This window comes from Isoptericola sp. NPDC057653, assembly GCF_042799955.1.
Lineage (GTDB): Bacteria > Actinomycetota > Actinomycetes > Actinomycetales > Cellulomonadaceae > Isoptericola.
Window position 1 is genome coordinate 34,910 of sequence record NZ_JBHVHP010000001.1, and the last position, 115,343, is coordinate 150,252.

91 protein-coding genes and 1 pseudogene (1 of these 92 cut by a window edge) are annotated in these 115,343 nt (G+C 74.9%); 49 read left to right on the forward strand and 43 right to left on the reverse strand.

The window, feature by feature from the left end; translation table 11 throughout:
- The first annotated feature begins 151 nt into the window (after positions 1-151).
- Positions 152-1,447, forward strand: coding sequence for an MFS transporter (locus ACFU9A_RS00150; protein ID WP_430573231.1), 1,296 nt, complete (start codon positions 152-154; stop codon positions 1,445-1,447).
- On the opposite strand, the gene ACFU9A_RS00155 is transcribed toward ACFU9A_RS00150, so the two are convergent.
- The 5 genes from ACFU9A_RS00155 to ACFU9A_RS00175 all read right to left on the reverse strand — a co-directional run bounded on the left by ACFU9A_RS00155 (position 1,393) and on the right by ACFU9A_RS00175 (position 7,065).
- On the reverse strand, positions 1,393-2,784 hold the full coding sequence (locus ACFU9A_RS00155; protein ID WP_430573232.1) for an MFS transporter: 1,392 nt from the start codon (positions 2,782-2,784) through the stop codon (positions 1,393-1,395). The genes ACFU9A_RS00150 and ACFU9A_RS00155 overlap by 55 nt on opposite strands.
- Positions 2,781-3,752, reverse strand: coding sequence for a ChbG/HpnK family deacetylase (locus tag ACFU9A_RS00160; protein WP_430573233.1), 972 nt, complete (start codon positions 3,750-3,752; stop codon positions 2,781-2,783). Before ACFU9A_RS00160 ends, ACFU9A_RS00155 begins: the two co-directional genes overlap by 4 nt.
- Positions 3,749-4,915, reverse strand: a complete 1,167-nt coding sequence (locus ACFU9A_RS00165) for an ROK family protein (RefSeq protein WP_430573234.1) — start codon at positions 4,913-4,915, stop codon at positions 3,749-3,751. The genes ACFU9A_RS00160 and ACFU9A_RS00165 overlap by 4 nt, the downstream gene beginning before the upstream one ends.
- 125 nt (positions 4,916-5,040) lie before the next feature.
- A complete protein-coding gene (locus tag ACFU9A_RS00170) occupies positions 5,041-5,838 on the reverse strand; it encodes a glycosyltransferase family 2 protein (RefSeq protein WP_430575314.1) in 798 nt (265 codons plus the stop codon).
- 393 nt (positions 5,839-6,231) lie between these two features.
- Positions 6,232-7,065 carry a DUF5926 family protein gene (locus ACFU9A_RS00175; protein WP_430573235.1) on the reverse strand — a complete coding sequence of 278 codons (834 nt, stop codon included), beginning with the start codon at positions 7,063-7,065 and terminating at the stop codon, positions 6,232-6,234.
- A 111-nt stretch (positions 7,066-7,176) separates the two neighbouring features.
- Here ACFU9A_RS00175 and ACFU9A_RS00180 point away from each other — a divergent pair, with 111 nt between their 5' ends.
- From ACFU9A_RS00180 to ACFU9A_RS00195, 4 genes are all read left to right on the forward strand, one after another.
- Entirely contained in the window at positions 7,177-8,565 is a 1,389-nt protein-coding gene (locus ACFU9A_RS00180) for a CoA transferase (RefSeq protein ID WP_430573236.1), read from the forward strand.
- A gap of 155 nt (positions 8,566-8,720) precedes the next feature.
- Positions 8,721-9,314, forward strand: a complete 594-nt coding sequence (locus ACFU9A_RS00185) for a sulfite oxidase-like oxidoreductase (protein ID WP_430573237.1) — start codon at positions 8,721-8,723, stop codon at positions 9,312-9,314.
- Positions 9,311-10,021 carry an FAD-binding oxidoreductase gene (locus ACFU9A_RS00190; RefSeq protein ID WP_430573238.1) on the forward strand — a complete coding sequence of 237 codons (711 nt, stop codon included), beginning with the start codon at positions 9,311-9,313 and terminating at the stop codon, positions 10,019-10,021. Before ACFU9A_RS00185 ends, ACFU9A_RS00190 begins: the two co-directional genes overlap by 4 nt.
- A complete protein-coding gene (locus ACFU9A_RS00195; RefSeq protein ID WP_430573239.1) occupies positions 10,021-10,335 on the forward strand; it encodes a DUF6510 family protein in 315 nt (104 codons plus the stop codon). Before ACFU9A_RS00190 ends, ACFU9A_RS00195 begins: the two co-directional genes overlap by 1 nt.
- 18 nt (positions 10,336-10,353) lie before the next feature.
- Here the strand turns inward: ACFU9A_RS00195 and ACFU9A_RS00200 are convergent, their stop codons facing one another.
- The 3 genes from ACFU9A_RS00200 to ACFU9A_RS00210 all read right to left on the reverse strand — a co-directional run bounded on the left by ACFU9A_RS00200 (position 10,354) and on the right by ACFU9A_RS00210 (position 13,409).
- Positions 10,354-11,301 (reverse strand): Ppx/GppA family phosphatase, encoded by a 948-nt coding sequence (locus tag ACFU9A_RS00200; protein WP_430573240.1) that lies wholly within the window; start codon positions 11,299-11,301, stop codon positions 10,354-10,356.
- A 104-nt stretch (positions 11,302-11,405) separates the two neighbouring features.
- Positions 11,406-11,786: a hypothetical protein gene (locus ACFU9A_RS00205; RefSeq protein WP_430573241.1), complete on the reverse strand. Its 381-nt coding sequence runs from the start codon at positions 11,784-11,786 to the stop codon at positions 11,406-11,408.
- Positions 11,787-11,984: 198 nt separating this feature from the next.
- A complete protein-coding gene (locus ACFU9A_RS00210; protein WP_430573242.1) occupies positions 11,985-13,409 on the reverse strand; it encodes a glutamyl-tRNA reductase in 1,425 nt (474 codons plus the stop codon).
- Positions 13,410-13,458: 49 nt separating this feature from the next.
- Here ACFU9A_RS00210 and hemE point away from each other — a divergent pair, with 49 nt between their 5' ends.
- The 7 genes from hemE to ACFU9A_RS00245 all read left to right on the forward strand — a co-directional run bounded on the left by hemE (position 13,459) and on the right by ACFU9A_RS00245 (position 20,803).
- Positions 13,459-14,616 (forward strand): uroporphyrinogen decarboxylase, encoded by a 1,158-nt coding sequence (gene hemE, locus ACFU9A_RS00215; RefSeq protein WP_430573243.1) that lies wholly within the window; start codon positions 13,459-13,461, stop codon positions 14,614-14,616.
- Positions 14,613-16,127, forward strand: coding sequence for a protoporphyrinogen/coproporphyrinogen oxidase (locus tag ACFU9A_RS00220; protein WP_430573244.1), 1,515 nt, complete (start codon positions 14,613-14,615; stop codon positions 16,125-16,127). The genes hemE and ACFU9A_RS00220 overlap by 4 nt, the downstream gene beginning before the upstream one ends.
- Before the next feature lie 179 nt (positions 16,128-16,306).
- Entirely contained in the window at positions 16,307-17,389 is a 1,083-nt protein-coding gene (hemC, locus tag ACFU9A_RS00225) for a hydroxymethylbilane synthase (protein ID WP_430573245.1), read from the forward strand.
- Positions 17,386-18,276: a uroporphyrinogen-III synthase gene (locus ACFU9A_RS00230; RefSeq protein WP_430573246.1), complete on the forward strand. Its 891-nt coding sequence runs from the start codon at positions 17,386-17,388 to the stop codon at positions 18,274-18,276. Before hemC ends, ACFU9A_RS00230 begins: the two co-directional genes overlap by 4 nt.
- Positions 18,273-19,277: a porphobilinogen synthase gene (hemB, locus tag ACFU9A_RS00235; protein WP_430573247.1), complete on the forward strand. Its 1,005-nt coding sequence runs from the start codon at positions 18,273-18,275 to the stop codon at positions 19,275-19,277. Before ACFU9A_RS00230 ends, hemB begins: the two co-directional genes overlap by 4 nt.
- 53 nt (positions 19,278-19,330) lie before the next feature.
- A complete protein-coding gene (hemL, locus tag ACFU9A_RS00240) occupies positions 19,331-20,662 on the forward strand; it encodes a glutamate-1-semialdehyde 2,1-aminomutase (RefSeq protein ID WP_430573248.1) in 1,332 nt (443 codons plus the stop codon).
- A gap of 6 nt (positions 20,663-20,668) precedes the next feature.
- Positions 20,669-20,803 (forward strand): hypothetical protein, encoded by a 135-nt coding sequence (locus ACFU9A_RS00245; protein WP_430573249.1) that lies wholly within the window; start codon positions 20,669-20,671, stop codon positions 20,801-20,803.
- Between the two features lie 23 nt (positions 20,804-20,826).
- Here ACFU9A_RS00245 and ACFU9A_RS00250 read toward each other — a convergent pair whose 3' ends face one another.
- Together ACFU9A_RS00250 and ACFU9A_RS00255 are read right to left on the reverse strand one after the other, a co-directional pair.
- Positions 20,827-24,096 carry a hypothetical protein gene (locus tag ACFU9A_RS00250; protein ID WP_430573250.1) on the reverse strand — a complete coding sequence of 1,090 codons (3,270 nt, stop codon included), beginning with the start codon at positions 24,094-24,096 and terminating at the stop codon, positions 20,827-20,829.
- A 132-nt stretch (positions 24,097-24,228) separates the two neighbouring features.
- Positions 24,229-24,786, reverse strand: coding sequence for a TetR/AcrR family transcriptional regulator (locus tag ACFU9A_RS00255; RefSeq protein ID WP_430573251.1), 558 nt, complete (start codon positions 24,784-24,786; stop codon positions 24,229-24,231).
- Positions 24,787-24,927: 141 nt separating this feature from the next.
- On the opposite strand from ACFU9A_RS00255, the gene ACFU9A_RS00260 reads away from it, so the two are divergent.
- From ACFU9A_RS00260 to ACFU9A_RS00300, 9 genes are all read left to right on the forward strand, one after another.
- Positions 24,928-26,760, forward strand: coding sequence for an ABC transporter ATP-binding protein (locus ACFU9A_RS00260; RefSeq protein WP_430573252.1), 1,833 nt, complete (start codon positions 24,928-24,930; stop codon positions 26,758-26,760).
- 201 nt (positions 26,761-26,961) lie between these two features.
- Positions 26,962-28,104, forward strand: coding sequence for a LacI family DNA-binding transcriptional regulator (locus tag ACFU9A_RS00265; protein WP_430573253.1), 1,143 nt, complete (start codon positions 26,962-26,964; stop codon positions 28,102-28,104).
- A gap of 145 nt (positions 28,105-28,249) precedes the next feature.
- Complete coding sequence (locus ACFU9A_RS00270) at positions 28,250-29,914, forward strand: ABC transporter substrate-binding protein (RefSeq protein ID WP_430573254.1); 1,665 nt, start codon at positions 28,250-28,252, stop codon at positions 29,912-29,914.
- A 96-nt stretch (positions 29,915-30,010) separates the two neighbouring features.
- Complete coding sequence (locus ACFU9A_RS00275; protein ID WP_430573255.1) at positions 30,011-30,991, forward strand: ABC transporter permease; 981 nt, start codon at positions 30,011-30,013, stop codon at positions 30,989-30,991.
- A 5-nt stretch (positions 30,992-30,996) separates the two neighbouring features.
- Positions 30,997-31,977 carry an ABC transporter permease gene (locus ACFU9A_RS00280; protein WP_430573256.1) on the forward strand — a complete coding sequence of 327 codons (981 nt, stop codon included), beginning with the start codon at positions 30,997-30,999 and terminating at the stop codon, positions 31,975-31,977.
- Entirely contained in the window at positions 31,974-33,665 is a 1,692-nt protein-coding gene (locus ACFU9A_RS00285) for an ABC transporter ATP-binding protein (RefSeq protein ID WP_430573257.1), read from the forward strand. The genes ACFU9A_RS00280 and ACFU9A_RS00285 overlap by 4 nt, the downstream gene beginning before the upstream one ends.
- Positions 33,662-34,582, forward strand: coding sequence for an alpha/beta fold hydrolase (locus ACFU9A_RS00290; RefSeq protein ID WP_430573258.1), 921 nt, complete (start codon positions 33,662-33,664; stop codon positions 34,580-34,582). Before ACFU9A_RS00285 ends, ACFU9A_RS00290 begins: the two co-directional genes overlap by 4 nt.
- A gap of 52 nt (positions 34,583-34,634) precedes the next feature.
- Positions 34,635-35,810, forward strand: a complete 1,176-nt coding sequence (locus ACFU9A_RS00295; RefSeq protein ID WP_430573259.1) for a glycoside hydrolase family 1 protein — start codon at positions 34,635-34,637, stop codon at positions 35,808-35,810.
- A 109-nt stretch (positions 35,811-35,919) separates the two neighbouring features.
- Positions 35,920-38,160 (forward strand): glycoside hydrolase family 3 N-terminal domain-containing protein, encoded by a 2,241-nt coding sequence (locus tag ACFU9A_RS00300; protein ID WP_430573260.1) that lies wholly within the window; start codon positions 35,920-35,922, stop codon positions 38,158-38,160.
- 38 nt (positions 38,161-38,198) lie between these two features.
- Here ACFU9A_RS00300 and ACFU9A_RS00305 read toward each other — a convergent pair whose 3' ends face one another.
- On the reverse strand, positions 38,199-44,534 hold the full coding sequence (locus ACFU9A_RS00305; RefSeq protein WP_430573261.1) for a hypothetical protein: 6,336 nt from the start codon (positions 44,532-44,534) through the stop codon (positions 38,199-38,201).
- 104 nt (positions 44,535-44,638) lie between these two features.
- Here ACFU9A_RS00305 and ACFU9A_RS00310 point away from each other — a divergent pair, with 104 nt between their 5' ends.
- From ACFU9A_RS00310 to ACFU9A_RS00320, 3 genes are all read left to right on the forward strand, one after another.
- Positions 44,639-44,983 (forward strand): metal-sensitive transcriptional regulator, encoded by a 345-nt coding sequence (locus ACFU9A_RS00310; RefSeq protein ID WP_430573262.1) that lies wholly within the window; start codon positions 44,639-44,641, stop codon positions 44,981-44,983.
- A 25-nt stretch (positions 44,984-45,008) separates the two neighbouring features.
- Complete coding sequence (locus ACFU9A_RS00315; protein WP_430573263.1) at positions 45,009-45,380, forward strand: heavy-metal-associated domain-containing protein; 372 nt, start codon at positions 45,009-45,011, stop codon at positions 45,378-45,380.
- 191 nt (positions 45,381-45,571) lie between these two features.
- Complete coding sequence (locus ACFU9A_RS00320; protein WP_430573264.1) at positions 45,572-48,091, forward strand: heavy metal translocating P-type ATPase; 2,520 nt, start codon at positions 45,572-45,574, stop codon at positions 48,089-48,091.
- A 74-nt stretch (positions 48,092-48,165) separates the two neighbouring features.
- On the opposite strand, the gene ACFU9A_RS00325 is transcribed toward ACFU9A_RS00320, so the two are convergent.
- Genes ACFU9A_RS00325 through ACFU9A_RS00340 form a run of 4 tightly spaced genes read right to left on the reverse strand, consistent with a single transcriptional unit; the run spans position 48,166 to position 50,882 of the window.
- A complete protein-coding gene (locus ACFU9A_RS00325) occupies positions 48,166-48,963 on the reverse strand; it encodes an ABC transporter permease (protein ID WP_430573265.1) in 798 nt (265 codons plus the stop codon).
- Positions 48,960-49,919, reverse strand: a complete 960-nt coding sequence (locus ACFU9A_RS00330; protein ID WP_430573266.1) for an ABC transporter ATP-binding protein — start codon at positions 49,917-49,919, stop codon at positions 48,960-48,962. Before ACFU9A_RS00330 ends, ACFU9A_RS00325 begins: the two co-directional genes overlap by 4 nt.
- Entirely contained in the window at positions 49,916-50,218 is a 303-nt protein-coding gene (locus ACFU9A_RS00335; protein ID WP_430573267.1) for a transcriptional regulator, read from the reverse strand. Before ACFU9A_RS00335 ends, ACFU9A_RS00330 begins: the two co-directional genes overlap by 4 nt.
- The gene (locus tag ACFU9A_RS00340; protein ID WP_430573268.1) at positions 50,211-50,882 is read right to left on the reverse strand and encodes a hypothetical protein; all 672 of its coding nucleotides are present in this window, start codon (positions 50,880-50,882) and stop codon (positions 50,211-50,213) included. The genes ACFU9A_RS00335 and ACFU9A_RS00340 overlap by 8 nt, the downstream gene beginning before the upstream one ends.
- 178 nt (positions 50,883-51,060) lie before the next feature.
- Between ACFU9A_RS00340 and ACFU9A_RS00345 the strand changes: the two genes are divergently transcribed.
- Together ACFU9A_RS00345 and aroA are read left to right on the forward strand one after the other, a co-directional pair.
- Positions 51,061-51,891, forward strand: a complete 831-nt coding sequence (locus ACFU9A_RS00345; protein WP_430575315.1) for a CPBP family intramembrane glutamic endopeptidase — start codon at positions 51,061-51,063, stop codon at positions 51,889-51,891.
- Positions 51,892-51,934: 43 nt separating this feature from the next.
- Positions 51,935-53,173: a 3-phosphoshikimate 1-carboxyvinyltransferase gene (gene aroA / locus ACFU9A_RS00350; protein WP_430573269.1), complete on the forward strand. Its 1,239-nt coding sequence runs from the start codon at positions 51,935-51,937 to the stop codon at positions 53,171-53,173.
- 15 nt (positions 53,174-53,188) lie between these two features.
- On the opposite strand, the gene ACFU9A_RS00355 is transcribed toward aroA, so the two are convergent.
- Positions 53,189-53,764 carry a TetR/AcrR family transcriptional regulator gene (locus ACFU9A_RS00355; RefSeq protein ID WP_430573270.1) on the reverse strand — a complete coding sequence of 192 codons (576 nt, stop codon included), beginning with the start codon at positions 53,762-53,764 and terminating at the stop codon, positions 53,189-53,191.
- A 173-nt stretch (positions 53,765-53,937) separates the two neighbouring features.
- On the opposite strand from ACFU9A_RS00355, the gene ACFU9A_RS00360 reads away from it, so the two are divergent.
- Together ACFU9A_RS00360 and ACFU9A_RS00365 are read left to right on the forward strand one after the other, a co-directional pair.
- Entirely contained in the window at positions 53,938-54,744 is an 807-nt protein-coding gene (locus ACFU9A_RS00360; protein WP_430573271.1) for an SDR family NAD(P)-dependent oxidoreductase, read from the forward strand.
- 38 nt (positions 54,745-54,782) lie between these two features.
- Positions 54,783-55,571: pseudogene (locus tag ACFU9A_RS00365) on the forward strand (DMT family transporter); the annotation flags it as partial.
- A gap of 62 nt (positions 55,572-55,633) precedes the next feature.
- Here ACFU9A_RS00365 and ACFU9A_RS00370 read toward each other — a convergent pair.
- The 5 genes from ACFU9A_RS00370 to ACFU9A_RS00390 are packed head-to-tail and all read right to left on the reverse strand — an operon-like array spanning position 55,634 to position 61,626.
- Entirely contained in the window at positions 55,634-56,089 is a 456-nt protein-coding gene (locus ACFU9A_RS00370) for a DUF3592 domain-containing protein (protein ID WP_430573272.1), read from the reverse strand.
- A 10-nt stretch (positions 56,090-56,099) separates the two neighbouring features.
- Entirely contained in the window at positions 56,100-57,818 is a 1,719-nt protein-coding gene (locus ACFU9A_RS00375) for a dipeptide ABC transporter ATP-binding protein (protein ID WP_430573273.1), read from the reverse strand.
- Positions 57,815-58,915: an ABC transporter permease gene (locus tag ACFU9A_RS00380; protein WP_430573274.1), complete on the reverse strand. Its 1,101-nt coding sequence runs from the start codon at positions 58,913-58,915 to the stop codon at positions 57,815-57,817. Before ACFU9A_RS00380 ends, ACFU9A_RS00375 begins: the two co-directional genes overlap by 4 nt.
- Positions 58,915-59,958 carry an ABC transporter permease gene (locus ACFU9A_RS00385; RefSeq protein ID WP_430573275.1) on the reverse strand — a complete coding sequence of 348 codons (1,044 nt, stop codon included), beginning with the start codon at positions 59,956-59,958 and terminating at the stop codon, positions 58,915-58,917. Before ACFU9A_RS00385 ends, ACFU9A_RS00380 begins: the two co-directional genes overlap by 1 nt.
- A 21-nt stretch (positions 59,959-59,979) precedes the next feature.
- A complete protein-coding gene (locus tag ACFU9A_RS00390; protein ID WP_430573276.1) occupies positions 59,980-61,626 on the reverse strand; it encodes an ABC transporter substrate-binding protein in 1,647 nt (548 codons plus the stop codon).
- Positions 61,627-61,833: 207 nt separating this feature from the next.
- Here ACFU9A_RS00390 and ACFU9A_RS00395 point away from each other — a divergent pair, with 207 nt between their 5' ends.
- Together ACFU9A_RS00395 and ACFU9A_RS00400 are read left to right on the forward strand one after the other, a co-directional pair.
- Complete coding sequence (locus ACFU9A_RS00395; RefSeq protein ID WP_430573277.1) at positions 61,834-64,539, forward strand: flippase-like domain-containing protein; 2,706 nt, start codon at positions 61,834-61,836, stop codon at positions 64,537-64,539.
- Positions 64,536-65,453, forward strand: coding sequence for a helix-turn-helix domain-containing protein (locus ACFU9A_RS00400; RefSeq protein ID WP_430573278.1), 918 nt, complete (start codon positions 64,536-64,538; stop codon positions 65,451-65,453). The genes ACFU9A_RS00395 and ACFU9A_RS00400 overlap by 4 nt, the downstream gene beginning before the upstream one ends.
- On the opposite strand, the gene ACFU9A_RS00405 is transcribed toward ACFU9A_RS00400, so the two are convergent.
- From ACFU9A_RS00405 to ACFU9A_RS00415, 3 genes are all read right to left on the reverse strand, one after another.
- Positions 65,360-66,646: an MFS transporter gene (locus ACFU9A_RS00405; protein WP_430573279.1), complete on the reverse strand. Its 1,287-nt coding sequence runs from the start codon at positions 66,644-66,646 to the stop codon at positions 65,360-65,362. The genes ACFU9A_RS00400 and ACFU9A_RS00405 overlap by 94 nt on opposite strands.
- A 185-nt stretch (positions 66,647-66,831) precedes the next feature.
- Positions 66,832-67,113, reverse strand: coding sequence for an HU family DNA-binding protein (locus ACFU9A_RS00410; protein WP_430573280.1), 282 nt, complete (start codon positions 67,111-67,113; stop codon positions 66,832-66,834).
- Positions 67,114-67,345: 232 nt separating this feature from the next.
- Entirely contained in the window at positions 67,346-68,098 is a 753-nt protein-coding gene (locus ACFU9A_RS00415; RefSeq protein ID WP_430573281.1) for a copper resistance protein CopC, read from the reverse strand.
- Positions 68,099-68,239: 141 nt separating this feature from the next.
- Between ACFU9A_RS00415 and ACFU9A_RS00420 the strand changes: the two genes are divergently transcribed.
- Positions 68,240-70,288, forward strand: a complete 2,049-nt coding sequence (locus ACFU9A_RS00420; protein ID WP_430573282.1) for an NAD(+) synthase — start codon at positions 68,240-68,242, stop codon at positions 70,286-70,288.
- 2 nt (positions 70,289-70,290) lie between these two features.
- Here the strand turns inward: ACFU9A_RS00420 and ACFU9A_RS00425 are convergent, their stop codons facing one another.
- Positions 70,291-70,878 (reverse strand): histidine phosphatase family protein, encoded by a 588-nt coding sequence (locus ACFU9A_RS00425; RefSeq protein WP_430573283.1) that lies wholly within the window; start codon positions 70,876-70,878, stop codon positions 70,291-70,293.
- A gap of 96 nt (positions 70,879-70,974) precedes the next feature.
- Between ACFU9A_RS00425 and ACFU9A_RS00430 the strand changes: the two genes are divergently transcribed.
- Positions 70,975-72,339: an AAA family ATPase gene (locus ACFU9A_RS00430; RefSeq protein WP_430573284.1), complete on the forward strand. Its 1,365-nt coding sequence runs from the start codon at positions 70,975-70,977 to the stop codon at positions 72,337-72,339.
- A 167-nt stretch (positions 72,340-72,506) separates the two neighbouring features.
- On the opposite strand, the gene ACFU9A_RS00435 is transcribed toward ACFU9A_RS00430, so the two are convergent.
- On the reverse strand, positions 72,507-74,036 hold the full coding sequence (locus tag ACFU9A_RS00435) for an Abi family protein (protein WP_430573285.1): 1,530 nt from the start codon (positions 74,034-74,036) through the stop codon (positions 72,507-72,509).
- A gap of 242 nt (positions 74,037-74,278) precedes the next feature.
- Positions 74,279-75,121: a deaminase gene (locus tag ACFU9A_RS00440; RefSeq protein ID WP_430573286.1), complete on the reverse strand. Its 843-nt coding sequence runs from the start codon at positions 75,119-75,121 to the stop codon at positions 74,279-74,281.
- Positions 75,122-75,245: 124 nt separating this feature from the next.
- Between ACFU9A_RS00440 and ACFU9A_RS00445 the strand changes: the two genes are divergently transcribed.
- Positions 75,246-76,499, forward strand: coding sequence for an amidohydrolase (locus tag ACFU9A_RS00445; RefSeq protein ID WP_430573287.1), 1,254 nt, complete (start codon positions 75,246-75,248; stop codon positions 76,497-76,499).
- A gap of 47 nt (positions 76,500-76,546) precedes the next feature.
- On the opposite strand, the gene ACFU9A_RS00450 is transcribed toward ACFU9A_RS00445, so the two are convergent.
- On the reverse strand, positions 76,547-77,953 hold the full coding sequence (locus tag ACFU9A_RS00450; protein WP_430573288.1) for a glutamate decarboxylase: 1,407 nt from the start codon (positions 77,951-77,953) through the stop codon (positions 76,547-76,549).
- 161 nt (positions 77,954-78,114) lie between these two features.
- Between ACFU9A_RS00450 and ACFU9A_RS00455 the strand changes: the two genes are divergently transcribed.
- Together ACFU9A_RS00455 and ACFU9A_RS00460 are read left to right on the forward strand one after the other, a co-directional pair.
- Positions 78,115-78,732, forward strand: coding sequence for a TetR/AcrR family transcriptional regulator (locus tag ACFU9A_RS00455; RefSeq protein ID WP_430573289.1), 618 nt, complete (start codon positions 78,115-78,117; stop codon positions 78,730-78,732).
- A gap of 80 nt (positions 78,733-78,812) precedes the next feature.
- Positions 78,813-79,592 carry a glucose 1-dehydrogenase gene (locus ACFU9A_RS00460; protein WP_430573290.1) on the forward strand — a complete coding sequence of 260 codons (780 nt, stop codon included), beginning with the start codon at positions 78,813-78,815 and terminating at the stop codon, positions 79,590-79,592.
- A gap of 6 nt (positions 79,593-79,598) precedes the next feature.
- Here ACFU9A_RS00460 and ACFU9A_RS00465 read toward each other — a convergent pair whose 3' ends face one another.
- Positions 79,599-81,590 (reverse strand): penicillin-binding transpeptidase domain-containing protein, encoded by a 1,992-nt coding sequence (locus tag ACFU9A_RS00465; RefSeq protein ID WP_430573291.1) that lies wholly within the window; start codon positions 81,588-81,590, stop codon positions 79,599-79,601.
- 38 nt (positions 81,591-81,628) lie between these two features.
- Here ACFU9A_RS00465 and ACFU9A_RS00470 point away from each other — a divergent pair, with 38 nt between their 5' ends.
- On the forward strand, positions 81,629-82,378 hold the full coding sequence (locus ACFU9A_RS00470) for a M15 family metallopeptidase (protein ID WP_430573292.1): 750 nt from the start codon (positions 81,629-81,631) through the stop codon (positions 82,376-82,378).
- Here the strand turns inward: ACFU9A_RS00470 and ACFU9A_RS00475 are convergent.
- Positions 82,375-83,616, reverse strand: a complete 1,242-nt coding sequence (locus ACFU9A_RS00475; protein WP_430573293.1) for a MalY/PatB family protein — start codon at positions 83,614-83,616, stop codon at positions 82,375-82,377. The two genes, ACFU9A_RS00470 and ACFU9A_RS00475, sit on opposite strands and share 4 nt — an antisense overlap.
- A gap of 92 nt (positions 83,617-83,708) precedes the next feature.
- The gene (locus tag ACFU9A_RS00480) at positions 83,709-84,416 is read right to left on the reverse strand and encodes a hypothetical protein (RefSeq protein ID WP_430573294.1); all 708 of its coding nucleotides are present in this window, start codon (positions 84,414-84,416) and stop codon (positions 83,709-83,711) included.
- A gap of 302 nt (positions 84,417-84,718) precedes the next feature.
- On the opposite strand from ACFU9A_RS00480, the gene ACFU9A_RS00485 reads away from it, so the two are divergent.
- From ACFU9A_RS00485 to ACFU9A_RS00530, 10 genes are all read left to right on the forward strand, one after another.
- Positions 84,719-85,021: a hypothetical protein gene (locus ACFU9A_RS00485; RefSeq protein WP_430573295.1), complete on the forward strand. Its 303-nt coding sequence runs from the start codon at positions 84,719-84,721 to the stop codon at positions 85,019-85,021.
- Between the two features lie 97 nt (positions 85,022-85,118).
- Positions 85,119-88,070 (forward strand): AAA family ATPase, encoded by a 2,952-nt coding sequence (locus tag ACFU9A_RS00490; RefSeq protein ID WP_430573296.1) that lies wholly within the window; start codon positions 85,119-85,121, stop codon positions 88,068-88,070.
- A gap of 150 nt (positions 88,071-88,220) precedes the next feature.
- Positions 88,221-90,485: a SpoIIE family protein phosphatase gene (locus tag ACFU9A_RS00495; RefSeq protein WP_430573297.1), complete on the forward strand. Its 2,265-nt coding sequence runs from the start codon at positions 88,221-88,223 to the stop codon at positions 90,483-90,485.
- A 76-nt stretch (positions 90,486-90,561) separates the two neighbouring features.
- Positions 90,562-91,620, forward strand: coding sequence for a sigma-70 family RNA polymerase sigma factor (locus tag ACFU9A_RS00500; RefSeq protein ID WP_430573298.1), 1,059 nt, complete (start codon positions 90,562-90,564; stop codon positions 91,618-91,620).
- 54 nt (positions 91,621-91,674) lie between these two features.
- Complete coding sequence (locus ACFU9A_RS00505; protein WP_430573299.1) at positions 91,675-92,952, forward strand: AI-2E family transporter; 1,278 nt, start codon at positions 91,675-91,677, stop codon at positions 92,950-92,952.
- 2 nt (positions 92,953-92,954) lie between these two features.
- Positions 92,955-94,169, forward strand: a complete 1,215-nt coding sequence (locus ACFU9A_RS00510; RefSeq protein ID WP_430573300.1) for a cation:proton antiporter — start codon at positions 92,955-92,957, stop codon at positions 94,167-94,169.
- A gap of 34 nt (positions 94,170-94,203) precedes the next feature.
- Positions 94,204-94,659: a universal stress protein gene (locus ACFU9A_RS00515; protein ID WP_430573301.1), complete on the forward strand. Its 456-nt coding sequence runs from the start codon at positions 94,204-94,206 to the stop codon at positions 94,657-94,659.
- Positions 94,656-95,090, forward strand: coding sequence for a fluoride efflux transporter FluC (locus ACFU9A_RS00520; RefSeq protein WP_430573302.1), 435 nt, complete (start codon positions 94,656-94,658; stop codon positions 95,088-95,090). The genes ACFU9A_RS00515 and ACFU9A_RS00520 overlap by 4 nt, the downstream gene beginning before the upstream one ends.
- Positions 95,087-95,491, forward strand: a complete 405-nt coding sequence (gene crcB, locus ACFU9A_RS00525; protein WP_430573303.1) for a fluoride efflux transporter CrcB — start codon at positions 95,087-95,089, stop codon at positions 95,489-95,491. Before ACFU9A_RS00520 ends, crcB begins: the two co-directional genes overlap by 4 nt.
- A 58-nt stretch (positions 95,492-95,549) precedes the next feature.
- Positions 95,550-96,524 (forward strand): 5'-3' exonuclease H3TH domain-containing protein, encoded by a 975-nt coding sequence (locus ACFU9A_RS00530; RefSeq protein ID WP_430575316.1) that lies wholly within the window; start codon positions 95,550-95,552, stop codon positions 96,522-96,524.
- 16 nt (positions 96,525-96,540) lie between these two features.
- Here ACFU9A_RS00530 and ACFU9A_RS00535 read toward each other — a convergent pair whose 3' ends face one another.
- From ACFU9A_RS00535 to ACFU9A_RS00555, 5 genes are all read right to left on the reverse strand, one after another.
- On the reverse strand, positions 96,541-97,230 hold the full coding sequence (locus ACFU9A_RS00535) for a VOC family protein (protein WP_430573304.1): 690 nt from the start codon (positions 97,228-97,230) through the stop codon (positions 96,541-96,543).
- A gap of 21 nt (positions 97,231-97,251) precedes the next feature.
- Positions 97,252-98,427: a macrolide family glycosyltransferase gene (locus tag ACFU9A_RS00540; RefSeq protein ID WP_430573305.1), complete on the reverse strand. Its 1,176-nt coding sequence runs from the start codon at positions 98,425-98,427 to the stop codon at positions 97,252-97,254.
- 150 nt (positions 98,428-98,577) lie between these two features.
- Positions 98,578-101,250 carry a phosphoenolpyruvate carboxylase gene (locus tag ACFU9A_RS00545; protein ID WP_430575317.1) on the reverse strand — a complete coding sequence of 891 codons (2,673 nt, stop codon included), beginning with the start codon at positions 101,248-101,250 and terminating at the stop codon, positions 98,578-98,580.
- Positions 101,251-101,388: 138 nt separating this feature from the next.
- Positions 101,389-102,054, reverse strand: a complete 666-nt coding sequence (locus ACFU9A_RS00550; RefSeq protein WP_430573306.1) for a CatA-like O-acetyltransferase — start codon at positions 102,052-102,054, stop codon at positions 101,389-101,391.
- Between the two features lie 43 nt (positions 102,055-102,097).
- On the reverse strand, positions 102,098-103,117 hold the full coding sequence (locus ACFU9A_RS00555) for a LacI family DNA-binding transcriptional regulator (protein ID WP_430573307.1): 1,020 nt from the start codon (positions 103,115-103,117) through the stop codon (positions 102,098-102,100).
- Between the two features lie 150 nt (positions 103,118-103,267).
- Here ACFU9A_RS00555 and ACFU9A_RS00560 point away from each other — a divergent pair, with 150 nt between their 5' ends.
- The 3 genes from ACFU9A_RS00560 to ACFU9A_RS00570 all read left to right on the forward strand — a co-directional run bounded on the left by ACFU9A_RS00560 (position 103,268) and on the right by ACFU9A_RS00570 (position 105,979).
- A complete protein-coding gene (locus ACFU9A_RS00560; RefSeq protein WP_430573308.1) occupies positions 103,268-103,975 on the forward strand; it encodes a ThuA domain-containing protein in 708 nt (235 codons plus the stop codon).
- The gene (locus ACFU9A_RS00565) at positions 103,960-105,048 is read left to right on the forward strand and encodes a Gfo/Idh/MocA family protein (RefSeq protein WP_430573309.1); all 1,089 of its coding nucleotides are present in this window, start codon (positions 103,960-103,962) and stop codon (positions 105,046-105,048) included. The genes ACFU9A_RS00560 and ACFU9A_RS00565 overlap by 16 nt, the downstream gene beginning before the upstream one ends.
- 154 nt (positions 105,049-105,202) lie before the next feature.
- A complete protein-coding gene (locus ACFU9A_RS00570; protein WP_430573310.1) occupies positions 105,203-105,979 on the forward strand; it encodes a metallophosphoesterase family protein in 777 nt (258 codons plus the stop codon).
- 10 nt (positions 105,980-105,989) lie between these two features.
- Here the strand turns inward: ACFU9A_RS00570 and ACFU9A_RS00575 are convergent, their stop codons facing one another.
- The 7 genes from ACFU9A_RS00575 to ACFU9A_RS00605 form a co-directional block, all read right to left on the reverse strand.
- Positions 105,990-107,024, reverse strand: a complete 1,035-nt coding sequence (locus ACFU9A_RS00575) for an NADP-dependent oxidoreductase (protein ID WP_430573311.1) — start codon at positions 107,022-107,024, stop codon at positions 105,990-105,992.
- Positions 107,025-107,055: 31 nt separating this feature from the next.
- Positions 107,056-108,261 (reverse strand): MFS transporter, encoded by a 1,206-nt coding sequence (locus ACFU9A_RS00580; protein WP_430573312.1) that lies wholly within the window; start codon positions 108,259-108,261, stop codon positions 107,056-107,058.
- Positions 108,258-109,238 carry an acetylxylan esterase gene (locus ACFU9A_RS00585; RefSeq protein ID WP_430573313.1) on the reverse strand — a complete coding sequence of 327 codons (981 nt, stop codon included), beginning with the start codon at positions 109,236-109,238 and terminating at the stop codon, positions 108,258-108,260. The genes ACFU9A_RS00580 and ACFU9A_RS00585 overlap by 4 nt, the downstream gene beginning before the upstream one ends.
- 57 nt (positions 109,239-109,295) lie before the next feature.
- Positions 109,296-110,849, reverse strand: coding sequence for a polysaccharide lyase 6 family protein (locus ACFU9A_RS00590; RefSeq protein ID WP_430573314.1), 1,554 nt, complete (start codon positions 110,847-110,849; stop codon positions 109,296-109,298).
- A 28-nt stretch (positions 110,850-110,877) separates the two neighbouring features.
- Positions 110,878-113,355 carry a polysaccharide lyase 8 family protein gene (locus ACFU9A_RS00595; RefSeq protein ID WP_430573315.1) on the reverse strand — a complete coding sequence of 826 codons (2,478 nt, stop codon included), beginning with the start codon at positions 113,353-113,355 and terminating at the stop codon, positions 110,878-110,880.
- A 122-nt stretch (positions 113,356-113,477) separates the two neighbouring features.
- On the reverse strand, positions 113,478-114,836 hold the full coding sequence (locus ACFU9A_RS00600) for a GDSL-type esterase/lipase family protein (RefSeq protein WP_430573316.1): 1,359 nt from the start codon (positions 114,834-114,836) through the stop codon (positions 113,478-113,480).
- On the reverse strand, positions 114,833-115,343 hold the 3' portion of the coding sequence (locus ACFU9A_RS00605) for a DUF624 domain-containing protein (RefSeq protein ID WP_430573317.1). It continues 173 nt past the right edge of the window; the window shows 511 of its 684 coding nt (coding positions 174-684); the start codon falls outside the window, past its right edge; the stop codon is at positions 114,833-114,835. The genes ACFU9A_RS00600 and ACFU9A_RS00605 overlap by 4 nt, the downstream gene beginning before the upstream one ends.

Below are 115,343 nucleotides of genomic sequence, written 5' to 3' on the forward strand. Positions count from 1 at the left end.
CGCCGCGGGCCCGCGCCCCGCCCCCCCCCCCCCGGGCCCCCCCCCCCCCCCCCCCCGGGGGGGGGGGGGGCCCCGGGGGGGGGGCCCCCCGACGACTGAGACGATGGCCCCGCACCCTCCCGGCGTCCCGTGAAAGGCGACCCACCCCGCCGTGTACTCGCTCCTCCTGGCGATCATCTACGTCGCCTTCGTCAGCCTCGGGCTCCCGGACTCCCTCGTCGGCGCCGGCTGGCCCGTCATGCACCAGGACCTCGGCGTCCCGGTCGCGTTCGCCGGCATCATCACGATGATCATCGCCGGCGGCACGATCCTCTCCAGCCTGGCCTCCGAGCGGATGACGCGACGCCTCGGCGTCGGCGTCGTCACCGCCGTGAGCGTCGGGCTGACCGCCGCCGCCCTCGTGGGCTTCTCCGTGTCGGGCTCGTTCTGGGTGCTGTGCCTCTGGGCCATCCCCTACGGGCTGGGGGCGGGCGCGGTGGACGCCGCGCTCAACAACTACGTGGCCCTGCACTTCGCGGCACGGCACATGAACTGGCTGCACAGCTTCTGGGGCGTGGGCGCCTCGATCAGCCCGTTCATCATGAGCTACGCCCTCACCTCGGGCCTCGGCTGGTCCAGCGCCTACCGCATCGTCGGTGTCGCGCAGGCCGTGCTCACGGTCGTGCTGATCGTCAGCATCCCGCTCTGGGGGAAGGTCCGGCCGGGCCCGGCGGCCGAGCACGCCGAGGCTCACGACGCCCCGCCGTCCGACGCCGAGCCGGCAGGACGGGGGAGCACCCACGTCCCGCTCGCGACGGCGCTGCGGATCCCCGGAGTCCTGCTGATCCTGGCGGCCTTCTTCGCCTACTGCGCGCTCGAGAGCACCTCGATCCTGTGGGCGTCGACGTACCTGGTCACCGACCGCGGGGTCGAGGACGCCACCGCCGCCGCGTTCGCGTCGCTCTTCCTGCTCGGCATCACCGCGGGGCGGTTCCTCGCCGGCTTCTTCGCCGACCGGGTGGGCGACCGGCAGCTGATCCGCGGCGGCTTCGCGGCGGTCGGCGTCGGGGTGCTGCTCGTCGCGCTCCCCCTCGGCACGCCGGTGCCCGCCCTCGTCGGGCTGGTGGTCATGGGGCTCGGGTGCGCGCCGATCTACCCGGCGATCATCCACTCCACCCCGGTCAACTTCGGTCCCCGGAACTCCCAGGCCGTCATCGGGATCCAGATGGCCGCGGCGTACACCGGCTCGACCCTCGCGCCCCCGGTCTTCGGGGTGCTCTCGACCTGGGCCGGGCTCTGGGTCTTCCCGCTCTTCCTCGCCGTCCTGGTCGTGCTGGGCCTGCTCATGTCCGAGCGCCTGAACCGGCTCGTCGCCCGGCGGGACGACGAGCCGGCGCAGGGCGCTCAGGGCGCTCAGGGCGCGACGGCGGGCGCGGGGGTGCTCGGCGCCGAGGAGCGCAGGGGGTAGAGCCAGAAGCAGACGAACGCCAGCGCCGCGAGCACCACGGGCACGCCGCCGATGAGCAGGCGGACGCCCGTGGACACGGTCTCGACCTGCGCCGCCGGCGCCACGCCCTCGACGTACCCGCTCGCGGCGAGCACCCCCGCCACGACCACGGCCTGCACCACCACCGACCCGCGGACCACGAAGCCGTTGGCGCCGAAGTACATGCCCTCGCGGCGCAGGCCGGTGCGCCGCTCGTCGTCGTCGATCACCTGCCCGAGCGCCACCTCCAGCACCTGCATGAGGCCCGCGACGCCGAGGCCGACGGCGAGCCCCGCCGCGGCGGCGCCGAGCACCGTGGTGGGGACGAGGTACAGGCACGTCGCGAGCCCGTAGACGGCGACGACCGCGAGCATCGTGGTGCGGGGCCCGAAGCGCCGCACCACCCACGACCAGCCCCAGATCGCCGGGATCGCGGCCACGAAGATCGGCGCGAGCATCAGCGTGGAGTCCGCGTCGGTGCCGCCCACCGTGTACTTCACGTAGAACGGCACGCCCGCGAGCAGCACCGCCGTGGTGCTCTGCAGCAGCAGCGAGCCGAGCACGTACGTGACGAACGCGCGGTTGGCGAACGTGTACCGGAGCTGGTCGCGCAGCCCGACCGCGGACTCGCGGGCGCGGGCCGCGTCGTCGGCGTCGCGCTCCACCATCCCCGCCAGCGACCAGGCGAAGAAGCCGGCGCACACCACGGCGAGCGCGACGCCCATCCACGCCCAGCCGATCGAGTCGTACAGCAGGGGTGCGCCCGCGGTGCCCAGGATCATGCCCACCAGCGCGAACAGCTGCCGGGGGCTGTTGCCCCGGGCCCGCTCCGCCGTCGTGCGGAAGATCTCGGGGAACAGCGCCGACACGTTGAGGACCACCGCGACGTACGCGACGTCGAACAGCGCCACGACCACGAGGAACCACACGACCAGCCCCGCGGGCGGGAACGCCGGCGGCATCCACACCAGCGCGAACGCCACCACCAGCGGCACGATCCCCAGCACGATCCACGGCACCCGGCGGCCCCAGGCCGTGCGGTGCCGGTCGGACGCCGCACCGACCAGGGGGTTGAGCAGCGCGTTGAGGATGCCGTGCGCCACCATCGCGGCCGCGACCCAGCCGGCGGGCACCCCGAGGTGGTCGACGTAGAAGAAGACGACGAACGCGGAGAACGTCTGCAGCATGAGGTTCGCCGGGAACGCCGACGCCCCGTACGCCACGGTCTGCGCCCGGGTCGGCGCCCCGACGAGGCGCCGGTCGCGCAGCCGGGCGAGCGCCCCGCCCTCGCGGGCGGCCACGCCGTCCGGCCGGCTCACCGCTCGCCCCGCTGCACCGCACGCAGGTCGCGCCAGCCGATCCGCACGAGCCCCTCCGCGGCGACGGTCGCCGCCACGTCCGGGTCGCGCAGCAGCCGCTCCTCGTACCCGCGCTTGGGGGCCGCGTAGTCGACCGCGTCGGTCAGCTCGTCGCCCACCAGCATCGGGTGCAGGAAGATCTCGGTCACGCCGGGACGCACGCTCCGCAGCAGGTCGAGGAAGCCGGCCTTCACCGTCGCGTAGTCCTCGGCGTCGGGCGTGCCCTCCCCCGCGAGCTCGAACGGGTGCGTCCACAGCCGGTCGACGATGACGACGCCGGCCGCGTCGGCGGCGCCGGTGGCGGCGTCCAGCAGTGCCTGCGACCCCGGCGCGTCCGGGTCGGCGCCCATCGCCGCGAGCCCGTCGAGCGAGCGCGGCAGCCGGAACGGCAGGCCGCGCTCGGCGGCGAGCCCGAGCACCTGCGGCAGGAAGGAGCGGCCCGTCGCGAGCCCGTAGACCGAGCCCATGTGGTTGTCGAGGTGGCTCACGTCGACGCCCGCGGCCAGCGCGGCGTCCAGCTGCGCCGCGAGCTCGGCGGCCACGTCCTGGTCGTCCGCGCGCCGCTCCACGGCGTCCACGCCCGCGGGGAAGTAGCCGGCGTCGTCCACGAGCGACGTCCCCACGCCCGTGAGCGGCCGCCACCGGTACCGGGTCCACTCGCTGGTGAGGACGAGGTGCACGCCGACGTCGAGGCCCGGGTCGGCGGCCGCCGTCGCGAGCGCGTCCGGCGCCCACGGGCACGGCACCATGACCGTCGACGAGTCCAGGTGCCCCGCGGCCAGCAGGGGCATGATCGCGCGGTTCGCGGCGCGGCACATACCCAGGTCGTCGGCGTTGAGGATGATCGCCCGGGCGTCCGGGGCCAGCCCGAGGCGCGTGGTGAGGTCGGAGGGCGCGGTGAGGTCGGACGGCGCGTCCTGCGCCGTCACCGGGACGCTCCGTCGGTGACGCCGTCGGACGCCGCCACCGCACGCTCGGCGACCACGGCGCGCAGCGCCTCGCCGGCCGCGTGCCCGGCGCCCAGCACGGCCCCGTCCGCACCCAGCGGGGACGCCTCGATCCGGACCGGCAGCACGGAGATGCGGTCGCGCAGGAAGGCGGTGACCCGCTGCGCGATCGGCGGGCGCGCCGCCTGGTCCCCGAGGACGAAGAGCTCGGGGTCGAGCACGATGGCGAGCGACGCCACGACCACGGCGACGCGGCGCGCCATCTCGGCCACGACCGCGTCCGCCACGCCGTCCCCGGCGTCGGCGCGGTCGATCAGCTCCCGCACCGTGATGTCCTCGGGCAGGTCGTGGTCCTTCGCGAGCGCGGCGATCGCGGCGTCGCCGAGCACCTGCTCGCCCAGCGCATGGCCCGGCTGCGGCAGGAAGGCGACCTCGCCCGCGATGCCCGACGCCCCGCGGTGCAGACGCCCGTCCAGCACGACGCCCGCGCCGAAGCCCTCCCCGAAGGCCAGCGTGACGAACGACGACCGGCCGCGCCCCGCCCCCAGGTGCTGCTCGGCGACGGCGGCGAGGTTCACGTCGTTGTCGAGGGAGACCGGGCAGGCGAGGGCGTCGGTGAGCGCGTCGTGGAGCGTCGTGCCGCCCTTCTCGTACCCCGGCACGTGCAGCACGGTGGTGTGGTCCACGCCGACGACGGCGGGGAAGGCCACGACCGCGCGGCCCACCTCGACCCGCCGGCCCGGCCCGAGCCGCGCCTCCACGTCCTCGCGGCAGGAGTTCGCGAGCCCCGCCGCGGCCCGCGCCCGCGCCACCGGCGTGCGCTGCACGTCGCGGCGCTCGGCCCGCGCCCGCACGGTGCCCGTCGCGTCGACGAGGGCCACCCGCACGCGGTCGCGCGCGACGTCGACGCCCAGCCCGAAGGCCGAGTCCGGGTCCACGCGGACCCGACCCGGCGCCCCGTCGGCGACCACGGCCCCCGCCTCCGTCAGCGCGGCCAGCGCGCGACCCACGGTCGCGGCGGGCAGGCCCGTCGCCTCGACGAGGGCGTCCTCGCCGGCGGCCCCGCCGGCGGCCAGGACGTCCAGCACGGCGCGGGCGTCGGGCCCGCGCCGCGGGTCAAGGGTTCCGGTGTCAGAGGTGGGCATCGGGCCTCCGTCGGGATGGGCGGGACGGGGAGTCCCGCCCGGGCTGCGAGCCTAGCCACGCCCCCGTGGGGTTGTCGACGCAGGCGCCGACGCCCCCACGGGGCGGATCCGCGTGTCGCTGCAGATCAGGACGACGCGTGGTCGCGCGGGCGCCCGATGCCGCGGACCGCGTCGACCGCGCCGCGCACCCGCCGCGCGTTCACCGCGAGCACCACGTCCCGGTACTGCCCGGCGCGGTGGATCTGCCCCTTGAGGTCGTTCGACGACGCCCGGTGCTTGAGGTCGCACGGCACCTCGACGGCCACGTACCCCTGCCGGAGCAGGTCGATCGTCATGCCGGTCTCGACGCCCCAGCCGTGCGCCAGCGGCGTCGCCGCCTCGAACGCCTCGCGGGTGAGGCAGCGCATGCCGGACAGCGGCTGGCTGGGGCTCCACCCCGTGAGGTGCTGGATGGCGCGCCGGGCCGTGCCCACGACGATCCCGCGGCCGCCGGCCCCGGTCTGCCTCGGCAGCAGGGCGATCGCGAGGTCCGCCACGCCCTCGCGCACGGGCGCGACGAGCGGCGCCGTGTTGACGGCCGTGTCGCCCAGGTCGCCGTCCACGAACAGGAGGAGGCGCGGGGCGCGCCCGTCGGCGTCGCGCATGGCGACGACGGCCGCGCCGGTCTCCATCGCGGCGGCCTTGCCCCGGTTGTGCGAGTGCCGCACGACCACGGCACCGGCGTCGCGCGCCACGTGCTGCGTGTCGTCCGTCGAGCCGTCGTCGACCACGAGCACGAGGTCGACGTGCGGGATCGCGCGGGCCGACCGCACGGTGGCGGCGACGCGGGCCGACTCGTCCTTGGCGGGGATGATCACCGCGACCCGCTGCGGGTTGCGGCGCCCCTGCGCCGTCGGCGGCCGCGGCGTCTTGGCGACGGGCAGCGCACCCACGCGGGTGGTGACGGTCGCGCCTGCGCCGTCCTGTCCGGCGACGCTGTTCCGCTCGCCGGCCTCGTCCTGGCTGGTGGACACCTCAGCGCCCGTACGGGTCGCTCCGTGGTCCGTGTTCACGACTCCCTGCCTGTTGGGTCTCGCCCGTGTCGGCCGTGCGGACGACGCCCGCCCGGCGCTGCTGTGCGGTGGCTCCTTGGGGAATCACCGGGGATCAGAAGAGCAATCTTTTCCCGAAGAACTGTACTCCCCCGGAAGGCCCGATCTCGGGTCAAGAAAGGGTGTCGTCCGGGACGTGCCGTGAAGATCGTGCGGAGCCGCCACCGCCCTGCTGAGCCACCGACCCGCCGACCCGCCGCGCGACGGTCCGCGCGGGGCGCCGCGTCAGCGCAGCGTCACCTGTCGGGAGACGATACCGGCCCGGGCCCGCCGCTCGTTCGCGTCGAGCGGCTCCGTCACCGCGAGCGCCTCCTCGAGGCGGGTCGCGAGCTCCGCCACCGGCTCCTCGAGCTCCGCCGCCTCCGTGCCGCGGGGCAGCTCCCAGACGGGCACCACGAGGCCGCAGGCACGGAACATGCCGAGGAACTTGCCACCCACGAGGCCCGACTCCCGGCGCGCGTGCAGACGGGCGATCGCGTCCACGACGCGGTCCTCGTCCTCCGTGCGCGCCCAGCGCAGGAACTCGCGCGACATCCGGCACCAGTACGCCGCCGGCACCGACGCCAGCTTCACCGTCGGGATGGACGCCTCGGCCGCCTCGTCGAGCGACTCGCGGATCTCGTCGGTCATCTCCGTGCCGGCGTCGAGCCAGTAGTCGTAGCCCTCGTGCACGGTCACCTCGAACGGGACGTCGAGGTCGAGCACGTCCTGCAGCCGCGGGTCGCCGTCCTGCGGGGCCGGCAGCTCCTCCGGGAGGATGCCCGTGCCCGGCTCCGCCGCTGCGGCCGTGAGCAGCGCCGCCGCGAGGTCGCGGCTCAGGTCGTCCGAGCTGCCCATGCCGTGCAGCGCGAGCAGGACCGTGCCGTCCTCGCGGTGCAGCGCGCACCAGCCGCCCGGCAGGACGGTCGTGACGACGACGTCGCGCCCGCCGTGGTCCGACGTCGTCCGCGCCGTCGCCGTGGCGGACGGCACCACCTCGCGCAGCGCCACCCAGTCCGCCTCCCCCGGCAGACCCTCGAACGGACGCAGGACAGGGGCGGTCGCAGAGCTCTTGGCCATGCCCGCGATCCTATCCGGCCCGCGCCTCGCGCCCACCCGCCTCCCGCGAGGGGGCCGGAGCCTCCGCGAGACGGCCCCCGACGACTCGGCGGTGGTGGCTACGGTGGCGGGATGGAGCGATGGCGCCGCCTGGTGGCGGACTACCGGGACGGGGTCGCGCCGGGCCTCGCGCACGACGGCGGTCACGACCGCGCGCAGGACGGCGGGCGCGACGCGGCGACGCTCGACGGCGGCCGGGACGCGTGGCTCGCGGCGACGCTGCCGGCGCTGGACCTGTCGCTCGGGTCGGTCGCCGCGCTCTGCTCGGCCGCCGGGCGGGCGGGGGCGACCGGGCCGCTGACGGAGCGCGGCCCGTCGCCGGCGCGGGTGGCGGCGTCGTTCGGCTCGGACCGGCTGCTACGGCTGGACGGTCGTCCCGTCCCCGGGTTCGCGCCGCTCTCCGGCTTCTTCCGGACCGGCGACGGGTGGGTGCGCACGCACGCCAACTACCCGCACCACCGGGCGCGGCTGCTGCGGCTGCTCGGGCTGACCGACGGCACGGACCGCGACGGTCTGGCCGCGCGCCTCGCCGACGCCTCCGCCGCCGCGCTGGAGGACGACGCCGCGGCCGCCGGCGCGATCGTCGCCCGTGTCCGGGACGAGGCCGCGTGGCGGGCCTCGACGCCCGGGGCGGCCGCGGCGCAGGGTCCGCTCGTGCGGGTCACGGCTCGCGACGACGCGGCTCCGGGCCCGGTCCCCCTCCCGGGTGGGCCGGCGCCGCTCGCGGGGGTCCGGGTGCTCGACCTGACGCGGGTCATCGCCGGGCCGGTCGCCACGCGCGCGCTGGCCGCGCTCGGCGCCGACGTGCTGCGCGTGGACCCGCCCGTGCCCGCGGAGATCCGCCACCAGCACCTCGACGTCGGGCAGGGCAAGCGCACCACCCTGCTCGACCTGCACGACGCCGGCGACCGCGAGCGCGCCCAGGCGCTGCTGGACGACGCGGACGTGCTCGTCACCGGCTACCGCCCCGGCGCGCTCGAGGCGTTCGGGCTGCGCCCGCCGCCGGGCGCCGTCGTCGGCCGCGTCTCCGCGTGGGGCGAGGCCGGCCCCTGGGCGCACCGCCGCGGCTTCGACTCGATCGTGCAGGCGGCGTCGGGCGTCGCGATGCTGGAGTCCGCCGACGGCGAGGTCCCCGGCGCGCTGCCCGCGCAGGCGCTCGACCACGCCACGGGCTACCTGCTCGCCGCCGGCGTGGTCGACGCCCTCGCCGCCCGCGGCCACGACGGGCGGGGGCGGGACGTGGTGACCGCCCTGGCGCGCACGGCGGCCTGGCTGCTCGACGCCGACGGCCGCGACCCCGGCCACCCGCCCGCCGGGGCGCCGGGGCCGGACGCGGTCGTGAGCCACGGCCACCGGCCCCGCGTCACGACCGCGCGTCCCGCCCTGCCCGGCCTCGACGACCACCCGGCGCCCGCGCACCCGTGGGGCACGGACCACGCCGCCTGGTCGTCGTCGCGCTGACGCCCGCCCCGCGCGGCAGGTGCGAGGGGCCCGCGCGTCTGGTCTGATCGGACCCAGGGTTCGAGCGGCACGGGGTTCGAGCGGCACAGGGTCGGAGCGAACCCGGGTTCGAGCGACCCGGGCCGTTGGCCCGACCACGGTGAGAGGGAGGCCCGATGGGCGTCGTCACGCGGGGCTTCGGGGGCCGGCGCCCCGAGCCGGAGCACCAGATCCCGCCGGGCCAGTTCGTCACCGACGACTTCCCGGTGCTGTCCGCCGGCCCGACGCCGCACGTCGACGAGGCGCACTGGGAGCTCACCGTCCGCACGGAGACCGGAGAGGGCCGCACCTGGACCTGGGACGAGCTCCGGGCGCTGCCGGCCGAGGACGTCGAGACCGACATCCACTGCGTCACGCACTGGACCAAGCTCGGCACGTCGTGGCGCGGCGTCTCCCTGGACACCCTGCTGGCCGACGTCGAGACGAGCGCGGAGTTCGTCATGGCGCACTCCTACGGCGGCTACACGACGAACCTGCCGCTGCAGGACCTGCTCGACGGGCAGGCGTGGGTCGCGTTCGAGTTCGAGGGCGAGCCGCTGGAGCCGGTGCACGGCGGGCCCGCGCGGCTGCTCGTGCCGCACCTGTACTTCTGGAAGAGCGCCAAGTGGCTGCGCGGCCTGGAGCTGATGGACGCCGAGGACCTCGGCTTCTGGGAGCAGAACGGCTACCACGCCTACGGCGACCCCTGGCTCGAGCAGCGGTACTCGTGACCTGGCACGTCGGGACCGTCGTCGGAGCACGCCCCCTCACCGACACGGCCCGGGAGCTCACGCTCGCCGTGCCCGGGTTCGGCGGCGCGCTGCCCGGCCAGCACGTCGACGTGCGCCTCACCGCGCCGGACGGCTACCAGGCGACCCGCGCGTACTCCCTCGCGACGGCGGGCGTGGACGAGCGCGTCGACCTCGTCGTGGACGAGGTCCCCGACGGCGAGGTCTCGCCCTACCTCACCCACGACGCCCGCCCCGGCGACCAGGTCGAGGTGCGCGGCCCGCTCGGCGGGTACTTCGTGTGGCACGACCACGACGCGGCACCCGTGCTGCTCGTGGCCGGCGGCTCCGGCGTCGTGCCGTTCCTCGCGATGCTGCGCGCCCGCCGCCTGTCCGGGCGCCGGGCCCCGTTCCGGCTGGTCTGCTCCGTGCGCGGCCCCTCGGACGCCATCGGGCGCGACGAGATCGACACCCCGGACCCGGGCCTCGACGTGCGGTGGGTCTACACCCGCGAGGTGCCGCCGGGCTGGCCCACGCCCCCGGCCCGGATCACGGCGGACGACCTCACCGCCCCCGGGTTCGGCCCCGCCGACGGCACGGACGTCTTCGTCTGCGGACCCACCCGCTTCGTCGAGGCGACGGCCGAGCTGCTCACCGGCCTCGGCCACCCGCCCGCCCGGGTCCGTACCGAGCGCTTCGGAGGTGCCTGATGACGCAGCCCCACGACGGCCCCTCCCCGGCGCCCCCGGGCGAGGCGCACCCCGCCTCCGCCCTCGACGGCTCGGCCCTGGCCGGGATGCTCAGCGAGGTCTACTCCTTCGACGCCACCCGCGCGGTCGTGCGCTGCGCGCACTGCGGGCACACCGACGTCGTCGCCCGCACGACCGTGCACCTGTCCGCCATGGGCGGCGTCGCGCGCTGCGCGACGTGCACCGCCGTCCTGCTCGTCGTCGTGGACCGCCCCGACGGCACGCGGGTCTCCGCCCCCGGCGCCGCGTGGGTGCAGGCCCCGCCCCGCCCCTGACCGCGCCGGACGCGGTGCCTACATCCGGTCGAGGCGCTGCAGCACGGCGCCCTCGCGCAGCGCCCAGGGGCAGATCTCGACCTCGTCGACGCCGAGCGCGCGCATGGTCTCCTCCGCCACGACGCCGCCGCCGACGATCTGGTACGTGCGGTCGGTGGTGACGCCGGGCAGGGCGGTGCGCCCGTCGGCAGGGATGCGGGCGAGGCGGGGCACCCAGTCGGAGAGCTGCGCGAGCCGCATCCGCCAGCGGTCGTCGGGACCCACGGCCTCCACCTGCATCCCGGCGAGGCGCGCCAGGGAGCGGAAGGTCTTGGAGGTCGCCACCACGTGGTCGGGGGCGGGCACGGACGCGAGCCGCTCGACGACGGGCGCGAGCAGCGCGCGGGCGTGCACGCGCAGGGCCTGGACCTCGTCCGCCGAGGGCGGGTCGTGCCGCAGGAACTCGCGCGTCGTGCGGCCGGCGCCGAGCGGGACGGACGCGGCGAGGTCGGGCTCCTCGTCCACGCCGGACGCGATCTCCAGGGAGCCGCCGCCGATGTCGAGCACCAGCAGCCGGCCGGCGGCCCACCCGTGCCAGCGCCGGGCGGCGAGGAACGTCAGCCGGGCCTCGTCCTCCCCGGAGAGGACGAGGACGTCGCGACCCACGCGCGCGGAGATCGCGGCGAGCACCTCGGCGCCGTTCGCGGCGTCTCGCAGCGCCGACGTGGCCATCGGCAGCAGCTCCTCGACGGCGGACTCGCGCGCGAGGGTCATGACGTCGTCAACGGCCGCGAGAAGAGCGCCCCGGCCCTCGTCGGTCACCGAGCCGTCGTCGTCGAGGTAGCGCATCAGCCGCACGGCGATCTTGCGCGACGCGTGCGGCACCGGCCGCACGCCGTACCGGGCGTCCATGACGAGCAGGTGCACCGTGTTGGAGCCGATGTCGATCACGCCGAGCCGCGGCGCCGGGGCCGTCGTCGAGGTCATGCCGTCGAGCGTAGCGACGCCCGGGGACGACACGCCCGGCCCCGCGGGGTGCGGGGCCGGGCGTCGTGGGTCGTGCCGCGCCGGTCAGGCGTGCGCGCCGAGCGTCAGGAGAGGGCCTTCGCCTTGAGCTGCGCGAACTCCTCCGGCGAGATCGTCCCGTCGTCCAGCAGCTTCTTGGCCGAGGCGATGTGGTCCGCCGGGGACGCCTGCTGGGCCACCTGCTGGATGTACGCGTCGGTGTCGGCCTTGGCCGTCTTGACCGCCTCCAGCTGGCGCTCCGACATCCCCCGCCCGCGGGCGATGAGGTAGATCAGCGACGTGATCAGCGGGACGAAGATGAGGAAGACCACCCAGAGCGCCTTCCACCAGCCCGACAGCTCCCGGTCGCGGAAGAGGTCGGTGAGGATCTGGAAGAGCACGATCAGGTAGGCGACGAACAGGAAGATCCAGACGAGGTACCAGAAGAAGTCCCAGAAGGTGTCCATCTCACGTGTCCTTTCGAGCGGTCCCAACCATCGACAGGTCGACCGGTGGCGGACCCGTGCCCGCGCTCGGAACGCTAGTGCCGACATGCCGGACGCGCGCGCTGAAACGGGGTGATCCGGGACTCCGTACGCCGAACCGGTCGCTGCAGGACGATCGCGACAGCCCGGACCTCCGCCCGGGCCCGCGTCGGCGGCGGCTCAGCGTCGGACGCCGCGCTCCGCGCCGGTGACGAGCGCCTCGGCACCGGACACGACGGCGGCCTCCTCGGCGCGTGCGCGCGCCAGAGCGTCGGCGCGCACCGCCACGATCTGCCCGTGCAGGGCGGAGTGCACGCGCTTGCGGACGTCGCGCGCGATGGCGTCGACGTCGCCCTCCTCCGGGGTCTCGCCGCGGGCCGCGAGCTCGGTGGCGAGCCGCTCCGTGGCGACGTCGACCTCGGCGCGCACCCGCTCCTCGGCCGCGTCGAACAGGGCCACGACGGCGGCGTCCGCCGCGCGCCCCAGGCGGGTCTCCTCGAAGTCCGCGGCCGCGGCGTCCACGATCGACCGCGCCCGGTCGACGACGCCCGCCGCCGTCGCGGGGGCGTGGGCCTTGAGCGTGCCCAGGTCGTAGAGCAGCACGCCCTCGACGTCGGCCACGCGCGGGTCGACGTCGCGGTGCAGCGCCAGGTCCAGCACCACCAGGGGCCGGGGCTCCGGCTCGTCGCCCGCCGCCGCGGCGGCCCGCTCGCGCGCCCGCACCACGGCGGCGGCGTCGAGCACGTACTCCAGCGAGGCCTCGGCCCCGCCGTCCGCGGGGGCGCCGGCGGGCCGGCGGCCCCGGGCGCCCGAGCACGACACCACCAGGTCGGCGTCCGCGAGCGCCGTCACGAGGTCGCGGACCGGCTCGACGCCGTGCCCCTGCGCGAACACCTCCGCGCGGCCGGAGCGCGAGTACACGCGCACGTCGTCGCAGCCGCGGGCGCGCAGGGCCGCCACGGACGCCCCCGCGTACGAGCCCGTCCCGATGAGCACCACGCGCAGCCCGCGCCACGACCCGTCGCCCGCCGGCGCGGGGCCGCGCCGCAGCTCCCGGCCCGCGAGGTCCCGTCCTGCGAGGTCGAGCCCCAGGGCCACGACCGACCGGCCGGCCGCGCCGAGCTCCGTCTGCGTGCCGACGCGCTTGGACGTGCGCGAGGCCGTCTGGAACAGCAGCTCGAGCGTCTTGGACGTGGTGCCGTCGGCGCGCGCCTCCGCGAGGGCGCGCTTCACCTGCCCGGCGATCTCGCGCTCGCCCACGACCATCGAGTCCAGTCCCGCCGCGACCGTGAACAGGTGCTCGGTGACCTCGGGCCCGGTGCGCACCGTGAACGACTCGGCCGCGACCTCCGCCGTCACCCCCGAGCTGGCCGCCACGACCGCCGCGACGTGCCGCGTCGCGTGCCGCACGGCGTCGCCGTGGACCGGGGCGTCGACGTCCAGGTAGAGCTCGAACCGGTTGCAGGTGGAGATCACCACGGACCCCTGCACGGGGCCGCACGCGCCCACCGCGGCACGCCCGACGGAACCCGAGCCGGTGGACAGGCGCTCGAGCGCGTCCAGGTCCAGCTCGCGGTGCGAGGCGGTGAGGGAGAGGAGTACCACAGTGCTCCCACTTTAAGAGGGCCGAGACGGCGGGGCAGAATCGTGAACCGTGACATCCCCCACGATCGCCTCCGAGCCGGGGCGCGAGCCCACCCTGCTGCCCGCCGACCACCCGCTGGTCGACGGCCGGACGACGCATGCCCCGCTGGTGCGTGCCCTGCGGGGCGACCGTCCGGACGTGACCCCCGTGTGGTTCATGCGGCAGGCCGGCAGGTCCCTGCCCGAGTACCGCGAGGTCCGTCAGGGGGTAGGGATGCTCGACTCCTGCCTCCGGCCACCGTTGGCCGCAGAGATCACCCTCCAGCCCGTGCGCCGCCACCACGTGGACGCCGCCGTCTTCTTCAGCGACATCGTGGTGCCGCTGCGGCTCGCGGGCGTCGACGTGGACATCAAGCCCGGGGTCGGGCCCGTGATGGACCAGCCCTACCGGACGGCCGAGGACGTCGCGCGGCTCACCTCGCGCACCCTCGACGACGGTGCCCTCGCCCCGATCGCCGAGGCCGTGCGGCTCACCGTGGCCGAGCTGGGCGACGTGCCGCTGCTCGGCTTCGGCGGCGCGCCGTTCACCCTCGCCGCCTACCTGGTGGAGGGCCGGCCGTCGCGCGACCACCTCGCGGCCCGCACCCTCATGCACGCCGACCCCGAGACCTGGGCGCGGCTCACCGCCTGGACGGCGGAGCTCACCGGCCGGTTCCTGCGGGCGCAGGTGCTCGCCGGCGCGTCCGCCGTCCAGCTCTTCGACTCCTGGGCCGGCTCGCTGGCGCTCGCCGACTACACGGCCCACGTGGCGCCGTCGTCCACCGCCGCGCTGGCGCACGTCTCCGACCTGCGCGTCCCCGGCGCCGACGACGACGGCCTGGCCGCCATCCACTTCGGCACCGGCACCGGGCACCTGCTGCCCGCCCTGCGCGACGTGCTCGACACCGCGGGCGTCACGCACCCCGCCGTCGGCGTCGACTACCGCACCCCGCTCGACGAGGCCGCCGCGCTGCTCGCCGACCACCCTCGCGGTGCCGTGGCCGTGCAGGGCAACATCGACCCCGCGCTGCTCGGCGCCCCGTGGCCGGTCCTCGAGGCGCACGTGCGCGACGTCGTCGCCCGCGGCAAGGCCGCGCCGGGTCACGTCGTGAACCTCGGCCACGGCGTGCCCCCGGACACCGACCCGACCGTGCTGACCCGCGTCGTCGAGCTGGTCCACTCGCTGTGACGCCGCTCCCGCCGCTCGGCTCCCCCGACGCCGCGACCCCGCCCGCGCGGGCCGCGGAGCACGTCGACGCCGTGGTCGTCGGCGGCGGGATCGGCGGTCTCGTCGCCGCGCGCACCCTCGTGCAGCGGGGGCTGCAGGTGGTGCTCCTCGAGGCCTCCGACCGCGTCGGCGGCCCCGTGCGCGGCGGCGCGTTCGGGTCCGTCCCGCGCGTCCGCCTCGACCTCGGGGCGGAGTCGTTCGCCGCCCGCGGCACCGCCGTCACGGACCTGGCCGACGAGCTCGGGCTGGACGTCGTGAGCCCGGCGCCGCTGTCCGCCTGGGGGTACGCCGCCGGGCGCGCGTTCCCCCTGCCGAAGGCGGGCGTGCTCGGCATCCCCTCGACGCCGTGGGCGCCCGACGTGCGCCGCGCGATCGGCTGGCCGGGTGTCGCCCGCGCGGCGCTCGACCGCGTGCTGCCGCGCTTCGTCGCGGACACCACGGACCTCGGGTCGCTGGTGCGCTCCCGCCTCGGGCGCCGCGTGGCCGACCGGCTCGTGGCCCCCGTCGCGACGGGCGTGCACTCCGCGCCGCTGGACCGGCTCGACGTCGCCGCCGTCGCGCCCGGCCTGCTCGACGCCTTCGCCCGCACGGGCTCCCTGTCCCTCGCCGTCGGGGCGCTGCGGGCCGCCGCGCCCGCCGGGTCCGCCGTCCGCGGCATCGACGGCGGCATCCACGCCCTCGTCGAGGCGCTCACCGGCGAGATCGCCGCGAGCGCCGAGGAGTTCGCCGACTCCCCGCGCACCGACGCGACCGGGCCGATCCACGCCGCGGTCCGGGTGGCGCAGCGGGTGGTGGCCGTCGAGCGCGTCCGCGGCGGGTGGCAGGTCACGACCGCCGCCGGCGGCACGGTGCACGCGCCGCGGCTGGTCGTGACGACGCCGCGCGTCGCGCCGCTGCTCGCGCCGTGGGTCGCGCCGCTCGACGGCGACGCACCCGCGGGCGTCGTCGTGCCCACCCCCGAGGACGGCGCCGACATCTGGCTCGCGACCCTCCTGCTCGACGCCCCCGAGCTCGACGACGCGCCGCGCGGCTCCGGCCTGCTCGTGGCGCCCGACGACGAGGGCGCCGCCGGTGCCGCGGCCGGCGTGCGCGCCAAGGCGCTCACGCACGCCACGGCGAAGTGGCCGTGGCTCGCCGACCGCGTGCGCGCCGCCGTCGGGCCGGGCGTGCACGTGGTGCGCCTGTCGTACGGCCGGATCGGCACGGAGACCGCGCCGCCCACCGCCGACGAGGCCGCCCGCGACGCGTCCGCCCTGCTCGGCGTCGACCTCACCGACCGCGTCCGCGACCACCTGCTGCAGCGGTGGGACGGCTCCCTGCCCCCGCCCACCCCCGCCTACCGCGCCGACGTCGCCGCGTTCACCGCCGCCGTCGGGCACACCCCGGGGCTGGCCGTCACCGGGGGCTGGGTGGCCGGCACCGGGCTCGCGGCGATCGTCGCGCACGCCCAGGCCGCCGTCGCCGCCCTCTGACCCGCGACCTGTCAGGAGGAGCGCACGGCGTGCCCGGCGCTCGTCCCGACAGCTCGGACGGAGCGGTGCTGACGCATCGTCGTGACCGGGCGTCAGGACGACGGCGGGTGCGGTGTGAGATCGGCCTCGGGCCGCCCGAGGGTTGTCCACAGGCCGGGCCGCTGCGCGACACTGGACCGGTGAGCACCCCCGAGACCGCCCCCGCCCCGCTGCGCCTCGGCACCCGCGGCAGCGCCCTCGCCACGACCCAGTCCGGCATGGTCGCGCGCCGGCTGGAGGAGCTGCTCGGCCAGCCCGTCGAGCTGGTCCGGATCCGCACGGAGGGCGACGTGAAGACCGGCTCGCTCGCCTCGCTGGGCGGCACGGGCGTCTTCGTCACCGCGCTGCGGGAGGCCCTGCTCGACGGCCGCTGCGACGTCGCGGTGCACTCGCTCAAGGACCTCCCCACGGCGCAGCCGGACGGGCTGACGGTCGTGACGCCGGAGCGCGAGGACCCGCGCGACGCCCTGTGCGCCCGCGACGGCCGCACCCTCGACACGCTGCCCCGCGGCGCCCGCGTGGGCACGGGGTCGCCGCGCCGGGCGGCGCTGGTGAAGGCCGCCCGCCCCGACGTCGAGCTGGTCGACATCCGCGGGAACGTGGAGACGCGGCTCGCGCGCGCCCTCGGCCCCGACGCCGACCTCGACGCCGTCGTCCTCGCGTACGCCGGGCTGTCCCGCCTGGGCCGCACGGAGGTCGTGACGCACGTGCTCGACCCGGTGGTCGTGGCCCCCGCCCCCGGGCAGGGCGCGCTCGCCGTCGAGGCCCGCAGCGACGACCTGGCGGCGGGCTCCGCGCTGGGCGCGGCGTTCGCCGCGCTCGACCACCGCCCCACGCGGCTCGCCGTGCTCGCCGAGCGCGCCGTGCTCGCGCGGCTCGAGGCCGGCTGCGCCGCGCCGGTCGGCGCGCACGCCCGGGTCGAGGCGGGCGAGCTGCAGCTCACCGCGGTGGTGGCGCGGGTGGACGGCACGGAGCAGCTCACCCACAGCGCGTCCGCGCCGCTCGCGGACGACGCCACCCCCCAGGACCATGCCACCCAGGACGGCACGGCGATCGCGCTCGGCGTCCGCGTGGCCGAGGCGCTGCTCGCCGACGGCGCCGCCCGGCTCGCGCCGCTCGTGGGCGGCGCGGCGGACGTGCCCACCCCGGACGACGTCGCCGCCCGCGCCGACGTCGCGCCGCTGCGCACGCCCACCGGCACCGACGACCCGGAGGGTTCGTGACGGCCGCGCACGACGCAGGACCCGACACCGGGCAGGACACCGGGCAGGACTCCGGGCAGGACTCCGGGCACGACACCGGGCACGCCGTGCTCGTGGCGCGCGCGCCGGAGCGCGGCGCCCCCCTCGCGGCGCTGCTGCGGGCGGCCGGGCACGACGTCGTCGTCGCCCCCGTCATCGAGCGCGCGCCGGCGGACGACCTCGCCGCCCTCGACGACGCCGTCCGCGACCTCGCCCGGGGCGCCTTCGCGTGGACGGTCGTGACCAGCGTCAACGCCGTCGACGCCCTCGCCGCGGCCGCCGGGCGCACCGGGGCCGACCTGGGCGCCGTCCCGACCCGGTGGGCCGCCGTCGGGCCGGCGACCGCCCGCGCCCTCGCCGCCGTGGGCGTCACGACGGACCTCGTGCCCGCCGGCGACGCCACCGCCGCCGGCCTGGTCGCCGCGTTCCCGGCCGCCCCCGGCACCGGCGCCGCCCGCGTCCTCCTGCCCCTCGGCGACCTGGCCCGCCCGACGCTCGAGCGCGGGCTGGCCGGGCGGGGCTGGGCGCCGCGCGTCGTGACCGCCTACCGCACCGTGCACCACGCGCTGCCCGCCGACGTCGCGGACCGCGCCCGGGCCGGGGGCTTCGACCTGGTGGTCGTCTCGTCCGGCTCGGTGGCCCGCGAGATCGCCGCGCAGGCGGGCACCGGCGTCCGCGTCGTCGCCATCGGCGGCCCGTCCGCCGAGGCCGCGCGCGACGCGGGGCTGCGCGTGGTGGCCGTCGCCGACCACCCGACCGACGACGCGCTCGCCGCGGCCGTCGTCTCGGCCCTGCGCTCCCCCGGCACCACCGCGCCCGCCGCCGACCCGACGGCGGGCGTCCCCACCTCCACGAAGGAGCACCCGTGAGCACCTCGGGCATCGTCTACCGCCCGCGCCGCCTGCGCACCACGCCGCGCATGCGGCGGCTGGCCGCCGAGACCCGCCTGCACCCGGCGGACCTCGTGCTGCCGCTGTTCGTCAAGGAGGGCCTCGACGCGCCCGCCCCGATCACGTCGATGCCGGGCCAGGTGCAGCACACCGAGGTCTCGCTGCGCGACGCGGTGGCCGAGGCCGCGCGCGCCGGCGTGGGCGGCGTGATGCTGTTCGGCATCCCCGCCGAGCGGGACGCCACGGGCAGCGCGGGCGACGACCCCGACGGCATCCTGCAGCGCGGCATCCGCGTCGCGCGCGAGGCCGCCGCCGAGGTCGAGGCGGAGACGGGCCGGCCCGGGCCGGTCGTCATGGCCGACACCTGCCTGGACGAGTTCACCGACCACGGCCACTGCGGCGTGCTCACCGCGGACGGCGCGGTCGACAACGACGCGACCCTCGACCGCTACGCGGCGATGGCCGTGGCGCAGGCCCGCGCGGGCGCCGAGGTCGTGGCGCCGTCGGGGATGATGGACGGCCAGGTCGCCGTCCTCCGCGACGCGCTCGACGACGCGGGCTTCACCGACGTCTCCGTGCTCGCCTACAGCGCCAAGTACGCCAGCGCGTTCTACGGCCCGTTCCGCGAGGCCGTGGACAGCGCGCTTCAGGGCGACCGCCGTACCTACCAGATGGACGCCGCCAACTCCCGCGAGGGGCTGCGCGAGGCCGACCTCGACCTGGCCGAGGGCGCCGACATGGTCATGGTGAAGCCCGCCGGCACGTCCCTCGACGTGCTGCGGGGCGTCGCGGACCGGTCGGACGTGCCGGTCGCGGCGTACCAGGTCAGCGGCGAGTACGCCATGATCGAGGCGGCGGCCGCGCACGGCTGGATCGACCGGAAGGGCGCCGTGCTCGAGTCGGTGCTCGCCATCAAGCGCGCCGGCGCGGACGTCATCCTCACCTACTGGGCCGTCGACATCGCCGGCTGGCTGCGCTGACCGCGCGCCGCCCCGGCTCCCCCGCCCGCGAGCACCCCACCGGAAGGACCACGATGACGGACAACCACGCCGCGTTCCTGCGCGCCCAGGCCGCGATCCCCGGGGGCGTGAACTCCCCCGTGCGCGCGTACGGCTCGGTGGGCGGCGACCCGCGGTTCCTCGCGAGCGCCCGCGGCCCCTACGTCACCGACGTCGCGGGGCGCGAGTACGTGGACCTCGTGTGCTCGTGGGGCCCGGCGCTGCTGGGGCACGCGCACCCCGAGGTCGTCGCGGCCGTGCAGGACGCGGCCGCGCGGGGCCTGTCGTTCGGCGCCCCCACCGTGGCCGAGGTGGAGCTCGCGGAGGAGATCCGCCGTCGCGTGCCCGTCGCGGAGCGCGTGCGCCTCGTGTCCACCGGCACCGAGGCGACGATGACGGCGGTCCGGCTCGCGCGCGGCGTGACCGGGCGGCCGCTGGTCGTGAAGTTCGCCGGCTGCTACCACGGCCACGTGGACGCCCTGCTGGCGGAGGCCGGGTCCGGCGTCGCGACGCTCGCGATGCCCGGCACCGCGGGCGTGACGGAGGCGTCGGCGGCCGAGACGCTCGTGCTGCCGTACAACGACCTGGCCGCCGTGGAGGCCACGTTCGACCACCACGGCTCCCGCATCGCCGCGGTCATCACCGAGGCGAGCCCCGCGAACATGGGCGTGGTGCCGCCGGCCGAGGGCTTCAACGAGGGCCTGCGCCGCATCACCCGCGAGCACGGCGCCCTGTTCGTCATGGACGAGGTGCTCACCGGCTTCCGCGTGGGCCCGTCCGGCTGGTGGGGCCTGGAGAACGCCGCGATCCGCGCCGGCGGCGGCGAGGGGTACGCCCCCGACCTGCTGACGTTCGGCAAGGTCGTGGGCGGCGGGATGCCGGTCGCGGGCCTGGGCGGGCCCGCGGCGATCATGGACCAGCTCGCGCCCACCGGACCCGTCTACCAGGCGGGCACGCTGTCCGGGAACCCGGTGGCCGTGGCGGCGGGCCTCACCACGCTGCGCCTGGCCGACGAGGCCGTCTACGCGCGCGTCGACGCCGTCGCCGACACCCTCGCCACGGCGCTCGGGGACGCGCTCTCCGCCGAGGGCGTGGCCCACCGCGTGCAGCGCGCGGGCTCGCTGTTCTCCGTCTTCTTCGGACCGTTCGCCGCGGAGCACGGGGTGCGCGACTACGCGCAGGCGCAAGCCCAGGAGGTCTTCCGCCACCGGGCGCTGTTCCACGCGCTGCTCGACGCCGGCGTGAACCTGCCGCCGTCCGTCTTCGAGGCGTGGTTCGTCTCGGCCGCGCACGACGACGACGCCGTGAACCGCGTCCTCGAGGCCCTGCCCGCCGGCGCCCGCGCCGCCGCCGCGGCGACCGCCTGACCGACGGTGGACGCGACCTCCGCACCCGTCCAGGAGCACGAGCCCGGCGCCGGGCGGTCGGTGCTGCTGGTGATCGACCCGCTCTACCCCGGCCGCCGCCACGGCGTCGCGCCGCACGACCGCGTCGCTCTCGACGGCTGACGCCGCCACGACGGCACGGGCCGTCAGCGGATCACCGTCCACGACCGGAGCTGGGAGGCCCCGGCGGACGACGACCGGAACGAGACCTTTCCGGTGAAGCCGCGAGGAGCCGTCACGATGAACCGCTCCCAGTGCTTCGACGACGCCTTCAGGCGGACCGTGCCGATCTTCGTCGTGCCGGCGTACACGCCCACCGTTCCCGCACGCGGGCCCGTCAGCGCGACGACGGAGACGCCGCGTCCGGCGATCGCCGTCCGTGCCGTGGCGCGGGCGCCGGACCGCGGCAGCTCCACCACCCTGCGCAGGTGCGCCGCGTCCCACGTCACGCGAGCACCGTGGGACGTGGTGACCGAGCCGCTCGCGAACCGCTCCCGGTAGGCGCAGCTCTCCTTCGACCATGACGACGTGTTCCCGACGAGGTCGTGGGCCCGCACGCGGAAGCACGCCTGCCCACCGGCGGGCAGGGCGACCTTGAAGCGGAGGGACGTCCGCGTGGTGACACGGCCGTCCTGGGCCCACGCCCAGGAGCCGAGTGCTCCGTTCGCCGAGGCCCTCCGGACCTGGACGTCGTAGGACGCGACGGCGTCGTCGTCGCTGCCCCGCCACGAGAAGCCCACCGACCCCTCGAACTCGCCCGCACGAGGCGTGGCCGCAGCCGCCGTGATCCTGGGCGCGGTGCCGTCGACATCACCGCACCGCGGCCCCGTCCAGGCGCTGGTGTTCCCCGCGGCGTCCCGCGCGCGAGCCGACACGCAGACCGTCCCGATGCCGACCGTCAGAGTGGCCGACGTCTTCGCCGTCCCCTGCAGCGCGGCGGGATAGGTCCAGGCAGCCGTCGAGCGCCCCGGCTGGGTGACCCGGTACCGGAGGTCGTACGTCGTCGTCGCGACGTCGTCGCGGGCGTGAAGACGGACGTCGAGCGATGCCTTGCCGGACGTCGCCTTCGTCCGGGCGGGCACGCTGGGTACCCGGTCGAACGTCGGTGCGGCGCCGTCCACGCGGCTGCACGCGGTGCTGCTCCAGTCGCCGACGTTGCCCCGGACGTCCCGCGCGCGCACACGGACGCAGACCGAGACCCCGGGGGCGGCCGACACGGTCCACGACGTCCCGCCGGTCGCTGTCGCGACGCGGTCCCAGGAGCCGTAGGACGTCCCGCCGGGTGCGGTGCGACGGAGCTCGACGTCGGAGGATGCGACGCCCGTCGGGGCGAAGGGCTGCGTGCCCAGGTCGTCGGCGGTCCAGCGCACCGTCAGGGTGCCCGTCGGAGCGGTCGCCGGGCCGGTGGTCAGGGTGTGCACGCGGGGCGCCGCGGAGTCGGTCTCGATCGTCGTCGCCGGCTCGGGCACCCAGTCGGGGGTCGCCGTGCGCACCTGCCGCGTGGTGTCGAGGAAGGCGATCGTCCGTCCGCTGTCGTCGACGTCCACGACCGGCTCCGGCGGTGAGTAGAGGGAATGCATGGGGCCCACGTCCCGCGAGACGCCCGACCCGTCCAGTGCGGTCACCGTGACGACACGCGGACCGCCGCCGGCCGCGCGAACGGACGACACCACGAAACCGTCGCCCAGGGCCAGGTCCTCCGAAGCCGGCACGCCCTGCGGGGCGTAGACGCCCAGGGAGTCGACGACCCGGACGTCGTCGCCGCAGCGGACGAGGAGCCAGCGGCCGCGGGCGTCCAGGCCGGGGGGCTGGGCGCAGGCGGCCCCGATCGTCGTGGTGGAGCGTCCTCCGGTGCGGAGGTCGAGGGACTCCGCCGTACCGGACCGCGGCGCCAGCGTCCAGAGGACGGAGCTGTCGAGGGCCGCGGCGGAGTCCTCCGGCACGACGGCGAGCTGCCGCCCCGACCTCGCGTCCTCGACGACGGTCTCGTAGCCCCCCGTCGGGGTCGAGCGCAGGACGAGCACCTGGTCGCCCCCGTGCCCGAGCCCCGTCGGCGTGTGCGAGAGCCGACGCGAGCCGCCGGGCCACACGACCATCGGGCCGCGACGACCGTCCGCGTCGACGGCGTCGCGCAGGAGCACCGTCTCCCCGGCGGCGTCGACGAGCTCGCCGTCCTGCACGCCTACGCCGGGTCGGACGGGGTCCCACGCGTCGTCGGCCGCCCTGCGGTGCTGCCACAGCGACGCGTCGCTGCGCTCGGAGTATCCGGCCGGCTGCGTCACGTCCGCGACGACGAGGTCGTCGGAGATCGCGAGCACGGTCACCGACGCGGGTTTCGCGGGAAGCTCGAAGGCGGCGCTACCCGAGCTGAAGTCCTTCGTCGCCACGACCTGCCCCGACGTCCCGTTCGTGGCGACGTAGACGTACGCGTCACTGCCCAGCACGGGCCGCCCCTCGGGGTGGATCGGGAGATCGTCGCCGAGGACCGCCTCGGCCGCGACCGTCAGCGGGCGCACCGTGGCAGGGCTGCCGCGGAAGGCGTAGAGGGTGTCCCCGACGGCGTGCAGCGCGTCGGGCCACGACCACGACGGGAAGTACGGGTCGGTGCCCGCGAACGGCACGGACCCCGTGCTCCGGCCGTCTGTGGTCGCCCACCGCAGCTCGGCCGTCGCGACCCAGTACAGGCGGTCGCCGAGCACGGCGCTCGGGCCGAAGTCGGCACCGGGGAGCACGATCGTGGCTGTGGCGTCGGCGAGCGTCACGCGGCGCAGCGACCCGAACGACGTGGCCGCGAGGAACAGCGCGTCCGTGTCGCGGTACACCACGCGGTTGCGCTCGGCCGCGATCGGCGCACCCGTCGTCGCGTCCATGACGGTGCGCCGGTCGCCGTCGGGCCCGAGGAGGACGACGGTCCCGTCCGACACCGGGATCCCGGTCCGCACCACGAGGCCGCCACGGCGCGCATCGAGCACCTGGTCGTTTGCCTCGAGGGGCACGGTCCACAGGACGTGCCCGTCGCCGAGGCCTTCCGCCCGCACCGCGCCGGCACCGTTGCGGAAGACCGCTCCGTCCGCGAATGTCAGCGCGTCCGACCCGATGACGACCTGACGGAGCAGGGTCCCGTCGTCGCGGCGCCGGACGTCCCAGGCGGGGCCGCGCACCTCGTCGGTGGGCGCCGCGCGGATCACGACCACCTCCGAGTCGGCGTAGGCCAGTGCCCCGGTCGCCTGGAGGTCCGCTTCCAGGACGGGGAGAGCGTCCCCGGATGTCGTGGCCGGGGCCGCGGCCGACGACGGCGCGGCCGCAGGCTCGACCGGCGCGGCGATCGCCCCCGGAGAGCCGAGCAGCATGGCGAGGACGACGCCGAGGCCGGTCGCCGAGTGGAGGAGGCGCCGGTCGGCGTGACGTGTTCTCAAGTTTCTGGCCCGTCGGTCGAGGTGGGTGACGGGAGATTAGTGAGGAACGTCGGCCGTGGGCCAGCCGGCGGCGGGTGAAATCTGGTCACGCCTCTCGGATCGGGCGGTCGCGGCGACGGCCGACCCCGAGGGTCAGGGCGCGAGCGCCTTGTCGACGGTGCGCATGAGCTGCTGCACGACGTCGTGGCGGGACTCGCGGCCCTCGCGCAGGGTCTCCCAGGCCAGGTAGAGCTGCGCCCAGAGGGTGCCGATCACCCACTGCGGGCTGAGCTCGGGGTCGATGCTGCCGTCGGTCCGCCCGCGCGCGACGAGCGCCACCACGGGGTCGTCGACGCCGCCGTCGACGGCGGACTCGGGGACGACCTCCGTGAACAGCAGCGTGAGCAGGTCGCCGAGGAGCAGGTACTCCGGGCAGAGCCGGCGCAGCGCCTCGCGCGCGGTGCCGTCGGAGAGCCGGGCGCGGTCGTGCGCCTCCTGGAGCCGGGCCGCGGTCTCGGCGCCCACGGCCTCGAGCAGGTCGCCGCGCTCGGGGAAGTACCGGTGCAGCGTGGTGCGCCCGACGCCCGCGGCGTCGGCGATCTGGCCGAGGGCGGCGCCCGGGTCGCGCGCGAGCTGGGCGACCGCCGCCTCGACGATCGCGCGCCGGGTGCGCGCGCGGGCCCCGGTCTCGACGTCCTGCACCTCCGCCATGGCCGGAACGCTACACGACGGAATGGAATAGTGGTTGACCGAATTGGAACAGTCATGTTCCACTCTGGGGACTGGCCGATCCGACGACCAATCGTCAACCAGGGTTGACGAAGCCGAGGAGTGTCAACCATGGTTGACAGCATGACCGCGACCGAGCCCGACGCCGCCGACACCGACTCCCCCGCCCCGACCCCCGAGCGCTCCGGCCGCGAGCGCCTGCGCATCCTGCTCACGTTCGTGCGCCCGCACCGCCGCACCCTCGGGCTCGGCCTGCTCCTCGGGCTGGCGGCCACGGCGATGAGCCTCGCCACCCCGATGGTCACCAAGTGGGTGCTCGACACGCTGTCCTCGGGCGCGTCGTTGAGCGGGCCGGTGACCTGGCTCGTCGCGCTGATGCTCGTGGGGTCCGTCGTGGGCCTGTTCCAGTGGATCCTGCTGGGCCGCCTGGCCGAGGACGTCGTCTACGAGGCCCGCGAGTCCATCGTGCGGCGGTACCTGCGGGCCCGGGTCGGGGCGATCACGTCCCGGCCCGCGGGCGAGCTGGTCACCCGCGTCACCTCGGACACCCTGCTGCTGCGCGAGGCGACGTCGAACAGCCTGGTCAGCCTGGTCAACGGCTTCATCTCGCTGGTCGGCACGCTCGTGCTGATGGCGGTGCTCGACCTCGTGCTGCTCGCCTCCACCGTCGCGGCGATCGTCGTGGTGGCGGTCGCGATGGCGCTGCTGCTACCGGGCATCGGCAAGGCACAGCACCGCACCCAGGAGGCGGTGGGCCGCCTGGGCGGCGCCGTCGAGGGCGCGGTGCGGGCGGTCCGCACCGTGAAGGCGAGCGGCGCCGAGGAGCGCCAGAGCCGGACGATCCTCGCCGACGCGCGCGACGCCCGCCGGCACGCCGTCACCGCCGTGCGCACCGAGGCCGTCGCCTGGACCGTGTCGTGGGGCGGCATCCAGCTCGCCATCATCGTCATCCTGGGGCTGGGCGCCTGGCGGGTCTCGCAGGACCTGCTCGCCGTCTCCGGCCTGGTCGCCTTCCTGCTCTACGCCTTCAACATCGTGGGCCCGATCACCGAGCTCACCCAGGCGTTCACCACCCTGCAGTCGGGACTGGCCGCCGCCGAGCGGATCCGCGAGGTCGGGACGATGGAGCTCGAGGAGGACGACGAGGCACCGCGCGCCGCCGCGCCGCCCGCACGCGCCGCGGGCGGGCAGGCCGCGGGCGGCCCCGTCCTCGTGCTCGACGACGTCACCGCCGGGTACACGGCCGACACCCCGGTGGTGCACGGCGTCTCGCTGGAGGTGCCGCGGCGCGGCCACGTCGCGCTCGTCGGCCCGTCCGGCGCGGGCAAGACGACCGTGCTCGCCCTGCTGCTGCGCTTCCTGGAGCCGGACTCCGGCGAGCTCCGGCTCGACGGCGTGCCGTACCCGGCCCTCAGCCACGCCGAGGTGCGCGCCCGCTTCGCGTACGTGGAGCAGGAGACACCCGTCGTGCCGGGCACCATCCGCGAGAACCTGCTGTTCAGCCGCCCCGAGGCCACCGACGAGGAGGTGCGCGCGGTGCTCGAGGCGGTGCGGCTCGCCGCCGACCTGGACGCCCTGCCCGACGGCCTGGACACCTCGCTGGTGTCCTCCGCCGTCTCCGGCGGGCAGCGGCAGCGCATCGCCCTCGCCCGGGCGCTGCTCAAGCGGCCGGACGTGCTGCTGCTCGACGAGGCGACGTCCCAGGTGGACGGCCTCACCGAGGCCGCCATCCACGACGCCATCCGCGCCCACACCCGGCACGGCGCCGTCGTGACGGTGGCCCACCGGCTGTCCACGGTGCTCGACGCGGACCGGATCCTCGTGCTGGAGGCGGGGCGCGTGCGCGCCGCCGGCACGCACGAGGAGCTGTACGCCTCGGACGAGCTGTACCGCGACCTGGTCGCCGCGCTGCGCATCGCCGTCGACGACCCGGAGACTTCCGCCGCGCACGCCTGACCCGAAGGTCGCCTTCGAGCACCCGATCCGTGTCGCCACACAGAGGAATGGCGACACGGATCCCGTGCTCGAAGGGTTCCAGGGCGAGGTGCGACCCCGGGCGGCATGCCGCGGACCTGCCGCGATGCGCAGATGTATGCGCTATCACTATCGTGGGACCGCTCGCACGGCCGTGCGGGCGATGCATGCGGTCAAGGAGTGATGGTGGCGAAGGCCCCCACGGTGTACGACGTCGCGCAGCGCGCAGGGGTCTCGATCGCGACGGTCTCGCGGGTGCTGCGGCGCCCCGACGACGTGCGCGAGCGCACCCGCACGGTGGTGCACGAGGCGATCCGCGAGCTGGGGTACGTGCCGTCCGGCGCGGCCCGCGGCCTCGCCGCGCGCTCGACCGGCGTGCTGGGCCTGTGCTTCCCCGACGTCGACGGCATCGACGAGATCGCCGACCTGCCCGACCCGGTCCGCGTGGGCGAGTCGGTCGAGGTGGTGCGCGACGTCGGCGGCCCGGTCACGGCGCGGTGGAGCAACCTGTACCTCGGCGAGGTGATGCGCGGCGCCGAGCTGGAGGCGTGGCGCACCGGGCACGCGGTGATGATCGGCGTGGCCCGCGGGCTGCGTCGCGCGGAGGCGGTCAACGAGCTCGCCGGGCGGGTGGACGGCCTGGCGGTGCTCGCGAAGTCCGTGCCCGACGACCTGCTGGCCCACATCGCCCGCCGGGTGCCGGTGGTCGTGATGGCCGGACCGCCGCAGGACGACGCCTACGACCACATCTCGGTGGACAACCGCGCGGGCACGCGGGCCCTCGTCGACCACCTGATCGCCGACCACGGCATCCGCGACCTCGCGTTCGTGGGCGGCCCCTTCGACTCCCCCGACGCCCACGAGCGGTTCCAGGGGTTCCGCGACGCGCTCGCCGCGGCCGGCCTGCCGGTGCCCGACGAGCCGGCGGCGCGCAGCGACTTCACGCGCGACGGGGCGCGCACGCTCGCCCGGCGGATGCTCGAGACCCACGTCACCGGCCGGGGCGGCGGTGCCGGCGGCGTGACGGGCGGCGCGCTCCCCCGCGCGCTGGTCTGCTCGAACGACCAGACCGCGCTGGGCTTCCTCGACGTGCTGACCGAGGCGGGCGTCGACGTGCCGGGGGACGTGGTCCTCACCGGGTTCGACGGCATCGACGCGACGCAGGCCTCCATCCCCCGGCTCACGACGGTGAGCCAGCCGATGGTCGAGCTGGGGCGTGCGGCGGTGGAGCTGCTGCGTTCGCGGCTCGCGGACCCGGGCTCGCCGGCGGCCACGGTGAACCTCCCCGTGCGGGTGCTCCTGCGCGAGAGCTGCGGCTGCCACTGATGCCCTCCAGGCGCCTGGCCTCGGGGTTTGCCCGGCGGTTTGGTGCCTCGAAATGTATGCGCATACACTCCCCAGGACGGCGCACGCCGACCAGGCGTGCACGGGCCCTCGCAGGAGAGGCCTCGACGAAGAGGAGTGGATGTCCATGACGCGCACAGCGCGCTCGGGGCGGCGTCTGGCCGCAGTTGCGGCCACCGTCGCGGTGCTGGCCACGGCGGCCTGCTCGGCACCGGTGCAGAACAAGGGGGACGACGGCGCCACCGGCGGCAGCGCGACGTCCATGCTCATCGCGGCGGACAACGGCTCCCCCACGTTCGACCGGAACTTCAACCCGTACTCGTCCGGCAAGCGCAACACGACGACGTACATGTACGAGCCGCTGGTCATCATCAACGAGATGAGCGGCGAGGAGACCCCCTGGCTGAGCACGGGCTACGAGCAGCCGGACGCCAAGACCGTCGTCTTCACCATGCGTGACGGCGTGAAGTGGTCCGACGGCGAGCCGCTCACCGCCGAGGACGTGAGGTACTCCTTCGACCTCGTCAAGAAGCACCCCGAGATGGACCTCAAGGGCGTCTGGTCCCACCTGAAGTCCGTCGAGGTCGACGGCACCAAGGTCGTCGCCCACCTGCAGACCGACGACGTCCCCGCCGCGAAGATCATCGCGCAGCAGCTGATCGTCCCCGAGCACGTCTGGAAGGACGTCAAGGACCCGGTCACCTGGACCAACGAGGAGCCCGTCGGCTCCGGCCCGTACACCCTCGGCGAGTTCACGCCCAACCAGTACACGCTCAAGAAGAACGAGACGTACTGGCAGGCCGACAAGGTCGCCGTCCCGGAGCTCGTGCAGCCCGCCGCCAACTCCGAGCTGGACATCGTCAACAACGGCTACGACTGGGCCTACGCGTTCATGAGCGACGTCGAGGACACCTGGGTCAAGGCCGACCCCGAGAACAACACCTACTGGTTCCCGGCCGGCGCGGCGATCTCGCTGATCCCGAACATGACGAAGGCGCCGTACGACGACGTCAACTTCCGCACCGGCGTCGCCTACGCCCTCGACAAGCAGGTCATCGCCGACAAGGCCGAGCAGGGCTACGTCGGCAAGGCCAGCCAGACCGGCCTCATGCTGCCCAACCAGGGCGGGATCCTCGACGAGTCGATCCCGAACCAGGGCTACATCGACCAGGACGAGGCCAAGGCCCTCGAGTACTTCGAGAAGGCCGGCTACACCAAGAAGGGCGCCCAGCTCGTCGACTCCGCGGGCAAGCCGCTGAAGATCACGATCACCACCCCGAACGGCTGGTCCGACTGGCTGCAGGGCGTGGAGCAGGTCAAGGGCCAGCTCACCAAGATCGGCATCGACGTCACCGTCGTGCAGCCGCAGCCCGCGGCCTACCAGAAGGAGCTCCGCTCGGGCGACTTCGACATGATCATGGGCACCGTCGGCGGCTCCGGCCAGCCGTACCAGGACTACAACGGCCTCATGGGCTCCGAGTTCCGCCTGCCCGTCGGCAAGACGGCGGCCGGCAACTTCGGCCGGTTCGAGTCGAAGGAGGCCGACGCCGCCCTCGCCGAGCTGAAGTCGACCACCGACGAGGCGAAGCAGCTCGAGCTCACGCACCAGCTGGAGCAGATCACGTACGAGCAGCTGCCCATGATCGCCCTCTTCTACGGCGGCTCGTGGGGCCTGTTCTCGAACAAGAACTTCACCGGCTGGCCCAGCGAGGACGACCCCTACGCCTCCCCGAAGACGTGGGACTCCACCCCGCTGCTGATCCTCACGCACCTCAAGCCCGCCCAGGGCTGACCCCCCGCCGCCCGGCGCCCCCTGCCACGGGGCGCGCCGGGCGGCGCCCCCGCACGACCGCACACCGACCGACCGACCACCGACCCGGAGGCACCGTTGCGCTACGCGCTCCGCAAGCTCGGCCTGCTGGTCCTCACGCTGTGGGCGGCGGTGACGCTGAACTTCGTCATCCCGCGCCTCATGCCCGGCTCGCCCGCCGACGCGGCCATCGCCAAGCTCGCACAGAACGGCCCCGTGACGCCGTCGGTGCAGGCGGCGATCGAGGCCCAGCTGGGCGTCCCCGGCGGCAGCATCTGGGACCAGTACGTCCAGTACCTCAACAACGTCATCCACCTCGACTTCGGGGTGTCGTACACCTTCTTCCCGCAGCAGGTCTCCGAGCTCGTCGCCGGCGCCCTGCCCTGGACGCTGATCATGGTGGGCGCGGTGACCGTCATCGCGTTCGTGCTCGGCACGCTCATCGGCATCGGCGCCGCGTGGAAGCGCGGCACCTGGATGGACTCGCTGCCCACCGTGGGCGGCAGCTTCCTCTCCGCGTTCCCCTACTTCTGGACCGCGCTCCTCATCGTCTTCTTCCTGGGCTACGTGCTCGGCTGGTTCCCCACCTCGGGCGCCTACTCCGCCACCGCGGTGCCGAACCTGTCCTGGGAGTTCATCGGCGACGTGCTGTACCACGCCGCCCTGCCCGCGGCCACGATCCTCATCACGTCGCTCGGCGGGTGGATCCTCGGCATGCGCAACACGATGATCAACACCCTCGGCGACGACTACGTGACCTTCGCCGAGGCGAACGGCCTGCGCGGCCGCACGGTCGCCATCCGCTACGCCGCCCGCAACGCGATCCTGCCGAACCTCACCGGCTTCGGCATGGCGCTCGGCGGCGTCGTCGGCGGCTCGCTGCTGGTCGAGCAGGTGTTCGGATACCCCGGCGTCGGCTACCTGCTGTTCAACGCCGTCACCAACCAGGACTTCCCGCTGATGCAGGCGCTCTTCCTCATGATCACCGTGAGCGTGCTGCTCGCGAACTTCCTGGTGGAGATCCTCTACGGCGTCCTCGACCCCCGAACGAGGCGGTGACCCCGATGGCTGACACTGCTGCTGACCCGACCACCTCCGTGTCCTACGAGACGGCGGACCCCGAGGCCCCGGCCCCCGAGTCCGTGCAGGGCCCCTCCCGGCCCGCCCGCACCCGCCTCGGCCGCACCGCCCAGGTGCTCGGCCGCGCGTTCGCGACCGTCTGGGCGAACCCGAAGGCCCGCGTGGGCCTCGTCCTGCTGGGCCTGTTCGTGCTCATGGCGGTCTTCGCGCCCCTGCTCGCCCCGTACTCGCCGCACGACGACTCGTTCGCCCGCAACGAGCCCGGCAGCGCCGCGCACTGGCTCGGCACCACCGGCGCCGGCGAGGACGTGCTGTCCCAGGTGATCTACGGCGCCCGCGTCTCCCTGCTCGTCGGCTTCGTCGCCGGCGGCCTGTCGACGCTCGTCGCCGTCGCCATCGGCCTGTCGTGGGGCTACCTGCGCGGCTGGGGCAACGACGTCGTCAACTTCCTCGTCAACCTGTTCCTCGTGATGCCGGGCCTGCCGCTGATGATCATCATCGCGGCGTACCTGCAGAACGGCGGGCTGCCGATGATCATCCTGGTCGTCGTCATCACCGGCTGGGCGTGGGGCGCCCGCGTGCTGCGCTCGCAGACGCAGTCCCTGCGCTCGCGCGACTTCGTCACCGCCGCGATCTTCTCCGGCGAGAGCTCCACGCGCGTCATCTTCCGCGAGATCCTGCCGAACATGACCTCGATGATCGCGGGGTCGTTCTTCGGCGCCGCGACGTCGGCCGTGCTCGCCGAGTCGGGCCTGTCGTTCCTCGGCCTGGGCGACATGGCCACCGTGTCCTGGGGCTCGATGATCTTCTGGGCCCAGAACTCGATGGCCATCCTCACCGGCCAGTGGGTCCTGCTGTTCGCCCCCGGTCTGTGCATCGCGCTGCTGGCGACCTCCATGACCCTCGTGAACTTCGGCGTCGACGGGTTGAGCAACCCGCGCCTGCGGGAAGGGACCGGCCGATGAGCCTGCTCGAGATCCAGGACCTGTCCGTCGTCTACGAGCCCCGCGGGGCCGTCCCGACGCACGCCGTCAAGAACGCGAACCTCACCCTCGAGCAGGGCGAGTTCGTGGGCCTGGTCGGCGAGTCCGGCTCCGGCAAGTCGACGCTCGGCTTCGCCGTCACCCGCCTCGCCAAGGCGCCGGCGCGCATCTCCGGCGGCCGCATCGTGTTCGACGGCACCGACATCGCGCACCTGGACGCCGAGGAGCTGCGCGTGCAGCGCCGCGGCGGGTTCGCCATGGTGCTCCAGTCGGGCATGAACGCCCTCAACCCGGTGCGCACCATCGCGCACCACTTCGGCGACATCTTCGCCGCGCACGGGCACGTCCCGAAGGGCAAGCGCCGCCAGCGCGCCGTCGAGCTGCTCGACAAGGTGCAGCTGCCGTCCGGCGTGCTCGACCGCTACCCCGGCGAGCTGTCCGGCGGCATGCGCCAGCGCGTCTCCATCGCGCTGGCCTTGTCGCTCGAGCCGCGGCTCATGGTGTTCGACGAGCCCACCACCGCGCTCGACGTGCTCGTGCAGCACGCCGTCATGGACACCATCCGCGAGCTGCAGGCCGCGGAGGGCTTCACGGCCGTGCTCATCTCGCACGACCTGGGCGTGGTGCTGGAGTCCGCCGAGCGCGTCGTCGTCATGCACGACGGCGAGATCGTCGAGGACGGCGCCTCCCGCCAGATCTTCGAGGCGCCCGCGCACCCGTACACGCAGATGCTGCTGAGCCACTACGCCGACCCGCGGGCCGAGGTCGTGGAGCTGCCCGGCTTCGAGCGCAAGGCGCCGCAGGACCGCACCGGGCGGGACGGCGAGCGGGACGGCGCGGCCCACCTCGAGCGCGCCGCCGCCCACGACGCGATCGTCGTCGACCACGTGTCGAAGGTGTACCCGCCGCCGCGCCGCGGCGAGACGGCGGTCACCGCCGTCGACGACGTGTCGTTCCGCCTGGAGCCGGGCGCCGCGATGGCGCTGGTGGGCCAGTCCGGCTCCGGCAAGTCGACCATCGCCAAGATGGTCACCGGCGTGGAGCGCCCGACGTCGGGCACCGTGACGTTCGGCGACCTGCGGGTCGACCGGCTGCGCCGCCGCCGGCTCAAGACGCTGCACGCCGACGTCCAGATGGTCTTCCAGGACCCGTACTCGGCGCTCAACCCGCTGCACACCGTCGAGTACACCCTCACCCGCCCGGTGGAGAACTTCACCGGGCTCAAGGGCGAGGCCGCGCGCGAGCGCGTGCTGGAGCTCCTCGAGACCGTGGGCCTCACGCCCGTCGAGCAGTACGCGGCCAAGCTGCCGCACCAGCTCTCCGGCGGTCAGCGCCAGCGCGTCGTCATCGCGCGCGCCCTGGCCTCCGACCCGCAGGTGCTCATCGCCGACGAGCCCGTCTCCATGCTCGACGTGTCGCTGCGCGCCGGCGTGCTCGGCCTGCTCGAGGACCTGCGCGCCGACCTCGGCGTCTCGCTGCTGTACATCACGCACGACCTGCTGTCGGCGCGCGTCGTGACCGACCAGATCATGGTGCTGCACCACGGCAAGGTCGTGGAGTCCGGCGGCACCACGCAGGTGCTGCGCTTCCCCGAGGACGCGTACACGACCCAGCTGCTCGACGCGATCCCGCAGCCGGCGCGCCGGTTCGCGGACGGTGCGGCGTCGTGACCCCCGTGTCCGCCGCGGCGGTCCGCGCGGGCGCGCCGTTCTCGGTGCTGCCGCTGCCGGACGGCGTCGAGCCGCTGGTGCTCGACGTGCCGGTGGGCCCGCTCACCGCGCTGCGGTCGGTCGTGCCCGCCGGGGTGGAGCGCCGCGCGGTGGCCCTGCTCGTGCCCGGGTTCACCGGGTCGCGGGAGGACCACCGGCTGCTGCTGCCGCTGCTGGCGGAGCGCGGCGTCGAGGCGTGGACGTACTCCCAGCGCGGGCAGGCCGACTCGGCCGCCCCGCGCGGGGTGGGCGCCTACCGTCGCGACGACTTCACCGGCGACGCGCTCGACGTCGCCGCCGTCGTGAGCGCGGCCGCCGGCATCCCGGCCGGCGACCTGCACCTGCTGGGGCACAGCTTCGGCGGCACCGTCGCGGCGGCCACCGCCGCCCGGGACGCCGCGCCGTTCGCCAGCCTCACGATGCTCTGCTCGGGCCCGCACGGCTGGCCCGGGCGCAAGGACGCCGAGCGCGACCGGCTGCTCGCCGCCGCCGGGCTGGTCGACCTGTGGACCCTCGACAACCCCGGGCTCGCCCGACGGCTGGCCGAGGACCCGCGGGAGCTGGCCGGCCTCGACGCCGACGCCCGCTTCCACCGCGACCGCTCGGTCGCGACCAGCACGGACAACCTGCTGGGCGCCATCGACGTGCTCGCCGACGTCCGCGACGTCACGCCCGACCTGGCCGCCACCGGACTGCCGGTGCTGGTCGCGCACGGCGTGGACGACGCCGCCTGGCCGCAGCCGTGGCAGCGCGCCATGGCCGAGCGGCTCGGCGCCCGGTACGCCGTGGTCGACGACGCCGGGCACCTGCCCAACGTCGAGAACCCCGCGGCCACCGCGGACCTGCTCGCCGACTTCTGGACCACCACCTCGCGCTGAGCCGCCGCGCTCGCGCCCCCGAACACCGCACCATCGACGTAAGGACCACCCCGTGCTGCACTTCCCCGAGGGCTTCCGCTGGGGCGCCGCCACCGCGGCCCACCAGATCGAGGGCAACAACATCAACAGCGACTGGTGGGTGCGCGAGCACGCTACCGGCACCTCGATCGTCGAGCCCAGCGGCGACGCCGCCGACAGCTACCACCGCTACCGCGAGGACATGCAGCTCCTGCGCGACGCGGGCCTCGACACCTACCGCTTCTCCATCGAGTGGGCGCGGATCGAGCCCGAGGAGGGCTTCGTCTCCCGCGCCGAGGTCGCGCACTACCGCCGCATGGTGGAGACCGCGCTCGAGCTCGGCCTCACCCCGATGGTCACGCTGATGCACTTCACCGTGCCCCGCTGGTTCTACGACGAGGGCATGTGGCGCTCGCCCAAGGCCGCGGACCGCTTCGCCCGCTTCACCGAGCTCGCGCTGCCGATCCTCGGGGACGACGTCGACTACGTCTGCACCATCAACGAGCCCAACATCGCGGCGATGATCGCCGGCGGCGAGGACCCCGCCAACCTGGTGGCCTACGGCCTGCCCGCCCCCGACCTGCAGGTCGCGGACGCGCTGCTGGACTCCCACCGGCGCTCGCGCGAGATCCTCTCCGGCGTCGGCGGCATCAACTCCGGCTGGACCGTCGCGACCCAGGACTTCCAGCCCGAGCCGGGCTGCGAGGACGTGGCGCACGAGTACGGCTACCAGCGCGACGACTGGTACCTCGAGGCCGCCCGCGGCGACGACTGGGTGGGCGTCCAGGCCTACACCCGCACGATCATCGGCCCCGACGGCCCCCGCCAGGTGCCCGACGGCGTCGAGACCACGCTCACCGGCTGGGAGTTCTACCCGCTGGCCCTGGAGCACGGCGTCCGCGCCGCGTGGGAGAAGACCGAGGGCGTGCCGGTGTTCGTCACCGAGAACGGCATCGCCACGCAGGACGACGCCCGCCGCGTCGACTACACCGAGGGCGCGCTGGCCGGCCTGCACGCGGCGATCCAGGACGGCGTCGACGTCCGCGGCTACCTGCACTGGAGCCTGCTGGACAACTACGAGTGGGCCTCCGGCTACCGCCCGACCTTCGGCCTGGTCGAGTTCGACAAGGAGACCTTCGAGCGCCGCCCGAAGCCGTCCCTCGGCTGGCTCGGCTCCGTCGCCCGGGCGAACGGCCTCGCCGTCCGCTGACCCCTCCGCGAGATCGAGGTACCCGCCGCGGGGTCGACCCACTGAAGGTCGATCTCGACGCGGGTACCTCGATCTCGCGGGTTCTGCACCGATCGAGGACCGTGAACCCATGACCGACCTGCCCTACCTCGACCCGTCCCTGTCCCCGGCCGAGCGGGTCGAGGACCTGCTGAGCCGCATGACCCTGCCCGAGAAGGTGGGGCAGATGCTGCAGCTCAACGCGATGGACGACCTCGAGGACATCGTCGTGGGCCGGCTGGCCGGCTCGATCCTGCACGCCTCGCCCCAGCGGGTGGTGGAGGCGATCGAGCTCGCGCGCGGCACCCGCCTCGGCGTCCCGCTGCTGGTGGCGGACGACGCGATCCACGGGCACGGCTTCTTCCCCGGCGCGACGGTCTTCCCCAGCCAGCTGGGGATGGCGGCCACGTGGGACCTGGACCTCGTGGAGCGCGGGGCGCGGGCGACGGCGGTCGAGGCCGCCGCGACGGGCCTGCACTGGACGTTCTCCCCCGTGCTGTGCGCGACGCGCGACCTGCGCTGGGGCCGCGTCAACGAGACGTTCGGCGAGGACCCGTTCCTCATCGGCGAGATGGGCGCCGCGATGGTGCGCGGCTACCAGGGCGACGGGCTCACGGACCCGACGGCGGTGCTCGCCACCGCGAAGCACTTCGCCGGCTACTCCGAGACGCAGGGCGGCCGCGACGCCACCGAGGCCGACCTCACGCCCCGCAAGCTGCGCTCGTGGTTCCTGCCGCCGTTCGAGCGCGTCGTCCGCGAGGGCGTGCGCACCGTGATGATCGGCTACCAGGCCATCGACGGCGTGCCCATCACGACGAGCCGCTGGCTGCTGCAGGGCGTGCTCAAGGACGAGTGGGGCTTCGACGGCACCCTCGTCACCGACTGGGACAACGTCGGCCGCATGGTGTGGGAGCAGTTCGTCAGCCCCGACCACGCCCACGCGTCCGCGGCCGCCGTCGGCGCCGGGAACGACGTCGTCATGGCGACGCCCAAGTTCTTCGAGGGCGCGCAGGAGGCCGTCGCCGACGGCCGGATCGACGTGGCGCGGATCGACGACGCGGTGCGGCGCATCCTGCGCCTCAAGGTGGACCTCGGCCTGTTCGAGGACCCGCGCGCGCCGGTCGCCGAGCGCATCGAGGCCGTCGTCGGCTCGGCCGAGCACCGCGACCTCGCCCTCGACGTCGCGCGCGGCTCCCTCGTGCTGCTGGAGAACGACGGCACCCTGCCGCTCGACCCCGCCCGCCCGCACCGCGTCGCCGTCGTCGGGCCGAACGCCGACGACCCGCACGCGCAGCTCGGCGACTGGGCCGGCGCGTCGGGCCAGGTGAGCTGGATCCGCGACGGGCACCCGCGCGAGCTGACGGAGACGGTGCTGGACGGCCTGCGCGCCGTCGCGCCGGACTCGTGGGAGGTCACGTACGCCCGCGGCGCGGACGTCGTGGAGCTGGGCCCCGACCCGGACGGCACGCACTACCCCGACGGGCAGCCCCGGCCGCCGGCCGCGCTGCCCGCGCCGTCCGACCCCGCCCTGCTCGCCGAGGCGGAGGACGCGGCGCGCGCCGCGGACGTCGTCGTCGCCGTGCTGGGCGACGAGGTCGCGCTGGCCGGCGAGGGCAAGTCCACCGCGACCCTGGAGCTGCAGGGCGGCCAGGTGGAGCTGCTGGAGCGGCTGGTGGCGACGGGCACGCCCGTCGTCGTCGTGCTGGTCGCGTCCAAGCCGCACGTGCTGCCCGCGGCCGTGGGCCGCGCCGCCGCCCTCGTGCACGCCGCCAACCCGGGCATGCGCGGCGGCCGGGCCGTGGCCGAGCTGCTGCTCGGGCTGATCGAGCCGACCGGCCGCCTGCCGCTCTCGTACGCCCTGCACGCCGGCCAGCAGCCGGTGTTCTACCACCAGGTGCGCGGCCAGCACGGCACCCGGTACGCCGACCTCACGCAGCGCCCGCCGTACGTCTTCGGCGAGGGCCGGTCGTACACGACCGTCACGTACTCCGGGCTCGAGCTGGACGCCGCCGACGTCGCGGCCGACGGCGTCGTGCGCGGCCGCGTCACGGTGGCGAACACGGGCAGCCGCCCCGCCGTCGAGACCGTGCAGGTGTACGTGAGCGACCGCGTCACCTCGGTGACCTGGGCGGACCGCGAGCTGAAGACCTTCCGCCGCGTGCCGCTGGCGCCCGGCGAGAGCGTCGTCGTCGAGGTCGAGGTGCCCGCCGCCGCCTGCACCATCGTCGACGCCGACGGCCGCCGCGTCGTCGAGCCCGGCGAGTTCGAGCTGCTCGTCGGCCCCAGCTCGCGTCGTGACGACCTGCTGGCCGCGCCCTTCCGCATCGGCTGAGCCGGCCGCCGTGACCGGGCCGCGCCTCCCGGGCGCGGTCAGTCCTGCCGGCGACGGCGCGCGGCGGCGAGCAGCCCGAGCCCGACGGCCGTCACGACCAGCGCCGCGACCGCCCACCCGACCACCTGCGCGCCCGTGACCGGCAGCGGACCGGACGTCCCCGGCGGAGCGCCCGGACCGGGCGTCGCGTCGGGCGCGCCCGGGCCCGGCGGGACTGCGGGGCCGCTCGACGTCGGGCTCGGCGTCACGCTCGGCGACGGGGTCGGCGACGGGCTGGGCGACGTGTCCGGCCCCACGATGAGGATCCGTGCCCGGTCGGTGTCGTTGGGCACCACGGCGTCCGCCTCGCCGTGGGTGACGACGCCCTCCACGGGCAGCACGTCGCCGGGGCTGCCGGTGGTGGTCCCCACGACGCGGTACACGACCTGCTCTCCCGGAGCGAGGTCGCCGACGTCGAACGTCAGCGAGCCGACCACGCCGTCGGGCGGCTGCGGCCTCCCGGCCGGCCAGGACACCGCGACCCCGCTGTAGTCCGTGAGCCCCGGCGGCACGTCGAGCACGGCGACGACGTCGGTGGCGTCCTCGGGCCCCTCGTTGCGCACGGTCGCGGTGAGCTCCGCGCGCTCGCCGGACAGGTGGGTCTGCGTGGGCGGCGACAGCGCCAGGGAGACGTCGGTGGAAGGCGGGGCGGCGATCTCGTTGCAGCTCTCGCCCTCGTTGTCCACGGCGGCCGGGTCGAGGGAGCCGGAGCCGACCAGGGCCGCATTGCACAGGGTCTCCCCCGCCGTGCCGGCGGCGACGTCGAACGTCACGACCGCGGACGCCGTCTCCCCGACGGCGAGCCGCCCCACCGCGCAGCGCACGATCGTCTCGGTGTCGCCGTTCGCGAGGTCGTGCGTCTCCGGGACGGGGCAGTCGACGCCGTCCTCGCGCTGCGCGGACACGTAGGTCATGCCGCCGGGCACGGTGTCCGAGACGACGACGTCGTCGGCGACGGACGGGCCGGCGTTGCGCACGGTGAGCCGCCAGGTGGCGGGGCTGCCGGCGACCATCGGGTGCGGCTCCACGAGGTCCTTGACGAGGCTGGTGTCCGACACGTGCTGGACGGTCAACGTCAGCGCCGCCTCGTTGTCCTCCTCGGTGGTCTCCGGCGTGTCCGAGCGGATCACCGCGCGGCCGGAGTAGCTGCCGGCCGGCGTGTCGCCGGGCACGTACGTCGTCACGACGTTCGTGGTCGCGCCTCCGGCCTCCCACCGCGCTCCCGGCGTGACGGGCTCGCAGTGCAGCACGTACCGGAAGTCCTCCCAGGACGCCGTGGTGGGGTCGTCGGGCGGCGTGCGGTTCCAGGTGCAGTCGTTGAACGGGACGTCGACGCTGTCGGCGTACGGCACGAACCCGGGCGGGAAGACGGTGTCGCCGTTCGTCCCGTCGGCCGTGGACGGGCCGTTGTTCACGGCGAACCCGGTGAAGGTCACGTCCTGGCCCGCCGCCGGGGTCAGCGTGCTCGCGGAGGCCGAGATGCCGAGGTTGGTCACGCGCCGCACGTCGACGTCGGCGGTGGCGGTGTTGTCGTCCGGCGCCGCCTCGTGGGCGAGGATCCCGACCGTGGCGGTGTTGGTCGCCGTGCCCGCCGCGAGGGTGTCCGGCGTCGAGGCCACCACGTGGATCGTGACGGAGCCTCCGGCCGGGACCGCGCCCACGCGGCACGCGACCTCCTGCCCGGGCCCGTCGGGCACCTGCGGCTGCGCCTGGGTCTCGTCCACCGGCGTCGTCTGCGGGGGCGTGCAGTCCGACTGCGCGGCCACGAGCGTGAACCCGGCCGGCAGGGAGTCGGTGACGACGGCGTGCTCCACGCCCGACGCCCCGGAGTTCACGACGGTGAGGGTGTAGCCGACGGTGCCGCCCGCGTTGACGGAGGCCGTGTCGGGCGTCTTGACCAGGTGGAGGTCCGCGATCTCGACGACGTCGACGGCGACGTCGTCCTGCACGCTCGTCGCGCCGCCTGCCAGCGGGGTGCCGGTGGTGGCCGTGGCCGTGTTCGGCACCTGCTCGGCGAACCGGTCGCCCCCGTTGAGGTCGTTGGCGTCGGGGTCGAGCGTGCCGTGCACGGTGATCACGACGGGGGCGGGCTGCGTCGTGCCCGACCAGCCGTGCACCGTGCCGAGCGAGCACGACAGCGCGCTGCGCACTCCCCCGCCCGGTTCGGCCTCGGGGGTGATCGTGCACGTGCCGCTCCCCGTCGAGGCCCCGGTCGCGACGAGGCCGAGCGGCAGCAGGTCCTCGACGACGACGTCCTGCGCGTCCGCGTACCCGGCGCCCGGCGTGGTGGCCTCGGGCACGGCGACCGCGATGCGATAGGTGAACGGCCCGCCGGCCACGAAGGCGTCGTGCGGGTCGGCGGCCTCGTCCGGGTTGGGCACGGTGCCGGTCGCCGACTTCGTCACGGCCAGGTCGGTGACGGCGGGGCCGACCACCGTCGACGCCTGCTGGGTGTTGTTCGTGAGGTCGGCGTCCGGCGTGGAGCTCGAGGCCTGCGCCGTCTTCAGGTAGGTCCCCGGGTCGACGTAGCTCGCGACCTCGAGGACGTAGTCGATGTCGACCGACTCGCCGGGGGCGAGGTCCCGACCGTCGAGCGTGCAGACGATCTCCCGCGCCGTCGCGGTGCAGTCGGTGGGCAGCGTCCCGGTGTCCACGAGGATGCCGTCCTCGGCCCGCTCGATGCGCAGCGTCACGTCGCGGGCGACCGACGGCCCGTCGTTGGAGACGGTGAGGTGCACCCGTCGGTGGGTGCCGGGGCCGGTCGCGTCGGGGTCGACGGGCTCGAGGGTGAGGCCGGTGACGGTGACGTCCGCCTCGGCGGCGACCGTGCTCGTGGCCTGCGCGGTGTTGTTCGCCAGGTTGTTGTCGGGGTTGGTCTCCATGTTCCCCGTGACGACCGTGGCCGTGTTCACGAGCGCGGTCCCGGCGGCGACGTCCGGGGCGACGTCCACCGTGACCTCCACCGTGACCGACGCCGCGGCGTCGAGGTTGGCCCCGAGCCGGCAGGTGAGGGTCTGCCCGCTGGTGTCGCACGCGACCGTCTGCCCGCCGCCCGACGTGACCTGCGCGCTCACGAAGCTCACGCCGGCGGGCAGCGTGTCCGTGAGGACCGGACGGAGGGCGGCGAGGTTCTCGGTGACGTCGTCGGGGTCGTTCGTGTTGGTCACGACGAGGTCGTACGCGGCGGTCCCGCCCGCCGTCACCGTGGCGTCCGCCGCCTTGGCGAGCGACAGGTCCACGAACGGGAGGCCGCTCAGCGTCCAGGACGCCTCGTCGTTCGACGGGTCGGTGTCCCCCGCCGCGTCGATCGTCACCGCCTGCACGACGTCGGGGCCGCCCGCGAGCACCTCGTCCGCCTGCATCGCCACGGTGACGACGGCGGCGTCGCCGGGCGCGAGCGGGCCGGGCAGGGTGCACGTGAACCCGGCCGCGGTGAGGTCCGCCGCGCAGCCGGTGACGGGGTCCGCGCCCCGCAGGTCCAGCGCGTCCGGCAGGGCGTCCGTCACGTCGACGTCGCGCGCCGCCGACGGCCCGTTGTTGGTGACCGTGATGCGGTAGTCGACCGGTCGCGGCGCCTCGGCCGGCAGCGTCGTACGGTTGGCCGTCTTGGTCACGGCGAGGTCGTACTCGGCGCGGACGGCGGTGTCGGCCGTCGCCGTGTCGTTCCCGCCCGCCGGGTCCGTGGACGTGGACGTCGCGGTGGCCGTGTTCCGCAGCGTGCCGGTCGCCGCGGGCGCCACGAGGCCGGTCACCGTGATCGTCACCGCGGCTCCCGCCGTGCCCGCGCCGGCGGACGGCAGCGCGCCGACCGGGCACGTGACGACCTGCTCCTCGACCGTGCACGCGTCGCCGCGGGACGTCGTCGCCCCGATCCCGGTGACGCCGTCGGGGACGGTGTCCGTGACCACGACACCGGCCGCGTCCGACGGGCCGTGGTTCGTGGCCGTCACCGTCCACGCGATGCTCGTGCCGGCCACCACGTCGGCGGGGCCGGACTTGGTGACGCGGACGTCGGCCTCGGGGGCGGCGGCCGTCACCGTCGCCTGCGCGGTGTTGTCGGCCGAGGACGCGTCGGGGGTCCCCGACGCGACGGTCGCCGTGTTGCCCACGGTCGTCCCCGCCGCCAGGTCCGTGGCGAGCGTCCCCGTGACCGTCACCGTCGCGGTCGCGCCCGCCGGGAGCTCGTCCACGGTGCAGCTCACCCCGCGGCCGGTCGGGTCCTCGCACGCGGGGGCCGTGCCGTCCGCGGACGTGATCGTCGCCGCGGAGAGGGTGGCGCGGCCCGCGTCGTCGAGGGTGTCGACGACCCGCACGCCGCGCGCGTCGGAGGGCCCGGCGTTCGTCACCCGGAGGGTCCAGGTCACCTCCGCGCCCGGGACGGCCGTGGCCGGCGCCGCCGTCTTCGTGATCGACAGGTCGGCCCGGCGCGCGAGCGTGACGGTGGCGCCGGAGACGTTGTTCGCGGGCGCCGGGTCCAGCGACGACGTGCTCACCGTCGCGACGTTCGTCAGCGACGTCGCGGCCGAGCCGGACCCGGTCCCGCCGCTGAGGGTCACGGTGGCGGTCGCGCCGTCGGCGAGGTCGCCGAGCGCGCAGGTCACCGTGCCGTCGTCCACCGTGCACGTCCCGGCCGTGGCGGTCGCGGTCACCCCGGTCCAGCCTGCGGGCAGCGGGTCCGTGACCGTGACGTCCGACGCCGTGTTCGGCCCGTCGTTGCGGACGGCGAGCGTCGCGGTCACGTCCTGCCCGACCGCCGCCGGGTCGGGGGACATCGTCTTGGCGACGGACACGTCGGCCTGCCGCGCCACCGTGACGCTCGCGGGCTGGGTCGTGTAGCGCGCCGCCGTGCCGGTGGTCGCCGTCGCGTAGTCGAGGTTGGCCAGGTTCGTGACCGTCGTCCCGCCCGCGGCGTCGTCGAGCGTCACCTGGAACGAGTACGCGGGCGCCGCCCCGATGTCGACCGTGCCCCCGGCCGACGCCGTCGCGCCCGTGCCCACGCGGACGCGCACCGTCCGCCCGTCGACCTCACCGCGGTCGTCGCCCGCGCCGTCGGTGAGCTCGCCCGGCGGCGACACCGGCGACGCGACGTAGCGCAGCGACCCGGGCACGTAGGTCGTGCCGGGCGGCAGGTCGTCCTCCGACACGGCCTCGACGGCCGGGTCCTGCCCCGTGTTGGAGTAGTGGACCGTGTACTCCAGCGTGTCGCCCGGCCGGGCGGGGCTGTGCCCGCTGAGGTTCACCACCGTCTTCGCCGACGCCGTGAAGTCGGGGGCGTAGAGGTTGATCGCCAGGCCTACCACCCCGGGGTAGTAGACGTCGCCGTTGCTGGAGAACGTGAAGGTCGCGCTCGTGGCACCGTTCGCGATCACCCCCGAGGCGCCGAGGTTCTTCACGTCGAACCCGAGCATGTTGCGGTGCGCGGGCGTACGGGTGGCGACCGACGACCCGTTCGTGTCGTTGGTGGAGTCGAAGAAGTTCGCGCCCGGCGACGCCGCCGTCGCCAGCTGGGTGCTGTCGAGCCTCGTGTAGTCGCCCGTCTGCGCCAGGTCGCCCTCGTACGCCAGCATCGTCAGCTGGGCGTCGACCGTGCCCGACCGCGGCGCGAGGAACCCCGAGACCTGCACCGACTGGGGGCTCTTGTTGCTCACGACGTCGAACCCGTCGAACACCGTGAGGTTGCGCAGCGGCAGCCCGGGGGCCGAGTACGCGACGGTGAGCGCCCAGCCCGCGTACCGGTCCTGGCCGGTCGCGGCGGCGACGTTCGCGCCCCAGTAGCTCCCGTTGCCCGCGGACCTGACGATCGCCGTGACGTCCGCGAACCGCTGGTACGCGCCGTAGCTCGAGGAGTTGGGGCCGAACTGGTCGTGGGCCGCCGTCGACGCCGCGACGGTGCGGTAGCCGGCGTCCCCCGGCGCGCGCAGCGACATCGTGCCGATCGCGCTCGCGGACGCGCTCTGGCCGCCCGACCCGGCGTCCAGGCGGGCGCCCCAGTACAGGCCGGCCCACAGCACGGTCGCGCCCTCGGGCAGGTCGAGGCGGGACGCCGAGGAGTTGGTCGTGCCGCCCACGCCGTCGGCGTCCAGCTGGGTCATCGTGAAGCCGTTGTTGTCCGCCGCCGCGCCGTTCTGCGCGCTCGTGCAGGACGACGACGCGCTGCAGGTCAGCAGGTTGTTGCCGACGGTCGTGAGCGCGCCGTTGGCATTGGTCGAGAACTTGACCGTGAACGGCTGCGTGGGAGCCGCCGCGGCCGGCGTGGCCGCGGGCAGCGTGAGCGTCACGAAGGCCAGCGCGAGCGCACCCAGGGCCGCAGCCGCCCGCCGGATCGCAGTGCTCATGCCGCCTCCGCCCCTTCATGGCGAGAGTAGGGGCAGACGGCGCTGCAGGCTCGGGGGAGCCGGCGGGCGCTTGACACGGTACCCCCTAGGGGTATGGTGGAGCCATGACCGACACCGGCGCACCCCTCCCCGACCTCACGCCCGACGGCGGACACCAGCACGACGGTCCGCACGGCTACGCCTCGGACAAGGAGGCGTACCTCAAGCGGATGCGCCGCATCGAGGGCCAGGTGCGCGGCATCGCGCGCATGATCGACGAGGACGTCTACTGCATCGACATCCTCACCCAGGTCTCCGCCGTGACCAAGGCGCTGCAGGCCGTCTCCATCGGCCTCGTGGAGGACCACCTGGGCCACTGCGTCGTCGACGCCGCCCGGGCGTCCGAGGCCGAGGGCGCCGCGAAGGTCAAGGAGGCCGCCGACGCCATCGGCCGCCTCGTCCGCAGCTGACCGATCCCCCACTGAAGGAGCACCGATGAGCACCGTCACCACCCTGGGCGTCACCGGCATGACCTGCGGCAACTGCGTCGCGCACGTCACCAAGGACCTGTCGGCCGTGGCCGGCGTCGAGGACGTCAGCGTCGAGCTGCACGTCGGCGGCACGTCCGAGGTCGCCGTGTTCTCCGACGCCCCGCTCGACGAGGCCGTGCTGCGCGAGGCCGTCGACGAGGCCGGGTACGAGGTGGCGTCGTTCGCCGTCCTGGCCGACGCCGTCGCCGCCCAGCAGGCCGCGCAGGCGCCCGCCCGCCAGGAGGCGCACAACTGCGCCTGCGGCTGCGGCACCGCCGAGGCCGCCGCCGAGCCGGCGACGAAGACCTACGACCTGGCCGTGCCCCCGCGCGCCTGAGTCCCCGGCTCCCGGGAGCCACCCCCGCGGACCGCCTGCCGAACCGTCGCCCGCCCGCCCCCGTCGGGCCGCAGCGACCCAGGCCCTCCGCGCCGCGCCGTCGTCGACCCGACCGGCGCCCCCACCGCGACCCCGCCACCCCGGGTCGTCGCGGGTGACCTCCGACCCAGCACCTCAGGGAGTCACCCCTCATGAGCACCCCCACCGAGACGTCCCCGGGCGTCACCGGTCCCCCGCCGGTCCCCGTCCTCGAGATCGACCTCGCCATCGAGGGCATGACCTGCGCCTCGTGCGTGGCGCGCGTCGAGAAGCGGCTCAACCGCGTCGACGGCGTGACCGCCACCGTGAACCTGCCGCTCGAGAGCGCGCACGTCGAGCTCACCGCGGCCGTCGACGACGCCACGCTGGTCGAGGCCGTCGAGAAGGCCGGCTACGGCGCCCGCGTCACCGCGCGCCGCGACGTCGCCCCGAAGGCCGCCCGCACCACCCCGGCGCCCGCGGTGCCGGCCCCTGCGGCCCCGGCCCCCGCGCCGCCGACCACGGAGCACCCGGCGCCCGGGACGCCGCCCGCCGCCCCGGCGGACGAGCGCGGCACGGACCTGCGCCGCCGGCTGGTCGCGTCTGCCGTCCTCACCGTGCCCGTGGTGGCGCTGTCGATGGTCCCCGCGCTCCAGTTCACCGGCTGGCAGTGGGTCGTGGCCCTCGCCGCGCTGCCGGTCGTGACGTGGGGCGCGTGGCCGTTCCACACGGCCGCGGCGCGGGCCGCCAGGCACGGCGCGTCGACGATGGACACGCTGGTCTCGCTCGGCGTGATCGCGGCGACCCTGTGGTCGCTGTGGGCGCTGACGCTCGGCGGCGCGGGCGAGCTCGGCATGTCCATGCGGCCGTCGCTGATCCCGTCGGAGTCCGGCGGCACGCCCGAGCTCTACTTCGAGGTGGCGGCCGTCGTCACGACGTTCCTGCTCGCCGGCCGCTACGCCGAGCACCGCTCCCGCCGCCGCGCCGGCGACGCCCTGCGGTCCCTGCTGGAGCTGGGCGCCAAGGACGCCGAGCGCGTGCTCCTCGGCCCGGGCGGTACACCGCTGACCGGGCCCGACGGCAGCCGCCGCACCGAGCGCGTGGCGGTGGCGGACCTCGCCGTCGGCGACGTGTTCGTCGTGCGGCCGGGCGAGAAGGTCGCCACGGACGGCGAGGTGGTCGAGGGCGCGAGCGCCGTCGACACGTCGCTGCTCACCGGCGAGCCGGTGCCCGTGGACGTGGGCCCCGGGGACGTCGTCACCGGCGCGACCGTCAACACGTCGGGCCACCTGCTGGTGCGCGCCACCCGCGTGGGCGAGGAGACGACGCTCGCGCAGATCGGGCGGCTCGTGTCGCAGGCGCAGACCGGCAAGGCCCCCGTGGCCCGGCTGGCCGACCGCATCTCCGCCGTCTTCGTGCCGGTGGTGCTGGGCCTGTCGGTGCTCACGCTCGTCGGCTGGCTGCTGGCCGGCGCCGACCTCCAGCTCGCCTTCACCGCCGCCGTCGCGGTGCTGATCATCGCGTGCCCCTGCGCCCTCGGGCTGGCCACGCCCACCGCCCTGCTGGTCGGCACGGGCCGCGGCGCGCAGCTCGGCATCCTCATCAAGGGGCCGGAGATCCTGGAGTCCACGCGCCGCGTCGACACCGTGGTGCTCGACAAGACCGGCACCGTCACCGAGGGCCGCATGCGGGTGGAGCGCGTCGTCGCCGGCACGGCCGGCGAGGGCGAGGTGCTGGCGTACGCCGGCGCCGTCGAGGCCCTGAGCGAGCACCCCATCGCGCACGCCGTCGCGGCCGCGGCCGCGGAGCCGTCAGGACGGGCGCCGGGCCTGCCGGGCGCAGAGCCCGACGGGTCCGCGGGGGCGGGGGCCGACGGCGTCGGCATCGGCGCGCTCCAGGCGTTCGACTTCCGCGCCACGCCGGGCGGCGGGGTCGAGGCGGTCGTGCGGCGGGCGCACTCCGGCCTCGCCGGGCTCGCCGCGGACGGCGGGCTGAACGCGCGCCGCGTCCTCGTCGGGCAGCCGTCGTGGCTGGCCGGCCAGGGCGTCGCCCTCGACGGCGACCTCGCGGCCGCGTTCGCCGACGCCGAGGCGACGGGGGCGAGCGCCGTCGTCGTCGCGTGGGACGGCGCCGCCCGCGGCGTGGTCGTGCTGCGCGACCCGGTGAAGGCGACGTCCGCCGAGGCCGTGCGCGAGCTGCGCGACCTCGGGCTGCGGCCCGTGCTGCTCACCGGCGACGGCGAGGGCGCGGCCCGCGTCGCCGCCCGCGAGGTCGGCATCGCGGACGAGGACGTCATCGCCCGCGTGCTGCCGCAGGACAAGGCCGCCGTCGTGGCACGGCTGCGGTCGGAGGGACGGGTCGTCGCGATGGTCGGCGACGGCGTGAACGACGCCGCCGCCCTCGCCACCGCCGACCTCGGCCTGGCCATGGGCACCGGCACGGACGTCGCGATCGAGGCGAGCGACATCACGCTCGTGCGCGGCGACCTCCGCTCCGCCCCCGCGGCCGTCCGGCTCTCGCGCGGCACCCTGCGGATCATCCAGCAGAACCTGTTCTGGGCGTTCGCCTACAACGTGGCGGCGATCCCGCTCGCCGCGGCCGGGCTGCTCAACCCGATGATCGCCGGTGCGGCCATGGCCGCGTCGTCCGTCATCGTCGTCGGCAACTCGCTCCGCCTGCGCCGCGCCGGCTGACCCCGGAGCGTGGTGGGGTCGTGGCCCGGCCCGAGACCGGTCCACGACCCCACCCGCCACGCCCCCAGGGGCGGTCAGCGGAAGCGGCGGCCCTCGTCGCGGCGGTACGCGCCGACGGCGAGGACGGCGAACAGCACCGTCCAGCCGAGCAGCACCAGCCAGGCGGCGGGGTAGGCCGGCTGCCCGGTGAGGGCCTGGACCAGCAGGTCACGACCGGCGCGGGTGGGGGTGGCCTGCGAGATGGCGTCCAGCCAGCCGGGGAACATCTGCGGCGGCAGGAACAGCCCGCCCGCGAACGCCAGCGGGAACAGCACCACCTGCACGACCGGCAGCGCCGCCTTCGCGGACAGCGAGTAGCCCACGGCCATGCCGAGCAGCACGAACGGCACGGAGACCAGCAGGGTCGTGCCGACCCCGGCGAGCAGCTGCCCGAACGTCACCGACGCGGCCGTGAACAGCCAGCCGATGAGGATGAGCGGCACCAGCCCGAAGAGCGCGAAGATCGCGCCGTTGCCGATCCGCGCCACCATCCGCGGGCCGGGGCCGGCGGGCAGGGAACGCAGGAACGGGTCGAACGGGAGCTGGCGGTCCTCCGCCACGCCCAGCCCGTAGGTGAACAGGCTGGCCGAGCAGACGGCGAACAGGCCGAGGCTCGCGACCGCCATCGTGGACCACAGGGGGTCGTTCGCGACCTCGCGCTGCGGCACCACGAAGAAGAACATCGCCAGCGCGGGGAACAGCATGTTGCCCAGCACCGCGATCGGCACGCGCACCGTCTCGAGGAACTGGTAGCGCAGGTGCAGCCAGGTCAGCCGCAGCGGCCCGGGGGCGCCCGGCGCCCGTCCCGGGGTCGTGGTCGTCGTCGCGCTCATCGGGTCGCCTCCTGCATCACCATCTCCTCGAAGGCCTCCTCGAGGCTGGCGCCCCGGATCTGGAGGTCGTGGAAGTCCACGTCGCCGCGCACGAGGTCGCGCACGAGGGCGTCCGCGTCGGCGGTGTACAGCTCCTGCGCGCCGTCGTCCCGGCGCTCCGCGCGCACGACGCCCGGCCACGCGGCCAGGTCCGTCGCGGACCACAGGGCAACGCGGCGCAGACCGACGCGGCGCAGGATGGCCTCGAGCGAGTCGTCGGCGCGCACCACGCCGCGGTCGATGACGACCACGCGCTGCGCCAGCGCCTGCACCTCCTCGAGGTAGTGGCTGGTCAGCAGCACGGTGCCGCCGCCCGCGTGGTAGGCGCGGATGGCGTCCCACAGCGCCTGCCGGGCGCCGACGTCGAGCCCGGTGGTGGGCTCGTCGAGCAGCACGACGCGCGGGCGCCCCACGAGCGAGAGCGCCACCGCGAGCCGGCGCTTCTGCCCGCCCGAGAGCGCGCCCGTCTGGCGGCGGGCCAGGTCGGTGAGGCCGAACTGCTCCAGCAGCTCGCCGGTCGGCACCGGGCTCGCGAAGTGCCCGCCCACGAAGTCGACCACCTCGCCCACGCGCAGGGTGGCCGGCAGGCCCGTCTCCTGCGGGGTGATGCCGAGGCCGGCGCGGCTGGCGGCGTCGCGGGGGTCGCCGCCCAGCAGCCGCACGGTGCCGGAGTCGGGGCGGCGCTGGCCGCTGACCAACGACAGCAGCGTGGACTTGCCGGCGCCGTTGGGGCCGAGGAGCCCGACGAGCTCGCCGGGTCCGACGTCGAGGCTGACGTCGTCGAGGGCGACGACGTCGCCGAAGCGCCGCGTCACGCCGTGGACGGCCACGACGGCGTCGGCCGCGGCACCCGGGGGCGTGGGGACCGGCGCGGGCGCGACGGCGGGCGCGCGCCCGGGCGGCGGGGTGCGGGTCATGATCCGGCTCCTCTCAGCAGGCCGGTGAGGGCCTCGGTGTAGTCCTCGAACGCCCGACGCCCGGCGGGCGTGAGGGCGAGGTACGTGGCGGGGGTGCGACCCTCGTGGGTCTTGGTGACGCGGACGTAGCCGGCGTCCTCGAGCTTGCGCAGGTGGGTGGACAGGTTGCCCGCCGTCATGTCGAGGAGCTTCTGCAGCTTGGGGAAGCTCAGCTCGTCGCCGGCGTCCAGGGCGGCGAGCGTCGCGACGACGCGCAGCCGGGCGGGGGCGTGGATGACCGGGTCGAGGGCGTCAGGCACGGCCGCCCCCGTCGTCGGTGCGGCGGCGCCGGCGCAGGATCCGCAGGTGCTCGACGCCCGCCATCACGACGAACCCGCCGCCCCCCGCGAGCGCCATCACGAGGTACGTGCCGGGCAGCCCGACGAGCGTCGCGGCCCCCGCCACCAGAAGGATCCACGCGCCGAGGACGAACAGGCTCCGGTCGCCGAACGCCGTGGCGCCGCCCAGGTAGAGCAGCCCGACGACGAGGCACGCGCCGCCGTTGCTGGCGAGGGCCATGACCTCGCCGTCCGCGCCCGCCCGGGCGAGGCCGCCGAGGAACACGCTGAAGGTGAGGAAGCCGAGCATCCACGACCAGCCGTACATCGCCCCGGTCCGGGCGGAGACGCCGCGCGTGCCCGCCGTCCGGCTGATGGTGTGCACCATCGTGAAGACGACGGCCGCGGCGATGGCGCCGGCGAACACCCAGAACGCCCACGGCTCGGGCTCCCCGTGGGCGCGGGCGCTGGCCCACAGGACGAGGTAGCCGGCGAGCCAGGCGACGCCCCAGGCGCCGTACAGCGCGCGGCCGTCCGGCTCGAGGGCGGCGCGGGCGCGGTCCTGCTGCTCGCGGATGAGGCGGAGCGAGTCGGCGGCGGCCAGCGCGGCGACGTCGTCGCCAGGCCGGTCGGGGGTGCTGGTCATCGGTACCTCACAGAGAACTTTGTGATGCAAACCTGTTTGTGAAGCATGCCACGGCGCCCGCCCGCGCACAACCCCTCGACGCACGACGACACGTCGCCGCCCACGCCGCGACGAGCCGGCTGGCCGGCACCTGTGAGCCGGGCCGGGCGCGCGGACCTACCCTGGGCCCGTGACCGCCGTGCCGCCCGTCGTCCTGCCCGCCGTGGCGCCCGCCACCACGCCGTCCGAGCGCCGCCGCACCACCGCGGAGATCTGGATCGTGCTGGGCCTCAGCCTCGGCCAGAGCGGCGTGTACGCGCTGGTCAACATCATCGCGAGGCTCACCGCCGAGACCCGGCTCGCCGACCAGACGGCCACCCTCAACGCCAGCCAGTCCGACCGCTCGCTGCTCGACCTCACCTACCAGCTGCTGGGGATCTTCTTCGCGCTCGTGCCGGTCGTCCTGGCCCTCTACCTGCTGAGCGGGCGCGCGTCCGCGACCTGGACCGGCACGCGCCGGCGGATCGGCCTCGACTGGGGGCTCGACGGCGCCCGCCCCGGCCGCGACGTCGCCTGGGGGTTCGGCCTCGCCGCCGCCATCGGCATCCCGGGGCTCGCGTTCTACCTGCTGGGCCGAGCCCTCGGCATCACCGTGTCCGTGCAGGCCAGCGCGCTGAACGAGCACTGGTGGACCGTGCCGGTGCTGATCCTCGCCGCCCTGCAGAACGGGCTGCTCGAGGAGGTCGTGGCCGTGGCGTACCTGCGCGAGCGCACGCGCGACCTCGGCTGGTCCCGGCTGTGGTTCGTCGTGTGGAGCTCGCTGCTGCGCGGCTCCTACCACCTGTACCAGGGCATCGGGCCGTTCTTCGGCAACGTCGTCATGGGCCTCGTGTTCTCGTGGTTCTACACCAGCCGGTGGGGCCGGAACCGCGTGGTGCCGCTCGTCGTCGCGCACACCCTGCTCGACGTCGTCGCGTTCGTCGGCTACGCCCTCCTGCCGCAGGACTGGAAGGACGCGCTCGGCCTGTGACCACCCCGCCCGGACCGGTCGGGGGGCGGCTACCGTCGGGCGCGTGACCGTCGTCCCGATCCCCGGCTCCAAGTCCATCACCGCGCGGGCGCTGTTCCTCGCCGCGGCCGCGCGGGGCCGCACGACGCTGGTCGACCCGCTCGAGTCGGACGACACGGAGGCCTTCGCCGAGGGGCTGCGCGCGCTCGGGTACGCCGTCGACCGGCAGGCGTCGAGCTGGGTCGTCGACGGCTCGCCCGCCGGGCCGCCGCGTCGTTCCGCGAACGTGTTCGCCCGCGACGGCGCGACGACGGCGCGCTTCCTCCCGACGCTGGCTGCGGCCGGCCACGGCCGCTACGCGTTCGACGCGTCGGAGCAGATGCGCCGGCGGCCGATGGCGCCCCTCACGCGGGCCCTGGTGGAGCTGGGTGCCACGCTCGAGTTCCCCGGCGCCGCCGACCACCACCCCGTGACCGTGGCCGCCGCCGGCCTGCGCGGCGGGTCGCTCCGCCTGGACGCGGGGACGTCGTCCCAGTTCCTCACCGCCCTGCTCCTCGCGGGGCCGTTGATGCGCGACGGGCTGACGGTCGAGGTCACCGACCTGGTCTCCGAGCCGTACGTCGCCATCACCACCGCGATGATGGCCGCCTTCGGCGTCGAGGTGGAGCGGTCGGGACGGCTCTACCGCGTCGCGCCGGGCGAGTACACGGCCACCCGGTACGTCGTCGAGCCCGACGCGTCGTCGGCCAGCTACTTCTTCGCCGCGGCCGCGCTGCTCGGCGAGCCGGTCACCGTGCGAGGCCTCGGCGCCGGCGCCCTGCAGGGCGACCTCGCCTTCGTGGACGTGCTCGCGCGGATGGGGGCCCGGGTCGAGCAGGACGCGGGCGCGACGACCGTCACGGGCACGGGCCGGCTCCGCGGCATCACCGTGAACATGCGCGACATCTCGGACACCATGCCGACGCTCGCCGCGATCGCCCCGTTCGCGGACGGGCCGACGCGCATCGTCGACGTCGCCAACACCCGGGTCAAGGAGTGCGACCGCCTCGACGCCTGCGCCGTCAACCTGCGCGCCCTGGGGATCGGCGTCGAGACCGGGCCGGACTGGATCGAGATCCAGCCCGGTGTCCCGCGAGCGGCCGAGGTCGCCTGCTTCGGGGACCACCGGATCGCGATGGCGTTCGCCGTCGCCGGGCTGCGGACCCCCGGCCTCGCCCTGGACGACCCGGGGTGCGTGAAGAAGACCTTCCCCGGGTTCCACGAGCGGCTCGCGGCCACCGTGCGGGAGCTCGCCGCGCGCTGAGGCCGCCGAGCCGGGTCAGCCGCGGGGCCCGGCCCCCCGCAGCAGGGTGTCGACGATGCGGGCCGCGAGGGCGTCCGGGTCCGCGCCCGCCGCGGCCTCGCGCAGGGACTCCCCGATCAGCGCGTAGTAGACGCGACGCACCCAGTCGAGGTCGGCGCCGGCGTCGACGACGCCGTCGGCACGGGCGCGCTCGAGCACCGCGACGCACCGGCGGTCGACGTCCTGCTGGAGGGCGGCGGCCTCGCCGCCCGGGTCCGCCGGCAGGCCGAGGGCGAACGCCCACGCGCTCTTGACCTGCAGCACGTTGGCGGTGATCCGGTGCATCGCCACCAGCGGCGGCGCGGTGTCCGGCCGCCCGTCGTCCACCGCCTGCGCGAGCTGCCGGACGGCCGACGCGGCCAGCGCCTCGACCAGCGCCTGCCGGCTGGCGAACCGGCGGTGCACCGTGGTGCGGGCCACCCCGGCGGCCGCGGCGATCTGCTCCAACGACGCGGCCGGGTCGTCGACGAGCACCCGCTCCGCCGCCTCGAGGATCGCGCGCACGCTGCGCTCCGCGTCCGCCCGCAGCGGCCTGGCTGCCGTCCCGCCCATCGCGACTCCCTCGGTTCGTCGGTACCGCCGCGCCGAGCCGAGCGGCCGGCATCTCGACCCCGCACACGGTACCCGCCCGACGCAGTCCGGGGTATAACTGCATCATCGTTGTTGCATGTTGACGTGAAACCGCTACGATCGCACCCAGTTGCCGTCCACCGAAGGAGGAGATCGTGCCCACCACCGCCCTGATCACGGGAGCGTCGTCCGGGCTCGGCGCGGAGTTCGCCGAGCAGCTCGCGGCCCGTGGCCACGACGTCGTCCTGGTGGCCCGGTCCGCCGACCGGCTCGCCGCCCTCGCCGAGCGCCTGCGGGCCGAGCACGGCGTCGCCGCCCACGTGCTGGTCCAGGACCTCGCCGCGCCGGACGCCGCCCGCCAGGTCGCGGACGGCCTCGTCGCCCGCGACCTGGCCGTCGACCTGCTGGTCAACAACGCCGGGTTCGGCACCTGCGGCCGGTTCGAGGAGATCGACCGGCCGCGCGACCACGACCAGCTCATGGTGAACGTCGTTGCGCTCGTCGACCTCACCCATGCGCTCCTGCCGGGGATGCTGGCGCGCGGCGGCGGCGCGGTCGTCAACGTCGCCTCGAACGCCGCCTTCCAGCCCTCCCCGTACTTCGCCGTCTACGGCGCCGCGAAGGCGTTCGTGCTGAGCTTCGGCCTGGCCCTGCGACAGGAGTACCGGGGCCGGGGCGTCCGCGTCCTCACCCTCTGCCCCGGCCCCGTCGAGACCGGCTTCTTCGACGCCATCGGCACCCGGCGGGCCGCCGTCACCGGCGCCACGACCACCCCGCCGCCCGTCGTGCGCGCCGCCCTGCGCGCGCTGGACCGCGACCGCGGGTACGTCGCCCCCGGGCTCGGCAACGCCCTCGCCGCGCACCTCGCGCCGCGCCGCCCCCGGACCCTCGTCGCCGCGCTCGCCGAGCGCGTCACCCGCAAGGTCCTCTCCCCCGCGGCGAGCACGACGGCCGCCGCATGAGCGCCACCGGCCGGGCCTCCGCCGGCGCGGCCTCGGCGATGCTGCTGGTCGGCACCTCGACGGCGGTGACGGCCACCGTCGCCGACTACCCCGTGCTCACCGGCCAGGCGCTGCGCTACGCCCTCGCCGCGGTGATCCTGCTCGCCGTCGTGCGCCACCGTCGCCTGCCGCGGGTACGCCTGACGGCGCGCGACGTCGTGCTCCTGGTCGCGCTCGCCGCGACGGGCCTGGCGGGGTTCAACGTCTTCCTCGTCGAGGCGACGCGGCACGCCGGGCCCGCGATGATCGGCGCCGTCGTCGGCGGCGTGCCCCTCGCCCTCGCGCTCGTCGGCCCGCTGCTGGCACGCCGACCGCCCGCCCCGCGGACGGTGGCGGCCGCGGTCGTCGTGGCGCTCGGCACCGCCGTCGCCGCCGGGCTGGGCTCGGGCAGCCCGGCCGGGCTCCTGCTGTCCCTGGGCGCCCTCGCCGGCGAGGTGGCGTTCTCGCTCCTGGCCGTCCCGCTCCTGCCCAGGCTCGGGCCGCTGCGCGTCGCCGCCTACCCTGCCGCCCTGGCCGTGCCGCTGCTGCTCGTGGCCGGGCTCGCGCTGGACGGCGCCACCGCCCTGCGCCTGCCCACGGCCGGCGAGGCGGCCGCCTTCGCCTACCTCGGCGCCGTGGTCACGGCGGCCGCGTTCTTCCTCTGGTACGACGCCCTCGGCCGCCTCGGCCCCGACCGCGCCGGGCTGTTCGCCGGGCTCGTCCCCGTGGGGGCGCTGCTCACGACCGTCGCGCTCGGGCTGGGGCGCGTGGGCGTGGCGGACGTCGCGGGGGCGCTGCTCGTCGCGGCCGGCGTCGCCGTCGGCCTCAGTCCTGCGCGACGGGCAGCGCGCCCCGCGGCGCCGGACGACCGTCAGAACGGGACGTCGGAGAGCATGCCCTGCGAGAGCACGACGAACCCGGCGACGAACGCGAGGAACACCAGCGCGAAGACGATCCGCCCCACCGCGCCGCCGGTGCCCATGCGGGCGCTCTTCGGCGCGATGAAGCGCTCCGGGAGCGCGGGGTCGTAGAGCACCCGCACGTCCGTGTCCGAGCGGTCGAGCATGCCGACGTCGGAGTAGGCGGGCACCCCGCGGACCCGGCGGCCGTCGAGGGTGGGGAACTCGACGGTCTCGACGAGGCGCGAGCTCACGGAGCGGCTCTCGCCCGACCCGCTGCTCGAGTGCTTGACGTGGGAGGCGACCACCCGTCCCCGCGTCTCCTGCCCGGACCTCTGGAGGGCGCGCACGCCCCCGATCTCGCGCGCGGCGCCCACCACCATCCACACGCCGACGAACGCCATGACCGCCGGCACGAGGACGAACATGACGCGCACGTCAGGCCTCTCGCAGGGCGGCCAGCCCGGCGCGGTGCTCCGCCTGCGCGGCGGGGTCCGGCACCGGCAGCGACGCGAGGAGCTGCTTGGTGTAGTCCTCGCGCGGGCTGCCGAGCACCTGCTCGCCCGTGCCCTCCTCGACCAGGTGGCCGCGGTACAGCACGGCGATCCGGTCGGCGAGGAGGTCGACGACGGCGAGGTCGTGCGACACGAACAGGCAGGCGAAGCCCAGCTCCTTCTGCAGCTCGGCGAAGAGCTCCAGGACACGCGCCTGCACCGACACGTCGAGCGCCGACGTCGGCTCGTCCGCGATGAGCAGCTCCGGGTCGAGCGCCAGGCCGCGGGCCAGCGACGCGCGCTGCCGCTGCCCGCCGGACAGCTCGTGCGGGTAGCGGTCGCCGTAGCTGCGCGGCAGCTGCACCGCCTCCAGCAGCGCGTCCACGCGGGCGCGCGCCGCTTCCGGGTTGCGGGCCCGCCCGTGCACGACCAGGGGCTCGGCCACGCACTCGGCGATGGTCAGCAGCGGGTTGAACGACGTGGCCGGGTCCTGGAAGACGAACCCCAGCCGCGGACGCATCGCCTTGAGGTCGCGCGCCCGGGCGCCCAGCATCTCCGTGCCGAGCACCCGCAGCGAGCCGCCGCTGACGGGCGTGAGGCCGGCGATGGCGCGGGCGATCGTCGTCTTGCCCGAGCCGGACTCCCCCACGAGCCCCAGCACCTCGCCGGGGCGGATCGCGAGCGAGACGCCGTCCACCGCGGTGAACGCCGGCTGCCGGAACCGGCCCGGGTAGGTGATGGTGAGGCCGTCGGCGCGCACCACCGGCTCGGCCGACTCCCAGCCGTCGGGACGCGCGGCCGCGCGCTCGACGGCGCGGACGGTGCCCTCGCCGACGCGCGGCACGGCCTTGAGCAGGGCCTTCGTGTAGTCGGCCTGCGGGTCGTCGAACAGCGCGCCGACGGGCGCCTGCTCCACGACCTTGCCCTGGTACATCACGGCGACCCGGTCGGCGAGGTCGGCCACCACGCCCATGTTGTGCGTGATGAGCACGATGGCGGTGCCGGTCTCGTCGCGCAGGTGGCGCAGCAGGTCGAGGATCTCGGCCTGCACGGTGACGTCGAGCGCCGTCGTGGGCTCGTCCGCGACGATGAGGCTCGGCCCCAGCACCAGCGCCATCGCGATGACGATGCGCTGCTTCTGCCCGCCCGAGAACTGGTGCGGGTAGTGGTCCACGCGGTGCTCGGGGTCGGGGATGCCGACCGTGCCGAGCACCTCGATCGCGCGGCGGCGCGCCTCCTTCTTCGAGACGTCGCCGTGCGCGCGGATGCCCTCGGCGATCTGCCAGCCCACCGCGTACACGGGGTTGAGCACGCTGGACGGCTCCTGGAACACCATCGCGACGTCGCGGCCGCGCGCCTGGCGCAGCTTCGCCGCGGAGACGTTGACGACGTCCGTCGTCCCGCCGTCGCGCCCCGTGAGGACGACGGCGCCGCTGGTGGTCGCCGTCTCCGGCAGCAGGCCGAGGATGGTCTTGGCCGTGACGGTCTTGCCGGAGCCCGACTCGCCGACGACGGCGAGCACCTCCCCCGGCTGGACCTCCAGGCTCACGCCGTCGACGGCCCGCACGGGGCCGGCGTCCGTGGCGAACGAGACCGCGAGGTCGGTGATCGTCGCCACGGCGCCGTTCGACGCGACGGCGCTGTTCGATGCGACGGCGCTCATGCGTCGTCTCCCTTCGAGTTCTCCTCGCGGTGCTCCGCCGACGCCGGGGTCTCCGGGTCGGAGGGGTCCGCCTCGACCGACTGCTCCACCGACGTGGCCACGACGGCGCCGGACACCTGCCCGGCGCGGGCGCGCGAGCGCAGGCGCGGGTCGGCCAGGTCGTTGAGCGACTCGCCCATGAGGGTCATGCCCATGGCCGCGAGCACGATGGCGAGGCCCGGGAACAGCGCGGTCCACCAGATGCCGGAGGTGACGTCCGCGACGGCGCGCTGCAGGTCGTAGCCCCACTCGGCGGCCGCCGTCGGCTCGATGCCGAAGCCGAGGAAGCCGAGGCCCGCCAGCGTGAGGATCGCCTCCGACGCGTTGAGCGTGACGATCAGCGGCAGCGTGCGCGTCGAGTTGCGCAGCACGTGGCGCGTCATGATGCGCCAGTGCCCGGTGCCGAGCACGCGCGCCGAGTCGACGAACGCCTCCGCCTTGATGCGCACCACCTCGGCGCGCACCACCCGGAAGTACTGCGGCACGAACACCACGGTGATGGACAGCGCGGCGGCGAGGATGCCGCCCCACATGTCCGACTTGCCGCCCGAGATGACGATGGCCAGCAGGATCGCGAGCAGCAGGGACGGGAAGGCGTAGATGGCGTCCGCCACGACCACGAGCACGCGGTCGAGCCAGCCGCCGAAGTACCCGGACACCAGGCCCAGGAGCACGCCGACCACGATCGACGACAGCACCGCGACCAGCACGACCAGTAGGGCCGTGCGCGCGCCCCACACCACGCGGGACAGGACGTCGTACCCGCCCACGGTGGTGCCGAACCAGTGCTCGGCGCTCGGCGGCATCTGGGCGCCGAACGCGCCGTCGAGGTCGCGCAGCTGCGACCAGCCGTACGGCGCCAGCAGCGGCGCGAGCACCGCGACCAGCACGAACACGGCGGTCAGGACGAGGCCCGCGACGAGCATGCCGCGCTGGAGGCCCACGCTCTGGCGCACCTGGCGCACGACGGGCAGCCGTCGGAACCATGCGCCCTTGCCGCCGAGGTGCTCGGGGGTCGTGCCGGCGGTGCCGACGGTGGTGATCTCTCCCGCGGTCATCAGTACCTCACCCTCGGGTCGACCAGCGCCGCGATGATGTCGACGAGGAAGTTCGTCACCGCCACCACCACGGCCATGAGCACGACGATCCCCTGCACGGCCACGAAGTCGCGCGCCTGCAGGTACTCGGAGAGCTGGAAGCCCAGGCCTCGCCACTCGAACGTCGTCTCGGTGAGCACGGCGCCCACCAGGAGCATCGCGACCTGCATGCCGGCCACGGTGATGATCGGGATGAGCGCGGGGCGCCACGCGTGCTTGCGCACGAGGCGGTTCTCCTTGACGCCGCGCGAGCGCGCCGCGTCGACGTACCCGGCGCCCAGGGTGCCGATCATGTTGGTGCGCACCAGCCGCAGGAACACGCCGGCCGTGAGCAGGCCGAGCGCCAGCGCGGGCAGGAACGCGTGGGACAGGACGTCGAGCACGACGGCCGGGTCCCCGGTCTTGAAGGCGTCGACCAGCATGAACCCGGAGTCCGCCCCGGCGAGCTGCATCGAGATCTCGCCGTCGGTGGACACGCGCCCCGCGACGGGGAACCAGCCCAGCCAGACGCTGAACACGAGCTTGAGGATCAGGCCCGCGAAGAAGACCGGCGTCGCGTAGGCGAGGATCGCGAGGATCCGCAGCGCGGCGTCGGGCAGGCGGTCGCGGAAGTAGCCCGCGAGCATGCCGAACGGGACGCCGAGGACCAGGGCGACGACGATCGCGTAGAACGCGAGCTCCAGCGTCGCCGCGCCGTAGGTGGTGAGCACCTCGGTGACGGGCTGGTTGTCGCTGATCGTCGTGCCGAAGTCGCCCGAGAAGATGCTGGTGAGGTAGTCCCAGTACTGGACCAGGATCGGTCGGTCGTAGCCGGCCGCGTGGATCAGCTGCTGGAGCTGGTCGGCCGGCAGCTTGCCGCCCAGTGCGGCGGTGATGGGGTCACCGGTCGCGCGCATGAGCACGAAGACGGTGGTGACCAGGATGAACACGGTGGGGATGATGAGCAGGAAGCGCACCAGGATGTAGCGTCCCAGTGCGCTTCCTGCCGTACTACGTGAGGCCACGAGAAGAGCTCAGTCCGTCTCTCAGCCCTTGGCCAGCGCGCCGTAGCGGAACTTGAACGACGCGTCGAGCGTGTCCTTGGTCCCGGTGACGTCCTTGCCCGTGACGGCGACCTGCGCACCCTGCAGGTACGGGACGGTCGACAGGTCGTCGGCCTCGGCGTCCTGGATCTTGCCCAGCAGCTCGGTGCGCTTCGCCTCGTCGGCCGTGACGGCCTGCTCGAGGATCATGTCCTCCACGTCCTGGTTCACGTAGTGGTTGCCCAGGAAGTTCTCCTTGAGGAAGAACGGCGTGAGGTAGTTGTCCGCGTCCGAGTAGTCCGGGAACCAGCCGAGCTGGTACGCCGGGTAGACGTCGGCGGTGCGGTCCTTCGAGTACTGCACCCACTCCGTGGTCTGCAGGTTCACCTTGAACAGGCCGCTGCCCTCGAGCTGGTCCTTGATGAGCGCGTACTCGTCGCCCGACGACGGGCCGTAGTGGTCGTTCGAGTACTGCAGGTTCAGCTCGACCGGGGTCGTGACGCCGGCGTCGGCGAGGGTCTGCTTCGCCTTGTCCGCGTCGGGCCCGCCCTGGCCGTCGCCGTACTTCTCCTTGAGCGGCTCCGTCGCGCCGGTCAGGCCGTCGGGCACGAAGGAGTACAGCGGGGTGTAGGTGCCCTTGTAGACCTGGTCGGCCAGCGCCTGGCGGTCGATGAGGTCGGCCACGGCCTGACGCACCGCGGTCGCCTTCTTCGGGTCGGCGTCGGACTGCTTCTCGCCGTACGGCTGGGTGTTGAAGTTGAAGACGATGTAGCGCGTCTCGCCACCGGGGCCCGTGACGACCTGGACCTTGTCGTCCTTGCCGAGGTCCTCGATGTCGGTGGGCGACAGCGAGCGGAACGCGACGTCGACCGAGCCGTCCTGCACCTCGAGCTTGAGGTTGGAGGCGTCGGTGAAGTACTTGACGTTGATCTTCGGCGTCTTCGCCGCGCCGAGGACGCCCTGGTAGCCGTCGTACTTCTCGTAGCTGACCAGCTCGTTCATCTTGTAGCCGCTGATCGAGTACTGCCCGGCGAACGCCTTTCCGTCCACGATCGTCTTGTCGTCGGTGACCGCGTCGGCCGAGAAGACGTCCTCGTCGACGATCGGGCCCACCGGCGACGACAGGATCTGCGGGAAGATCTGGTCGTTCGCGCTCTTCAGCTTGAAGACGACGGTCGTGTCGTCCGGCGTCTCGACCGAGTCGAGGTTGTACAGCAGCGACGACGGGCCGTTCTCGTCCGCGATCTTCAGCTGCCGGTCGAACGTGAACTTGACGTCCGAGGAGGTCAGGTCGTTGCCGTTGGCCCACTTCAGGCCCGGCTTGAGCTTGACCGTGTACTCCTTGGGCGACGTGAAGTCCGCCGACTCCGCGATGTCCGGCTGCACGTCCGGGCTGCCGTACGGCGTGTTCAGGAGGAACGGGTAGACCTGGTTCATCACGGCGAACGAGCCGTTGTCGTACGACCCGGCCGGGTCCAGCGACGTGATCTTGTCCGTCGTCCCGATGATCATCGACTCGGCGGCGCCGCCGCCGCCGTCCCCGCTGCCGCCGTCGCCGGAACCGCCGCCGCACGCGGTCAGCACCAGCGCCAGCACTGCCGTTCCTGCGGCGCCGGCGATCAGGCGTCGTGAGCCTCTGATGGCACTCATGGTCGTGGTCCCCTTCGTCCAGGCCGGCCCACGGCGGGTGGCCGCGGGCTCGTGGCGATGCGGGTGTCTGAGACACACCGGTGTGTCGCCCTGGTCACGGGCGTGGGTCACGTCCGGACCGGTGTCGCATCGTGGTCCGGGAACCTACCACTGCGCTCCGCCTCGTGTCACAGGCCACAGTGCCCGTTCCCGCCTAGACTTCCCCGCATGTCCGGAGCGAGCACCGCGGGTCCCGTCCAGGATCCGTCGCACCGGGATCGCCCGGCGCACCGGGGGCCGGCGTCCGACCCGACGCCGCCGACCGGTCCGCTGCAGGCGCTGCTCGGCGGGGACGCCCCCGGCCACGACCCCGCGACGGACCTCGTGCGCGTCGTCGACACCCCCGAGGCACGGGTGCGGCACCCGTCGGACATGCTCGGCATGGTGGTCAGCGCGCTGGCCGTGGCGCTCGTGCTCGTCCTGTCGGTCGTCGCGCACGCGACCACCGAGGGCGTCACGGAGGACGTCCAGAACTTCAGCACCCTGCTGGCCCGCATCCTGTTCGTGCCGGTCAAGGTCCTCGAGGGCCTCGTCACCCTGTTCGTGCCCGCCGCCGTGCTGATCGAGCTGGGCTGGCGCCGGCTGGGCCGGCAGGTGGTGGAGTCGATCTGCGCGGCCGCCCTCGGCCTCCTGCTCGGCATCGTGACGACGCTGACGATCTCGTACTTCGGCAGCGACGAGCTCGTCCGCGGGCTCTCGGTCTTCTCCGACGGCACGTGGCAGCTCCAGATCCCCGGGTACGTCTCGGCCATCGCCGGCCTGCTCACCACGGCCGGCCCGCGCACCCGCCGCCGCACGGTGCGCTGGTCGTGGAACGTGCTCTACCTGTCCCTGGCCATCGTGCTCATCACCGGGCAGGTGTCGCTGCCGGGCGTGATCGTGGCCCTGCTGCTCGGCCGCCTCGCCGGGCAGGCCGTGCAGTACGTGTCGGGCGTGCGCAGCGAGCGCGCCTACGGCGCCGACCTCGTGGCCGCCGTGCGGCGCGCAGGATTTCACCCGACGGCGCTGGTCCGGGTGCGCGACGTGTCCGCCGTCGTCGACGACGGCGCGGCCCCCGGCGAGGAGCCCGCCCCGCCCGAGGACCCCGTGGCCGCGTACGACGCCGACGGGGACGTCGTCGAGGCGTTCCCCGAGGAGGGGCAGGCCTTCCCGCCGTCCCCGACGACGGCGGACGCCGCCGCCGTCGCGCTCACCCGCGCGGGCGACAACCGCGTGTACGCGCTGTTCACCGACGACGGCGCGCCCCGCCGCGACATCGTCGTGCTGGACGGCGACCGCCAGGTCATGACCACCGTGCAGCGACTGTGGCGCGCGCTGCGGCTGCGCGGGCTGGAGGGCCGGGCCTCGATCTCGCTGCGCGCCGCGGCCGAGCGCACCGCCCTCCTCGCGTACGCGGCCACCGCGGCCGGCGTGCGCACCCAGCGGCTGGAGGGCATCGGCGTCGCCGACGACTCCGTGGTGCTGGTGCAGGAGCACGCGCGCGGCGCCGTGTCGCTGCGCGACCTCGACGCCGACGACCTCGAGGGCCCGCGCGGCGACGCCGTCCTCGCGGAGGCCTGGGAGCAGCTGCGGCGCGCCCACGACGCCGGCCTCACCCACCACTCCCTGACGCTCGACGTGGTGCTGGTGCACCGCGACGAGCACGGCGACCCGCACGTGTGGCTCACCGGCTGGGAGCAGGGCGAGATCGCGTCGGGCACGCTGTCGCGGCGGCTCGACCTCACGCAGATGCTCGCCCTGCTGGCGCTGCGCGTGGGCGCGCGGCGGGCGCTGGCCTCCGCGGTCCGCGCGCTGCCCGACAAGGAGATCGCCGCGATCGGCCCGCTCCTGCAGTCCGTCGCGCTGCCGAGCCCGACGCGCGAGGAGGTGCGCAAGGCCAAGGGCCTGCTGAACGAGCTGCGCGAGGCCCTCGTCGAGCGGCTGCCGCAGGCCGACGTGCAACCCCAGAACATCACCCGCTTCGGCGCCCGCACGATCATCATGCTGACCCTGACGATCGTCGCCGTCACGGTGATCGTCACGACGATGAACTTCGAGGAGATCGCCGCCGCGATCACCGAGGCGAACCCCTGGTGGGTGGCGGCGTCCTTCGCGTTCGGCGCGATCACGTGGTTCGGCGCGGCGCTCACGTTCACCGCGTTCTCGCCCGAGAAGCTGCCGCTGTGGCGCGCGACCCTCACGCAGATGGCCGGCTCCTTCGTGTCGCTCGCGGCGCCCGCCGGGATCGGGCCGGCCGCACTCAACCTGCGGATGCTCACCCGCCGCGGCGTCGCCACCCCGATGGCGGTCGCGACCGTGGCGCTGGTGCAGCTGTCGCAGTTCGTCGTCACGGTGCTGCTGCTCGTCGTGCTGTCCGTGTCCACCGGCTCCGGCGGCCTCATCGACCTGCCGTCGACCACCGTGCTGCTCGCCATCGCCGGCGTGGGCGTGGCGGTCGTCGCGACCCTGCTGGTGCCCTCGGTGCGCCGGTGGGCGTGGGAGAAGGCGCGCCCCACGCTCGAGCAGGTGTGGCCGCGGCTGTCGCAGATGATCGGCCAGCCCACCCGGCTCGCGCTCGGCCTCGCCGGCAACGTCGTCATGACGCTGGGCTACGTGCTCGCGTTCGACGCCGCCCTGGCGGCCTTCGGGCAGGAGCTCAACCTCATCGACGTGGCGGTGATCTACCTGGTCGGCAACTCCGTCGGCGCGATGGTGCCCACCCCCGGCGGCCTGGGCGGCGTCGAGGGCGCGCTCATCGCGGGCCTCACCGCGGCGGGCATCCCGGCGTCCCTGGCGTTCTCCGTGACCATGCTCTACCGCGTCGTCACCTACTGGGCCCGCGTGCCGATCGGGTGGGTGGCGATGAAGCGCCTGGAGAGCACGGGCGACCTGTGACCGCCCTCGAGGACGCGCCCGGGTGCGGCGCGCCGGGCGTCACGTCCGCGTCCGCCGCGGCCGACGAGCTCGACCGTGTGCTCGCGGGGCTGCAGTGGCGGTTCGTCGCGCGGTCCCGGCACGCGCTCGACCCGGGCGGCTGGGCCGAGCACGCCACCGGCTCCGGCGCCCTGCTGCTGGTCACCGAGGGCCTGGTGCGGGTGCGCGGCGTGGGCGACGTGGCGGACCTGGCGCCCGGCGACTTCCTCTTCCTGCCGCACGGGCCGCGGTTCGAGGTGCACGCGCTGTCGGAGGCCGTCGTGGAGTGCGTGCAGGTCGCGCCCGTCGGCGCGGACACCGGCCGCGGCGTGCTCCCCGACCACGTGCTCCTCACCGAGCTGCCGCAGACCGAGCCGACGGCTGCCGCGATGCTGCGCGACCTCGTCGAGTCGTACCGCGCCCCCCGCAGCGTGCTGGGCGACCGCGTCGTCACGCTCGTCGCGTCGCTCGCGATCAGCGCCTGGTACGCCCGCGGCTGCGCGCCCGCCCGCTGGCTGATGCAGCGGGAGGACCCGGGGCTGGCGAGCGCCGTCGCCGCGATCCACGCCGACCCCGGCCGGGAGTGGAGCGTGGACGACCTGGCGCGGGTGGCGCTGGCGTCGCGGTCCGGGTTCGCCGCCCGGTTCCGCGACGCCACCGGCCAGACGCCCGGACGCTACCTCGCGCAGGTGCGGGTCGCGCACGCGCGCTGCCTCCTGGCGGCGGGCGACCTGCCGGTCGCGGCGATCGCCCGCCAGCTGGGCTACGGCTCGGACACGGCGTTCGGCCGCGCCTTCCGTCGTCACACGGGCGCGACGCCGTCCGAGTGGCGTCGCGGGAGCGTGCTGCGCACCAGCACGCCGCCGGCCACCGCGACGACCGCGGCGACCAGGTAGGTCCAGCCCACCCCGACGGAGTCGACGCCCAGGCCGCCCACGGCCGAGCCGAGGATGATCGCGGTCTGGAACGCCGCCACGACGAGCCCGCTGCCCGCCTCGACCTGGTCGGGCATGATCCGCGTGATCCACACCTGCACCACGTTGAGCACGCCCCCGAACGCCAGGCCCCACAGGACGACCGCGGGGTACGCGAGCACGGGGAACGCCGCCGCCAGCCCCACCGCCGCCACGCCCGCGCCGATCACCACCGGCACGGCGAGCAGCAGCGCCGGCAGGTGCCGGTCCACGATCGCCCCGATCGCGAAGTTGCCGACCAGCCCGCCCGCGCCGAACAGGGCGAGCAGCACGGCGATGGTGCCGACGTCCGCCCCCGGCAGCGCCGACAGCGCCGGGCGCACGTACGTGAAGCCGACGAAGTGCCCGCCGATGACGGCGACGATGCTCACCAGGCCCAGCGGGACGCCCGGGGACCGCAGCGCCCGGCCCGTCGCCGACCAGCCGATGCCCGGCGTGGGCGCGACCGGCGGCAGCGCGGCCCGCATCGCGACCGCCGTCACCACCGTGACGACCGCGGCCGCGACGAACACGACCCGCCAGCCCGCCGCCGCGCTGAGGATCACGCCGAGCGGCACCCCGGCCACCGTCGCGACCGTCGTCCCGGCGTTCACGACCATCATCGCCCGGCCCACCCGGTCCGCCGGGACGAGCTGCGTGGCGATGACCAGGGACATCGACCAGTAGCCGCCGAGCGCCGCGCCGAGCAGCAGCCGGGCCGCCATGAGCACCCCGATGCTCGGCGCGAGGGCGACCAGCACGTTGGACACCACGGCACCCAGGGCCAGGACCACCAGCAGCGTGCGGCGGTCCGTGCGCGGGAACAGGGCGCTCAGGCCCAGCGCGGTGGCGAGGGCCGTGAGGGCGGTGACGCTCACCGACAGCCCCACGACGCCCTCCGAGACGCCCAGGTCCTGCGCCACCGGCGTCAGCACCCCGGGCGGCAGGAACTCCGCCGTGACGAGCGAGAAGCTGCCGAGGAACATCGTGGCGAGCGCGAGGCCCGCGCGCCGCGGGGACAGGGGTCGGGGCGCCGGGGCCGGCGCAGGGGCGGTCGTGGGCGCCGCCGGGCCCGCGGTGGTGGCGGGGCGAGCCGTGGCCGGCGCGGCCGCCGTGTCGATCGGGTTCGTGGTCATGCTGGTCGCAACAACCGGCGTCCCGGTGCCAGCCGACCGGGACGCCGACGGACTCGATCGAGACGCCAGGCACGGCCGGCGCCGCGCGCGGACCCGCCCGGGAACACCGGAGGCCCGCCGCTCGCGCAGGGCGAGCGGCGGGCCTCCGGGTAGCCGACCTGGCGCGTGGCCGGGTCAGCGAAGGGTCACTTGGTGACGGCCTTCTTCAGCAGCGAGCCGGCGCTGATCTTCACACCGAAGCCGGCCGGGATCTGGATCTCCTCGCCCGTGCGCGGGTTGCGACCGGTGCGGGCCGCGCGCTCGACGCGCTCGACCGAGAGCAGACCCGTGACCTTGACCGCCTCGCCCTTGGCGAGCGACTCCTCGAGCACAGCCTGGAAGGCGTTGAGGAACTTCTCCGCCTCAGCCTTGCTGAGCTCAGCCTTGCCGGCGATGGCCGAGACCAGCTCGGACTTGTTCAGCGACATGTGCATCCCTTCTCCGGTTCACGACGCACGCGACCCGCGCGTCGTCACGTTCACGATCCCGGCCGGCTCTCGCCGGGGGACCGGGGAACACACTAGGGAACATCCGCGGATTCCTGCGACTTTTCCGCGCGTGGCGTGCCGGACACTCGTCCCGGCTCACCCGTCGAGCGCGTGATCTGTCCCGCTATCGGGCCTCATGGCGGGACAGATCGCGCGCTCGGGGAGGGCGGCGTCAGCCGCGCGGGCGGTCGCCCCCGCCGGGCTCGTGCGGCTCCTGCGGGCCGTCGTCCCCGGCGTCCGGCCCGTCGTCGTGCCGGTCGTCGTGCTCGTCGTCCTGCCAGCCGTCGGTGCCGCGCCGGCGCAGGCGCAGCACGACCGCCGCGGCCACGCCCACCGCGGCCAGCACCGCCACGGGGAACAGCCACGCCGTCGCCCACCCGGCCTCGCCCTCGGCGTCGAGGTCGGCGCCGGGGGTGCCCGTCCGGTGCACGTGCCCGTCGTCCGGCGCGCTCGCGGTGGGCGAGGGCGCGGGCGCGGACGACGTCGGGGTCGCCGTCGCCGTCGGCGTCGGGGTGGGGGTGGGCGTCGGGCTCGGGGACGCGGCCGCCACGGTGAACGACAGGTCGCCCTCGATGGGGTGGCCGTCGGAGGAGACGACCCGCCAGGCGACGTCCCAGTCGCCGCCGGGCAGGTCCGCCGGCAGCGTCGCGACGGCCTCCTCGCCGTCCACGGTGACCTTCGCGGGCGTCGTGCCGTCGGGGGTCGTGACGGCCACCTGGGCGCCCGAGTCGAGCATGGCGGCGCTGAACACGAGCGTGAGGGTGGTCGGGGGCTCGGCGACCTCGGCGCCGTCGGCCGGGTCGGACGAGACGAGCCGGTCGTGCGCGGCGGCGGGCTGCGCGACGGCGAGACCGAACGCGGGCGCGAGCGCGGCGGCGAGCAGGACGACGAGGGCGCGACGACGGCGCGCGGGTCGGGGGTGCACGGCCCGACCCTAGCGACCGCCGTCCTCCCCCTCACCCCACCCCGCGAGACGGTCCCGGACTCCCCGAGGCGGTCCGGGACCCGGAGCACCTCGGCACGGTCCTCCTCGGCGGTTCGTGGCGCGCGTTCCTACACTCGGGGGGTGGACTTCACCTCGGCCTACGCCCATGGCTTCGCCCGCGTCGCGGCCTGCACCGTCCCGGTCACCGTCGCCGACCCCCGCGCGAACGCCGCCGCGATCCTCGCCGAGGCGCGCGCGTGCCACGACGACGGCGTCGCGGTCGCCGTCTTCCCGGAGCTGTGCGTGTCCGGCTACGCCATCGACGACCTGCACCTGGCGGACACGCTGCTGGAGGCGACGTCCGACGCCCTCGCGACGATCGTGGAGGCCAGCGCGGACCTGCGCCCGCTGCTCGTCGTCGGCGCCCCGCTCGAGGTCGGGAACCGGCTGCTGAACTGCGCGGTCGTCGTGCAGGGCGGGCGGGTGCTGGGCGTCGCACCCAAGTCGTACCTGCCGAACTACCGCGAGTTCTACGAGAAGCGCTGGTTCGCCCCCGGCGACGACCGGCGCGGCGCCACCGTGACGCTGCCGTTCGCCGACGGGCCCGTACCGTTCGGCCCCGACCTGCTGTTCGCCGCCGACGACGTCGCGGGCCTCGTCGTGCACGCCGAGGTGTGCGAGGACCTCTGGGTGCCCGTGCCCCCGTCGGCGGAGGCGGCGCTGGCGGGCGCGACCGTGCTGCTGAACCTGTCCGCGAGCCCGATCACGGTGGCGCGGGCGGAGGACCGGCGGCTCATGGTGCGCTCGGCGTCGCACCGCGGGCTCGCCGCCTACGCGTACGCGGCGGCGCAGGGCGAGTCGAGCACGGACCTGTCGTGGGACGGCCAGACGATGGTCTACGAGGTGGGGGACCTGCTCGCCGAGACCGAGCGCTTCCCCGACGGCGCGCGGCGCTCCGTGGCCGACGTCGACCTCGACCGGCTGCGCCAGGAGCGGCTGCGGCAGGGGTCGTTCGACGACAACCGCCGCGCCCTCGCCGACCGTCTCGACGGCTTCCGCACCGTGCCGTGGACGGTGGACCCGCCGGCGGGCGACGTCGGTCTGCGCCGCAAGGTGGACCGCTTCCCCTTCGTCCCGGACGACCCCGAGCGCCTGGCCCAGGACTGCTACGAGGCGTACTCCATCCAGGTGGCCGGGCTGGAGCAGCGGCTGCGGTCGATCGGGCAGCCGAAGATCGTCCTCGGCGTCTCGGGCGGCCTGGACTCGACGCACGCGCTGATCGTCGCGGCCCGCGCGATGGACCGGCTGGGCCGGCCCCGCAGCGACATCCACGCGATCACGATGCCCGGCTTCGCGACGTCGGCGGAGACGAAGGACCGCGCCACCCGGCTCGCGACGTCGCTGGGCGTGCACTTCGAGGAGCTCGACATCCGGCCCGCCGCGGAGCAGATGCTGCGCGACCTGGACCACCCGTTCGGCGCCGGCGAGAAGGTCTACGACGTCACGTTCGAGAACGTGCAGGCCGGCCTGCGCACCGACTACCTGTTCCGCCTCGCGAACCACCGCGGCGGCATCGTGCTCGGCACGGGCGACCTGTCCGAGCTGGCGCTCGGCTGGTGCACCTACGGCGTGGGCGACCAGATGTCGCACTACGCGGTGAACACCGGCGTGCCGAAGACACTCATCCAGCACCTCATCCGCTGGGTGGCGGACTCGGGCCGGTTCGAGGCGGAGACGAACGCCCTGCTCCTGGAGATCCTGGGGCAGGAGATCTCCCCCGAGCTCGTGCCGGCGGCCGACGGCGAGGCGCCGCAGTCCACGGAGGCCACGATCGGGCCGTACGCGCTGCAGGACTTCACGCTGTTCTGGACGCTGCGGCACGGCCTGCGGCCGTCCAAGATCGCGTTCCTCGCCTGGCACGCCTGGCGCGACGCCGACGCCGGCGGGTGGCCGCCGAACTTCCCCCACGACGAGCGCTCCGCCTACGACCTGGAGACCATCCGGAGGTGGGAGACGGTGTTCTTCCGCCGCTACTTCTCGTCGCAGTTCAAGCGCTCCGCGCTGCCCAACGGCCCCAAGGTCTCCCCCGGCGGCACCATGTCGCCGCGCGGCGACTGGCGCATGCCGTCGGACGCCTCCGCCGCCGCGTGGCTCGCCGAGCTGGAGGCGAACGTCCCGATCACGGTGTGAGGTCAGGGGCGCACGACCGGCCCGAACCCGGTCCAGCGCAGCTCGGGCGGCAGGTGGCCCATGTCGTTGGAGAGGATCAGCGACGCGCCGCGGTCGTCGCGGTACTCGAGGGTCGTGAGGGAGGCGTTGCCGTACGGCATGCCCAGCCAGCTCTCGGGCGGGGCGGCGAGCGCGTCGCGCACCAGCCACGCGACCTGGAACGCGTGGGTGACCAGCACCTCGTGCGTCTCGGTCGCGGCGGGGCGGGCGAACCGCGCGGTGAGCGCGGCGGCCAGGCGGGCGCCGTCGGCGGCCTCGGCGCGGTCCTCGTCGTCGAAGAAGTCCTCCCACCCCGGCGGCACGGGGTCCGGCAGGTGGGGCACGTGGTCGGTCAGCTCGGGTGCCGCGGCGACGGGGACGTCGGGCAGCTGCGCCGCCAGGACCTGGGCGGACCGGGCGGCGCGGGGCAGCGGCGAGTGCCAGACGGCGTCGACCGGCAGCGCGGCGAGGCGGCGGCCGGCCAGCTCCGCCTGCCGCTCCCCCTCCCCCGACAGCTCTCCGAACGGGTCCGCGGCGCCGTGGCGCAGCACGTGCAGGTGTCGGGTCGGCATCCGCCGACGCTATCGGCTCGGCCGGCGTCGATGCAGGCAGATAGGGTGCTGCGGGCCGTTCCGCCGGGGACGGCGGCAGGGAGCACGGGGAGCACCATGAGCGAGCGACAACATTCGGGGACGACGACGGACGGCGTCGCGACGCCCGAGGAGCAGCAGGGCAGGCTCCTGTGGCCGAAGCTCGGCCCCTACCCGACGGAGGTCCGCCAGACGATCCGCGTGCTCGCGGAGATCCTCGGCGCCCCGCGCAAGAAGAAGAAGGGCACGCCGACGTCGAGCTCCGGCTGGGCGGCGCGCAAGCTGGGCGTGAAGAAGTCCCGGATGTCCGAGGTGAAGCGCGCCGTCTCCGACACGCAGCTGCTGCTGCACGGGCACGTCCTGGCCCGGTGGATGGCCGAGCACGAGGGCAGCTACCAGATCCTCGGGCCGCAGGGCCGTACGCCCGAGTGGCGGCCGCTGAGCCTGGGCGAGGACCACACCCTCTCGGTGCCCTACCACCTGTCGGCGTTCTTCCCCGCCGGCACCCTGCGCGACGAGCCGGTCGCGATCCACCTGTGCGGCGGGCACCCCGCGGACGTCACCGTCTACACGGGCGAGGGCCGCCGCGACCTCGCCGAGTCGGTGCTCGACGACTTCCTCACCGCCCTCAAGGGCGAGGGGAACCCGTACCGCGGCCGCATCCTGCAGGTGTCGGTGACCAGCTACGGCAACCAGGTCGGCTTCGAGCCCGTGCCCGCGACCCACGAGACGCGCGCCGACCTCGTGCTCGCCGACGCCGTCTGGGGCGAGGTGGACCTGTTCCTGTCGTCGGGCACCACGCGCCGCGCCGACCTGCTCTCCCTCGGGCTCCCCACCACCCGCGGGCTGCTGCTCGCGGGCAAGCCCGGCGTCGGCAAGACGAAGCTGGGCCGGATCCTCGCGGCGGAGGTCGCGGGCGCGATGACCGTGATGATCGTGGAGCCGGACGTGCTGCGACAGGCGTCGGAGAACCTTTACAAGGAGGTCGAGCGGCTCGGCCCCACCCTCGTCGTCATGGAGGACATCGACGGCGTCGCGAACGCGGAGATGCGCAGCTCGTCGGGCTTCTCGGAGTTCCTCAACGCCCTCGACGGCGCACGGGTGCGCAACGACGTCCTCACCCTCGCGACCACCAACGACCCCGGCTCCCTCGACCCCGCGGTGAAGCGGCCCGGGCGGTTCGACACCATCCTCGAGGTGCCGCTGCCGAGCCACGAGGGCCGCGTCGCCATCCTCAGGATCTACCTGCCGCGCCGGGGCGACGGCCTCGACCTCGCCGCCATCGCCGGCAGCCTCGACGGCGCGACGGGCGCGGAGATCCGCGAGGTCGCGCGCCGCGCCGTCCTCGAGCACGGCGTCGAGGGCATGACGACGCGCCGCATCCTCGACATCACGTCGACCGGCCGCTGGAAGCCGTCCCCCTCAGTCGGGCACTACCTCTAACCGCGGCCCCAGTTAGCGAGGGATCTTGGAAGGACTACTCAGTTCGGCTGATTCCCTGCGCTCGCAGAGTAGAGGCGGGACTGATGGGCTTCGCAGGCCCTTCGTTGGATCGGTATGTCCAAGCCGTCTTCTATTGACCTAATTGATGCACCAGCCGGTTCGGTCGGTTAGCGCGGATCCCGGTGTACACGGAAGCTACTCATTGCATCCGACTCGCGGATCACGGCTGTGAACTCCTCCTCGGAAAGAGATTCGAGCAGATCGAGAGGCGAACGCGCGGTGCTGACCTCGTTCCGCGGTAGAGCAGGGCTTGGCGTTTGCCACCAATCCAGAAGCCCCGCGGCAACGCACGTGGGATCCTCGTCGTCGCAGGAGGTGACGAGCGCCTGGTTGATCTCCGCGAGGGCGTCGATGATCGCGCCGTCCCGGAATTGGAAGGCGGGATAGTACTTGGTCTTCCCTAGCTCGACCTCGATCACGACCCCGTACTTCAGGTAGGTCCGCAGCAAGGACTTCTGTGCGCCCCGCCTCGCCGCGGCCAGCTGGTCTGGCGACCGGGGCTCGGCCTTTGGCTTCGGCTCTGCAGCGGTCAACGTGGCGCGGGCCTGCGGAGCGGTCAAACTCTCGGCGCGATCGAGCAGGCTCGCGGCCATCATCGGCGACTGGTCGAGCGCGAAGCTACGGTCCCAGATCGGGCTGCGCTTCCAGTCGTCGGGGAAGCCTAGTTGGCCCATGCCGATTCCGAGGCTCTGCGACCGGTCCGCGATGAAGTCGGCGACGTCGACGACGTCGGTTCGTTCGGGGGTGATGCTGAGCATGAGGTGCCGCATGACGAGCAGGACGCCGTAGAGCCTATTGTTCGTACCCTCGTCCACGAGTGGCGCAAGGACCTCACCGGGGTCCCTTCGCGCTTGTCCCGGCGCATCGATCAGCACGTCGAACACACGGTTCCACAGGCGGCCGTAGTGCGCGCAGATGTTCCGTACGTTCCGGAGGTTGTTGAGCCAGTTCCCCAGGGCACCGCGGTCGCCGCGACCGTCGGCGGCATTGACCTGGAACCTCGCGGCGAGGATCTCCTGGTCTCCCTGCGGCATTAGGTCATAGAGGCTGCTCAAGACACCGAAGGACATGACTTCTGTCGCCACCCAGATCGGCAGGTGCGGGCCGTACTCCCTGCGGAAGTGTACGACGAAGTCGCCCCGGGCCCTCGCCTCGTGGCGGTTGTACTCCTCGATCCAGTCGCGGTACGCCGTTGTTGATTCGGCTGGCGCGCCGAGTTCTCCTTGCCGGATCGCACCGAGCTTCTCCGGGCTCCGGTGCGCAAATGCATCAAGCCTGCCCAGGCGGTGGCCGATGAAGAATCTGAACGCCGTCTCGATCACACTCAGCGCATCGCCGAGGCGAGTCCGCAGCTCGTGGTCGAACTCGTAAAGTGCGACCACTTGCGAAAGGCTGGTCCCAGGGACGAACGAGTCCATGCGAATCTCGCGGCCCTCTCCGTCGAAGCGGGGCGCGGGAGGCTCTGGGCGAGCCCGACGGATATGCCAGTAGCCCGACAGCCGGTAGTAGCCGTGGAGCTTAAGGACGGCGGACGCGTAGGCGTCGTCAGCACAGTCCATGCCCCGTTCGCGCAACTGGCGCACCTGCTCGGGGATGGTCAGGAAGGGCTTCGCGTAGGTGCTGTCCGGGGTCGTCACTTGAGCATCGCCCTGCACCCCGGAACTCGGAGGTAGAAAGAGAACAGACCCGCGTCTCATCGCGAGAAGCGGGCCTGTCGTGTTGCTGCGATAGTACCGGCAGGGCGGCTGCACGTCAACAGCACCCAGGTCTGCTCATGGGCCGTGGACGCGTGAAGTTCAGAGGAGTTGTTCCTCAAGCCGTCGAAGACCGCAAGAAGCGCGTGGTCTCCCGGCCGTGTCGTCGGCTGGCCGCGCGCGTCTCAAGCGGTTCGGCCCTCCGCGGGCCGCGCTTCCCACCTGATCGTCACCGAGACATGGCCAGTCCCTCCATGTTGAGCAGTGGGCTCGATCGCAACGACCTGGCACAACAGGTGTCCGTGGTCGTTGCGCATCACGCCGATCGAGCCGATCTCAACCTTCACCGATGTCCCCCCGTAGTCGAGTGCATCGGCGTCATCGATCTCTGCGAACTCGTTCGCAAACCTGGCCAAAGCAACGACACCGGGACGCCCTCCGTACAGGTAGATCGCGCGAGCGCCGCAATCGGTCCATCTGGTCTCCCACGAGGGTGAGCCTTGCTCCTCGTCGACGCTGATCGTGAACCGACCGCCGTTCTGCGTGAAGTCAAACTTCGCGCCGGCGCTCAACCCGAAACCATTGGTGAAAACCTTGGCAAAGTCGACGGCGACTTGTCGCGCACATGCCCGCAAGTCAGCCGGGAAGTCACGCAGCTGGACACCGTGGTCGCGCAAGTGTCTCCAGCCGAGTCTGTACACCTGCGGATTCGGGTCGTACGCGCCGATGTACACGACAGAGATGCCCGCCTGGCTCACGAGTTCGGCGCACGGGACGCGATTGGTGCGTGAGTTCGCGCAGGGCTCCAACGACGTGTAGAGCTGAGCGCCCTCGACGTTGATGTGCTGCTCGTTAGCTTTGGCGAGAGCGACCTGCTCAGCATGGAGACCCGGGCGCTCTCCTTTGTGCCCAGTCGTCAGGACCTCACTATCTCGGGCGATGATGACCCCTACCCGAGCGTTGCCCCCCGACTTCATCGCTTCCTCTACGGCCGCCGTGGCATGCGCTCGCTCGATGTCGTTCAGCAACTGCCGCACCTCACTCTGCGCAGATCTACACCACTGGGAACGCGCCCACTATATTGGTTTATTGGGCGATTGGACTATTGGGCGCCCTCCCTGGGGACCGCCGAACAGGCGGCATGATGGCCGCATGAACTCTCCGATCCGCACCGTCCGCTCGTCCGTCGCGATCACCAACGGCCACGTCGTCCCCGTGGACGGCCTGCCGGTGGACGGCGGCACCGTCCTCGTCGTCGACGGCGTCATCGCCGCGGTGGGGGCGGACGTCGAGGTGCCCGACGGCGTGCGGGTCGTCGACGCGGGCGGCCGGTGGGTGCTGCCGGGCTTCGTGGAGTCGCACGGGCACGTGGGCGTGCACGAGGAGGCCGAGGGCTGGGCCGGCGACGACACCAACGAGAAGACCGACCCCGTCGGCGCGCACCTGCGCGCGCTCGACGCGATCAACGTCGAGGAGGAGGGCTTCCGCGACGCCCTCGCCGGCGGCGTGACGTCGGTCGTCGTGAAGCCCGGCTCGGCCAACCCGATCGGCGGCCAGACGGTCGCGATCAAGACGTGGGGCGGGCGCACCGTCGACGAGCAGGTGATCAGCGAGGCCGTCTCGGTGAAGTCGGCGCTCGGCGAGAACCCCAAGCGCGTGTACGGCGAGCAGAAGAAGCAGCCGTCCACCCGGCTCGGCGTGGCCGCCGTCATCCGGCAGGCGTTCCTCGACGCGCAGCACTACGCGGCGCAGCGCGACGCCGCTGAGGAGAAGGGCGAGCCGTTCGCCCGCGACCTCGGCAAGGAGACCCTGGCGCGGGTGCTCGCCGGCGAGCTCGCCTGGGACCAGCACACCCACCGCGCCGACGACATCGCGACGGCGCTGCGCCTGGCCGACGAGTTCGGGTACCGGCTCGTCGTCAACCACGGCACCGACGGCGCCGCGATCGCGGACGTGCTCGCCGAGCGCGACGTGCCGGTGATCTTCGGCCCGATGCTCACCTCGCGCTCCAAGGTGGAGCTGCGCCACCGCGACATCGGGAACCTCGCCCGGCTCGCGGACGCCGGGGTGCGCGTCGCCATCACGACCGACCACCCGGTGGTGCCGATCAACTTCCTCGTCCACCAGGCGTCGTTCGCCGTGAAGGAGGGCCTGGACCCCCAGGTCGCGCTCGAGGCGCTCACCGTGAACCCGGCGTCGTTCCTCGGTCTCGACGACCGCGTCGGCGCGCTGACGCCCGGGCTCGACGGCGACGTCGTCGTCTGGTCGGGCGACCCGCTCGACGTCGGGTCCCGCGCCGAGCACGTCTTCGTCACCGGCACCGAGGTCTACACGTGGGACCGGGACGCCGACGGCGGGCGCGGCGCCGGCCGCGTGCGCGAGCGGTCGGAGCGCTTCGCCCGCTGACCTGCACGGCCGCCGAACAGGCAGAGTGTCTCGCCACCGGGCCCGGGTCAGTGGATGAAGCCGGTCCGCTGGCCCTCGGTGGGCATCGGGCCGGTGAGGGCGTCGAGGTAGGCGACCTCCTCCTCGAGGTCGGCGAGGAACGACGCGGCGAGGTCCTGGCTGAGCCCGCTGCGCACGACGACGCGCTGCACGGTGACGTCGGTGAGGTCGTCGGGCATGGGGTAGGCCGGCACGAGCCAGCCGCGCGTGCGGAGCCGGTCGGACAGGTGGTAGAGGTTCCAGTTCTCCGTGTGCCCCGGCTTCAGCCGCCACGCGAAGACGGGGATGTCGGAGCCGTCGTTCCACAGCTCGAACGCGGGCAGCTTCCCGACGCCCTCGGCGAGGAACCGCGCGACGTCGGACGACGCGTTCTGCACGGCCTCGTACCCCGCCCGCCCCAGCCGCAGGAACATGTAGTACTGCAGCAGCACCTGCGACCCGGGCCGGGAGAAGTTCAGCGCGAGGGTCGGCATGTCGCCGCCGAGGTAGCTCACGCGGAACACCAGGCTCTCCGGCAGCGCCTCCTCGTCGCGCCACACCACCCAGCCCAGGCCGGGGTACACCAGGCCGTACTTGTGGCCGGAGGTGTTGATCGACGCGACCCGCTCCACCTGGAAGTCCCACACCAGGTCGGGCTGCACGAACGGCGCGACCATCGCCCCCGACGCGCCGTCCACGTGGATGGGCACGTCCAGCCCGGTGGACGCCTGGATCCGGTCGAGCGCGGCCGCGATCTCGGTGACCGGCTCGTACATGCCCGTGTAGGTGACGCCGAGGATGGCGACGACGCCGATGGTGTCCTCGTCGACGTACGTCGAAAGGTCGTGCCCGTCGAGCACGCGGTGCTCCTCGCTGATGGGCACGTAGCGGGGCTCGACCTCGAAGTAGTTGCAGAACTTCTCCCAGCAGACCTGCACCGCGCTGGACATCACGAGGTTGGGGGTGCCGACGGGCTTGCCGGCGTCGCGCCTGGCCTGCTGCCAGCGCCGCTTGAGCGCGAGCCCGGCGAGCATGCACGCCTCGGAGGACCCGATGGTGGAGGTGCCCATCGCGTGGTGCGGGTCGGGGGCGTGCCACAGGTCGGCGAGCATGCGCCAGCACCGGTCCTCGACGGCGGCGGTGGCCGGGTACTCGTCCTTGTCGACCATGTTCTTGTCGGCGGCCTCGAGGTAGAGGCGGCTGGCGTGGTCGTCCATCCAGGTGCCGACGAACGTGGCGAGGTTGAGGCGGGCGTTGCCGTCGAGCATGGCCTCGTCGTGGACGATCTGGAACGCCGTCTCCGGCAGCGACTCCCCCGCCGGGAGGCGGTCGCGCGGCACCGAGCGCGTCTCTCCCGGGCGGACGAAGACGGGGTTGAGCTCGACGTCCCCGCTGCGGGGGCGGCGGCGGCCGCTCCCTCGGGTCCTGCTGACCATGGCGGTTCCCCTCGTCGGTGGCGGGTGCGGCACTTTCGAGCCTAGGTCGGGCCCGGTGGGCTCACCCGGGCAGCCGGGGTGAAGTGAGTTAGGCGACACGTGTTGCCTAACTGGTTTCTCCGGCGTAGCGTCGAAGACGTCGGAGAGCGGAGGTGACGGGCATGGACAAGCGGGTGGAACGCACCGCGGAGGCCCTGCGCACCGCCGTCCTCGAGCTGGCCGCGGAGCAGGACGTCGCCGACCTCACCGCGTCGGCCGTCGCCGCCCGCGCCGGCATCAACCGGGCCACCTTCTACGACCACGCCGCGAACCCGGCCGACCTGCTGGCCCGCGTGCTCGGCGCCGAGCTCGACCGCATCCGCGCGGAGTTCGACGCCGACGTGCGGGAGGTCGCCGGCCACGCCACCCACGACGACGCCGAGCACGTCGTGGCCCGCTACACCGGCGCGCTGCAGGCGCACGTCGAGGCGCACCTGCCCGTCTACGAGCGGGCGCTCGACGGCGGCCTCAGCGCGCCCCTCGCGCGGCTGCTCGCCGACCACGTGTCCGGCACGCTCGCCGACCACCTCCGGGCGCACCCCGGGCTCATGCCCCTCGACCCCGGCACCCCCGCCGACCAGGCCGACCGCTACGCCCGCGCCTTCGCGACGTACGTCGGCCTCGGCACCGTCGGCGCCCTCGAGGTCTGGCTCAGCGCTCCCCCGCCCCGCGACCCCGGGTTCTTCCCGCGCGTCGCCCACGACGCCCTGCCCGCCTGGTGGACCACGCCGTCCCCCTGACGTCCCCTCCGTCCCGGGACCGTCGCGTCCCAGGCGGGCAGGTGCACCCACTCACCGCAGAACCACGAAGGAGGGCCGACATGGCCGTCAGCACAGGAAGCCGCGTCCACAACAAGGTCGCGATCGTCACCGGTGGCACCGGCGGGATGGGCGTCACCCACGCCCGCGCGCTGGTCGCGGAGGGCGCCCGCGTCGTGATCGCGGACCTCGACGACGCGAAGGGCGAGGCGCTCGCCACCGAGCTCAACGGCACCCGGGGCGACGTCGCCCGCTACGTCCACCTCGACGTCACCAGCGAGGACGAGTGGGCCAGGGCCGTCGCCGTCACGCTGGAGGAGTTCGGCCGCCTCGACGTGCTCGTCAACAACGCGGGCATCGCGAACGGCGGCCCGATCACCGAGTTCGACACGGACGCCTGGCGCCGGATCATCGACATCAACCTCACGGGCGTGTTCCTGGGGATCCGCGCCGTCTCGCCGATCATGGCGAAGGCGGGCGCCGGGTCGATCATCAACATCTCGTCCGTCGAGGGCATGCGCGGCAGCGCCGGCCTGCACGGGTACGTGGCGTCCAAGTTCGGCGTCCGCGGGCTCACCAAGTCCGTCGCGCTGGACCTCGGCCCGTACGGCGTGCGCGTCAACTCCGTGCACCCCGGGTTCATCTCCACGCCCATGACGGCGTCCCTGAACCCCGACGACCTGCTCATCCCGCTGGGCCGCGCCGCCGACCCGGCCGAGGTGTCGCAGATGATCGTGTTCCTCGCCAGCGACGAGTCCAGCTACTCCACGGGCTCCGAGTTCGTCGTCGACGGCGGCCTCATCGCCGGCGTGCCCTCGAAGAAGGGCCACGGCCAGCTCTGACGGCCGTCACAGCCCGTCGAGGAAGTCCTCCATGACGGGCCCCGCCGTGTCCGACCCGCGGTGGCCGTCCTCGATGAAGACGGCCACCGCGAGGTCGTCCACGATGGCGAGCATCCACACGTGCTGCCGGGAGCCGTCGCCGTACTGCGCGGTGCCGGTCTTGGCGCCGACGATGCCGGGCACGTCCTGCAGCATGTCGGCGCTGCCCTCGGTGACGACGCCGTGCATGAGCTGGCGCAGCACCTTCGCCTCGTCCTCGCCGACACCCGGGGTCGAGGGCTTCGCCGCGTCCTTCTTCTTCTCGTCGCCCCGCACCAGCACCGGCTCGACCCGCTGACCGGCGGCGACGCTCGCGGCGACCGTCGCCATGCCGAGCGGCGACGCCTGGACCTTGCCCTGGCCGATCATCGACGCCGCGTGCTCGGTCTCCCCCGCCTCCGCCGGCACCGCGCCGAGGAACGCGCCGACGCCCATCGACTCCGCCGCCACCTTCTCGTCGGCCAGGCCCAGGTCCGACGCCGCGGTCGCGAGGTCCGCCTGCGCGACCTTGTCGCGCTGGGCGATCATCGCCGTGTTGCACGAGTGCGCGAAGGCGGTGCTCAGCGGCACCTTCCCGGTGGCCGACGACGGGTAGCCGGGCACGTTGCCGAACGTGCGACCGTCCACCGTGATCGAGTCCGTGCAGGCCACCTTCGTGTCGGGGGTGATCCCCGCGCGCTGCATCGCGAGGGCGTCGACCACCTTGAACGTGGACCCCGGCGGGTACTGGCCGAGCGTCGCGGTGGACCAGCCCTCGCCGCCCGGGCCGCTCGCCGCGGCGAGCACCGCGCCGTCGGACGGCCGGATCGCCACGATCGCGCTGGCCGGGTCGACGTCGTCGAGCACGTCCTCCGCGTGCTCCTGCAGGTCCTGGTCGAGCGTGGTCCGCACGGGCGTGCCGTCCACCGCGTCGACGCGGTACAGCTCGCGCTTGTCGTCCTTGTCCTTCGAGGGCTCGCCGTCCAGGCCCACGTCGCCGTCCGCGCCGCCGGCGGGCACCACGGAGACGACCACGCCCGGCGAGCCCGTGAGCTGCTCGTCGTAGTCCGCCTGGAGCCCCGACAGGCCCACCACCTCGCCGGCCTGGATCGCGCCCTTCGACTTCTCGACGACCTCCTTGGTGGCCTCGCCCACCCGGCCCAGGATCGGCTTGGCGAAGGTGCTGGTGGGGCCCAGCTCCTGCGTGTCCTCGATCGCGCGCACGCCGATGATGTCCAGCGCGTCGTCGACCGTGAAGTCGACGCCCGAGCTCTCCTTGCGGATCGTGATCGCCTCGACGAACGCCTTGTCGCCCGCGGCCTCGACCTTGGCGAAGAACTCGTTGGGCTCCAGCCCCACGAGCTGCGCGAGGTCGCGCGCGGCCGACTCCTCGCCGAGGCCCTCGACCGCCGTCTTGTCGACCCCGAGGTGCCAGACGCCGCGGGACGTCACCATCGGCTTGTCGTGCCCGTCGAGGAGGTCGCCGCGGTCGGCGTCGAGCGTCTTGACGCGCAGGCGCTCGCCGGGCGCGAGGTCGGGCACCAGCACGTCCGGGCTCCACGTGGTGCGCCACGTGCCGTCGCCGTCGCCGCTCTCGGGCGCCGTGTACGCCAGGTGGGCGGTGGTCGAGTACGTCCAGGAGAGGTCGCGGCCCAGCGGCCACGCCCAGTCCAGCGTGACGTCCGCCGTCGTCGCCCCGTCCTTGGTGACCGCCTTGCCCACCTCCGCGACCTTCACCGTGCGCTCCCGCTTGCCCGCCGCGTCGACCAGCGGCTCCAGCACCTGCGTGAGCTGGGCCTGCGGGTCGACCGACCCGGGCGCCTTCAGCGGCAGGTCGCCCACGTCGCCGGCGAGCAGCGCGGTCGCGAGCGCCTTGGCCGCGGCATCGACCGGGGGGACGTCGGGGCTCGTGCAGGCCACCAGGGGCACGGCCACCACAGGGGCCAGGACGGCGGCGAGGGCGAGGCGGTAGCGGCGCACCTTGGCGAGGTTATCGGCTTCCTGGCAGTCTTGACGGCATGTCCCCCCGTGTCCTGGTAACGGTGCTGCATAGATTTTGTGCGGCCTCCGTCGCCGGTGCGGTGGTGGCCTGCGGCGTGATCGTCCCGGCGGCCGCGGCGGGCGCCGCGATCCCCGTCCCGCGGCCCGACGACGCGATGGCCCTGACCCGCGCGTGGACCCCCGTGGACGACCCCGCGGACCCCCTGGTGCTCGTCAACAAGTCCCGCCCGATCAGCCCGCGCGGCTGGGCCCCGGACGACCTGGTGAGGCCCGACGTCCCGGCCCTCGGCGCCCACGACCGGCTGCGGCCCCGGGCGGCCCGGGCCCTGGAACGGCTGGCCGCGGCGGCCGACCACGCCACCGGCCGCGAGCTGGTGCTGGCGTCGGCGTACCGCTCGGAGGCCGACCAGCGCCGCCTGTACGCGCGCTACGTCGCCGGGCACGGCCGCCGCGAGGCGGACACGTTCTCGGCGCGGCCCGGGTTCTCGGAGCACCAGACGGGGCTGGCCGTCGACGTGGCCCAGCAGGGCACGTCGTACACCCGCTTCGGGCGCACGGAGACCGGGCGCTGGGTGGCCGCGAACGCGTGGCGCCACGGGTTCGTCGTGCGGTACCCGAAGGGCGCCGAGGACGTCACGGGGTACTCGGCCGAGCCGTGGCACCTGCGCTACGTGGGCACCGCCCTCGCCACGCGCATGCACCTGGCCGGGACCGGCACCCTCGAGGAGGCGTTCGGCGCCGCGGCCGCGGCCGACTACGGGCGCTAGGCCCCGGCGAGGGCGCGGCCGAGGCGCTGCGCCGCCTCGGTGAGAACCGCCGTCGAGGTGGCGAGGTTGAGCCGCAGCCGCCCCGCGCCTCCCGCGCCGAACCGCACGCCGTCCTCGAGGGCGAGCCGGCCGCGCTCGAGCACGAGGTCGGCGGCCCCGGCGGCGGGGACGCCGGTGGGCAGGGCGGCGCGGACGTCGAGCCACGCCAGGTAGGTCGCGTCGGCCGGCCGCAGCCGCACGGCCGGGGCGTGCTCGGCGAGCAGCGCGCCCGCGAGGCCGCGGTTGCGGTGCACGCCGTCGAGGAGCGCGTCGAGCCACGGGCCGCCGTCGCGGTAGGCGGCGGCGTGGGCCAGCACGGCGAGGTGGTTGACGGCGTGCCCGGCCTCCTCGGGGATGCGGCGCAGGTCGGCGGCGGCGCCCGGCCCGCCGAGCAGCGTGGCCGCGCGCAGCCCGGCGAGGTTGAAGGCCTTGGACGCCGACTGCACGACCACCGCCCGGTCCGAGCCCGCCACGGACAGCAGCGGCACGAACGGCGCGGCGCCCGCCGCGACGCGCTCGAACGTGAACGGCGCGTGGATCTCGTCGGCCACGACGCGCACGTCGTACCGGTCCGCGAGCGCCAGGACGGCCTCGAGCTCGGCGCGCGTGTGCGCGGTGCCGGTGGGGTTGTGCGGGTTGCACAGGAGCAGGACGGCGCGCCGCCCGGACCCGGGACCCGTGCCCTGGTCGGCGGCACCCGTGGCGCGCGCGAAGGCGTCCTCGAGCGTGCCGAGATCGAGGCGCAGGTCCTCCGTGAGCGGCGCCTCCAGCACCCGGCGGCCCTCGTTCCCGGGGAAGCCGTAGAACGGCGGGTACACCGGCGGCGTGACGACGACGGCGTCCCCGGGCGCGGTGAGCACGCGGAGGGTCTCGACGATCGCCACCATGACGTCGGGCATCGTGCGGCTCGACGCGACGTCCGGCACCCACCCCCACCGCTCCTCGGCGAACGGCGCGAGCGCCTCGGCGTACGTCGTCCCGATGTCGTACCCGGTGTCGCCGAGGTCGAGGGCGGCGCGCACGGCGTCGACGACGCAGGGCGCCACGGGCGTGTCCATCTCGGCGACGAACAGCGGCAGCACGTCCGGCGGGTGCACCCGCCACTTCACGGACGTGCGGCGGCGCAGGTCGTCCAGGGTGAGCCGTTCGAGGGGGTTGCCGACGGCGGTCGTCGTGGCGTCGGGCTGGTAATCGGTCACGGATCCGGTCTACCAGAGCGGCCGATCCCCGACATGACGATTCCTCCGCGCCCTCGGTCGGGACGCGGAGGAATCGCTCCGTCGGTGGGTGCTCAGCCCGCGGCGGCCGCCGGCTTCACGACGGGCGCCCACTCCTCCTCGACGAGGGCCGGGCGGTCGTCGTCGGTGCGGCCGGCCCAGCGGCGCGCGTCCTCGATGGTGGCCGCGAGCAGGCCGCGCAGGCGGGCGTCGGTGTCGGGCACGAACGCCTCGCTGATGCCCTGCACGGCGGTCGAGACGACCGACGGGGCGGCGTCGCGCACGAACCGCTTGGGACGCACGCGCGTGCCCTCGCAGAACCGGTAGGCCCACTCGGCGGTCTTGGGCGACGCGGCCAGGGCGTCGGCGCTCTCCGGGGCGAGGGTGCCCTCGGGGCGCCCGTCCAGCACGTCGAGCATGCGCTCGGCGCCGATGATCGCCACGGCCAGCGTCTGCTGCCGGTCCGCGGGCGCGACGGGCAACGCCACCTGCGCCGCACGCAGCGCGATCTGCACGTCCCAGCGCGGGTCGGAGCTCGTCAGCCCGATGACGGACGGGATGAGCGGCGCGAGCTGCGGCCGGTTCCCGTCGGAGGTCAGGTCGTTCACGGCGCGGGCCAGCATCGCGAGCAGCGGGTGCGTGCACTGGGGATGGTCGCTCCAGCGTTCACCGGCCAGGAACGACGCGAGCTCCATGAAGCACGCGCCCTTCTTCGGGTTGCGGTGCTTGCCGCGCCCGAGCATCGGCAGCGCGTCGAAGGCGCCTGAAACAGATCCAGCCACGAGTCCACCCCCGTATCGGTCCGGTCCCCCTCAGTGTGCGTCCGCTGTGACCCACGTCGCAACGGATGCCGGGTATTGCACCCCCGACCGGGGGGCTCAGACCGCCGGGACCCCACCTCAGACGCACCCCGGACCCTCCCGGCCCGACGTCTGAGGTACCCCACGGCCGAAGACGGGACGGTTGCCCGATCCCCGCACCGGGGCCTCAGGACGAGCGTGGTCACCACGAGATCGGGAGAGCCGGCGGTGGCCGGCACGGAAGGCCGGGAGGACCGGCCGGTGAGGGGATCGAGATGGACCAGATGATCGGTTTCGACCGAGCCATCCAGGCGGAGCTGGAGTACCGGCGGGAGCGTCTCGCCCGCTCCTACCAGCGCGGCACGCCCGCCCCGGTGCGGGCGGTGGGCCGCTGGGCCGCGGACGCCGTGCGGCGGCTGCGCGCGGCGCGGGGCGCGGCGCAGCAGCTCGGCGCGACCCTCGACGCCGTCGCGGACCGGACCGACGCGTCGGCATGGGAGCGCCAGGTGACGCGGCGGGCGGAGCAGATCGGGCACGGGCTCGACGCGTTCCGGCCGCAGGACGACGCCGGACGCCGGGCCGCCTGACCGGGGCGCCCCGACGATGAGCGGCACGACGGTCCGCGCGGCGATCGGCCCCGGAAAAGCAGCGGCGGGTGTGGGTGCGCGGTGGGACGATCACCTGGTGCGACGTTCCAGCGAGGTCCCCCTGATCGCCCGCCAGGAGGAGGTCACCGCCTTCCGCGGTGCGCTGGAGCGCGCCGCGGAGGGCGAGCCCGGCGTGCTGCTGCTCGGCGGCGATGCCGGGGTGGGCAAGACGCGCCTGGTCACCCACCTCGCGGACCTGGCGCGCGACGCCGGCGCGCGGGTCGTCGTCGCCCACTGCGTGGACCTGGGCGACGTCGGCATCCCCTACCTCCCGTTCACGGAGGCGCTGGGCGAGCTGCGGACGGTCCCGGCCGTGGCCGAGGTGATCGCCGAGCGCCCCGCCCTGACCCGCCTGCTCGACCCGGCGAGCGGCTCGGGCACCGACCACGCGGAGCGGCTGCAGCTGCTCGACGGCGTCGCGGGCAGCCTCGCGGCCGCCGGGCGCGCGGGCTCCCCGCTGGTCCTGGTCCTCGAGGACCTGCACTGGGCGGACGAGTCCACGCGGGACGTGCTGCGGTTCGTCGTCGCGCGGATGCGGTCGGAGCACCTGCTGCTGGTCGCCACCTACCGCAGCGACGACGTGCACCGGCGCCACCCCCTGCGCCCCGTCATCGCCGAGCTGCACCGCCAGCGCCCCGTGGAGCACGTGGAGCTGTCCCCCTTCACCCCCGACGAGCTGCGCGAGTTCACCACCGCCACGCGCGGCGAGCCCCTGGACGAGGCCGAGTTCGACGCCGTGCGCAGCCGGTCCGACGGCAACGCGTTCTTCGCGGAGGAGCTGCTCGACGCCGGGCAGCCGTCGTCGGGCCTGCCGTGGTCGCTGGCCGACGTGCTGCACACGCGGCTGCAGCGCCTCGACCCCGCCGTGCAGCAGCTGGTGCGGCTGGCGGCCGTCGCCGGCCGCCAGGTGGACGAGTCCCTCCTGCGGGCCGCGGCGCCGCGCGTGCCCGGGCTCGACGGCCCCGGCGTCGCCGACGCGGCGCTGCGCGAGGCGGTGGCGCAGCAGGTGCTGGGCGTCGAGGGCCAGCAGGTCGCCTTCCGGCACGCCCTCGTGGCCGAGGCGCTCGTGCTGGACCTGCTGCCCGGCGAGCGCACCACGATGCACCGCGCGTACCTGGAGGCGCTGGGCGCCGACCCGGCGCTGGGCTCGGCCGCCAAGCGCGCCCACCACGCGCTGCAGGGCCACGACCTGACCGCCGCCCTCGTCGCGTCGCGCGAGGCGGCCCGCAGCGCCGCCGAGCTGCTCGCCCCCGCGGAGGAGCTGCGCCACCTGGAGCAGGTGCTGTCCCTGTGGGAGTCGGTGCCGGGTGCCGAGGAGCTGCTGGGCGCCGACCGCGTGGCGCTGGCCCTCGAGACGGCCGCGGCCGCCAGCTCCGCCGGCCTGTCGATGCGGGCGGAGCAGCTCGCCCGGCGTGCCGTGGAGGGCCTCTCCGGCGACCCCGACCGCCAGGCCCGCCTGCGCCACGTGCTCGTGCGCTACGTCCTGGACCTCGAGTCCCTCGACGACGCCCTGGCCCAGTCCACCGGCGCCCTCGACGTGCTGCTCCCGGGCGCCACCGCCGCCGGCGTCTCGGGGCCGTTCCCCGAGGTCGTGGACGCCGACGCCACCCCGGAGCTCGCGTGGACGCTCGCCGTGCACGCGCGCGTCCTGCTCACGGTGGACCGCGACGACGAGGCCGGCGTGTTCGCCCGGCAGACCGTCGACGTCGCCCGCCGCGCGGACGCGCCGGGCGCGGAGGCCGACGCCCTGACCACGCTCGCCGTGCTCGAGGTCGGCACCCCGGACACCGCCGCCGAGCTGGTCGACCGCGCCCGCGAGCGGGCCGTCGTCGCCGGCGACCTGCGCACCGAGATGCGCTGCTGGTACGGCCTCGCCACCACGCACTTCTACGCGGGGCACCTCGACGAGGCCGAGCGCGTCCTCGAGGCCGCCATCCGGCGGGGCCGCAGCACCGGCGTCATCTGGGGCGTCTACGGGGTGCAGCTGCTGGACCTCGCGCTGCTGGTGTCGTACTTCACCGGCGACCTCACCGACCAGCCGATCCTCGACGGCGCGCCCGCGCCGGCCCTCCTCTACCTCGACGCCGGCCGCCTGTACGCGACCACCGCCCGCGAGGGCGGCGACGCCGTCGCGGCGGCCGAGGCGCTGCGCCCGGCGTGGGGCGTGGACGGGCAGATCGCGCTCGTCGCGGGCGGCACGCTGGCCGACGCGCTGACGTGGGCGGGCCGGTACCACGAGGCCGTCGCGACCGCCGAGGAGGTCGCGGCGCACGTCGGCGCGACCTGGTCCGAGTACTTCCTGGGCCGCATCTGGCTGTCCGCCCTCGCGCTGGGGGGGCTCGCCGAGGACGCCGAGGCCGGCCCGCACGGCGCCGACGCCGCCCGGGCGCTGCTGGACCGCGGCGACGACCTCCTCGCCGTCGCGCAGGAGACGGCGCGCCGCGGACGCCCGCGCGGGGGGAGCCTCGGCCCCGAGGGGCGGGCGTGGCTGCGCCGCGCGGCCGCGGAGCACAACCGCCTGCGCGCCGCCCTCACGGACGACCCGGCCGACCCGGAGCTGTGGGAGGCGACGGTCAAGGAGTTCGACTTCGGCTACCGGTACGAGGTGGCCCGGTCCCGCTTCCGGTGGGCGCAGGCGCTGCGCGCGGCCGGCGACGTCCCGGCCGCCGAGGTCGAGGCGGCCGAGGCGCTCGGCGAGGCGACCGCGATGGGCGCGGTCCCGCTGGCCGACGCGATCCACGCCTGGGGCCGGCGCGCCCGCGTGCCGCTGCCCGGCACGCGCCGCACGTCGTCCGTCCTCACCGAGCGGGAGGAGGAGGTGCTGACCCTCGTCGCGCAGGGCCTGAGCAACCGCCAGATCGGCGAGCGCCTCTACATCTCGACCAAGACGGTCAGCGTGCACGTGTCGAACCTGCTCGCGAAGCTCGGCGTCTCGGGGCGGGCGGAGGCGGTCGCCGTCGCGCACCGGCGCGGTCTGCTCAGCGTCTGAGTGCCCAGGGTCCATACTGGGCCCGTGCCGGAAGCCCAGGCTGTCGGCTCCCCGCCCGGACCACCGCCCGGGCCCGTGCCCGGTCCCACGTCCGATCGTGTGCCCGGGCCGCCGGCCGGTCCCATCGTCGGTGAGCCGCTCGCAGACGAGGTGTTCGACCGCATCGCGCGGCTCGTGCACCGCCAGCTCGGTGTGCCCGCCGCCGCCGTGGTCATGCTCACGGACGACGGCGACGTCAAGACGCTGCCCGGCGCCGTCGGCTTCCCCGAGGCCGCGCAGCGCAGCCGCCGCATCGAGCTGCCCCGCCCCCTGACGACGATCGTCGCGCGGACCCGCACCCCCCTGGTGGTGCGCGACGCCGACGAGGACCCGCGCGTGGACGGCCGGCACGCCATCGGCGAGCTCGTGCTCGCCGCGTACGCGGGGTACCCGATCGAGGACGCCCGCGGGCACGTGGTCGGCGCCCTGTGGGCGGTGTCGTCGGAGCCGCGGACCTGGACGGAGACCGACCTCGCGACGCTGGCCGACCTGTCGGCGGCGGCCTCCGGCGAGCTGCGGCTGCGCGCCGAGCGCGAGCGCGCCCGGCTGGCCGAGCAGGTGGCGTTCCGCGCGCACCGCCGGTCGCGGTTCCTGCTGGGCCTGTCGGAGCGGTTCGCGCGCGTCACCACGCTGGACGAGGTCGAGGACGCGATCGCGCACGTCATCGGCACGGGCACGGGCGCCCGCTGGGTGTCGCTGGCGCTGGTGGACGCGGACCGCCGGCACCTGTCGTTCTTCACCGTCGGGCACCACCACCCCGGCGAGCCCGCGCTGCGCAGCACCCGCCTGGACGCGCCGCGGCCCGACACGCACGTGGTGCGGAGCCGCGCCGCCCTGCGGTTCCGCGACCACACGGAGATGGTGGCGAGCTATCCCGAGATGATGCCCGTGGGCTCCGTCTCGGAGGGGGCGCGGTCGTTCCTGCCCGTGATGTCGAACGGGATGGTCGTGGGCGTCATCGCCTGCGTGTGGGACCAGGCGCGCGAGCACGACGCCGAGACCGCCGCCCTCGAGTCGACGATCAGCCGGTACGTGGCCCTCGCCCTGGAGCGGGTGGCGCTGCTGGAGGCGCGGCGCCGGGTGGCGACGACGCTGCAGGAGTCGATGCTCACCGCGCCGCCCGCCGTGGCCCACCTCGACATCGCGACCACGTACTCCCCCGCCGCCCGCACCGACCAGGTGGGCGGCGACTGGTACGACGCCGTGGTGCGCGACGACGGCACCGCGATCGTGATGATCGGCGACGTCGCGGGCCACGACGTGCACGCGGCCGCGCAGATGGGTCAGCTCCGCTCCATGCTGCGGGCGCTCGCGTGGAGCCACGACGAGTCGCCCGCCGGGCTGCTGACCCGCCTCGACAAGGCGAACGCGCGCCTCGGCCCGCGGGCGATGGCGACGGCCGTCGTCGCGCGGCTGGACCGCGACCCGGCGCCGTGCCCCGAGGACCGGGTCGACGGCGCCGAGCCGCCCGAGCGCGCCTACACCCTCACCTGGTCGGTGGCGGGCCACCCGCCGCCGATGGTGCTGCGCCGCGACGGCGGCGTGGAGCGGCTGGACGCGACGCCCGACCTCCTGCTCGGCGTCGTCCCGTCCACGGCCCGCGTCGACCGCACGGCCCGCCTGCTGCCCGGCGACACCCTGGTGCTGTACACGGACGGGCTCGTGGAGCGCCGCGGCGTCCCCAGCGACCAGCGCCTGTCCGATCTGGAGACGGTGCTGCGGGGCGCGCACGGCGAGGCCACGTCCGCCGTCCCCCGCGCCCTCGTGCGCGGCCTCGTCGGCGACACGCAGCGCGACGACGTCGCCGTGCTCGCGGTGCGCGTGCGCGTCCCCGCCCCGTCCGGGCCGCCGTCGTCGGCCGGGCCCGCGAAGGCGGAGCGCCGCGTCGCCGACGACGACCTGAGCGACCTGGGGCCCGCACGGCGCTGGGTGGACGACGTGCTCGAGTCGTGCGACGTCTCCGACGAGCTGCGGCGCACCGCGATGCTGCTGACCAGCGAGGTGCTCACCAACGCGCTGGAGCACGGCGAGGGCCCCATCACGGCGACCGTCGAGGTGGACGGGCGCCGCCTGCGGGTGGGTGTCCGCGACGGCAGCACGGCCGAGCCCGAGCTGCAGTCCCCGCAGCCGCAGGACCTGTCCGGCCGCGGCGTGCTGTTCCTCGACCGGCTCGCGTCGCGGTGGGGCGTGGAGCTCCACGACGGCTCCGACGCCGTGGGCCGCCACTCCGGCGTGGTCGAGGGCAAGACGGTGTGGTTCGAGATCGACCGGGAGGCCCGCCCGCTGACCGGCACCGTCAAGCGCGTGCGTCCCCTGACGCCCGCCTCGGGCACGGTCCCCCTGGTCGAGCGCGTGCTGCGCGACGACCGCCGCTGAGCCGCGCCGCCCCGCCGTCCGTCGCCCCGGGCGACACCCCTGCGGAGCGTCGGAGGCCCGTCGTACCGTGTGAGACGTGACTCACACCGCCCAGCGCAGCGCCCCCACGCCGTCGACCACGGCCGCCGGCACCTCGGACGACGTCGGCGCCCTCCTCGAGCAGTACCGCCGCGAGCTCACCGGCTACTGCTACCGCATGCTCGGCGGCGCGTTCGAGGCCGACGACGCGGTGCAGGAGACGCTGCTGCGCGCGTGGAAGTCCTACGACCGGTTCGAGGGCCGCTCGTCGCTGCGCTCGTGGCTGTACCGCATCGCGACGAACGTCTGCTTCGACCACCTCGGCTCGACGAAGCGGCGCGAGCGCCCGATGGGCCTGGGCGGCCCGCAGCCCGCGGAGGAGCAGTACTTCGGCGACGTGCTCGCCGAGGACCGGTGGCTCGAGCCGGTGCCCGACGACGCCGTCCTGCCGCGCGAGGGCGACCCGGCGGACGTCGCGATCGGCCGCGAGTCCATCCGCCTCGCGTTCGTCGCCGCGCTGCAGCACCTGCCCGCGCGGCAGCGCGCGGTGCTCGTCCTGCGCGAGGTGCTGCGCTGGTCGGCCGCGGAGGTCGCCGAGCTCCTCGACACGACGGTCGCGTCCGTGAACAGCGCGCTGCAGCGCGCCCGCGCCACCCTCGGCAGCAAGGGGCTGCGGCGCTCCGGCGACGCCGCCGAGGCGGAGGACGCCGCGGCCGGCGCGGAGGACCGGTGGGCGGAGATCGACCAGGACCTGCTGGAGCGGTACCTCGACGCCTTCGAGCGCTACGACATGGACGCCCTCGTCGCCCTGCTGCACGACGACGCCGTCCTCAACATGCCGCCGTACACGATGTGGGTGCACGGCAGCGGCGAGGTGATCCGCTGGATGACCGGGCCCGGCGCCGGCTGCCGCGGCTCGCGGTGCCTGCCCGTGCAGGCGAACGGCTCGATGGCCTACGGGCAGTACCGGCAGGACCCGGCGGGCGGCTGGTCGCCGTGGGGGCTCGCCGTGCTCGAGGACGACGGGAGCGGCCGCATCACCGGCATCACCACCTTCCTCGACACCGCCACCTGGTTCCCCCGCTTCGGGCTGCCGGACCGCCTGCCCGCGCTGTAGCCGCGCCGCGCGTAGCCCGCGCCCCGAACGGCCTGCTGGGCTACGTTTTCCCGCATGACCACGGACGCCCCGCAGCCCGAGGGCGTGCCCGGCTCGGCCGCGCCCCCGCCGCCCGCCCCCGACGAGGAGGTGGACGACTCCGTCCGCCCCGTCCAGCACGACAGCCGCAACCCGCCGCGGTGGCTGCCGCGGGCGCTGGCCATGGTCGTCGTGGCGGTGTTCGTGGCCACGTTCCTGTCGTACGCGTTCGGCCAGCTCGGGGGGCTGGCCGTCAACGTCCTCATCTCGTTCTTCGTCGCCCTGGCCCTGGAGCCGATCGTCGTGTGGCTGGTGCGGCACGGGTGGCGGCGCGGCGCCGCGGCGGGCGCCTCGCTGGGCGGGGCGATCGTCGTCGTCGCGGGCGTCCTGGCCCTGTTCGGCAACCTGTTCGTGCAGCAGCTGATCCAGCTGGTCTCCTCGCTGCCCGACCTCTACACGAGCATCCAGACCGGCATCGAGCAGCGCTGGGACGTCACCGTCCCCGACTCCGACGACCTCGTCGCGCAGGCCCTCGACCAGTGGGGGCAGGACGTCGCCACCGGCGCGATCAGCGTGGGCGCCTCCATCGTGGGGGTGCTCTTCGCGATCACCACGATCCTGCTCATCACGTACTACCTCATGGCCGCGGGGCCGAAGTTCCGGGCCGCCGTCTGCTCCTGGCTGCGGCCCGACCGGCAGCAGGAGGTGCTGACCCTGTGGGAGATCACGCAGGTGAAGGTCTCCGACTTCATCAGCTCCCGCGTGGTCCTCGCCGCGCTGTCGAGCGTCTTCACGTTCGTGTTCCTGCTGATCATGAACACCCCGTACGCGCTGCCGCTGGCCGTGTTCACCGGCGTGGTCTCTCAGTTCGTGCCCACCATCGGCACGTACATCGGCGGGGCGCTGCCCGTGGCCGTCGCGCTCGCCGCGCAGGGGCTGCCGCAGGCGCTCGCCGTGCTGATCTTCATCATCGCGTACCAGCAGGTGGAGAACCTGATCTTCTCCCCGAGGATCAGCGCCCGGGCGCTCGAGATGAACCCCGCGGTGTCGTTCGTCGGCGTCCTCGGGTTCGGCGCCGTGTTCGGCGCGCTCGGCGCGTTCCTCGCGCTGCCGATCCTCGCGACCGTGCAGGCCCTCGGGAACACGTACCTCCAGCGGCACGAGCTGGTCGAGTCGAGCCTGCTGCGCGACCCGGACAAGGAACCCAGCCGTGGCGACGGCCCGTGGTCGTCGCGCCGCCGCCGCAACCTCGAGGCCGGCGAGCGCGCCGCCCGCGAGGCCGAGGCCCGCCGCCGCGACGGCGCGGAGGAGTGAGCATGGACCTCGTCGGCGGGATCGCCCTCGTCGTGGCCGTCGGTGTCGCCGGCCAGGTGGCGGCGCGGGCGCTGCGGGTGCCGTCCATCCTGCTGCTGCTCGCGTTCGGCCTGCTCGTGGGGCCGGTGCTCGGCTGGCTGGACCCGGACGCCGTGTTCGGCGACGCCCTCTTCCCTCTGGTCTCGATGGCCGTGGGCCTCCTGCTGTTCGAGGAGTCGCTCAAGCTGGACTTCGGCCGCCTGCGCGGCGGCGCGCGCCGGCCCGTCCTCGGGCTCGTGACCACCGGGGCCCTGCTCACGGGCCTGGGCGCGACGGTGATCGCCCACCTCTTCCTCGACCTGTCGTGGGGGCGGGCGGCGGTCGTCGGCGCGATCCTCATCGTGTCGGGGCCGACCGTCGTCGGGCCGCTGCTCGCGATCATCCGGCCCCGCCAGCCCGTCGAGTCCGTGCTGGCCTTCGAGGGGATCTTCATCGACCCCATCGGCGCCACGGTCGCGCTCGCCGTCGCCAACGTGGTGCTGCACGCCGAGCCGGTGAGCCTCCTGGAGACCGGGGCGTGGGGCCTCCTCGTGGGGGCGGTGGCCGCCGCGCTGCTCGTCGTCGTCATCCGCTTCGGGCGGGTGCCGAAGGAGACCGAGGTGGTGCTCGCGGTCGCGTTCGCGCTCGGCGCCTACGCCATCGCCGAGGGCGTGCACGACGAGGCCGGCCTGTTCGCCACCACCGCCCTCGGCGCCGTGCTGGCCAACCAGCGGGTGGCACGCATCGAGCCCCTGCACGAGTTCGGCACCCACATCGGGCTGCTCCTCATCGGTTCGCTGTTCGTGGTGCTGTCCGCGCGCATCGACCTCGACGCGCTGGCCCGGTACGCCCTGCCCACCGCGGGCATCGTCGTGGTCCTCGTGCTGGTGCTGCGGCCGCTGGTCGCCGTCGTCTCCACTCTGGGCACGGGCCTGCGCTGGTCGGACCGCGCGATGATCGGCTGGATGGCGCCGCGCGGCATCGTCGCCGCGTCCACGGCCTCCGTCTTCGCGCTGCGGTTCGAGGACGCCGGCGAGTCGTTCCCGCAGCTCGTGCCCGTGATCTTCGGCGTGGTGCTGCTCACCGCGATCGTCTACGGGTTCACCGGTACCCCCGTCGCCAAGCTGCTCGGCGTGCGCGCGCCGGAGCCGGAGCGGCTCGACGAGGACGGCGTGCCCGTCGTCGACCGGGGCGTCTGACCCCCCGGCCACCGCGGCTGCCTACGATGGCCGTATGACTGGTCCCGTGCTCGTGGGCATCCCGCACGACCGGCACCCGAGCGTGCTCCGGCGGGCCGCGGGGCTGGCGGAGGCGCTCGGGACGGAGCTCCTGTGCGTCGCGGTCGACGAGAGCGCCGTGCGCGAGCCGTCGGGCGCCGTCGTCCCCGTGGACCCGGACGCCGGCGCGGAGCTCGCCGACACGACCGCCCTGCGCGAGGCCGTGGCCGCCGCCCTGGACGCCAGCCCCGTGCCGTGGCGCCTCGAGGTGACCGGCGGCGACCCCGCCGCGGAGCTCGCCCGCCTCGCCACGGAGCACGACGCCGTCCTCGTCGTCGTCGGGGCGCGTCGGCCCGGGATGCGCGGCTGGGCCACGCACCTCGTGGGCGGCACGGTGGCCGGCCACCTCATCCACGACCAGCCGCGGCCGGTCGTCGTGCTGCCCGACACGCACGCGGGCGACGCCTCGTGACGGCGGGCAGCCCGCCCGCCCGCGTGCGCCCCGCCCACCGGCGGCCGGGCCTCGTCGCGCTGGTCGCCGCCGGGGGCGCCGTCGGCACCGCCGCCCGCTACGGGCTGGCGGTGGCGTGGCCGGCGATCGACGGCTGGCCGGTCGCGACGCTCACCGCCAACGTGCTCGGCGCCTTCGTGCTGGGCTGGCTGCTGGAGTCGCTCGCCGCCCGCGGGCCCGAGACGCCCGCCGTGCAGCGGGTGCGGCTGGCCGTCGGCACCGGCGTCCTGGGCGGGTTCACGACGTTCTCGTCCCTGGCGCTGGAGACGGAGCGGCTGCTCACCGGCGGCGCCGTCGCCCAGGGCCTGGCGTACGCGGGCGGCACGCTCGTGCTCGGCTGGCTCGCTTGCCTGGCCGGGGTGCTGCTGGGCTCGCGCCGGCGGGCGCGATGAGCGCCGCCGCCGCGCTGCTGGTCGTGGCGCTCGCCGGCGGGCTCGGCGCCGCCGCGCGGTTCGTCGTCGACGGGGCCGTGCGCGCCCGGACGCCCGGCGCCGCGTTCCCGTGGGCGACGGTGGTCGTGAACGTCTCCGGCTCGCTGGTCATCGGCCTCGTCACGGGCGTGCTGCTCGGCGCCGGCGAACCGGACCGCCTGGAGCCGTGGCGGCTGGCCGTCGCGACCGGGTTCTGCGGCGGCTACACCACCTTCTCGACGGCGATGGTCGAGACCGTGCGCCTCGCCCGGTCCGGCCGCACGCGGCTCGCGCTCGCCAACGCCCTCGGCACGATGGCGCTCACCCTCGCCGCCGTCGCGCTGGGCATCGCGCTCGGCGTCCTGGCCGGCCGCGCGCTCTGACACGCGTGGCCGCGGCCTCGTCGTCGGAGGGCTGTGACACGCTGACCCGGTGAGCCTCATGCTGCTGGATTCCGCGAGCCTGTACTTCCGCGCCTTCTACGGCCTGCCCGACTCGCTGCGCTCCCCCGACGGCAAGCCCGTCAACGCGGTGCGCGGCCTGCTGGACATGATCGCGTTCCTCGTCACGGAGCACGGGCCCGACCGGCTCGTGGCGTGCTGGGACGAGGACTGGCGGCCGGCGTTCCGGGTCGAGGCGATCGGCTCGTACAAGGAGCACCGGGTCGCGCGGGTCACGCCCGCGGGCGAGCCGGACGTCGAGGAGGTCCCCGACCTGCTCACGCCGCAGGTGCCCGTCATCGTCGACGTGCTGGCCGCGCTCGGCATCGCCCGCGTGGGGGCGAAGGGCTACGAGGCCGACGACGTCATCGGCACGCTCGTGACCCGCGAGGTGGCGCGGAGCGCGGCCACCGCGCTGCCCGTGGCGGGCGCCGTCGGCATCGTCATCCCGGCGAGCGTCGACATCGTGACCGGCGACCGCGACCTGTTCCAGCTCGTCGACGACGCCGCCGGCGTCCGCGTGCTGTACCCGGCGCGCGGGGTGCGCGACCCCGACGTGATCGACCAGGCGCGCCTCGCGGAGAAGTACGGCGTGCCGAGCGGCCAGGCCTACGCCGACATGGCGACGCTGCGCGGCGACCCGTCGGACGGGCTGCCCGGCGTGCCCGGCATCGGCGAGAAGACGGCCGCGAAGCTGCTCGCCACGTTCGGCGACCTGGCGGGGCTGCGCGCGGCGGCCGAGCACGGCGCGAAGGGCCTCACGCCCACCCAGCGGCAGAAGCTGCTGGACGCCGCGCCCTACCTCGACGTCGCGCCCACCGTGGTCCAGGTCGCGCACGACGCGCCCGTCGACGCCGTCGACGACGCCCTGCCCCGCGCGCCGAAGGACCCCGAGGCGCTGGACGCCCTCGCGGAGCGCTGGGGCATCCGGTCCAGCGTGGACCGGGTGCTCACCGCGCTCGCCGCCCGCCCCTGAGCACCGGGGCCCGGGCTCAGGGGCGGAAGACGCAGAACTCGTTGCCCTCGGGGTCGGCCATCACGGTCCAGCGGATCTCGTCGTCCTGCGGCCGCACCACGCGCGCGCCGCGGGCGACGAGGTCGTCGAGGGTGACGCCGTCGTTCAGCATCACGTCCCAGTGCCAGCGGTTCTTGACCGTCTTCGGCTCGGGCACGGGGACGAAGTCGAACGACTCGAACGGGACGCCGGCGCCCTCGTCGAGGTAGGCGTAGTCCATGTCGTCGTCCTGCGTGAGCGTGCCGCCCAGCAGCTCGTGCCAGAACGCGGCGACGGTCCGGTAGTCCGCGCAGTCGACGACGACGTCCTTGAGCCGGTAGTCCGGCACCTCGTCGTACGTGAAGACGCAGAACTCGCCGCTCTCGGGGTCGGCCAGCGTCGTGTAGTGGTACTGACCGGGCTCGGTGAGGCGCGGCCGGTCGGGGAACTCGTCGAGCGACAGCGCGCGCACGTCGGGGTGCACGCGGTGCTTCACCGTCCTCGCCTCGGGCACGGTGTTCACCCAGATCGTCCGCTCCGCCACCGGGTCGGGGCCCGGGTCGCGGAGCACGACGTCGCCGTCGTCCAGCGGCTCGGCCCGCAGCCCCAGCGTGCGGGCCCAGAACTCGCCCTGCACCCGCGCGTCCACCGCGTCGACGCACAGGTCCTTGAAGGTCACCAGGCTCATGCCCTGCAGCGTAGCCGCGCCTCAGCCCAGCGCGGCCTCGACGAGGTCGGCCGCCCGTCGGGTGCCGCCCTCCGCCCGCGCGGCGGCCTGCAGCGCGGCCGAGCGGCGCGCGACGTCGGGGTCGGAGGCGAGCTCGAGCAGCGCCGCACGCAGCTCAGCGGCGGTGGAGTCGGCGGAGCTGAGGCGGCGCGCGACGCCGAGCTCCACCAGCCGGTCCGCGTTCATGAACTGGTCGACGGCCTGCGGCACCGCGATCATCGGCACCCCGGCGAGCAGCCCCTCGCTGCTCCCGCCCATCCCGGCGTGGGTCACGAAGGCGTCGGCCTGCTCCAGGATCGCCCGCTGCGGCACCCAGGCGTGCACCTCGACGTTCGACGGGAGCTCGCCGAGCTCACCGGGGTCGACGTGCTTCCCGACCTGCAGCACGACGTGCCAGCCGGGCAGGTCGCCGAACGCCGCGAGGCACCGGCGGTAGAACTCCGGCTGCCGCGTGTACGCCGAGCCGAGGGAGATCAGCAGCACCCTCTCCGCGCCTGTCGGCCGGCTCCACCTGCCGCCGTCACCGCGGATGTCGAAGCACGGACCGACGAACGTCGCCACATCGGTGTCGACGCGGTCGGCCTGCGGCTGCATCGCCTTCGGAATCGTCGCCAGCACCGTGCCGGGCGCGCCCGGGAAGGCGTCGACGTCCGTGGTCGTGGCCCCGTTCGTCGCGAGCCAGCGGGCGAACTTCTCCCGGTACGCGTCGGCGCCGGGGAGCTGCCACAGCGGCGCCACGACCTCCTCGGCGTAGCCGTCCCACGCGACGAACGTGGGCGACACCTGGATCACGGGCCGCCCCTGGGACTCACCCAGCGCCCGCGCCGAGTAGCCGCCGATGTCGTACAGGTAGAGGTCCGCCGGGTCGTCGTCGTAGAAGGCGCGCAGCTGCGGCAGCACCTGGATCTGGTCGTCGAGGAACGTCTCCATCGCACCGATGGCGTCCTCGGGCCAGTCGTTGTCGGCGACCGGCAGCGTGGACGTGACGGGCACCAGCTCTGCGCCCGTGGCCACGATGAGGTCGGCCACCGGGGCGTCGTTCGCGTACGTCACCCGGTGCCCGCGCGCGACGAGCTCGCGGACGACCTCCAGGCTCGGCAGGACGTGGCTGACGGCGGGCACGCCGACCATCGCGATGTGGGCAGGACGACGAGACATGCGCTGATCACTCCAGGTCAGTGGGGGGCGTGCTGCCCATCGTGACCAGGCACGGACGGTCGTGCCAGCGCATTTCCCGACGTCTCCGTCGGTCGAGCCTGTCGAGCCCGGTGCCGGGTTGTCGACAGGCTCGACCGGCGACGGCGCGGGTCAGCCCGTGTTCTGCAGGCCCGCGGAGACGCCGTTCACGGTGAGCAGCAGCAGGTGCTGCCAGCGGTCCTTGTGGCCGCCGTCCACCCACTCGCCGTCGTCCACGGTGAGCCCTTCGCTGACGCCCTTGCTGCGCAGCGCGCGCAGGGCGCGGACCTGGAGCAGGGAGAGCGCGTCGACGTACGGGGAGCGCAGCTGGACGGCGCGGCCGAGGACGCGGCGGTTGGCGAGGGGCCACTCGTTACCGGTGACGCGGAGCACCCACTCGCGGGTGAGGCGGAGCTCGCCGAGGACGAGCTCCGCGAGGTCGTCGCGGTCACCGAGCGCGAGGTACTGCGCGGCGATGTCCTCCTGCGTCTTGGCGAGACCCATCTCGACGGTGTCGAGCAGCGTGGTGAACAGGGGCCAGTCGCGGTAGGCGGCCTGCAGCTCCTCGAGGCCGCCCTCCTCGGCGCCGCGCGCCTGGAGCGCCGTGCCGAGGCCGAACCAGCCGGCGAGGTTGATGCGCGCCTGCGACCAGGAGAACACCCACGGGATGGCGCGCAGGTCGTCGAGCGAGTTGACCGACAGGCCGCGCTTGGCGGGGCGGGAGCCGATCGGCAGCAGGCCGACCTCCTCCAGCGGCGTCACCTGCGAGAACCACTGCGGGAAGCCGTCGGACTTCACCAGGCCGTGGAAGGCGGCGCGCGACGACACGTCGAGGGCGTCGGCCAGCGGCGCGAACCGCTCCCGGGCCTCGGCGTTGCGCTTCTCGACGGTCGGCGCGGACGCGAGGAGCGTGGCCGCGGCGACCTGCTCGATGTGGCGGGCGGCGATCGTCGGGTCGCCGTAGCGGGCGAGGATGACCTCGCCCTGCTCGGTGAGCTTGAACCGGCCGTCCACGGAGTGCGGCGGCTGCGCGAGGACGGCGCGGTTGGCCGGGCCGCCGCCGCGGCCGAGGGACCCGCCGCGGCCGTGGAACTGGGTGAGCGTGATGTCGTGGCGCTGCGCCCACTCGGCGATCCGCGACTGCGCCTTGTGCAGGGCGAGGGTCGCGGCGACGGGGCCGACGTCCTTGGAGGAGTCGGAGTAGCCGAGCATGACCTCGACGCGACGGCCGTTCTCCGCGAGGCGGCGCTGCACCTCGGGGAACTCCAGCATCGCCTCGAGGATGTCGACGGAGTTCTCGAGGTCGTCGAAGGTCTCGAACAGCGGGACGGCGTCGACGACCGGCGCGTCGTCGGAGCCCTCGAACGCGAGCGCGGCGAGCCGGTAGACGGCGGCCAGGTGCTCGGGCGCCTGCGTGAAGGACACGATGTAGCGGCGGGCGGCGCGGATGCCGAACCGCTTCTGCACCGCGCCGAGGGCGCGGTAGGTGTCGAGCACCTCGACGGTGCGCTCGGAGAGCTCGCCGTGGATGCCCTTCTCGTCGATCTCGGCGAGGGCGGCGGCGTGCACCTGCGAGTGCTGGCGGACCTCGAGCTCGGCGAGGTGGAACCCGAAGGTCTGCACCTGCCACACGAGCTTCTGCAGGTCGCCGTACGCGGCGCGGGGGGCGCCGGCCTCGACGAGGGAGCGCTGCACGACCTCGAGGTCGGCGACGAGCTCCTCCGGGTCCCGGTAGGCGAGGTCGGCGTCGCGGCGGCGGGTCGCGGCGACGCGGCCGGCGACGGCGAGGACGGCGGCGCGGTGCGGCTCGTTCGGCGAGTCGGCGGCGGCACGGGAGACGAGCTCGTCGGAGAGCTGGCGCATCCGCTGCCAGAGCGCCTTGAGGTCGGCCGACGCCGGGGTGCCGTCCTCGTCGAGCGTGAGCTTGCGCCCGGTCTCGACGGTGGCCTTCTCGAGCGCGCCGAGCGCGTGCTCGGCGGCGAGGGTCGCGGCCTGGCGGGTGACCTCGGCGGTGACGTTCGGGTTGCCGTCGCGGTCGCCGCCGATCCAGGAGCCGAGGTGGACGAACGGGCGGGCGACGGGCGGGACGCTGCCCGCCTCGCCGTCCAGCAGCCAGTCGTCCAGGCGGCGGTACACCTCGGGGAAGGTGGTGAACATGGTGGCGTCGAAGACGCCCATCGCGGTCTTCACCTCGTCGAGCACCGACGGCTTGTGCGCGCGGATGGGCGACGTGCGCCACATGGTGTCGATCTCGGCGAGCAGGCGGCGCTCGTTCTCGGCGAGCGTGGTGCCGCCGGGCCGCATGGTGTCGCGGTCGGCGACGAGGCCGGAGATGCGGCGAACGGCGCCGGAGACGGCGCGGCGTCGGGCCTCGGTCGGGTGCGCGGTGAGGACGGGGCGGAACTCGATCTCGCCGAGGCGGCGCAGCGCCTCGTCCCGGCCCACCTCCTCCGCGAGCTGCGTGAAGGCCTGCGGCAGGGAGTCCTCGATGACGACGTTCCCCGCGGCGTCGGACTCGCGGGCCCGCAGCACGCGGACGCGGTGGAACTCCTCCGCGAGGTTCGCCAGGTGGAAGTAGCACGTGAAGGCCCGCGCGACCTGCTCGGCGCGCTCCGGCGTGAAGCCGGCCACGACGTCGGCGGCCTCGGCCAGGGTCGCGCCGCCGTCGTCCGCCCCGTAGGCGCGGATCGTCAGGCCGCGCAGCTTCTCGACGTCGTCGAGCAGGCCCTGACCGCCGGCCTCCTTGAGCACGGTGCCGAGCAGCCCGCCGAGGAGGCGGATGTCGTCGCGCAGAGGGTCGGGCATCTCGTGGCGTGCCACCACACGTTCGATCGAGCCGGTGGATCCCAGGTTCTCGCTCACGGGACTAGAGGGTAAGCCGTCTCGCCGTCCGGGCGCCTGGGCGTCCGGCTGGTGACCCTGTGCCGGGCCCCGTGGAGTGACTCAGGCCACCCAGGACGGGTCGGCGAACAGCTCCTGGAGCTCGGTGACGAGCCGCGCCGTGTGGAAGCCGTCGGCGGCGGCGTGGTGGATCTGGACGGCGAGCGGCAGCAGCACCCGGCCGTCCCGCTCCACGTACCGGCCGAGGGTGAAGATCGGCGCCAGGTGGCCCCAGGCGTCGCGGATGTTCAGCGTGAACCCGGTGAACGACGCCCACGGCAGGCTGGAGACGTCGAACGCGTTCGGCGGCGGCGCGCCCTGCGGGAAGAAGTCGGTGGCCCGGGAGTGCTCGGCCAGGAGCGCCGCCGCGACGTCGTGGAACGCCCCGAAGTCCGGGTCGTAGGGCGCCCACACGCACGCGAACGTCTCGCGCGTGGCGTTGAACACGGTGAACGCCGGGTGCACCACCGGCCAGGCGGCGGGGGCGCCGTCGGCGGTGAGGCACATCCGGAGCTCCTGGTGCCGGTTGACGACGGTCGCGAGCGCCCAGACCTGCGCGACGTACGTCTTGCGCGACGACGTGCGCAGCTCCTCGGCGAACGCCGTGACGTCCACCTCCACCGTCATCGCGTACGTGCACGGCGACGCCCGGTAGTGCTCGAAGTGCTGCCGGCGCGGCCACGTCGCCAGGTCGACGGGGACGGCCTCGACGGGGGCAGGGGTGTCCATGCGGTCATGCTCGCAGCCGCTCCCCCGCGCCGGGAGCGCTTTTTCACGGAGCCGTCGTCGACCCCCGCACGACGAGGGTGGTGGCGAGCTCCTCGCGCGGTGCGTCCCCCGTGGGCGCGGCCGGGTCCTCGTCGCCGAGGCGCAGCAGCATCCGCAGGGCCGCCGCACCCATCTGCGCGATCGGCTGGCGCACGGAGGTCAGCCCCGGCCGCACCCACTCGCTCTCCGGCAGGTCGTCGAAGCCGACGATGCTCACGTCCTCGGGTACCCGGAGCCCGGCGGCGGCCGCGGCGTCGTAGACCCCGAGGGCCATCCGGTCGGAGCACGCGAAGACCGCGGTCGGCCGGTCCGGGCCGGCCAGGAGGTCGGCGGCCGCGGCGGCGGCGCCCGCCCGCGACCAGTCGGCGTGCTCGACCGTGGGCCCGGGGTCGGTGCCCGCCTCGGCCGTGGCCGAGCGGAACCCGTCCACCCGCGCCTGGCTGTACAGGTGGGTGCGCCGCCCCGCGAGGACGGCGAGCCGGCGGTGACCGAGGCCGAGGAGGTGCTCTGCGGCGGCCCGGCCGCCCGCCCAGTTGGTGGCGCCGACGCTCGCGACGGTCCGGGGCGGCTGGGTGACCGGGTCGAGCAGGACGACGGGCACCCGCGCCGCGGTGAGGGTGGCGAGCTGCTCGCGCGTGGTGTCGACGAGCGCGATGACCGCCCCCCGCGAGTGGCGGGCGAGCAGGCGCGTGAGCCAGGCGTCGTCGGGCCGGCGCGCCACCGAGACGACGATGTCGAGGCCCGCCGCGGTGGCTGCCTCCTCGACCCCGCTGAGGGCGCGGTTCGCCCAGGTGCCGTCGACCCCGCTGAGCACGAGGTCCACCAGCGGCGGCCGGTCCCCGCTCGGCGCGAGGCCGCGGCCCGCCCGGCCGCGGTACCCGAGCGCGTCGACGGCGGCCATGACGCGGGCCCGCGTCGCGGCGGAGACGTCGGAGCGGCCTCGCAGCACCTTGGAGACGGTGGGCACGGTGGTGCCGGCGGCGGCGGCGACGTCGGCGAGCGTGGTGGGACGGTCGTCGGACACACATGGACGGTATCCACCCGCACCAAAGTTGCGCAACAAGTTCACGGAGATCGACACGACGATCACCCTTGTCGCAGCAATATCGCCATGGAAGACTCGACGGACACATCAAGGATCCGACACCGAGTTGCGCAACATAGGAGTTGCCCCATGACAGACCTCACGCAACGACGAGCCCTGGTCGTGCGGGGCGGGTGGGACGGGCACCAGCCCGTGGAGACCACCGACTCGTTCCTGCCGTTCCTCGCCGAGCACGGCTACGACGTGCGGGTCGAGGACGAGACGGCGGTGTACGCCGACGCCGCGTACATGGCCGACGTGGACGTCGTCGTCCAGACCGTCACGATGAGCACCATCGCCCCCGACGAGCTGCGCGGCCTCACCGCCGCCGTCCGGGCCGGCACCGGGCTGGCGGGGTGGCACGGCGGGATCGCCGACTCGTACCGGAGCAGCTCGGACTACCTGCACCTCGTGGGCGGGCAGTTCGCGACCCATCCCGCCAAGGCGCCGCAGGAGGAGCTGCCGGGCGACGGCACCGACTGCTTCGTGCGCCACACCGTCGACATCGTGCCCGAGAGGGCCGACCACCCGGTCGTCGCGGGGATCTCCGACTTCGAGCTCACCACGGAGCAGTACTGGGTGCTGACCGACGAGTACAACGACGTCCTGGCCACCACCACGATCGCGGCGCCCGACCACGAGCCGTGGCACCGGCCCGTGACCTGCCCCGCCGTGTGGACGCGGCAGTGGGGCGAGGGCCGCGTCTTCGTCTCCACGCCCGGCCACCGCCTGGACGTCGTGGACGACCCGAGCGTCCGCACCATCATCGAGAGGGGCATCCTGTGGGCCAGCCGCTGAGGATCGGCATCGTCGGGGTCGGGGCGATCTCCGCCCAGTACCTGGGCACGATCGCGAGGCTCGAGGCGGTGCGGCTCGTCGCCGTCGCGGACCTCGACGCCCCGCGCGCGGCCGCCGTCGCCGCCGAGCAGGGCGTCCGCGCCCTCGCCGTCGACGAGCTCGTCACCGACCCCGAGGTCGACGTCGTGCTCAACCTGACGGTCCCCGCCGCCCACGCCGACGTCGCCCTCCGGGCGATCGCGGCGGGCAAGGACGTGTACGGCGAGAAGCCGCTCGCCGCCACGACCGACGAGGCGCGCGCGATCGTCGAGGCCGGCCGGGCCGCGGGCGTGCGCGTCGGGTGCGCGCCGGACACGGTGCTCGGCACGGGAGTGCAGACGGCGCGGAAGGCGGTGGACGACGGCCTGGTCGGCACGCCCGTCGCCGCCACGGCGACGATGGTGACCCCCGGCCACGAGCGCTGGCACCCGAACCCGGACTTCTACTACCAGCCGGGCGGCGGCCCCCTGCTGGACATGGGCCCGTACTACGTGACGGCGCTGGTCACCCTGCTGGGCCCGGTCGAGTCCGTGGTGGGCAGCGCGAGCCGCCCCCGCTCGGTCCGCACCGTCGGGTCCGGGCCGCGCGCGGGCGAGCAGGTGCCGGTCGACGTCGACACCCACGTCACGGGCGTGCTGCGCCACGAGTCGGGCGCCCTGTCGACCCTCGTCATGAGCTTCGACACCGTGGCGTCGCGCGCGTCGCGCATCGAGGTCCACGGGGACCAGGGGTCGCTCGTCGTCCCGGACCCCAACAACTTCGACGGGACCGTCGAGCTGCACCGCCTCGGCGGTGCGTGGGAAGCGCTCCCCGCGAGCGCCGGCTACCGCGACGCCGGCCGTGGCTACGGGCTGGCCGACCTCGCCGCCACCCCGCCCGGCGCCACCGCCCGGGCGAACGGCGACCTGGCCTTCCACGTGCTCGACGTCATGACGTCGCTGCTCACGGCCGCCGACAAGGGGACGTCCGTCGCCGTCGCCAGCACCTGCGAGCGCCCCGCCGCCGTGCCGCTCCAGGACGCCCCGCGCGCCTGATCCGGGCGGCGGCCCGCGCGGACGCGCGCCCGCGACGCGACGACGCGCGGATAGGGTCGCCCCCCGGCGGCCGCTCCACCTGCGGCAGGACGGCGGACGGAGCGAGGCACAGATGACGAGGCGCAGATGACGAGGCGCAGATGACGAGGCGCAGATGACGAGGGTGTACGCGGTCAGCGACGTGCACGGCTACCGCGACGTCCTGGTGCGGGCCCTGGCCGCCGAGGGGCTCACGGACGCCGACGGCCGGTGGGCCGGCCTCGACGCCCGGCTCTGGTTCCTCGGGGACTACCTGGACCGCGGGCCGGACGGCGTCGGCGTCATCGACCTCGTCCGGCGGCTCGTCGACGAGTCCGAGGGGGCCGTCGGGGCGCTGCTGGGCAACCACGAGGTGCTGGCCCTCGGGATGCGGATGTTCGGGGAGACGCCGGTCCCCGGGCCGGGCGACGCGGGGCGGAGCTTCGCACGGTCGTGGGAGCGCAACGGGGGCCTCGCCACGGACCAGGCGCGCCTCACCGACGAGCACGTGGGGTGGCTCCGCGCGCTGCCGATGGCGGCGCACGACGCCGGCGCGCTCCTGGTGCACTCCGACACCCTCGCCTACCTCGACTGGGGCCGGACGCTCGAGGACCTCGTCGCCGCCGGGCGGGACCGGCTGGCGTCGGACGACCTGGACGTGTGGTGGGAGACGTGGCGACGCCTCACCTCCCGCGCGGCCTTCCGCGGGGAGGGCGGCCCGCAGGCCGCCCGCGAGCTGCTGGCCCACCTCGGGGGCGACCGGGTCGTGCACGGCCACAGCATCGTCGCCGAGATGCTCGGCCGTGCGTACACGGACGTCACCGAGCCGCTGTCCTACGCCGACGGGCGCGCGCTCGCCGTCGACGGCGGCATCTACGAGGGCGGGCCCTGCCTCGTCGCGCGGCTCGCCTGACCCGCCGCCGCTACGCCGCAGCCTCGGCGTCGTCGTCGTCGTCGGGCAGCTCGACCACGACCTTGCCCTTGGCGCGGCCGCGCTCCAGGTAGGCGAACGCGGCGGCGATGTCGGCGAGGGGGAACGTGCGGTCGACGACGGGCCGGACCTCGCCCCGGTCGACGAGGTCGGCCAGCGTGGCGAGGTCCGCGCCGCTCGGGCGCATGAACAGGTAGCGGTAGCGGACGCCCGCGTGCCGGGCCCGACGGCGGATCGCGGAGCTCGCGGCCCACAGGAGCGCCGCCTTGAGGGGGCCCGCGTCCAGGTCGACACGTGCCGTGGTCGCGTCCGGGAGGCCCGCCACCGAGACGACCGTCCGCCCGGGCCGGACGACCGTGAAGGCGTCGCTGAGGTCCTGGCCGCCGGTGAGGTCGAGGACGCCGTCGTAGTCGCGCAGGACGTCGGCGAACCGCTCGTCGCGGTAGTCGATCACGCGCTCGGCGCCGAGCGAGCGCACCAGGCCGGCGCCGCGGGCGGACGCCGTCGTCGTCACCTCCGCGCCCAGCGCGCGGCCGATCTGGATCGCGAGGGTGCCGACGCCGCCCGCGCCGCCCGTGACGAGCACCCGGTCCCCCGGCGCCACCTTCAGCTCGTCGCGCAGCGCCTGCAGCGCGGTGACCCCGGCGAGCGGCAGCGACGCCGCCTCGACGAAGCCGAGCGAGGCGGGCATCGCCGCGACCAGGCCCTCGGCGACGGCCGCGAACGGGGCGAACGCGCCGAGGCGCCGCTTGTCGACCCGGGCGAACACCCGGTCCCCCACCGCGAACCGCGTGACGCCCGCGCCGACGGCCACCACCTCACCGGCCAGCTCGCTGCCCGCCACCAGCGGCAGGCGGAGCCGGGTGATCACCCGCAGGCCGCCGTCCCGCGTCTTGAAGTCGATCGGGTTCAGACCCGCCGCCCGCACGCGGACCAGCACCTCGCCGGGCCGGACGGCCGGACGCGGCACCTCCCGCAGCTCCATCACGCCCGGGTGGCCGTAGCGTCGCAGCACGTAACCCCGCACCGTCAGTCCCTCCGTCGTCGTGCCCCGATTCTCACCCGCCGGTGGGAATCCGCACGTACCCGACGGCCACCCCCGCGCCGGCGAGGGCGAAGCCAGCCCAGGCCCAGCCTCCGCCCGCGAGCGGCCCGGCGAGCAGCGCGCCGACCACGGACGACCCGACGACGCCGCCGACGGCGAGCGCCAGCCCGTTGACGCCGAACCGGGTGGCGACGGACGAGGCGGGCGCCCCGGCGGCGACCACGGCGCTCATCGCCGGCTGGAACACCATCTGGCCGAGGGTGAACACCACCATCCCCGCGACGAGGGACACGACGCCCGGGCCGCCGCCGAGGACGGCGATGCCGACGCCCATCGCGGCGACGCCGAGGGCGAGCACGGCGGGCATCCGCAGGCGCGCCTGCAGCCGTCGCGTGACGGGCACCGTGAGGACCAGGACGAGGACGGCGGCCGCGGCGTAGACCGCACCGACGCCGACGCTGCTGCCGAGCACGGCGTCCAGCCGCAGCGGCACCACGAGCTGGAGCTGCGTGAAGATCGCCCAGGCACCCGCGTTGAGCAGGCACAGCGCGACGAGCGCGCGCCGCGCCTCGCGCCGCATCGCGCCGCCGGCGGCGCCCGGAGCAGCGGGGGTGGGCGGTGCGTCGGGGACGGCGCCGGGCTCGGCGGCCCGCCCGAGGCCGAACCAGGTGAGGGGGGCGGCCGCGAGGAACAGGCCGGCGGCCACCCAGCACACGACGTCGAACCCGGTGGTCACCAGCAGGCCGCCCAGCAGCGGCCCCACCACGAACCCCGCGTTGCTCAGCGCCTCGCGCCGCGCGAAGACGTCGGGCCGCGCGCCGCCGAGCCGCGCGTACGCGGCGTAGGAGGCGGGGTGGAAGAGGGCGCCGCCGAGCCCGACGGCGACCCCGGCCGCGCCGACGGCCACCGGCGTCGTGGCGAGGGCGAGCGCCCCGAAGCCGGCGGCCCGCACGAGCACGCCGGCCACGATGGTGCGCCGCACGCCCCACCGGTCGGCGAGGAGGCCGGCCGGGAGCTGGAGGCCCTGCTGCGCGCCGGCGCGGATCCCCGCGAGGAGCCCGACGAGCGCCAGGCCGAAGCCCAGCCCGTCGGCCAGGTGCACGGCGAGCAGCGGCACGAGCACGTAGAAGCCCGTCGCCATGACGAACGTGTTGCCGTACAGGGCGAGCATGGCGCCGCGGGGCGGGGTGCGCCCCGCGGCATCGTCGGGGGGCGTCACCGGGGGCCGAGCACCCCCGCGAGCGCCGCGAGCTTGCGCGGCATGTCGTACGCCGCGCCGCCCTCGTGCCCGTTGTACGGGAAGACCTCCATCTGCGCGGGCCCGCCGTAGCGGTGGTAGGCCGCGAACACGGTGGACGGCGGGCAGATCTTGTCCATGAGCGCGACGGAGAACCAGCCGGGGCAGCGGGCGCGCGCGGCGAAGTTGGTGGCGTCGAAGTACGACAGGGTGCGCATCACGTCCTCGACCTCGAAGCGGTGACCCTTGAGGTAGCGCGCGATCTCCGCGTACGGGCCCTCGTCGGTGATCTGCGACGCGCGCCGGTAGTGGCTGAGGAACGGCACGTCGGCGACCATCCCGGCGAGGTCGTCGCGCAGGCCGGCGACGGCGAGCGCGAGCCCGCCGCCCTGGCTGCCGCCGAGCACCGCGACCCGGGTCGGGTCGACCTCGGGCAGCGCCTTGACGGCGTCGACGGCGCGCACGGCGTCCGTGATCAGGCGCCGGTAGTAGTGCTTGGCCGGGTCCTCGATGCCGCGGGTGAGGAATCCGGGCGACGACGACCCGTGCCCCTCGGGCGCGACGTCCGGGGTGTCGGCCGTCGTCTTGCCCCCGCCGCCCTGGCCGCGGTTGTCCATGATCAGGTGCGCGTACCCGGCCGCGGACCACGTGAGCCACTCCCACGGGACGCCGCGCCCGCCGTTGTACCCGATGTACTGGACGACGGCGGGCAGCGGCCCGCTGCGCTCGCGCGGCAGCAGCAGCCACGCCTTGACCGGCTGCCCGGCCCACCCGGAGAACGTCACGTCGCGCACCTCGACGGTGGCGAGACCGGCGTCGAACGGCACCTGCTCCGGCTCCGTCGCGGCGGCCGCCGCGGCGTCGAGCGTCTGCTTCCAGAACGCGTCGAAGTCCGCGGGCTCCTCGGGCTCCGGGCGGTAGGCGCGCAGGTCGTCGAGGGGCTTGTCGAAGAAGGCCATGCGGGTGCTCCTGGGTGTCGTGCGGGTGGGGTGGTGCGGGTCGGGCGGGTGGTGCGGTCAGGGCGCCGCCGGGCCGACGTCGGACCGCTCGAGGGGCGTCCGCGTGACGGGCGCGTCGGACACCTCGTCGGCGCCGACGTCGGGCCGCCGGTCGCGCGGCTGGCCGTCGACGTCGTCGACGAGGAACGGGTACGAGCCGATCGCGGTGTTCGTGGCCGGGCCGGGACGCAGGCGCCACAGCCCGTCGACGCGCTCCAGACGCGGGTCGGCGACGCGGATCTCGCGCGGCCCGACGGCGAGACCCACGGTCGCGTCGCCCGTCGGGTACGCGATGTTGCCGGAGTACGTGACGCCGGCGGGCTGCTTGAGCTCGGCGAACAGCGGGCCGGCCGAGCCGACGACGAGGTTGTCGGCGACCAGCGAGTCCACGGGCGGGTAGAGGTAGTTGGCGCCGACCTCGATCGTCGACGAGTTGTCCACGAACGTGTTGTGGACGACCGTCGCGCGGTGCACCCGCCAGTGGGCCGACGTCGCCCCGGAGCCGTCCACGTCGCCGCCGTCGATCTGCAGCGCCGCCGTGTACCCGGAGCCGCGGAGGCCCTCGAAGTAGTTGTCGAACACGAGCTGGTCGTCGCCGTACAGCCGCACGCCGCCCGTGCCGGGCTTGCCCTCGCCGAGGAACACGTTGCCCTGGATCACGTTGCGGTCCCCGCGCCGGGCGACGAACGCGCCCGCCGACCGGCGCACCGTGTTGTGGCGCACCGTGTTGTCGTCGCTCTTGATCGAGACGATCTCCGGGTCGGAGTCCGTGTTCTCGAACAGGTTCTGCTCGACGACGGCGAACGAGCTGGAGTCCGACAGCGCCGAGACGCCGAGCCGGATCGCCTCGCCGCCGTTCACCGGCTGCGCCGGGCTGGTGCCGAAGTAGTTGTGGTCGATCCGGTCGTGCTGGGAGATCTGCGTGGCCCCGCCGTACACGGTGACGTAGTTGCCCATCAGCGTCTTGTCGTGGAACGAGTTGTGGTCGATGCGGTGGTGGCCGCTGCCCTCCCCCGAGATCTGCAGCCAGTGCCGCGACGACGTCGGGTCGGCCGGCGGCTCGAACCGCAGCGCGACGTCGTTGCGGGTGAACCGGACGTGCGTGGACGCGGTGATCTTGAGCGTCGTGGCGTTCCGGAGGGTCAGCCCGCGCACGACGACGTGGCTCGACCGCGCGACCTCCAGCTGGCCGGCCGTCACGAGCGCGCCGCCGAGGGTCGCCGCCTCGACGACGACGGGCGCCTCGGGGGTGCCCGCCTTGTCGGCCAGCTTCACCATCGTGTACTCGCCGTCGGCCAGCACGATGCGGTCGCCGGGCAGGGCCGCCTTGAACGCGGCGGCCAGCTCGGCGCTGGTGCTCACGGGCACGGTGCGCAGCGGCGCCGGGTCGGGGGCGTCGTCGGTCGGATAGCCCGCCGTCGTCGCCGTCGTCCCGGCGCCGGCGGCCGCGACCGGGGCCGGGACGTCGGCCGCGACGGCGGGCGCCGCGGCGCCACCGATCACGCCGCAGGTCAGCCCGAGGGCGAGGGCGAGGTTGAGGGCCACGGGCAGCCCGAGGTGCTTCGTCTTCATGGTTCCTCCAGGTCGGGTCGGGCCGTGGTCAGACGAACGAGGCGGTGACGGTGGCGCCGGCCAGGCCGGCGGTGGCGGCGACGATGCGCCACCCCGAGCCGCGCCGGGTGACGGTCACGCCCGGGTCGGCGGACACGAACCGCAGCCCGTCGCGGTTGAGGTCGACGACGACCTGCGCCCGGGTCTGCGTGGGGTCGCTCAGCGCGACCGTGGTGGGCCGGGTCCACTCCGTGCCCCCCGAGCCGGGACCGGACTCGTGCACGACGACGGACGCGGGGCCGTCCGCGTGCAGCGACCCGCCCTCCCCCGGCACCCCGGCACCCGTGGGCACCGACGCGGGCGCCCAGAAGTTGGCGGCGACCGTGCCGCCCAGGGCGACCGCGTGCACGGTCGCGTCCTGCCCGATGATCCGCAGCCCGGGGGCGGTGCCGCAGGCCTCCGCGAACGCCCGGGTGGCGGCGGCGTCGGCCGCCGGGAGCATGACGTAGGCGTACGCGGCGTCCGCGGGCGCGGCGCCGTGGTCGAGCCACGCCGTGACGTACGGGCGGGTCACCGGGGTGTCCGTGCCGTACTTGATGTTGATCTCGCGCCAGGTGTGCGTGCGGTCCTCGCGGAGGGCGTGCAGCCGCGCGCCGCCGGGGAACACGTAGCCCGCCGTGCCGGACAGGTGGCACCAGCGCACGTCGTCGAGCGTGGCGGACCAGCCGTTGCCGAGGCCCTGGGCGACGCCGTCGACGACGAGCGCGGCGCCGTCGCGCACCTTGCGGTTCTCGACGACCGTCTCGACTCCGCCCGCCGCGGGCGCCGTGATGCCGGAGCCGACGCAGACCACGGCGTCGTCGACGAGGAACCAGCTCTTGAGGGCCCGCAGGTCGGAGCCGCGGGCGCGCAGGTCCTGCCCGTACGCGCCGACCGTCGCGCCGGGCACCGCGGCCCCGCCCACCCAGGCGGCGTCGCTCGTCTCGCGGAAGTTCGCGCTGTTTGCCAGCCGCGCCGTGTCGACCGTGGTGCCCGGCAGGCGGTACGGGTCGACCGTGGGCCAGTAGTCCTCGCTGTAGTGGCCGAGGTCGTCGGTGTACAGCAGCACCATGCCGTCGGACAGGTGCCAGCCGTGCAGGTTCTCGTTCTGGATGGACTCGTAGTTGTAGACGCGGCTCGAGTACGCGCTGACGCTCACCGCGAAGCCCGGGCGGCGGTGCATCATCTTGTCCATCCCCGGGTACTGCCGGTGCGCGACGAGCGCGCCGCGCGGCGTGGGGGCCGCGGCGAGCAGCGCGTTCGCGGCGACGACGGACGCGGGCGTCGTGGCGGCGAGGAAGTCGCGGTAGGTGTCCTCGGTGATCCACTGCGCCACCAGTGACGTCAGCGTCACGGCCAGGTCCTGCGGCGCGGACGGGATGAGCCGCAGCGTGCCCTCGATGACGGTCTGCGCCGCCACGTGTCCCTGCTTGCTGGGGCGCGCGATCTCGCGCCCGCACACCGACGCGGCCATGTCGCCGCGCACGATGAGGGGGTCGAAGGCGTCGGTGACCCACGCGTAGACGTTCGCCAGCTCCGGGTCGGTGACCTGCCACGGCGAGTCGCCCAGCAGGTGCAGCAGCGACGACAGCGTGCCGAGCAGCTCCTTGCCGTAGCCGCCGTTGTACGGGTGCTTCCAGTGCTGCAGGAACGAGCCGTCGCGGAAGAAGCCCTCGCCGGTGCCCTCGCCCTCGGTGGTGCCGCCGTCCACGAAGGCCAGCACGCTGTTCGCGCCGGCGCCCTCGACGTCGCTCAGGGCGTCGCGCACGCGGCCGAGCGCGACCTCGTCGCCGTCGAGGCTCGCCCGGACGGCCACGACCGTCGCGATCCACACCCGGTTGGCGCCCGTGGCGATCTGCCGGTCGGCGCGCCACAGGTTCGGGTCGGGCGTGTAGTGGTCGATGGCGGCGGTGCTGCGGGCGAGGGCGTCGCCCAGGTGCTCGCGCAGCACGACCAGCGTGTCCACCAGCGCCGACGCCGAGCCGATCTCCCAGTCCCAGTCGTTGTCGAAGCGCGGGATGCCGGGGCCGTAGACGTGGTCGTGCATCCAGGTGATGCCGTCCGCGACGTCGGCCGCGACGGCCGGGTCGGCGGCCACCGAGGTGCCCGGCGTCGCCCACGCCACGGCGATCGAGCGCAGGCGCTTGAACGTGGTCGTCACGGTGTTGGACCTGGTCCAGTCCGCCAGGTCCGGCCACAGCGCGGTGCGCCCCGCGGACCGGTCCAGCGTCGTGAGGACGGTGGTCGCCGCGCGGTCGACGCGCTTCACGGCGGCCTTGACGTGCGCGTCGGTGAGGTCGAGCCCGGGGCCGCCGGTCTGCAGCACCGCCCAGCGCTCCACCAGCTCGGCGGTGGTCGAGGCGGGCGTCGCCCGGGCGGGCAGGCTGAGCGCGGGGGCCAGCGCGGCGGCGCCGGCCAGCGCGCCGAGGCCGCGCAGCACGCTGCGGCGGCTCGGTCCGGTGAGCCCGCCCGGGCGGTCTGCGGGCATGCTCGGTGCTGTCGAACCCAGTGTGTCGATGTCCATCACGGTCCCTCTCGTCGTCGAGCAGGTGGGGTGGAAACGCAGGGTGGAACGCAGGGTGGAACGGTCGTGCGGGGTGGTGCGGGTCGTCAGCCCAGGAGGGCGCGGCGGGTGACGGCGGCGGCCATCGCCGCCGCACCGGCGGGGGTGGGGTGCAGGCCGTCGCCGCTGTCGAAGGCGGGCGCGAGCCGCGCCGGGTCCGCGGCGTCGGCGAGCGCGGACGCCACGTCGACGACGGCGTCGAAGGCGCCCGTGCCGCGCCCGGCCTCTGCCAGCAGCGTCGCGTTGACCACGCGGCGCTCCTCCTCGAGCGCCGGCGTCCAGCGCTGCCAGCCGCCGAACGGCGTGATCGTGGTGCCGACCACGCGCAGCCCCCGGTCGCGGGCGCGCAGCACGAGCTGGCGGTAGCCGGCCAGCAGCACCGCCGGGTCGGTCTGGCTGGGCGGCTGCTGCAGGTCGTTGACGCCGAGCACCACGAGCAGGGTGTCGACACCGGGGAGCGCCAGCGCGTCCCGGTCGAGGCGGGCCTGGCCGCTCGGGCCGAAGCGCTCGTCGTCGAGCAGCACGCGGTTGCCGCTGATGCCCAGGTTCGCGACGCCGACGGCGCCGCCGCGGGCCGCGAGCCCGCGCGCGAGGTGGTCGGTGAGCCGCAGGTCGGCGTCGTCCGGGGTGCCGACGCCCTCCGTGATCGAGTCGCCCAGCACGGCGACGCCGGGCACCCCCGGCCGCTCCACGTCCACCCCCACCAGCAGCACGGCCGACCTGGTGACCTCCGCGCCGTCGAAGCCGGGCCCGGCGTCGGCGGTGAGGTCGCCGGCGCCGACGTACCCGGTCGCGTGGGTGTTGCGGTGGAAGCTCAGCGCCCCGGTGGGCCCGGGCAGGTGCACGCTCACGACGAGGTCCCCGCCGTCGGGCACGTCGAGGGACGCCGGGTCGCTGACGAGCGTCGCGCCCGCCGCGAGCAGCGCGCCCCGCTCGCCGCCGAAGGTGAGGGTCGTGACGGTGGCGGGGTCGACGCCCGCGCCCGCCCCGGAGAGCCCGGGCGCCCGCCGCGCGACGGTCACCGCGCCGACCCGGACCGGGGCGGCCGAGAACGTGCCGGCCAGCCGCACCCGCAGCGTGCCCGGGCGGCCGCGGCCGCCGCCGGTGCCCCGGCTGCCCGCGCTGAGGCGCAGCACGTGGCGCACCGTGCGGTCGGTGACGCCGCCGAGCACCAGCGGGTCCGTCGCCGTGGGGCGCGTGTGGGCGGTGGTCCACGACGGCACCCACGCCGTCGTCCTGGCCCTGCCCGTGGCGGCGCCGGCCTCCGCGAGCGCCTCCGCCCCCGCGAGCGCGGTGGCGCGCGGCGCGAGGAGCAGCGCCCCGGTGGTGGCGAGCGCCCCCGTGAGCAGGGAGCGCCGGGCGACGGCGCCCGGGCGGGGAAGTACCTGGGCGGTGGTGCCGGTCATGCGTCGTCCTCCGTCTGGTCGAGGATCACGAGCCCCACCAGGACGGGGACGCTCGCGCACAGCAGCAGGGGGCCCGCGGGGATCACGAGCGAGAACACGGGCGTCGCCACGGCGGCGCTCAGCAGGGCGGTGCCGCGCGGCACCGAGGCGAACGCGAACCAGAGCGCGCCGGGCACCCAGGTCCGCACCGATCCGGCCGGCCGGGCGGCGGCGACCACCGCGAGCGCCAGGTGGTACGGCACGCTCGCGACCAGCAGGCCGATCGCGAGCGTCACGAGCACGAGGGCGCCGGGCCCGGTGCGCCCGACGAGGAAGACGACGTCGACGGCCAGCAGGGCGAGCCCCGCGGTGGACGCGACCGCGTGCCCGAGCAGCGGCCGCAGGTACGCACGGAACGCCCGGAACACGCCGGTGAACGTGCGCCCGTCGCCGTCCGAGCGCCACGCGCGCAGGGCGTGGCCGACGGCGGCGAGCGCCGGCAGCCACGTGACGACCCCCAGGCACAGG

What these genes read in the sequence shown, in the direction of transcription:
- ACFU9A_RS00310 (WP_430573262.1), top strand. Translation starts at nt 44,639, where the DNA reads ATGACCGACACCGGCGCACCCCTCCCCGACCTCACGCCCGACGGCGGA.
- ACFU9A_RS00180 (WP_430573236.1), top strand. Translation starts at nt 7,177, where the DNA reads ATGGAGCGATGGCGCCGCCTGGTGGCGGACTACCGGGACGGGGTCGCG.
- ACFU9A_RS00355 (WP_430573270.1), bottom strand. Translation starts at nt 53,764, where the DNA reads ATGGGCGGGACGGCAGCCAGGCCGCTGCGGGCGGACGCGGAGCGCAGC.
- ACFU9A_RS00600 (WP_430573316.1), bottom strand. Translation starts at nt 114,836, where the DNA reads ATGACCGGCACCACCGCCCAGGTACTTCCCCGCCCGGGCGCCGTCGCC.
- hemL (WP_430573248.1), top strand. Translation starts at nt 19,331, where the DNA reads ATGACGGACAACCACGCCGCGTTCCTGCGCGCCCAGGCCGCGATCCCC.
- ACFU9A_RS00425 (WP_430573283.1), bottom strand. Translation starts at nt 70,878, where the DNA reads ATGCCGACCCGACACCTGCACGTGCTGCGCCACGGCGCCGCGGACCCG.
- ACFU9A_RS00185 (WP_430573237.1), top strand. Translation starts at nt 8,721, where the DNA reads ATGGGCGTCGTCACGCGGGGCTTCGGGGGCCGGCGCCCCGAGCCGGAG.
- ACFU9A_RS00340 (WP_430573268.1), bottom strand. Translation starts at nt 50,882, where the DNA reads ATGACCAGCACCCCCGACCGGCCTGGCGACGACGTCGCCGCGCTGGCC.
- ACFU9A_RS00510 (WP_430573300.1), top strand. Translation starts at nt 92,955, where the DNA reads ATGGACCTCGTCGGCGGGATCGCCCTCGTCGTGGCCGTCGGTGTCGCC.
- ACFU9A_RS00450 (WP_430573288.1), bottom strand. Translation starts at nt 77,953, where the DNA reads ATGGTCAGCAGGACCCGAGGGAGCGGCCGCCGCCGCCCCCGCAGCGGG.
- ACFU9A_RS00280 (WP_430573256.1), top strand. Translation starts at nt 30,997, where the DNA reads ATGGCTGACACTGCTGCTGACCCGACCACCTCCGTGTCCTACGAGACG.
- ACFU9A_RS00445 (WP_430573287.1), top strand. Translation starts at nt 75,246, where the DNA reads ATGAACTCTCCGATCCGCACCGTCCGCTCGTCCGTCGCGATCACCAAC.
- ACFU9A_RS00325 (WP_430573265.1), bottom strand. Translation starts at nt 48,963, where the DNA reads ATGAGCGCGACGACGACCACGACCCCGGGACGGGCGCCGGGCGCCCCC.
- ACFU9A_RS00165 (WP_430573234.1), bottom strand. Translation starts at nt 4,915, where the DNA reads ATGCCCACCTCTGACACCGGAACCCTTGACCCGCGGCGCGGGCCCGAC.
- ACFU9A_RS00540 (WP_430573305.1), bottom strand. Translation starts at nt 98,427, where the DNA reads ATGTCTCGTCGTCCTGCCCACATCGCGATGGTCGGCGTGCCCGCCGTC.
- ACFU9A_RS00550 (WP_430573306.1), bottom strand. Translation starts at nt 102,054, where the DNA reads ATGGACACCCCTGCCCCCGTCGAGGCCGTCCCCGTCGACCTGGCGACG.
- ACFU9A_RS00455 (WP_430573289.1), top strand. Translation starts at nt 78,115, where the DNA reads ATGGACAAGCGGGTGGAACGCACCGCGGAGGCCCTGCGCACCGCCGTC.
- ACFU9A_RS00560 (WP_430573308.1), top strand. Translation starts at nt 103,268, where the DNA reads ATGACAGACCTCACGCAACGACGAGCCCTGGTCGTGCGGGGCGGGTGG.
- ACFU9A_RS00200 (WP_430573240.1), bottom strand. Translation starts at nt 11,301, where the DNA reads ATGACCTCGACGACGGCCCCGGCGCCGCGGCTCGGCGTGATCGACATC.
- ACFU9A_RS00265 (WP_430573253.1), top strand. Translation starts at nt 26,962, where the DNA reads ATGGTGGCGAAGGCCCCCACGGTGTACGACGTCGCGCAGCGCGCAGGG.
- ACFU9A_RS00505 (WP_430573299.1), top strand. Translation starts at nt 91,675, where the DNA reads ATGACCACGGACGCCCCGCAGCCCGAGGGCGTGCCCGGCTCGGCCGCG.
- ACFU9A_RS00460 (WP_430573290.1), top strand. Translation starts at nt 78,813, where the DNA reads ATGGCCGTCAGCACAGGAAGCCGCGTCCACAACAAGGTCGCGATCGTC.
- ACFU9A_RS00255 (WP_430573251.1), bottom strand. Translation starts at nt 24,786, where the DNA reads ATGGCGGAGGTGCAGGACGTCGAGACCGGGGCCCGCGCGCGCACCCGG.
- ACFU9A_RS00285 (WP_430573257.1), top strand. Translation starts at nt 31,974, where the DNA reads ATGAGCCTGCTCGAGATCCAGGACCTGTCCGTCGTCTACGAGCCCCGC.
- ACFU9A_RS00320 (WP_430573264.1), top strand. Translation starts at nt 45,572, where the DNA reads ATGAGCACCCCCACCGAGACGTCCCCGGGCGTCACCGGTCCCCCGCCG.
- ACFU9A_RS00330 (WP_430573266.1), bottom strand. Translation starts at nt 49,919, where the DNA reads ATGACCCGCACCCCGCCGCCCGGGCGCGCGCCCGCCGTCGCGCCCGCG.
- ACFU9A_RS00205 (WP_430573241.1), bottom strand. Translation starts at nt 11,786, where the DNA reads ATGGACACCTTCTGGGACTTCTTCTGGTACCTCGTCTGGATCTTCCTG.
- ACFU9A_RS00405 (WP_430573279.1), bottom strand. Translation starts at nt 66,646, where the DNA reads ATGACCACGAACCCGATCGACACGGCGGCCGCGCCGGCCACGGCTCGC.
- ACFU9A_RS00380 (WP_430573274.1), bottom strand. Translation starts at nt 58,915, where the DNA reads ATGACCGCGGGAGAGATCACCACCGTCGGCACCGCCGGCACGACCCCC.
- ACFU9A_RS00535 (WP_430573304.1), bottom strand. Translation starts at nt 97,230, where the DNA reads ATGAGCCTGGTGACCTTCAAGGACCTGTGCGTCGACGCGGTGGACGCG.
- ACFU9A_RS00270 (WP_430573254.1), top strand. Translation starts at nt 28,250, where the DNA reads ATGACGCGCACAGCGCGCTCGGGGCGGCGTCTGGCCGCAGTTGCGGCC.
- ACFU9A_RS00545 (WP_430575317.1), bottom strand. Translation starts at nt 101,250, where the DNA reads ATGCCCGACCCTCTGCGCGACGACATCCGCCTCCTCGGCGGGCTGCTC.
- ACFU9A_RS00390 (WP_430573276.1), bottom strand. Translation starts at nt 61,626, where the DNA reads ATGAGTGCCATCAGAGGCTCACGACGCCTGATCGCCGGCGCCGCAGGA.
- ACFU9A_RS00570 (WP_430573310.1), top strand. Translation starts at nt 105,203, where the DNA reads ATGACGAGGGTGTACGCGGTCAGCGACGTGCACGGCTACCGCGACGTC.
- ACFU9A_RS00370 (WP_430573272.1), bottom strand. Translation starts at nt 56,089, where the DNA reads ATGTTCGTCCTCGTGCCGGCGGTCATGGCGTTCGTCGGCGTGTGGATG.
- ACFU9A_RS00485 (WP_430573295.1), top strand. Translation starts at nt 84,719, where the DNA reads ATGATCGGTTTCGACCGAGCCATCCAGGCGGAGCTGGAGTACCGGCGG.
- ACFU9A_RS00590 (WP_430573314.1), bottom strand. Translation starts at nt 110,849, where the DNA reads ATGAAGACGAAGCACCTCGGGCTGCCCGTGGCCCTCAACCTCGCCCTC.
- ACFU9A_RS00175 (WP_430573235.1), bottom strand. Translation starts at nt 7,065, where the DNA reads ATGGCCAAGAGCTCTGCGACCGCCCCTGTCCTGCGTCCGTTCGAGGGT.
- ACFU9A_RS00300 (WP_430573260.1), top strand. Translation starts at nt 35,920, where the DNA reads ATGACCGACCTGCCCTACCTCGACCCGTCCCTGTCCCCGGCCGAGCGG.
- ACFU9A_RS00375 (WP_430573273.1), bottom strand. Translation starts at nt 57,818, where the DNA reads ATGAGCGCCGTCGCATCGAACAGCGCCGTCGCGTCGAACGGCGCCGTG.
- ACFU9A_RS00410 (WP_430573280.1), bottom strand. Translation starts at nt 67,113, where the DNA reads ATGTCGCTGAACAAGTCCGAGCTGGTCTCGGCCATCGCCGGCAAGGCT.
- ACFU9A_RS00260 (WP_430573252.1), top strand. Translation starts at nt 24,928, where the DNA reads ATGACCGCGACCGAGCCCGACGCCGCCGACACCGACTCCCCCGCCCCG.
- crcB (WP_430573303.1), top strand. Translation starts at nt 95,087, where the DNA reads ATGAGCGCCGCCGCCGCGCTGCTGGTCGTGGCGCTCGCCGGCGGGCTC.
- ACFU9A_RS00430 (WP_430573284.1), top strand. Translation starts at nt 70,975, where the DNA reads ATGAGCGAGCGACAACATTCGGGGACGACGACGGACGGCGTCGCGACG.
- ACFU9A_RS00470 (WP_430573292.1), top strand. Translation starts at nt 81,629, where the DNA reads ATGTCCCCCCGTGTCCTGGTAACGGTGCTGCATAGATTTTGTGCGGCC.
- ACFU9A_RS00515 (WP_430573301.1), top strand. Translation starts at nt 94,204, where the DNA reads ATGACTGGTCCCGTGCTCGTGGGCATCCCGCACGACCGGCACCCGAGC.
- ACFU9A_RS00585 (WP_430573313.1), bottom strand. Translation starts at nt 109,238, where the DNA reads ATGGCCTTCTTCGACAAGCCCCTCGACGACCTGCGCGCCTACCGCCCG.
- ACFU9A_RS00195 (WP_430573239.1), top strand. Translation starts at nt 10,021, where the DNA reads ATGACGCAGCCCCACGACGGCCCCTCCCCGGCGCCCCCGGGCGAGGCG.
- ACFU9A_RS00595 (WP_430573315.1), bottom strand. Translation starts at nt 113,355, where the DNA reads ATGCCCGCAGACCGCCCGGGCGGGCTCACCGGACCGAGCCGCCGCAGC.
- ACFU9A_RS00305 (WP_430573261.1), bottom strand. Translation starts at nt 44,534, where the DNA reads ATGAGCACTGCGATCCGGCGGGCGGCTGCGGCCCTGGGTGCGCTCGCG.
- ACFU9A_RS00315 (WP_430573263.1), top strand. Translation starts at nt 45,009, where the DNA reads ATGAGCACCGTCACCACCCTGGGCGTCACCGGCATGACCTGCGGCAAC.
- ACFU9A_RS00530 (WP_430575316.1), top strand. Translation starts at nt 95,550, where the DNA reads ATGCTGCTGGATTCCGCGAGCCTGTACTTCCGCGCCTTCTACGGCCTG.
- ACFU9A_RS00395 (WP_430573277.1), top strand. Translation starts at nt 61,834, where the DNA reads ATGTCCGGAGCGAGCACCGCGGGTCCCGTCCAGGATCCGTCGCACCGG.